Genomic DNA, 115,343 nt, shown 5'->3' with positions numbered 1-115,343 from the left:
GGAAGTCTCGATGGTGACGACCGCACGGTGGCGGGCGGCGCTCAACCCCGCACGCAGATACTCCGCGCCCGACCGGGCCGGCAGTGGGCGCGGGGTGAAATGGCTTGCGGCAGGCACGATCGCGTCGATCCGATCGAGGCGGAAAGTACGCCAGTCGGCCGCCCGTACGTCCCAGGCCAGCAGATACCAGCGCAGGTGGAGGTAGACCGTGCGGTACGGCTCGGCCCGGCGGTGGGAGGTCTGTCCGTCCCGGTCGAGGTAGGTGAAGGTGACGTATTCGTGCCGGGCCGCCGCGGTGCCGAGGATGGTCAGTGCCTCCGGTCGCACCGCCGGTGCGTTCTGTGGTGCGGCCTCCACGGTTTCGCGCAGCGCGACCACGGCCGGTCGCAGGCGATGCGGCAAGAATTGGTCTAGTTTGCCGAAGGCGCGGTCGGCCGCGGGGGCGAATCCGTTGCCACGGGAGGGTTCTCGTGGGGCCGTTGCACCCAGTAGGGTCAGGCCGACCAGCGTGGCGACCGCCTCATCGTCGTCGAGTACCAGCGGCGGCAGGGTCCGGCCGGCGGCGAGTTGATAGAAGCCGCTGGGCCCGGGCTGTGTCGACACCGGGTAGCCGTACTCGCGAAGCCGTTCCACATCGCGGCGCAGCGTGCGCGGGCTGGTTTCGAGCCGAGCGGCCAGTTCCTTACCGCTGAACCGCCGCCCCGTCTGGAGCTGAGCCAGCAGTTCGAGCATACGACGGGTGACATCGGCCATGGCTCCATCATGCCGCTGATTGCGGCCAGGATCCGGCCACATCTGTCGATAGCGTCGAATGATGACCACATTCGCGCAACACCGCTCGGTCCGCATTCGTGGCGCCCGCACGAACAATCTGCGCCGGATAGACCTCGATGTGCCGCGCAACAGCCTCGTCGTCTTCGTTGGCGTTTCCGGATCGGGGAAGTCGTCGCTGGTCTTCGACACCATCGCTGCCGAAGCCGGATATCAGGTGAACGAGAACTACCCCCCGTTCGTGCGCAATCGGCTACCACGCTGGACTCGGCCGGAGGTGGAACACATCGAGGGTTTGTCGCCGGTGGTGGTCATCGACCAGCGACGGCTCGGCGCCAATGCCCGCTCCACCGTCGGCACCATCACCGATGTGTACAGCTATCTGCGCCTGCTGTTCTCACGGATCAGCACCCCGCATGTGGGGGAGTCGAACCACTTCTCGTTCAATGATCCGGCCGGAATGTGCCCGACCTGTTCGGGATTGGGACAGACGATGTCCACCGCTGTCGAGCGTGTACTGGACCTGGACAGATCCCTGGAGCAGGGTGCGATCCTGCTGCCGGGCTTCGGCGACGGGCAGTACTGGTACCGGCAGTACGCCGACATCGGCTCGTTCGACGTGACCACTCCGCTGCGCGAGTGGACCGAGTCCGAACGACAAGCGCTGCTGTACGGAGGAGCCGCGGCGACACGGCTGGGCACCCGTCCCCCGAAGGACTACGAGGGGGTCATCGAGCGGTTCGAACGGGTCTACCTGCACACCGCGGACGATCTCTCCGAACGTAAGCAGGCCGTGCTCCGGAAGTTCACCCACACTCGGCCGTGCCCGGACTGCGGTGGCGATCGGTTGAACGCCGCCGCCCGCTCGGCCGAGGTGCTGGGCCGCACCATCGTCGAGATGAGCGGCATGGAGATTACCGAACTCGCTGAAGTGGTTGCGGGCGTGTCGGATCCGAGTGTCGCATCGGTGGTGGCCGCCCTGCGCGAGCGACTCATCGCGCTCACCGATATCGGACTCGGCTACCTGTCGCTGGCCCGGCCCACCGGCACCCTCTCCGGCGGTGAATCACAGCGCGTCAAGACGGTGCGGCATCTCGGCAGCAGCCTCGTCGAAATGCTGTACATCTTCGACGAGCCCACCATGGGTCTGCATCCGCATGATGTCCGTTCACTGACCGGGATGTTGAAACAGTTGCGGGACAAAGGGAATACCGTGCTGGTCGTCGAGCACGATCCCGAGATCATGCGTATCGCCGACCGGATCGTGGAAATCGGGCCGGGAGCGGGGACCGCCGGCGGTGAGGTGATATTCGAGGGACCCTTCGACGCGCTGCGCACCGCCGACACCCCGACCGGACGGGGATTGCGGGAGCGCCGTATCCGACGCGAACACCGCACTCCTACCGGCAAACTGCGGATCGACAACGCCACGCGGAACAATCTGCGCGGGCTCACCGTCGATATTCCCACCGGGGTGTTGACGGTGCTGACCGGGGTTGCCGGATCCGGGAAGTCCAGTCTGGTAACGGAATTGACCGATCGGCAGCCCGCCACCGTCGTCGATCAACGTCCGCTCACCACCAATCGGCGCTCGACGCCGATCACCTATGCCGGTATCGCGCCCGCTGTCCGGCGGCTGTTCGCCACCCGCAACGACGTGAGTCCCGCTCTGTTCAGCGCGAATTCGGCGGGTGCGTGCCCCGCGTGCAAAGGGCTCGGCGTCAGCTATACCGATCTGGCCTTCATGGACGGCCAGGAAACGGTGTGCGAAACATGCGGCGGACGGCGCTTCACCCCTGAGGTGCTCCGGTACACGGTGGACGGTCTGACGATCGCGGATATCGACGACCTCACCATCACCGAAGCCGCGGCGCGCCTGCGGGAACCGGGGGTCGCCGGCCCGCTGCGACGTATCGAGGAAGTCGGCCTGGGCTACCTGCGCCTCGGACAGTCGCTGACCACTCTCTCCGGCGGCGAATGCCAGCGCCTGAAGATCGGCAAGGAACTGACCCGCCGCGGCGACAACACCCTCTACATCCTCGACGAACCAACCACCGGCCTGCACCTCTCCGATATCGACACCCTGCTGGAGCTGCTCGGCACCCTCGTCGACAAGGGCAACACCATGGTGGTGATCGAGCACAACCTCGATGTCATCCGCCAGGCCGACCACGTCATCGATCTCGGCCCCGGCCCCGGACGCCACGGTGGACAACTGGTGTTCGAGGGCACACCCGAGCGTCTCGCCACCTGTCCGGACTCGAAAACCGGTCGCGCTCTACGGCGTTGACGACACCGGGAGGGTGTTCGGCAGGTGCTCTGTCACGCGGCGCGGGGCGGGTACACATTCCCCGAGGTCGGCTGTCGCTGCCACGACGGCGCGAGCGGCGGGGTCGCTCCCAAACATCCGCTACTGCCGCATTCCGCGCGACTCCCTACTTATCGTGCACTATCGGCCCTTCAGTGGCGGTTTCCGCCAGATCTCCGGCGATAGTGCACGATAATTCGCCGCTGCGAGGGGCGCCGCCCATCTGATGCCAAAGAGAACCTTCCGCACCCACATGCGCTAGAATGTCCGCAACCGCCGCGAGTCGCGCTGATGGACTGGGCCTGCGCGGGGAGGGGCGAGCAAGCAGTTCTGCTCGATTGGCTCTGGTTCAGGGCCTTCGTCGCAGGTACTCTCCCTGAGCCTGTTATTCGCTTCCGTGCGATTTGCCTTGCGGGGCACAATGATCGGCGTGCACACCGTCGGGCGCAATTCCTATCAGACAGCCAAGCTGCTGGCCCGTGCGGGACGCATCGACGAGTTGCGTGTGCGCGCGGACACCGGCGATGTGCACGCGGCGCGGCAGCTGGCGATCTTGTTGTCCCGGGCAGACCGGCTCGCCGAATTGCGGGATCGCATGGCCGCCGGGGACAACTTCGCGCGGCGAGCGTACTCGGACTGGCTCGTTCGGCATCGACGCATACCGGAGGGCGTCGATGTGTTGCGGCCGTTGGCGGCGGCCGGGGACCCGGGCGCCCTGCAACGCCTCGCGCGGCTGCTGGCAGGACTGGGGCACCTCGAGCAGGCTCTGTCGGCACTGGCCCAGGCACCACCGGATCGGCTCGATGGAACGCCGGTGGAGGGCTGGTTTGATTCGCGCGGTTTGATCGACCGGGGCAGAGGTCGGGTCGGTGTGCGGCGCGAGTACGTCGACGCACTCCGTCGCAGGGTGGCCGCAGGAGACGCCGGCGCGAGACGGCAGCTGTCCTGGATCGTGGTGCTGTGGTGGCAGTCGTTCGAGCCCAGGCTCGGCGATGCGGCCGCGCTGCTCGTCGACATCGGACCCGACGACTGGCTGCACGAACGTCTCGTGCATCGGTCACGGGGATGGCGGCGAGGAGAGTTCCGCGTAGCTGCCATCGATGTCCTCGCGTCTGCCGAGTTGAAGGCGTATCACCGCACCCGGGCGGCATTGCTGATGCAGCAAAACCAGCGCGAGGCCGCGATCAGCCTGTTGCGCTCACTGTCCGCCGATGGCGACCAGTACGCGCAACGAGACCTGACCGCGGTCCTCGCCGCCGAACTGCCCCGGCTGGAGATCAAGGTCGGCGACCACCCGAACCCAATCTTCATGTACGGAATCGGGTTCAGCCCGGACGGTACGGCGCTCGCGGCATGGGGCAGAAGCACGTCGGGTTCGGCACACGTCGTGGTATGGGCCACCGCCTCGGGCACGCAGCGGTGGGTACAGAACCTGTCCTGGAGATGGCCGGGGAGCATGGTCTTCCGGCCCGACGGAACGCTCCACGAGTCGCGCGATGAGTCCTCGGGGCGCTCGCTACTCGCACCGGACGGCACCGTCCGGGCTGTCCTCGCAGGTCGGCGGTTACGGCTGCACTCAACCGTCACGGACGGAGTGATCGTTGAGATACCCGCTCCCTCAGTCGGAACGATGGCGTTCCACCCTGACAGCACCGTGATCGCCACCTGCTCCGGCACCACAGACGTCCAGCTGGGGCACACCGCCACCGGCACCCTCACTCGCACCATCGCCACGTCGGCACACAGGCTGGCGTTCAGCCCCGACGGCACCACACTCGCCACCGTCGACTCGTTCGACGACGCAATTCGGTTGTGGAGCCTCACCCGCTCTGCCGCTGATCACTCGGTTCGGGACGGCCGCGCCGACGACCGACCGCACTGACCCGGCGATCCCAACGTGACCTCACTCGCGGGTTCCGGCAGCTACGGTCGACCACATCGAAGTCTCGTGGGCACGCCCATTACGCGGAGCCGGCGCTCGATGATCTCCATCTTGACGCGCGTGCCTTCGCGGCCGGTCGCGCGTAACTCCTCGGCCATGGCGTTGGCTTGCGCCAGCGACAGGGGCCCGGTGAGGCGTAGTGCTCGCATCAGCGTGGCTGCCGCCACACCGACCGATCCGAATTCGAGGACGTCGAAGCTAGTCGCGTGATAGCTCGACGCGAGTTCGACGATCTGTCGGCCGGATCTGGATGCCGCTATGCGAGTGGAGAGCTCAGATCACGGCCTGCGAAACGCACTAATCTGCCGCTGACAAGGCTGCTCTCACCGGTCAGGCCGCAGCTGGCCGAACGCACTCTATTGCCGAGTTGAGAATGCTCCGTTGCGGCAGTCCTCTGGTGAATCCGTCAGCCGAAAATGACTAGGCCGGTGTTGGCCGCGAGGCCGAACGCGGTCATCCAATCATCGTAGTACCGCTGATGGTCTCCACTGAGACGCGTAGCCACCTGATCACGTTGTGTGGTGAAATCTGTGGCCAGTTCGGCTGCTGCGACCGGCCCGATGTGACCTTCGTTGTCAGGGAAGTAGAGGAACTCGAAGAAGGGTCTGTCAGACCAGGATTCGGGATCTTCCCAAATGGCTCCGCGGCCAACCACGTGGGCAGCGCAGCACAACGCCTCCCTGAAATCGCTGAAGGTCCCATAGCCCTGGGGAAGGACGCGGTGGGTACGGCCACTCAACTCATAGCAGGCATCGAGGAACAAGCCCCGCCGCGAGTGTTCGTGCCCTGGTAGCCAAACATGCTCATGCCCGTTGCCGTCGACGTAGCAATCGTCGGTGCGCTCGTGCCAGGGTGTCAGCGTGGCTACCTCGTACGCAGCGGCGTACAGGCTCATGATCATCGTCCTCAATAGTGGAGTGCTCCAGCCGGATATACCGACCCGTCCCGAAGTATCACCCCTGGCTCTGACAATTCTCGTGCCTGCTTCTGCGCACGCTCGAACATCCGACACTGCCACTGATGGCTCGGTTCAGGACGGCTTCCGCACCCGCCGGGGAACGCACTCTTCTGCGGATGAGCGCCTTGCCCGAGTAACAATGACTGCGACAAGCCGATCCTTCTTCAGCGCTGCTAGCCAGCGTGCCTGTATGGCCCGAGGTGCCACGACAACATGCCTGCCACCTGGATCGAAATCGATTCCTACACCGACCCATCCGAACAATGGAGGGTGCTCGACGACTTCGCCTGCAGCAACCCGATCGTTGTCATCGAGTACAGACGAAGCGAGAGGGAAAGCCCGCTCTGCGGTCGGCATGCTATCGCTCACTGGAATCAATACTCGGACATTGTATTCGGCACAGTCCGCTTCGAACACGTGCGTCACGCCGCCGCACGTGAGCAGGTCGCGGACGCAAACACGATCGTCGTGTACGCATACGGCACGCAGGTCGGACAGTCGTACAAGGACCGACCGCCGCCAGAGGATCTGATCGAACAGGCCCGAGCGTTGCTCGGGGAATAGCATCCGCTCATGCCCCGTTGTGAGCGGGCACCATCAGAATGGTCGGTGCGGCATGCTCGTCGGCACCGTTGCGGAGGTGTCGGATGATGATCGGAACGGCAGCCGATGAGGAGACTCCGACGATGGAACAAACCCTGTGGCAGCGCATGCCAACCGAACTACGATCACGCTTCGACGAATTGATCCAGAGCGGTCAGAAGGTCCATGCGATCGCGACCGTGCGCGAGGACCTGTCCAACCCATGTCCCGGGATCCACGAATGTATGGATCTGCTGGAGGAGCGGTGGATCGAGCTCGGCAGACCGTAAACCGCAGACGTCTGCTACTGCCGCATGGCGCGCGATCGTGGCGACCATCGCGACGAACGAAACATCCACGGCCACGAGGTATCTCGAGGCCCTCACGGTGTCCCCACCCGCAATTTATCGACTGGTGCGCTTCGAACGAGCGTTGATACCGTGCGCTGGTTCGTCGACGACGAAGGAGCCGTACATGCCGGTGATGCGGCGATTCTGGATCGAGTTCGATCCGGGGTACTCGCGCGCCCTGTGGTGGATCGGGTCGTATGCCGGTGTCACCGGATACGACGAGCAGCACTGTCTGGCGATGGTGGCGGACCTACTCACCGACGGCGCCGAGTTGCCCCCGGTTCTCCACATCACCCCGGACGTCGTGGTTGACGACGAACTCCCGGTGAGTATTCGCGAACTGGGAGTTACGGTGTGGCCGGGTGTCTGGTATCCGTCGATGAACCTCAGGTACGGACCGAACTTCACCCGGCTACCACCATGGAATTCCACTCGGCACCCCGAGTAGCGCACATCCACCAACGCGGCAACGAATCCGACCCGGCCCCAGCGGGAGGCGGTCGAACGGGAAGGCCGGCGGTGGCCTAGGCGCGGTGGGTCGGGTAGGCGCGGGCGGGCATGCCGGGGCCGCCGGGGCGGAAGGCCGCGGGGGCGTGGATCACCGTGGGCTGGACGTATTCGCGCAGGCCCTCGTGGGCGTACTCGCGGCCGAAGCCGCTGCGCTTCGTGCCGCCGAAGGGGGCGCGCAGGGACATGCCGGTGCGGTTGTGGGTGTTGACGAAGGTGAAGCCTGCCTGGAGGTCGGCAGCCACCGCGAACGCGCGGTCCTCGTCGGCGGACCAGACCGAGGCGGCCAGGCCGAGGTCGGAATCGTTGGCGCGCAAGACCGCCTCGTCCTCGGAGTCGTAGGTCAGCAGGGGGACCAGGGGGCCGAACTGTTCGCCGGTGACCAGGGCGGCGTCGTCCGGCAGGTCCAGTGCGAGGGCGGGGGTCAGGAAGTAGCCGGGGCCGATGTCGGGGGCGGCGGCCAGCGGAATCATCCGGCCGCCGCGGCGGCGGCTGTCGGCGATCAGGTCCGTGAGGCGTTCGACCGCCGCGCGATTCACCAGCGGGCCCATGGTGACCCGTTCGTCGAGGGGGTCGCCGACGACCAGGATGCGCTGGGCGGCAGCCAGATACGAGTCGAGAAACTCGTCCCGGCGTGTGCGGGGCACGTAGAGGCGCTTGGCGGCCATGCACACCTGGCCCGCGGTGGCGAACGACGCCAGCACGAGGCGTTCGTAATCGTCGGGGGTGAGCGCGAAGTCGTGCAGGAACAGCGCGGGGTCGTTGCCGCCGAGCTCGAGGGTGACCGGGGTGAGCGCGGCCCCAGCGGCGGCGGCGATGCTGCGCCCGGCCGCCTCGCCGCCGGTGAACGCGACCTTGGCCACGAGTGGGTGGGCCACGAGCGCGGTGACGGTGTCGGGGCCGCCGTGAATCACCTGGATGCCGGGGAGCAGCGCGGCGACCGCCGTGATCGCGAGCGGCGCGAACGGGGAAGGCTTGAGCACCACGGTGTTTCCGGCGGCCAGGGCCGGGCCGAGTTTGAGCACGGCCAGGATGATGGGCGCGTTCCACGGGGTGATGGCGGCGACGACGCCGAAGGGTGCGGGAGTGGTGGTGAGACGACCCAGCCCATCCCGCACTTCCGAACCCGTCAGCACCGCGGGCGCGTTGTCGCGAACCCAGCGCAGATACAGTGCCGCGAAGCCGATTTCGCCCCGGCAGTCCACGATCGGTTTACCGCTCTCGCGCGCCAGCAGCGCGGCCAGTTCACCCGCGCGGGCCTCGAGCGCGTCGGCGGCCGCACCGAGCGCGGCCAGCCGGTCGGGCAGTGGAACCCGGGACCATTCGAGGAAGTCCCGATGTGCCTGGGCCACCACGAGATCCACGGCCGCGGGCGGGCAGACCGGCACCGAGCCGACGATTTCGGCGGGCCGGGCCGGGTTCTCCCGGATGACGCGCGGGCTCACCGTTCGGCCTCGAGCGAATCGAGCAGGCAGGCGCGGCGCAGATACGCGCGGGTGGCCACGGGGTCCGCGGCCAGTTCCCGCACGTGCGTGCGGAAGTCGTCGCCCGCACCGCGCAGCCGTTGCCAATTGGCGTGACTGGCCCGCTGCACGTGCTCGACAGCGACCCGCCGCCGATGCTCGGCCGCGGCGTCGAGACCGGATTCGGGCGCGCCGTGGAGCACATCGGCCAGCGCGTCGCCCAGCCGCACCGCGTCGTGGATGCCGCTGTTCATACCCAGCCCGCCGAGCGGATTGTTGACATGCGCCGCGTCGCCCATCAGCAGCACCCGGCCCACCCGGAAGTGATCGGTCACCCGCTGGTGCACGCGGTACAGGGAGGCGTGCAGCAGGCGCCAGGGCCGTCCCAGATCGGCGACCTCGGTCAAACGACTTGGCAGTCGCGATAATTCGGCCTCGTCCGCGCTGTCCACCGCGGTCGGTAGCAGCACTCGCCAGTGCTGCGGCGTGCGCAGCAGGACCAGCCATTCGACCGGATCGAACACGTAGTTGATCGGGGCGATGCCGGGCAGCGCGGCGGCGAGATCCTCCTCGACCGAGGCGACCAGGAACCGTTCGGGGTAGGTGCTGCCCTCGAATCGTGCGCCCAGGCCGTGCCGGACCGCCGAATGCGCACCGTCCGCGCCGACAACCCAGTCCGCGTGCACGGGTCCGCGCGCGGTGTGCAGGATGACTCTTTCGTCACCGCGGAACAGTCCCTCCACGGCGTGGTCGAATCGCACCCGCCCGCCCAGCCTTTCGAGCGCATCGAGCAGGATCGGCGTGAGTCTGCTCTGCTCGCATTGCACGCGGAACGGATACGGGGTGTCCGCGGCCAGTAGACCGAGGTCGAGGGTGGCGAGTTCGTCGCCGTTCCGTTCGCGGTACTGGAACGTGGACGCCACGATTCCCTTGTCCAGCAACGGTTTCAATACGCCGAGTGCGTCGAGCATCTCCAGCGTGGGTGGATGGAAGGTCGACGCCCGCGATTCGGCGGCCAGCTCCGCGCCGGCCTCCAGAACCGTCACCTCGATCCCGCGCCGGGCCAGGGTCAGGGCCGCGGTGAGCCCGACCGGCCCCGCGCCCACGACCACGACGCTCATGAGGTGTGCAGGGCGAAGCGGCCCTCGACGCCGACGACCCGTGCGCCGGTGAACAGGCGCAGCGTCTCGGCCGTGCCCTCTTCGCCGAGACCGGAGATGCCCCATGCCGGGCGCGGCGTCATGAGATGCAGACTCATGATCGACGAGCCGTTGACCTTCACCTCCCCGGACCGAATCCGCTGCGCCACAGTCACTGCCGCGTCCTCGTCCGCACCGCAGACATAGCCCTCGAGTCCGTAGGGGAGCGCGTTGGCGTGCGCGACGGCCTCGTCCACAGAGTCGTAGGTGCGGACGCCCGCGACCGGCCCGAACACCTCGTCCAGCAGATCGTCCGCGAGCAGGGTGGGCGCGAAGTAGTTGCCGTCCGCGGGCACCGAACCGAACGACCGGGCCTCCCGGCCGGAGACCGCCGCGCGCACGGCGGCCAGATGGCGCGAGTGCACGAGCGGCCCGAACTCGGTCGCGGGATCCAGCGGAGCGCCGATGCGCAAGTCGGACAGGCGTTTCCCGATCGCGTCGAGCAGTTCCGGGGCTCGACCGGCGGGCAGGATGAGCCTGCCCAGGGCGCGGCACCACTGGCCGTTGAGCGTGGTGAGCAGCTCCGCCGCCATGCGAGCCGCGATATCCGTGTCGGCGTCGGGCAGGACCAGCAGTGGATTGTTGCCACCGAGTTCGAGCTGACACGGGCGCAGCAGCGGCGCCGAGGCGATCGCCACGGCCCGGCCGCCGGCCAATCCGCCGGTGAACGACACCGCCTTGATGCGCGCGTCCCCGGCCAGCTGCGCGCCGGTCTCCGCGCCGCCATGCACGAGCTGGAACATGCCGGGCGCCACGTGCTCGGCGATCACCTCGGCCAGCACCACCGAACTGTACGGCGCGAGTTCACTGACCTTCAGGATGACGGGACAGCCCGCCGCCAGGGCGTTGGCCACCTTGTGCGCGGCCATCGGCGCGGGCGCGTTCCACGGTGTCAGGCACAGCGCGGGCCCCAGCGGCAGCCGATGCACCCGAACACCGTCGACATCCGCGCGCAGCGCCCCCGACCGCAGCTGCGCCGCAGCCAGCCGGAAGGATCCGGAAACGATCACGCCCAGCGGAGCGACCTGCGTGATGGGCACACCCGTTGCGTACGAATCCAATTCGCTGATCCGGCCCAGTCGGGCGTCGAGGTCGTCCGCGATGGCTTCGAGGGTATCGGGACCAATCGAACCCGTTGCCCGGGCCGCGACGGACAGCGCCCGCTCGATCCGGTCCGGCGCGGTCGCGACCGCCCGGGACACGTGAGCGCCGGTGGCGGGATCCTCCAGCGCCACACCGAGATCCACCGCAGGCGTGTCCCATTCCCCGTCGACGAGTTCGCGGACGGCGGGTAGCTCCACCCCCGTCATCGCGCCACCTGCGGTGCGGGCTGCGGAACGGATTGCGGTGCGGTGGTGAACAACTCGTTGGCCGTGGCGTCGGTGACGATACGCGCCACCTCGAGCATGCCGCGCTCGGCGGGGAAGGTCATCACCAATCCCATCGCGAGATCGCGCAGCGCCCGCCCGGCGGACCCGTCCATCGAGGCCGCGGAGGTGCCGCCGGCCTTGAGCGCGCCGACCGCGACCTGGAAACAGGCTTCGGTGACCGCACCCTTGCCCAGCCGCCACTGGGTGAAGACCTCCTGCTTGGGTTTGATCGGCGTCTCGGCGGTCTCGATGGCGAGCTGATAGCGCAGCCACAGGTAGGCGGTGCGCAGATTCTTGGTCATCTCGCCGATCAGCACCTGGTGCACGGGGGAGGACGCGATCGGTTCGCCGGTGTCGGCGAACGTCTTGCGGGTCGTCACGGCCAGGGTCTCGTCGTACACCTGCTGGGCGCAGCCCGCGTACACCGCCGCGATCGCGAGCTGATTGCCGACGAAACTGCCCCTGCTCATGGTGAGCATCTTGGTGAACGCGCCCGGCACCGCCAGCGCCTCGTCGTCGGCGATGTGCACGTCGTCGAGCCGGATGCCGTTGTTGGCGGTCGCGCGCATGCCGAGTCCGTCCCAGGGTCCGCGAACGCTCACCCCGGCGGCGTCGCGGGGGACGAAGAAGGTCGCCAGGCCCTCGGCGGTGTCGTAGCCCTCCAGCTTGGCCGAGGTCAGGTAGTAGTCCGCGACGCCGGTCGCGCAGCCGAACGACTTCTCCCCGTTGAGAATCCAGCCGCCGGGCACCTTCCGCGCGGTGGTGGCGATGGTGATGTTGGCCTTGGCCGTCTTGACCGATTCCGAGGCGAAGTTGGCCAGCCAGACCCCGTCGGCCATCCGGCGCAGGACCTTCTCGGCGAACGCGCGTACCACCGGGACCTCGTCATCAGCGAAGAGCCCGGCATCGATGGCCTCCAGGGGGAGCAGACCGCGCGAGGCGCTGGTGTTGTGAAAGAAGTAGGCCAGCGCCGTCGACGGGCACGCGGTACCCATGGCGAAGGTGGCCGCGGCGAGATCGCGCAGAGTGCCGCCCAGACCGCCGAACTTCTCCGGCACCACCAGTCCGAGCAGGCCCGCGTCGCGCAGTAACCCGACGTGTGACGGCGGGAAGGTCGCGGTGCGGTCGGCCTCGGCCGCGGCGGCGCGCAGGGCGGGCAGAATCGAATCGACACGGTGCGCGCGCTCGAGTTCCGCGGCGGTCATGTCTTCGACGAGTCGTTCGCCGATCATCGGGCAATCCCCTCGTAGTAGGTGCGGTCGTGATAGATGAGCGGGGGCGCGGGGCGGGGGACGGCGGCATCGCGTACCAGGCCCAGCACGATGGTGTGGTCGCCGGCGGGATGGCGGGCGGCGACCTCGCAGTCGACCCAGGCCACGGCATCGGCGAGCACCGGCGCGCCCGTGCACGCCGAACGCCAGCGACCCACCGCGAAACGGTCCCCTCCGGTGGCCTGTCCCGCGAAGCGACGGCCGATGGCCCCGTGGTCGTGGCCGAGCACGTTGATCGCGAAAACGCCGCTGTCCCCGATCAATCGGCAGGTGGTGCCGTCCGAGGCCAGACATACCGAGACGAGCGGCGGATCCAGGGCCACACTGGTGAAGGAACTGGCGGTCATGCCGTGCCGGGCGCCGTCGCCGTGCAGGGTGGTGACGACGGCGACTCCGGTCGCCCACTGGGCGAGCACCGGGCGGAGGTCTGTCGAGTCCACGTCTCCTCCGTTTCGATAGTGGAAACGCTGTTACGCACAACGTAACGCCCACGGTGACGTGGTGCAAGCGAACGAACCGGAAATCCCGTGCGCGACCGGACCGAGCGGGTCGTTTCCCATTGGGAAATCCCGTGCCCTAAGCTGGAGCCGTGTCGGACAACGAGGCCGAGAACCAGAGTCGCTCCATCGCCGCGGTCGAGCGAGCCATGGACGTGTTGTTGCTGTTCGGGCGGAGCGGGCGGGCCGATCTCGGCGTCACCGAGATAGCCAACGAACTGGGGCTGACCAAGGCCGCGGTGCATCGCATCCTCACCGCGCTGCGCAACCGCGAACTCATCGCGCTCGAGCCGACCACCCGGCGTTACGCCCTCGGGCACGCCGCCATCGCGCTGGGGCGCGCGTACCTCGCCCGCACGGACCTGCGCGTCATGGCCGCGCCGGAACTGCGCAGGCTGGCCGCGGCGACCGGGGAGACCGCGACCCTCTCGATTCGCCGCGGCGACACCCGCATGTACGTGGATCAGGTTGTGCCGGAACAGGAATTGCGCATGGAGGTGGTGCTGGGCGTGCCGTATCCGCTGCACGCCGGCAGCTCCTCGAAGGCCATCCTGGCGGCACTGCGCAAGGAAGAGATCGACGAGTACCTCGAACGCCACGAGCTGACCCCGTTCACCGAATCGACCATCACCACCCCGCGCAAACTGCGCGCCGAACTCGCGTCGGTGCGCAAGCAGGGCTACTCGATCTCGCTGGGGGAGCGGCAGATCGGCGCGTCCTCGGTGGCGGCGCCGATTCTGGACCATGACGGTGGCGTCATCGGTGCGATCAGCGTGTGCGGACCGCTGGCTCGATTCGAGCCGCGTATCCCGGAGTTGGTGCCGCAGTTGCAGAAAGCCGCGGCCGCGCTCTCGGCGCAACTCGGCTACACCGGCTAGTTCTCGTCACAGCTGCGCGCCGGGCTTGAACACCCCGAGCGCGGCGGCCGCCAGGACACTGCCCCAGATCGTCCACACGTAGGGCAGGCAGCCGTCCACGCTGCGGCGCAGGGTGTGCTCGATCCGGTCGCTCGACCCTGTGGTCAGTAGTTCGCCGAACGCCGCGCCGAAGGGGCGCAGCGTGATTCGGATACCGAGGCCGGCCGCGATCGCCGCGGTGTAGAGCAGGATTTTGGCGCCGAGCCACTTCGGGTTGGTGGTGACCCCGAACGGTTCGGCTGCGATCAGGGCGTATCCACCCGCACCCGCCATGCCCGCGATGACGAGCCCGCGGATGGCGAGATCGGCGCGGTATACCGTGGCGATGCGGCCGTGAGTGCGGTGTGCGATCACGGTGAGCGCCAGCCAGATCGCGCTGAACACCCAGATCGCGGCGACCGACCAGCCGGGAAACAGCCCGACCCCGAACAGCTCCGCACCGTGCGGTGCGGTGGCCATCAGTGTCACCCCGCTCGGCAGGAACAGCACCAGGCAGATCTTGGGGGCCAGATCCAGCCCGCTCATGATGTTCAGCGCCGTGACGCGTGCCGCCGGATCGAGTTTCGGATCTATCACGAACCGGCTGGAGTAGAAGACGCCCAGGTCTCCACCCAGCCAGAACACGAACAACACCAGGTGCAGCAGGATCAACCAGCCGTAGGGGTGCGGTCCCATTCGAGCTCCCTGTTCTCTTCTGCGAAACGCTGTTTCGGAGTACGCTCCCGACAGTCTCACATCGAAACACTGTTTCCACAAACGAAACGGGATCCCATGCGCACCCTGCTGGCGTCCGCCCTGTCCCTGCTCTTTCTCATCGCCGCTCCGGCCCACGCCGACCCGGGTGTCACCCGCGAGGAAACCCACGTCGGCCTCGACGCGGCCACGGTCTGGTATCCGGCGAACGCCGGCCGTCGCCTGCCGGTGGCGCTGATGCTGCCCGGCGCGAACATGCGCCGCGAGTACTACTCCCGATTCGCTTCCGCCGTAGCCGATTACGGCTTCGTGGTGGTCATCCCCGAGCGCTACCCGATGCCCGGATACAGCCTGCCCAGCGAACAGTCGATCACCGACGTGGTGGGCTGGGCGCGCGAGCGCGCCGCCGATCCGGGCTCCCGGATCGGGAGCGTCGTCGACCCGGAGACCCTGGTCGTCGCCGGGCATTCCTACGGCGGGGCGGCGGCGCTGTACGCGGCCGCGGACCGCTGCCAGGTGCCCTTCTGCTTCGGGGTGTCGTATCGGCATCCGCCGCAGCTGAAGGCGATCGTCGGGCACGGCACCAACACCACCATCGGACCGGTGGTCGATGTGGTTGCGGTGCAAGGGATTCCGGTGCTGTACATCAACGGCACCGAGGACTCGGTGAGTGAACCGGCCGAAGCGCACGAGAGTTTCACGAAACTCACCGGCGCTCCGACAGCCGCTTTCGTGAACCTGCTGGGCGCCAACCACTTCGGCCTGGCCGATGAGGACAATCCGCCGGGGGCGGCGCCAGACGCCCATCCCGGCACCGCCCCGCGTGAGCAGACCATCGCGGCGGCCGCGCGGTGGACGGCTCAGTGGTTCCTGGCGCAGCTCGGCGACTCGGAGGCTCGTGCGTTCGTCTACGGCGGCGGGACGCGCACAGACGCCGTCGTGAGCGTCGAAATGCCCTCGTAGAGTGCGCGATCGCCCGCGGCGAGAGTTCGTAGCGGGATTCTATGAGCGAACCGGCACCGCCTGACGGAGGTGCCGGTTCGTATCGCTCACAACAGCAGTTCCCGCGCTTGCTTCACGTCGATGACATCCGCGTATTTTGCGCCGAGATCGAACAGGTTCGCCTCGTGCAGGCGGGGGTCGCGATCGCCGCAGGCATCGGCCACCACCTGCGGCCGGAAACCGTGCTGCAGGGCGTCCACCGCGGTGGCGCGCACGCACCCGCTGGTGGTGAGCCCGGTGATGATCAGGGTGTCGATACCCGCGGCGGTGAGGTTCGCGGCCAGCGGGGTGCCGAAGAAGGCGCTCGGATACTGCTTGACGATCACCGAATCACCCTCGCGCGGTGCGGGTTCGGGGAGGAATTCGCCCAGCGGGTTGCCCTCCTCGAAGACGGCCAGGGTCGGCACCTTCTGCCGGAACAAGCCACCTTCGGTCGTTCCGGGGCGGTAGCTGACCCGGGTGAACACCACCGGATACCCACCGGCTCGTGCGTACTCGACCACCGTCGCCGCCGCGCGCACCGCGTCCTGCACCGGAGCCCGCAGTGGTGATTCGTCGTCGAGATAGGCCGCGCAGACGTCGATGACCAGCACCGCCGGGCGCACTCCAGCGCCCAGCGGGGTGCCGTAGCCGGCTTGTCGGGCGTCCTCGTGTAGATCGGACATGCGAAATCCCCTCAGATGACGCCGGTTTCGGCGAGCTTGGCCAGTTGATCGGCGTCCAGGCCCAGCAGTTCGCCGTAGACCGCGGCGTTGTGCTCACCGAGTGCGGGACCGGCGTGCCGGACTCGGCCCGGGGTCACGCTGAGCTTGGGAAAGACGTTCTGCATGGGCAGTTCGCCCAGTTCGGGATGGGCGACCCGCACGATCGCCTCGCGCGCCGCGAAGTGTGGATCGGCGAACATGTCGCGCGCGGTATAGATCCGGCCCGCGGGGACCCCGCCCTCGTGCAGCTTCGCCAGCAGCGGCTCGGCGTCGTGACCGGCGGTCCAGGCGCTGATCAGATCATCGAGTTCGGCCATGCGCGCACCGCGTGCGGTGTGACTGCGGTAGCGCTCGTCCACGGCCAGTTCGGGGCGATCCATGAGCTCGGTCAGCCGGGCGAACACGGTGTCCTGATTGGCGGCGATCAGCACCATCTCCCCGTCGGCCGTGGGATACACGTTGCTGGGCGCGACATTCGGCAGCACCGAACCGGTGCGCTCGCGCTGATATCCGGTGAGCGCGTATTCGGGCAGTAGCGATTCCATCATGGCGAGCACAGCCTCGTAGATGGCGGAGTCGACCACCTGTCCCTGCCCGGTCTTCTCGCGGTGGTGGACGGCGGCGAGGGTGCCGATGGTGGCGAAGACGGCGGCGAGCGAATCGCCGATCGAGATGCCGGTGCGCGCGGGGCGATGGCCGGAATCGCCGGTGGTGTAACGGATTCCGCCCATGGCCTCGCCGATGGAACCGTATCCGGCGCGCGGGGCGTAGGGGCCGGTCTGGCCGTAGCCGGTGACCCGGACCATGATCAGTTCGGGATTGCCCTCGCGCAGCCGGTCGTAGCCCAGGCCCCAGCGTTCCATGGTGCCCGGGCGGAAGTTCTCGATCACGATGTCGGCCTGCGCGATGAGCTCGCGGGCCAGCCGCTGACCTTCGGGGTCGCGCAGGTTGCAGGTGACCGACTTCTTGTTGCGCGCCACCACAGGCCACCACAGCGAAGCGCCGTTCGACTGCTCACGTCCCCACTGCCGCATGGGATCTCCGGTGCCGGGGGATTCGAGTTTGATCACCTCCGCGCCGAAGTCGCCGAGCAGTTGTGCGCAGAAGGGACCGGCCAGCAGCTGGCCCATCTCGACCACGCGCAGATCGGCCAGCGCGCCGGCCCCGGGGGTTGCTTCGGCTGTCATGCGGCCACTCCGTTTCGTTGTGCGCCCGATGCTCGCGCGCCGGGCGCGCGAGAACGGTAGGGTGAAAGTGGATACACTGTATCCCTGAGAGAAACGGCGCGGCAAGGTGAGAGAAGGTGTGCCCGTGGACATCACGGTGCTCGAGGTGGCCCCACGCGACGGCCTGCAGAACGAACCGGAGATCGTCCCGACGCAGCGCAAGATCGAGTTGATCGAGCGTTCGATCGCGGCGGGCCTGCGCCGGATCGAGGCGGTGAGCTTCGTGAATCCGAAGGCTGTCCCGCAGATGGCCGACGCCGAGGCGGTCATGGCCGGGGTGTCGCGACCGGCCGATGTTTCCTACATCGGGCTGGTCTTCAACGAGCGCGGCCTCGACCGCGCCCTCGCGGCGGGCGTACACGAGATCAATGTCGTCGTGGTGGCGACCGATACGTTCAGTCGCCGCAATCAGGGCTGCTCGACGGCCGAGGGCGTGCGGCGCTGGCACGGTCTGGCGCAGCGGGCCGCCGAGTCGGGTTTGCTCCGAACCGTCACCATCGCCGCGGCTTTCGGCTGCCCGTTCGAGGGCGAGGTCGCCGAGGCGACCGTGCTGGACCTGGTGCGCCGGGTGGCCGAGGCCGGGCCGCAGGAGATCGCGCTGGCCGACACGATCGGCGTCGGCACGCCCGACCGGGTGCGGACGCTGGTGGCGGCCACCGCCGCGCTGGCCCCCGATGCGGTGGTGCGGTGTCATTTCCACAACACGCGCAATACCGGGTACGCCAATGCTTTCGCGGCTGTCGGGGCGGGTGCGCGGGTGCTGGACGCGAGTACGGGCGGTATCGGCGGGTGCCCTTTCGCGCCGGCCGCGACCGGCAATGTCGCCACCGAGGATCTGCTCTACGGGCTGCATCGGATGGGGTATCGCACCGGTGTGGGGATGGACGAGGTCGCCGAGACCGGGCGGTGGCTCGGGACAGTGTTGGGTGCTCCGGTGCCCGCGCTGCTGGGCCGGTCGGGGGGCTTCCCGAACCTGGCCTGACCGGTGGCTGAAGGGTCTCGCGGTCGCAGTGCTGGGCCCCACGCCCGCTCGCCCCACGCGGGTGCCACCGCGTCGCCGAGTGGCGTCTACACGCCCGAGAATCGCGTCTTCAGGCCTGCCGTTCGTTGCACCTGCCGTCGCCGGATATGACGCTCAGGGGCGGTCCGCGAGACACCTGCACCCGGTTGACGCTGCGGACGATGGCGGCGGTCAGTCGGCCGACCTGCGCGCGGCTGATGAACTCGGACTTCCGCGCTGTTCTCGCACCGGTGCGTTCTCGGTGTCTCAATCGGTGAGCTCGGCGTCCAGCAGCCCGTCCTCGCTCAGGCGCAGGGTACTCACCCCGGCTCGGTACCGGATGCTATGCCGCCGACTGGTTCGATGGCGCCGCGCAACGGATCGAGCAGTTCTCGCAGGTCGTTGATTTCCGCCGTGTCGTAGACGATTCGAGCAATAACCTCAGCGTCGTCAGCGGACAGTGAGCGGGCGGCGTTGAGCCGGAACTTGGTGGCGAGTTCCGTGGCCGACAGCGGATTGCCGGGGCCGCCACGGTTGACGTCCACCCGTTCGGTGAGTACCCGTCCGTCCTGGAGCTCGGCGGTGAGGACGGCGGGGAACTGGTGCGGGAAGATGCTGTCGCAGTGGGGATCCGGCACGCAATCGACCTTCGCGGCCAGGGCGAGCCGGTGCGGATCGCGGGCCGCCGCGTCGGTGAAGTCCTCGTGGAAGAGCCCGAGCCCGCCGCCGCCGATGAGTGCGGCGGCGACCGTGTACGGGCCGGAGAACGCGGCGTGATAGCCGGATTCCGGTGCGCGTTTGTCCGCCGCGGGCTCGCCGATCGTGCGCAGGACCGGGGTGGGTGCGCCGAGGGTGAGGCGTTCCACCTGCTCGGCGGTTACGCCCCGGGCGCGCAGGCGCAGGGCCGCGTCGATGCTGGCGTGGGTGAAGTGGTTGCAGGGGTACGGCTTGAAGAACACGCCTGGCAGTTCCCACTCCGTTCCCAGGCCCTCGGTGACGCTCTCTGCGCGCGCCTGGTCGCCGCAGAATGCCTGGAGCAGCCCGAACCGGCCTTCGATGACCGTGGGCGGGCCGGTCAGTCCGTGCCGCGCCAGCTCCGCGGCGGTCACCGCGGCGTGCGCGGCCCAGCCGCAGTGAATCCGTTTCACGGTGCCGCCGGTCCGATTGGCCTCGAGCAGGCCCGAACCCATGCTGGCCGCGATCCCGAGCGCGTGTGCGACGCGGGGCGCGTCGAGTCCGGCCAGCAGCGCGGCAGCGGCGGCTCCGCCGAGCGCCCCGCAGATCGCGGTGGCGTGGAGGCCGCGTTCGAAGAAGACCGAGTTACCCAGCCGCTCGTCGTATCCGGCCATGCCGACGCGGACGGTGATCTCCACCCCGACCGCGATGGCGTCCAGCAGCGCGCCGCCGCTCGCGCCGACCGCTTCGGCGACCGCGAGGGCGGCCGGCACCACCGTCGCCGACGGATGCAGGACCGACGGCAGGTGGGTGTCGTCGAAATCCATTGCGTGGGCGAGTGTTCCGCCGAGCAGTGCCGCGCTCGCGGTGGGCACCCGATCGGCGAGGCCGAGTGCGGTGGACATCGGCCGCCCACCCCATTCGGTGACGACGGCTCGCATCGCCGCGGCGGCTGGAGTGGACTGCGCCGCAAGACTGTTGCCGAGGACGTCCAGCAGTCGGCGGGCGGCATCCGCGCGCAGGGCGGTCCCCACGCCGCCGGGGCGGCGAGCGGCCACGGTGAATTCCGCGAGCTGCTGCACGATCGTGGGGGCGGTCATGGGGTCACCGCCGCGAGGGGGCGTACCGGGGAGCCTGTGCCGCCGACGATGCGCAGCGGTGCGAGCACGAACACGATCATGGGGGCGCCCATGAGGTCACCGCCACGAGCGGAGGGTACCGGGAAGCCTGTGCCGCCGAGGGTGCGCAGCGGCGCGGCCGCGCGAACGATCGTGGAGGCGGTCATCGGGTCACCGCCGTTGAGGGGGCGCACCGGGGAGTCTGTGCCGCCGACGGTGCGCAGTGGCGCGAGCGCGCGAACGATCGTGGGTGCGGTCATGGGATCACCGCCGCGAGCGGGGCGTACCGGGGAGGCTGTGCGGCCGAGGGCGCGAGGGCGCGCGGGCGCGAAGACGATCGTGGGTGCGGTCATCGGGTCACCGCCGCGAGCGGGCGCACCGGGGAGCCTGTGCCGCCGACTATGCGTAGCGGTGCGAGCACGAAAGCGAACTCATGAATACCGGTCTCTGCCAGCTGTTCCAGGTCCAAGTGCTCCATGATGTAGATGCCGGACTCGACCAACAGCACCCGATGTACCGGCAGCACGCTGTGTCCCGCGCCCGGGGCGAGGCGCTCGTAGGCCGTGGTGTCGGCGCCGGTGGCGACGACGCCGTGGGCGGCGAGCCAGCGTGCGGCTTCCACGCCCACCCCGGGCACGCCGGAGTCCGCGCCCAGATACGTTGCCGGGTCGGCATAGTGGCGTGCCCATCCCGTGCGGATCAGGACCACGTCACCGGGGTCGAGCGGGAGGTCGCGCGTCGCGTGCTCGAGATCGGCGACGGTGATTTCGTAGCCGCCGGGCAGGATGTTCACGTCGTGTGCGGCGGCTATGTCGAGAAGCACTCCCCGGCAGAGCAATCCGGGAAGGTTCTCGGCCCCGTGCGCGGTGAAACTCCCTCCGCGCTGCGCCTCGGCGGCGTCGATGCCGCCGTGCAGCGTTCCGTCCTGGCTGACGTGGCTGAGGGCGTCGATGTGTGTGCCGACGTGGCCGCCGGTCACGATGATCTCGCTGGCAGCCGAACCGCCGTCCGGGCGGACGGTGTCGCCGTGCCTGCGCGCCAGCGTCATTCGGAAGCCGGGATGGTTGGGGGAGCAGGGCATGCCGGTGAAGTACGGTCGCCCGAGTTCGATCAGCCGTACGCCGGCGCGCACCAGCTCCACCAGTGGGTCGCGGGTGGTCATCGGATCACCCCCGCCGTGCGCAGGCGGTCGAGTTCCGCGGCGTCGACGCCGTATGTGCTCAGGACCTCGGCGGTGTGCGCGCCCAGCGGCGGACCCGTCCATCGGATGCGGCCCGGGGTCTCCGAGAGCCGGAACAGGATGTTCTGCATGCGTATCGGTCCCAATTCGTCGTCGTGGAGTTCGGCGATGGTGCCCAGCGCCCGGAACTGCGGGTCGGCCAGGACGTCGGCGGCGGTGTAGACGGGCGCGACGGCGGCTTCGGCGGCCTCGAATTCGCGCAGGACCGTCTCGGTATCGCGCTGGGCGATCCACGCGCCGACGGCCGCGTCGAGTTCGTCTGCGTGCCGGGCTCTTTCGGCGCCGCTGGCGAACCAGGGCTGCTCGGTCAGGTCGGGGCGTCCGACCAGGCGCAGCACCCGTTCGGCCACGGTTTGCGCGCTGGTGGACACCGCGACCCAGCCGTCGTCGGCGGTGCGATAGATGTTGCGCGGGGCGTTGTTGCTCGAGCGGTTGCCCATGCGCGGTTGCAGTTCGCCGAGCTGGTCATAGGCGATCAGCTGGGGGCCGAGCAGGGTCAGGATCGGTTCGATGATGGCCATGTCGATCTGCTGGCCCCGGCCGGTGGCATCGCGTGCGCGCAGGGCGGTCATGATCGCGAATGCCGTTGTGAGGGCGGTGATTCCGTCGGCGAGGCCGAACGGCGGCAGGGTGGGCGGGCCGTCTGGTTCACCGGTGACCGCCGCGAACCCGCTCATGGCCTCGGCGAGCGTGCCGAAGCCGGGACGCTGCGCGTAGGGGCCGATCTGTCCGAAACCGGTGACGCGGGCCAGCACCACGCGCGGATTGATCTCGCACAGCCGGTCGTAGCCCAGGCCCCAGCGTTCGAGGGTGCCGGGCCGGAAGTTCTCGATCACCACGTCGGCCTCGGCGACCATACGCCGGAAGATCTCCTGGCCGTCGGGCGCGCCCAGGTACAGGGTTACCGATTTCTTGCCGCGTCCCAGCATCTTCCACCAGAGTCCGACCCCCTCGCGTTGTGCGCCGTGGCTGCGCACCGGATCCCCGCCGGGATGCTCGATCTTGACCACCTCCGCGCCGAAATCGGCCAGCAGCGTCGCCGCGAGCGGCCCGGCGAACAATGTCGCCGCATCCAGCACCCGGATCCCGGACAGCGGTCCGTCCATCGCGCACTCCCTCTCGATCTCCCCGCGTTTCGCTTTGCGAAACACACATGTGTTGGGAGGCATTGACTATCAGCGAATACTACTGTCATGATCGCCGCATTGGTAAGAGTGTTTCCCAGAGAGAAACTGGAGTCGATGCCATGCCGGCAACAGACCTGCTGATTCGCGGCGCCCGCGTGGTGCGGCCGGGCGACACATCCGCCGAGCTCCCCGAACCCATGGACATAGCTGTCGCCGACGGCCGGATCGCCGCCGTCGGCCCGAACCTGCCGGCCGCGGGTGCGCGCCGAGTTGTCGATGCCGACGGCCGCCTGGCGTTCCCGGGCGTCGTCGACGCCCACCAGCACTGGGGGATCTATCAGGAGCTGTCCGCCGACACCGAGAGCGAAAGCCGGGCCTGCGCGCAGGGCGGGGTGACCACCGCCCTGACCTACCTGCGCACCGGCCGCTACTACCTGAACCGCGGTGGGCCGTACCGCGACTTCGTGCCCGAGGCCCTGAACCGCATGGACGGCCGGGCGTTCGTGGACCACGCCCTGCACCTGGCCCCGATGACCGCCGAGCACATCGCCGAAATACCTTCTCTGATACGCGATTTCGGTGTGACGTCGTTCAAGGTCTTCATGTTCTACGGCGGGCACGGCCTGCACGGGCGCTCGGACGATCAGGCCGACTTCCTGATGATCGGCCCCGACGAGCGTTACGACGTGGCGCATTTCGAGTTCGTGATGCGCGCGATCGCCGAGGCGCGAAAGGTGCTGGGCAACGGTCTGTCCCTCTCGCTGCACTGCGAGACCGCCGAGATCATGGCCGCCTACACGGCTCTGGTCGAACGCGAAGGAGTTCTCACCGGCCTACGTGCCTACAGCGCCTCCCGCCCAGCGCATTCCGAGGGTTTGGCGATCACCACGGCCGCCTACCTGGCCCACGAAACGGGCCTGGCCAACATCAACCTGCTCCACCTGTCCTCCGCGAAGGCGGTCGAGGCGGCGCTGACCATGGCGGCGGCGTTCCCGCACATCGATTTTCGGCGCGAGGTGACCATCGGACACCTGCTGGCCGATGTCGATACCGCGCACGGTCTCGGCGGAAAGGTGAACCCGCCGTTGCGCGAGCGGGCGGACGTAGACGCGCTGTGGCGGCACCTGCTGGCCGGCGAGATCGACTGGGTGGTCAGCGATCACGCCTGCTGCCGTGCGGAACAGAAGTTCGGCCCCGATCCGGACGACGTGTTCACCGCGAAGTCCGGCTTCGGGGGTGCGGAGTACCTGCTCCCCGGATTGGTGGGGGAGGCCCGTAAACGCGGGCTGGCGATGTCCCGCGTAGCGGAACTGACTTCTCGGAATCCGGCGCGCCGCTACGGGTTACACGGAAAAGGTGACCTCGCCCCCGGATACGACGCGGACATCGTGCTGGTGGATCCGGACGCACACTGGACGGTCCGCGCCGCCGACTCCGAGTCCGCCCAGGAATACACGCCGTTTGAAGGGTTCGAGATGACGGCTCGGGTCACCGACGTGTTCCTGCGCGGTGAGCAGGTGTGCGCGGACGGGCGGGTGCAGGGCGATCCGCGCGGGCGGTACCTGCGCCGATCACCCGACGGTGCGTCCCATCTCGGTGGATCCCACGGCTCCAACGAATAGTGGTCGGGCCTGGACAGGGTCGAAGGCGCAACGACCAGGCGTGAATTGTGCAGGGAACCAGCTTGATCGGTGCCTGTCTCGCGAGGTTTGCAACGGCCTCGTTGGGCTCCCAATGAGGCAGCGGTCAGGGGCTCTCGCAGGCCCACGTTCGGGAGACCGGAAGTCTCGCAACGACCTTGAGGCCGCAGAGGTTCGGATCACGGGTTTGGGTGGTCGATCATGCACATCTCGCCGGGGCGACCTTAAATGTCTCGGATGGACGGCGTCGAAAGCTCAGCCGCCGAGCGTCAACGCGAGTCCCTCGACCGGACCCGACAGTGAGGCTTTGACCTGTCGGGTGAAATCGTCGATGAGCACTTCGGCCACGCCCTGCTCCAGTCCGTCCGCGACCTGCGCGGCCACGAACGCTGGTGCGACTTTCTGTGCCGGAATCGCCCGGACCATATCGGTGTCGGCGAACCCGAGATGCACCCCGACCACCTGCGTGCCCTGTCCCGCCAGTTCGATGCGCAGCGAGTTCGTGATGGACCACAGCGCGGCCTTGGAAGCGCCGTAGGCAGCCGCCCCCGAACTCCACGAGAGCACCGAGTGGATGTTCACCAACGCGCCACCCCCGTTCTTCGCCAGGATCGGGGCGAACGCCTGGGCGATTCGAAGCGGTCCGAAGACGTTGGTGGCAAAGGTTTCCTCTACGCCCGCCATCTCGGCCCGCAACAGCGGCGCGGGGCGCAGCACTCCCGCGTTGTTCACCACGATGGTGACGTCCGTGGCCCGCTCCGCCACCGCGGCAATGGAATCCGGCTCGGTGACCTCCAACTCCAGCGGGACGATGCGCTCATCCGTACTCGCCTCCGGCTTCCGTGCGGTGACGTAGACCTTGCTCGCGCCCCGGTCCAGAAATTCCCGGGCGAATGCTTTCCCCAGCCCACGCTGGCCGCCGGTCACCAGGACGGTCGCGCCCTCGAGTGTGGTCATGTCTGCCTTCTTCTCGCTCGGGTCGGGATTTATCTAACTATAGTAAACTATAGCTAACAAGGAATGCTCGCAACCGGCGATCGCGGCTGATCCCAAGGAACGCGGAGCCGCGAGTAGGCATGCTCGGGGTCATGCGTCCTGCTTCAGATGAGCGGCCAGGCTCCGGACGATGTCCGCGAGTTCGGGCGGTTCGACAACTTCCACCGGTCCCGTGAGTGCGATTCGGGTGACCGCCATGGCGAGGCGGCCGAGATCCGCGTCACGGATCCGGACTCGGCAGAGGGCCGGTGTTGTCTCGATCAGTGTGTGGTCGAACCAGCGCAGCGCGCCCTCCAGTTCGGCGAACGTTGTGTGGACGGTGAGCGTAGCTGCCTTCGAGTTCGGTTCCGGGCCAAGTGAACTCGCGACGAGAGCCGCCGCGCCACCGCCCGGGATCACACGGGAATCGAAGTGTCCGCCGGTCGGCCGGACCGACCGGATCCGGTCCAGCCGGAACGTGCGCCAGTCCCCGCGATCTCGGTCCCACGCGGCGAGATACCACCGGCGGCCCGCCGTGACGAGTCCGTGTGGCTCGACGCTGCGCCGGCCGTCGCCGCCGTCACCGCGCCGGTAGTCGAATCGCACGTGCTCACGATCCCGGCAGGCCGCGGCGAGCAGGGCGAGAGCTTCGGGGTCGATGACGGCGTCGTCGGCGGTCCGACGTAGGGGCGTGACGTTCGAGCTCAGCGCCGACACCCGGCGGCGTAGTCGATGGGGCAGCAGCGACTCGATCTTCGTCAGTGCGCGCAGGGAGGTCTCTTCCATACCGTCGATGGCCGCTTCGGCGGCACAGCGCAACCCGACGGCGATGGCGACGGCCTCGTCGTCGTCGACGATCAGCGGCGGTACGTGAGCGCCCGTCTCGAGCCGGTAGCCGCCGTACTTCCCCGATTCGGAGTCGATCGGGTAGCCCAGCGCGCGCAGGCGATCGACGTCTCGGCGCACGGTTCGCTCGGTCACCTCGAGCCGTGCGGCCAGCTCACCACACTGCCAGAAGCGATGGGTTTGCAGCAGCGAGAGCAATCGAAGCGCTCGCCCCGTCGGATTGTTCGGCATGCGGTCAGTCTGCCGAATCTCCCGGACAGATCCTGTCCGCAATGACCCCTACGGTCGCGGCACCGCATCGATCCGCCTATCGGATCGGTCCTCACGTTCAAGGAGTACCCATGCCCGCCGACTTTCCCCAGCCGACCCTGGTATCGGTCAACGGAGTCGAACTCGAAGTCTTCGAATCAGGCCGGCACAACGCCGGGAAGCCGATCGTGCTGTGCCACGGATGGCCCGAGCACGCCTACTCGTGGCGTCATCAGGTGCCCGCGCTCGTGGCTGCCGGCTACCACGTCATCGTCCCGAATCAGCGCGGCTACGGCCGTTCGTCCCGGCCGGACGCTGTAACGGATTACGACATCGAGCATCTGGCGGGTGACCTCGTCGCGCTGCTCGATCACTACGGGTACGACGATGCGGTCTTCGCCGGGCACGACTGGGGGTCGTTCGTCGTCTGGGGCCTGACCCTGCTGCACCCGGAGCGTGTGAGCAAGATGATCAACCTGAGCCTGCCGTACCCCGAGCGAGGTGAGACGCCGTGGATCGAATCGATGGAAGCCGCGCTGGGTGGTGACTTCTATTTCGTGCACTTCAACCGGCAGCCGGGCGTTGCCGACGCTGTTCTCGACGCGAACGCTTCTCGGTTCCTGCGCAACATCTTTCGCAAGAACCTACCGCCCGCCGAGCCGCGGCCGGGCATGGTGATGATCGAGTTGGCTCGTGCGGAATCACCGCTCGGCGAGCCGGTCATGAGCGAACAGGAGCTGGAGGTCTTCGTCACCGCGTTCGAGGACACGGGGTTCACGGGCAGCATCAACTGGTATCGCAACCTCGATCGGAACTGGCGGTTGCTGGCGGGTGTGGACCCGGTCATCCGGCAGCCGGCGCTGATGATCTACGGCGAATGCGACACGGTTGCCCGGGCGGAGAACATGACGAAGTTCGTGCCCAATGCGGAAGAGGTGACGGTGGAGAGCGGGCATTGGGTTCAGCAGGAGCAGCCGGAGGTGGTTAATCGGCTGATGCTGGATTGGTTGCGGCGGCAGGATGCGGTCGAGTAGGCGGGGCTCAGCGGACTCGCTGTCGGAATCTGCTGTGCCACTGGATGTTCGGCCCCGAACTTCGGTGAAGTTGGGCATCGCCGCCGGTCGAGGTGTCTGCGCGCTCTGATGTGGCCGCCGATCTGCCGGTGCCGACCCGTCGTTCTGGGCCACCCGCCCCTCGGGCGTCGGCGACTGTGCCGGCAATTGTTAGCGGGGCTCGTACAGGCTGCGAAGCTGGGCTTTGTAGATCTTCCCGGAGTCGTCGCGCGGTAGGGTCTCGACCACCTTGATGACGGCAGGGACCTTGTAATCGGCCAGAAGCCCGGTGAGTTCGGAACGTACGGCCTGCTCGGTAAGGGTGGTGCCGGGGCGAGTCACGATGTGGGCCGCGACCTGTTCGCCCAGGTCGCCGGGGTGCGGGATGCCGAAGACGGCGACGTCCTCGACCTGGGGGAGCGTGCTGATCGCGGCCTCGATCTCGGCGGGGTAGGTGTTGACGCCGCCGATGTTGATCAGCTCGCTGCCGCGGCCGGTCAGGTAGAGGTACCCGTCGTCGTCGAGATACCCGAGGTCGCCGACGTGGATCATGCCGGGGAACGGGCTGGGTTCCGAGCGAATTCGGTTGAGGTAGGCGAAGTTCGGCCAGTAGTCGGCGCCTTTGACGAATACGCGGCCGGTCTCACCGGTCGGAAGTGCTTTGTCGTTATCGTCGGCGATGGTGACCGCCGCTCCGTCCCGTGGCCGTCCCACGCTCCCCGGGCGCTCGAGCCATTCGGTGGCGTTGATCCAGGTGACAGCTCCGGTTTCGCTACAGCCGTAGAACTCCCACAGCGCGTCGCCGAACCAGTCGATGGCGGCGCGCTTGACCGCCGGTGGGCAGGGCGCGGCGGAATGGATGAGGTGGGTCAGGCTGCCGATGTCGTAACGGGCGCGAACTTCCGCAGGCAGCGACAGCAGCCGGGAGAGCATGGTGGGAACGATCTTGGCGTGCTGGATGCGGTTGCGCTGCACCAGTTCGAGGAACCGCTCGGCGTTCCAGCGCGGCATGAGGGTGATGCTGGTCCCCATCCGCAGCGCGAGCATGGCGACGGCGTTCGGGCTGGTGTGATAGAGCGGTCCCGCGACCAGCATCTGCCCACCCGCCGTCAATCCCATGCGGTTGGCGGTCGCGCCGGCGATGGCCAGCAGCTGCTCGGGCGTCATGCGCTGACGCAGTACGCCTTTCGGGCTCCCGGTGGTTCCGGAGGTGTAGATCAGCCCCATGGAGTCGGCGATGGCACCGTCGATCCACCCCAGCGGTTCGCCGTCCCCGATCCACTCCTCGAGTTCCGGGTGCCTGCCGGTGGTGTGGCGCAGATTGGGATCGAGTTCGGCCGCGGCGAGAAGCTCAGCCGCCATGGGGATTTCGACGATGCCGGTCTGTGTTCCGGCTGTACCGGCCGCCCCCTCGATGGTGGAAACAAATTCGGTATGGGCAAATACCAGCTCGATCCCGGCGTCGGAGAGCACATGCGCGACCTCCGCCGCCCGCCACCGGGTGTTGATCGGCACGGGGTTCGCCCCACACGAAGCCACGGCAAGCGAAACTTCAAGAAACTCGATGTCGTTCCGCGCCATGACCCCAACCCGCTGCCCCCTCCCCACACCCCGCTGCCTCAGCTGCGCCGCGAGCCGCCCGGCACGCAGGTGTACCTCGGGCTGGGATCGGACGCGTGCGCCACACGAGATGGTCGGTTCGGCCGCGGTCGAGTCGCCCATGGCGGAAAGTCTGCCATCGCCGATGCTGGACGGTGGATACGTTCAGTGATCTTCGGGTTGTTCCAGAAGGACAGCGAAATAGCGGTTGCCTCTACTTCTCGTACGGATTGCCAATGGCCCTTGGAGTTCTTGCGATATCGAGCGCCGATGCCGGGAACGCCGTGCCGGGTGTGTAGAGGCGGGCACGGGTCTTGCCTCCCGGTTCGAGCACTTTCAGTGCGACCAGGTCGCGAAGATCGCGTTGCGCCTGTTGGTGGCTCAACCCCTCGGCCTGCTCGTATCGGCCTCTGCGGACCCGGCCCGACATCGCCACATCATGCAGTGCGCTGATTACGCGATTGTCCATCCCGATGCCCACGATGTACTCCTCTAGTTTCCCCCACACCGCCCCCGACCGAACCCAGCGTGCATAGACGGTTTGTGTCTGCTGGTGGTACGCGGTCAGGTTGAACCTAATCCACTCCGACACATCCTGATCGGGGCGATAGGTATTGCCGCGACGGCCCAGAACCCGGTAGTACTCCCACGTGTTTCCGGGCCGGCCGAGCCATCCCTCGATCGACGAGAATTCCGGTGCGAGGATGCCTTCGCGCGCGATCATCAGTGTCTGCAATGAGCGCGACATGCGCCCGTTTCCGTCGGCCCAAGGATGGATCGACACCAGGTGCAGATGAGCCATAGCCGCGCGCACCAGCGGATGCGTTCCATCATCGGTGTTGAGCCAGTCGACTAGTTCTCTCGTCAACGTCGGCACCAGTTCGGCATCGGGGGCCGTGTACGCCGCGGTACCCTGATCGCGTGAGTCGGTGACGTAGACCGGGCCGAGTCGCCACCGGCCTGCCGGGCGACGCTCACCTTGGCGGTGCCCCTGCAACATCCAATGCAACGCGTTGAGAAAACCCTTGCTGTACGCGAAGTCGTCGACATCATGCAGCGTTTGCAGATACGTCATCATCTGTACGTAAGCAAGCGTCTCGGCTTTGTTCTCATCGGAGACCTCGACGTCCGGCTCGCCCGCGATCAGATCTTCCACATCGACGGTCGAGACCCTGAAACCCTCGATGGAATTCGATGCCGAAACGGCGTCCGCGGTGAGGAACCTCCTGAACCTACCGGCCCACTTCATGGGTTTTCCCTGCAGATTACGACGCAGTTCGTCGCGCATGCGGTCCACTTCGGCAAGGATGCGGGCATCTGCGCCGCTCAGTGCGGGCGTGGGGTGAAGCATGGTGCGAGAGTCCTATTCGCCTGCGTAGCCGACGGGTGGGATCGCCCACCTGGCGTAGGTGTCATGCGGATCTACGGTGATGAGGTCCACCTGCTCGACGAGTTCGGTTGGAGGCATACCGGATTCGAAGTGCCTCAGGCTCGGAGTCAGCACGGCTTCCGCATTGTCTAGGGCAGCCTGAGTCTTCAGCAGGCCGATCGGATTGCCGGTTCGTTTGGAAAACGCGACAATCTTCGCGAGGTCGTAGCCGAGTCGAGCTGCGAGACTGCGTATCTGGGCCTCGTCCCACGCCTGTTGAATGCCGGATACATCGCTTAGTAAGTATCCGATCGCGGTCGGTCTCGAGTTCATTTCCCACTCCCTCCTGACAGTTGGTCCGCCCGGCGACGAGTGGGCACGGATTCAACTCGTCGCCGGACGTGATTCGAGTCTGGTTCACGGTCTGGTTCGATCCCAGCTACGAAGGTCGTACAAAGGTCGTACGCTTTTCCCACGAGGCGTTGCGGGACATCTCAGGGGGCAACGATGATCGTCAGCAGGTGGACGGGGCCGCTGATCAAGGCACTGCGAAAGGCCGGCCTGCGCATGAGCCAGCGGGAGCTGGCCGACGAGCTGGGCTTTCAGATCGAAACAATTCAGAAGTGGGAGCAGCGAGCCACCATCGACCGGCCTGTGCTCGGCCGGTCGGCCGAGGCGCTCGACACGTTGCTGGCGCGCGTGGATCCGACTGTGCTCGAGCGGTTTCGCATCGAGATCGAATGCATGACGACTCGTGATAGCGGGCATGCTGGACTCAGCAGTACACGGCCACTTGAGACAGCGACGAGCGAACCGGCAGCGGCTCCGCTCGCGGACTTCGGGCAGGACAACTACGACGTGAGGCGCCGGGACTTCGGAATGGTCGCCGCGGTAGGCGCGGTCACCCCGGGAACGCTCATGGATCTGATCGCGGCGATACGTCCGACGCCAACTCCCGCGGCAGTCGGCCTCGACCAGATCGAGGAGATTCGCGATGCCGCAAAGGCATTCAGCTCCTGGGACAACGCGGCAGGTCGCGGGCTCGTTCGAGAAGCCGTTGCCGCTCAAGTCCGGTACGCGGCAAGCCTGCTGGACGCCAGCTGCTCTCCACAGCACAAGAGCGCACTGCATTCGGCGGTCGGGTTCCTCAGCCATAGTGCCGGTTTCATGGCTTTCGATCGGTACGAACACCAGGACGCGGAAACGATGTTCGAACTAGCACTCTGGTGCGCCGAAGCGGGACAGGACTGGCACCTGCGGGCGAAGGTCCACTCGTCCGCTGCTCGACAGTCGATCTGGCGGAACAGGATCGATGACGGGTTGACTTCGGTGGAACAGGCGTTCGTCCGGGCCGATCGCCTCACCCCCACCGAACGCGCGATGTTGCACACCACGCACGCCCGCGCGTTGGCAAAACAGGGCAGAGTGCAGGAGACACTCACCGCGATCGGGAGAGCCGACGAGGAGTTCGCGCACTCGGAGCCCAGCAATGATCCTCCGTGGATGGCTTACTACGACCTCGCCCAGCACTCAGGGGACACCGGGCACGCGCTCTTCGACCTCGCGATCAATGGCGAATTCATCGTTGAGGCAGGACACCGCCTCACCGCTGCCGTCCAAGGCCACAGCGACGCCTACCTACGCTCCCGCGCGATCTCGGCGACCAAACTTGCCTCCCTCGTCATGGCGACAGGCGACCCGGCCGAGGCCTCGTCCATCGGCCGACACGCTCTCGTGGATGCCGGGCACCTGCGCTCTCGCCGCGCAGCCGACGACTTGCGAGAGCTGCGCCGCTTTGCGAGAGTTCATGCCGAGCAGCCCCAGGTTGCGGAATTGAACGAGCGCATCGACGAATTGCTGCCGACGTCATGAGCATGGACCCTGCTGACTCTGTTCTTCGCAGAGCATGCGCCGTTGCCGGCGTGGACTGTGCGAACGCCACTGTTCTCAACCGCAGCGAGAACATTCTCTACCGTCTCGATGGTGCGATCGTGGCTCGGATCGCGCGATCTGGGCAAGAATCTGCTGCTCGTCGCGAAGTCGCGGTTGCTGAATGGTTGGAGGCCGAGGGAATCTCAGCGGTGCGAACAGTGCCCGGCCTCGACCAGCCCGTAGTGGTCGAACAGCATGCTGTGACATTCTGGAAGGAACTACCTCCGCACCGTCCAGGCACTCCGGCGCAGATCGCCGGTGCGTTACGGCAACTCCATGCGCTTTCCCTGCCCGTCGGTATCGAGCTGGGCGAACTGGACCCCTTTGTCCGGCTGGACCAGCGAATAGACGGAGCGATCACCGTATCGAGCACAGACCGAGATTGGATGCGCGATCACTTGGCCGAACTCCGAAAGCGGTGGGACGAGCGCCCCTCCGGCTTACCCCGATGTGTCGTCCACGGGGATGCCTGGTCCGGGAATGTTGTGGCGACCGACGACGGAACCATCGTCATGCTCGACCTCGAGCGCACGTCTGTCGGCCCACCCGAATGGGACACCGTGCACACCGCGATCAAGTTCAAGACGCTCGGCCAGATCAGCGCCCAGGCGTACCAATCGTTCTGCGAGGTCTATGGATCCGACGTGACCGAATGGGAGGGCTACGAGCTCCTTCGCGACCTGCGCGAGTTCCGCATGACGACCATGGCCGCACAGTCCGCCGCGAACATTCCCGCGGACCGCGAACAGGCCGATCACCGAATCGCCTGCCTGCAAGGAAAATTCGGCCCACGGCCATGGTCAGGCTGGCACCCTGTTCCTTCGAGGTAGAGGCGGCAGAACAACCGAACCGCGTGACCCAGAGGCGTAGCATTCCGTGCCGGGCTTGCCGCTATGAGCCGTCGTAACCTCCGGAACCTAAGGAAGGCTCCGTGGTCACTGGCGCACAGGCCGAGGAACTGCCAGCCTTCCAGAACGATTCTGTCGATGTTTGCGAGATCTGGGGCGCTTCAGTCGCCCCGGACTTACGTGTGAAGAATTCGAAGGCGGCGAAGCGGGACGCCGACGATCTACCCTGGTAGCCAGCGGTGGGTGACGTGTTCCTGTGCCGCGCACCGCTTGTGCGCTACCTGCCACCAGTTGCGCACAAACTACCACCCTATTCACGACTTACGCCTCATCACCCGGACGCGGCCGATAGCTGTGCGGCGGTCAACTGTTCGCTTTCCGGGCACGATGCGGCGAAGTTGCCGCCGCTGCCGGAGAATGGGCAGTGGACGAAAGGGGCTTCGCTGCTCCGACTTCCCATTCTATATCGTAGACGTCCGAACCGAGCACAGATCGAAACGCGGCGAGCAGCGCATCTCGGTTATGTGGTTGAATCAATCGTTCTGCCAACATTGCGTGCTGATGACCAAGGACGATGGTCTCGCCATCGATTCTAATCAGTCGTGCTCCAGACATCATCGCATGGACTGATGCTCCGTATTCCCTTACCTTTGCCCGAATATCCGACCAGGCCATCTCGATTTCGTGAGCCGGATAGGGTGTACGCGGCACGGATTCAAGTGCACGTAACGCTGCCGCAGCGAGTTGGGAGCATGAGTTGAACCGATTTCTAGGGTCCTTGGCCAGGGCTCGATCGATGACCCCGTCGAATGCGGTTGGAACAGAGGGATTTTGTGAACTCGGCCTCGGAATCGGCGAACCTGTATGTGCCGCAACGAGCTGCATCATGTCGCCAGTGTACGGAAGCACACCTGTCAAAAGCTGATAGAGGGTACAACCGAGCGAATATCCGTCAGCTCGACGGTCGACAGTCATCTTGTCGGAGAACCTCTCCGGCGCAGCATACCGGAATGAGGCAATCATGTTGGAAGTGCTCGTGAGTTGACTAGTTTCGTTTGTGCTCTTTGCGATGCCGAAGTCGGTGAGAATCGCATGCTCTCGCCGCCCTTTGGTAAGAAGTATGTTGGCTGGCTTAACATCTCGATGTAGAATTCCGTGATCATGCGCGTAGTCCAACGCTTCTGCGACATCGGTTATGATCGATACGGATCGGTCAAGTGCGAGTGGTCCGCTCCTCAGCTCGATGTCTGCGTCACTTCCATCGATGTATGCCATTGATATCCAAGGACGGCCCCGCTCTTCTCCGCCAGCATGAATGGCGACGATATTCGGATGGACTAGCGCAGCCACCGCATGCGTCTCTCGCTCGAATCGTTTGCGCAGATCAGGGTCGATACTCGCCAACGGAGGCAACACCTTCAACGCAATCATGCGAGGGAGATCACGATCCTGCGCCAGGTACACCTCACCCATTCCGCCCGCGCCCAGCAGGTACTCGATCTTGTATCCTGCGAAAACGTGACCCCGCTCGAGTGAGTTCCCCACCCACGTATCCTTCCGCTACACCGTCGGGTACTGACGATACGCTGTGCTGGGATTGTGCTGCCGCTCAACCGGAGTCGGCTGTGGTCAACGTCAACTCGGCCGCATCGCTGCTGCGCTGCAACGCGCGGATCGCTCGATCGACGAAGGTCAACGCGCCAGACGAAGCCCGCGACATTGAGGCATACCTGTGCTACTCCGACGATGTGGATAAGTGAATAGCACGAGCGAGTTATCGTGCAGGCAGAGCATGCCAGCCCTCGGTTTACCCGGCGCTATCTGCAGCCCGATATCAGGCGCTGCGGGATGGCGGCGATCTGTTGGCTCGGTACTTGACGATGCCCGCCAGTGGTCCCGAATTGCCGGAATCACGTGCCCGTGGAGGACAGGGCATCCCCGTCGGACCCAGGTTGGCCCCAAATCTTCGGACAGTCAACTAAGAAAACCCCTCCCGACCGAGGTCGGGAGGGGTTTTCTACTGTCGGGCTGACAGGATTTGAACCTGCGACCACTTGACCCCCAGTCAAGTGCGCTACCAAGCTGCGCCACAGCCCGTTGCACTCCGCTGCGCTTTGTGCTTGATGAGAGTACATCAGGACCCCCCACTTCCTCCAAATCGGCTGGTTGCGGGCGTGTTCGTCCCCTTGTGGGGGTGAGTGGGGTTGGTACAAAACGGGCGGGGCCGTGGGGGAGTTCGGAGGGGGCTCGTACGGCTTCGCCGTCGAGGACCTATCGGACGGAAGCTGGGCGGGGTGGCGTCGGGTAGTGGGGCGAGTTGGGCGGGAGGAGGGGGCGGGTTTCGAGTGGTGCGAACTTCCAGCTTTCCGGGGTGGCGGTGGAGAGGTGGGTGAGTTTTTGGGGGCCGTTTGGGAGGGGTTTGGAGCGGGGATTGCGTTGTGTAGGGGATCGAAATGGTTGTTGTACAGCGGGTTTGGGGCGCGGGTGAGTCTGTGGGGCGTGGGCTCGATGATGTGGATCCTTTGCGGGCATGGGTTCCGAGTGCGTGCCAGACCCCACTTTTGGGGACAACCTGCTGATCAGAGCCCGTTTTTCCACTTACCGCCGAGCAACCTCGGGTGTCATTCTCGAAACATGCACCTCTCGCTACTATGCGGTAGCATCCCTGGCTAACCTGTACCGGGCCAGGATGATTCGGGATGTGGAGGGTGGTCATGGCGGCAAATCGCCTGGGGGGCACTGAGTTGTATCCTTCGCGGTGGGTGCCTGCTCCTATGCGGTGGCATTCCACGCGGATTTCTTGGGGGCAGTCCTGGCGGATGGCGTTCGGGATGGGGGCCCGGTGGCGGGACCGGACCCTTGTGCATTACCTGGCGGCGGAGTTGCCGGGGGCGGACGACGTCATGGTGGCTCGGTTGCCATTTTTGAAGTATGTGATCGTGCGGAGTCCGGAGCTTGCGCGGCGGGTTTTGGTGAGTAACCAGGACAACTACGCCAAGAGCGCGGAGTACGACATGATGGCGGTGACCTTCGGGCAGGGGCTGGTCACCGACATGGACGAGCAGCGGTATCTGCGGAACCAGCGGCTCGTGCGGCCTATCTTTTCGCGCAGTGCCATCGACGGGTTCGCCGAGCCCATGACCGCGGCGGTGCTGGATACCGCGGGGCGGATCGGGGAGGCGGCGCGGGCGGGGAGCGCCGTCGACATCGGGGGCGAGATGAACCGGCTCATGCTGGATATCGTGGCGCGCACCATGTTCGGGACCGACCTGTCGGGGCCCATCCACAAGATCAATCTCAGTAACCTGCTCAAGTTCTACGGGGTCGGGTTCGCGTCGGGGTTGAGCCGGCCGTTGCGCAAGTTGTCGACGTGGGTGGTCAAGCACACCGAGAAGGACCCGGACAAGCGGATCGGGTCGCGGCTGCCGATCCGGGCCATGCGGGCGTTGACCTGGGTGTCCGCGCCGCATCTCATGTTCGAATTGCGGGGGATCGAGGGGGCGGTGGACGAGCTCATCGCCGACCATCGCAGCGGGCGGATCGCCGGGAAGGACAACCTGCTCGGGCTGCTCATGGCCGCCACCGACGCCGAGACCGGGCACCGGTACAGCGACACCGAGATCCGCGACGAGCTCATGACCTTCATCGGCGCGGGCATGGAGACCAGCGCTACCGCCCTGACGTGGGTGTGGGACCTGCTCGCGGAGAACCCCTGGGCGCGGGAGCGGTTGCACGACGAATTGGACGAAGTCCTGGCGGGGCGACTGCCCACCGCTGCCGACATCGACAAGCTCGTGTGGTGCAGGGCGATCTTCATGGAGGCCATGCGAATCTACCCGCCGATCATCGGGCTCACCCGGGTCGCCAAGCAGGACGACGTGCTCGCGGGGTATCGGGTCACCGCGGGCACCACCGTCGTGGTGAGCCTGCACGGGGTGCACTACAACGGCCGGGTGTGGGAGGACGCCGAGAAGTTCGACCCGACCCGGTATCTGCCCGAGAACATGACCCCGGACCACCGGCACGCCTCACTCGCCTTCAGCGCGGGTAAAAGAGTCTGCATCGCACAGGGATTCGCCACCATGGAGGCGGTGCTGACCCTCGCGATTATCGCGCAGCGCTTCCGGCTCGAGCTCGCGGTGTCGGGGCCCGTGCGCCGGCAGATGTCCTTCGTCGGCGCGCCGGAGCATCCGCTCATGATGCGGCCCGTCGCCCGGGACGCCGCGCCCGGGGACTGAGGAGACCGGCGAACAGCACAGCGCGACAGCCGATCACCGCGGCTCGGCCGCCGCGCCCCCTCGGGCCACACACTTCCGCAGCATCGAAAGTCGATCCATGCCGAAAACACTGCAGGACATAGAGATCCGCCCGGCCGTCAAGAGCGACATCGCCGCCATGACCGCCGCCCTGGACCGCGCCTTCAGCGAGGACGATCCCTTCGGGGAATACATGTTCCCCGATCCCGCCAAACGCGCACGAGCCCAGCCCCGGCTGACCCGCGCCATGATCCGGCACCAGTACCTGCCGCTGGGCGGTGCGCACGTGGCCACCGTGGACGGCGTGGTGGCCGGGGGCATGCTGTGGAAGCCGCCGGGCTACCGATTCGGGCCGCTGCGCTATCTCGCCTCGATTCCGGAATTCACCTGGGCCATGGGGGCCGGCGGGCCGCGGGTGCTCGCCGTGGACTCCGCCATCGGCAAGATCGCGACCGGGCTGCCGCACTGTTTCGGCGTCACCCTGGGCGTGGACCCGCACCGGCAGCAGTCGGGGGTCGGCTCGGCGCTGTTGCAGTTCGCCATCACCGAGATCGAGAAAGCGGCCGTGCCCGCGCTGTGCCTGTGCAAGGACGGCAACGTCGGCTACTACGAGCTGTTCGGCGGGCAGCGGCTGGGCCGGATCCGGCTCGGGCGTTCGGGGCCGCAGATCAACGTCATGATGTGGCTGCCATCGAGTCTGAAGTCCGACCGAGTTTGAAACACCCTGTGCGGGTGTCACTTTCACCAACGGCTCGGAGCGGATCCGAGCGAGAGGCTACACACTGTGAGGAGCGGGCTGCCTTGTCGGATATCGCGATCGTCGGCATCGGGTGCAGATACGCGGGCGGCATCGACTCGCCGGAATCGTTCTGGGACTTCGTCATCGGACAACGGGACGCCGTCACCGAGATCCCGGCCGACCGCTGGGACCACCGGCGCTTCTACGACCCGGACCAGCGGGCCCCGGGCCGCATGTACACCAACCGCGCGGCCTTCCTGACCGGCGACCCCTGGGCCTTCGACCCCGACTTCTTCGGCATCTCCCCGCGCGAGGCCACCGCCATGGACCCGCAGCAGCGGCTGATCCTCGAGGTCGCCTGGGAAGCCCTGGACGACGCCGGGGCCGCGGGCCGCAGCGCGGGCGCGCCGGTCGGGGTGTACATGGGGGCGTTCACCCTCGATCAGCTCGCCGTCGGATTCACCGGCGAGGCCGTGGCGCACATCGACATGCATTCCTCGGCGGGCACCTCGTACACCATGCTCTCCAACCGAATCTCCTACGCGCTCAATCTCGGCGGACCGAGCATCACCGTCGATACCGCCTGTTCCTCCTCGCTGGTGGCCCTGCACCTGGCCTGCACCGCGCTGGAGAACGGCGACTGCGAGACGGCCCTGGCGGGCGGGGTGAACCTCATGCTGCAACCGGGCACCTTCATCTCCATGTGCAAGGGCGGCTTCCTCGCCAAAGACGGGCGCAGCAAGTCCTTCGGCGCTTCGGCCGACGGCTACGGCCGCGGCGAGGGCGCGGGCGTGGTCGTGCTCAAGCGGCTCGCGGACGCCGAACGCGACGGCGACCGGGTGTACGCGGTGGTCAAGGCCACCGGATCGAACCAGGACGGGCGCACCACCGCGATCACCGTGCCCAACGCCGACGCCCAGGAGGACCTGGCGCGCACGGTCTGCCGCCGCGCGGGGATCGAACCGCACCGGGTCGATTACGTCGAAGCGCACGGCACCGGGACCCCGGTGGGAGATCCGCTGGAGCTCCGGGCGATCGGCCGGGCGTACGGCGCGGTCGAGGGCCGCGGCGAGGCGCTGGGGGTCGGGTCGCTCAAGTCCACCCTCGGCCATACCGAGGCGGCCGCGGGGATCGCCGGGGTGATCAAGTCCGCGCTGGCCGTGCACCATCGCGTCCTGCCGCCGCAGGGGTGGCTGGATACCGAGCCGAATCCCGATCTGGAGCTGGACGAGCTGCGGTTGCGGATCCAGTCCGAGGCGCGGGCGCTGGATCCCGGCGCCGGGCCGATGACGGTGGCGGTCAACGGGTTCGGCTACGGCGGGACCAACGCGCACGCGATTCTGCAGGGCTACGCCGGGACGGGCGGTGGCGCCGCGGTCCCGCATCATGGGGTGCTGCCGGTGTCGGCACGGAGCGAACGGGCGGTGCGCGAGCTGGCGGGCGCGTACGCCGGCCTGCTCGAATCCGGGGTGGCGGTGGACGATCTCGCCGCCGGTGCGTGGACCCGCCGCAACCACCACCCGTTCCGGATCGGCGTGCCTTTCGCCTCGGCCGCCGAATTGGCCACGCAGCTAAGGGATTTCGCCGACGGCGCGGGCCGGGACGCCGCCCGCACGGTCGGCGGCGGAGCGCCGGTGTTCGTGTTCACCGGTATGGGGCCGCAGTGGTTCGGCATGGGCCGGGAACTGCTCGCCACCGACACGCTCTTCGCGGCCGCCGCCCAGCGGGTGGACGCCGCGTTCATCGCCGTGTCCGGCTGGTCCATCCTGGCGGAACTGGCCCGGCCCGAGGCGGAGTCGCGGGTCACCGCCACCGAGGTGGCGCAGCCCGCGAACTTCCTCGTCCAGGTCGCGCTCGCCGAAACCCTGGCGGCCCTGGGCATCACGCCCGCCGCGGTGGTCGGGCACAGCGTCGGCGAGGTGTCCGCCGCCTACGTCACCGGCGTGCTCACGCTGCACGAAGCCGTCACGGTCGCCTACCATCGCGCCCGGTTGCAGGCCCGCACCGCCGGCACCGGCGGCATGCTCGCGGTCGGACTCTCGGCCGAGCAGGCCGCCCCGCTGCTGGACGGTGGCGCGGGCGTCGACATCGCCGCGATCAACAGCCCCACCGCCTGCACACTGTCCGGTGCGCACGACCGCCTGGACGCGATCGCTGAACGCCTCACCGAGCAGGGCATTTTCGCGAAGAAGCTGCACGTCGAAGTGCCGTACCACAGCGCCCTGATGGATCCGATCCTGGACGAGCTGCGCGCCGCCCTGACCGAGCTGAACCCCCGGCCGCCGTCGATTCCGCTGTACTCCACCGTGACCGGCGCGCGCGTCGCGGACGAACGCTGGGACGCCGACTACTGGTGCGCCAATGTTCGTGCGGCCGTGCGCTTCGCGGACGCCACCCGCGCCCTGACGACCGCAGGCCACCGGGTATTCGTGGAGGTGGGCCCGCACCCCGTGCTGGGGGCCAACATTCGCGAAATCCTCCTGATTGCGGGGGACAAGGGCGCGACCGTCGCCACCCTGCATCGCAAGCAGCCCGACGAGCTGAGCATGGGGCAGCTCGTCGCGGCTCTCTACACGACGGGCGCGCTGGACATCGGCGCGCTCGTCGGTACCCATCCGGCCGCGCATCTGCCGCTGCCGCGATACCCCTGGCAGCGCAGCCGCTTACGCGCTGACCTGCCCGCCGGGGCACAGCACCGCAACGGCACACCGGGCGTGCACACCATGCTCGGTGACCCGGACCTGGAGACGCCGCGGCGCTGGACCCTCGACATCGCCGCGGGGGTGCTGCCCTGGCTCGACGATCACGTGGTGGACGGCGCCCGCATCCTGCCGGGCGCGGCCTACCTCGACGCCGCGCTCAGCGCCGCCGCCCTCGAATTCGACCGGGGCGTACCGGCGGTCGAACAGGTGCGCTTCATCGCGCCGCTGGTCATCGAGGCCGGTGACGTGCCGGTCATGGAACTGACCGTGGCCGAGGGCACCCGGCGCTTCACCATTCGCTCGCGCACCGCCACCGGATCGGCCTGGACCGTGCACGCCACCGGGCGGCTCGTGGAGGGCGCGTTCGATCCCGGCAAGCCCGACGTCCCCGCGACCGAGTCCATGACGGTGATCGATCCGGCGACCCTCTACGCCGGGCTGTCCGCCACCGGGGTCGAGCACGGGCCGGCCTTCCGGCTGGTGCGCCGCGCCTGGGCGGACGGGGAGACCGTCGTCGCGCATATCGACGGTGGCCGCGCCGCGGGCTCGGGTCATCTCGCGCACCCCTGTGTGCTCGACGCCGCCTGGCAGGTCGTCTCGCTCGGTGACACCGGCACACCGGCCCGGGACGGCGCGGTCATCCCGATCGGTGCGGACACGGTGCGGTCCTACGCGCCCATCCCGGCCGAGGTGATCGTCGTGGCCCGGCTCACCGGCCCGCTGCACGCCGATGTCCTGCTCCTGGACCGGGACCACAATCCGGTGCTGGAGATCGCGGGTGCGCGCTTCCAGGCCGTTCCGTTCGGCGGCGGCGTGCTACGACGACTGGAAGGGCTGTACTACGAGGAGCGCTGGACCCTGCGCGATCCCCTCGACCGGGCCGCGCTCGCCCGGGCCGAGCATTCCCGCACGATCCTGATTCCGCTCGGCGCGGTCACCACCGGGCGCATCGAGCAGATCATCCGCTCGGTCACCGGAAGTTTCGTCATCGACACCGCGACAGCGGAATTCGAGCGGACCCTGCTCGAAGCCCTGCACGAGGCGCACGGCACCCCGGGCGTGGAGCGCGTCCACCTGTGCTTCGTGGCGGGCACGGGCGACGACGTGGACGCCCTGTGGCGACTGAGCCGCATGGCGCTGGTCATCGACGCCTTCTCCGACAGCGTCCATCCGGAACCCCTGCCGCTCACCGGCGACGGCTCGCTGCACGCCACGCTGATCACCGAGCGCGCCTTCGCGCATCCGGAGGATCCGGCCGAGCCCGATCCCGGGCACGCCGGTCTGGCGGGCGCGCGCCGCGTCCTGCTCAACGAGCAGCCCGCGCTGCAGTGGCGGCTCATCGACATCGACCCGGAGACCACCGAGGCCGAACTGGCGGCCGAACTCGGTGTGCCGGGCGCTTTTTCGGGCGATGGCAGCGAAGAGGTGTTCCTGCGCGCCGGTCTGCGCTGGTCCACCGTCGTCACGCGGGCGCTGCCCGATCGACTGGCGGCGCTGGACCAGCCCGAGCCGCTGACCGACCCCGAGGCCAATTTCGCCCTCGACATCCCCAAGTCCCGCTTGCTCTCCCAGCTCGGGTGGCGGCGCGCCGCACGGCGCGAACCGGGCGCGGGGGAGATCGAAGTGCGCATGGAGGCCATCGGGCTCGGCTTCAAGGATCCGCTCAAGATCCTCGGCGTGCTCGGTGAGAACGAATTGGCCGCAACGGCTTTCGGCACCACTCCGGGTATGGAGGGCGCGGGCACGGTCGTGCGGGTCGGACCGGGCGAGCAGCGGTTCCGGGTCGGCGACCGGGTCGGGCTCGCCTCGCCGGGCATGATGGAGCGCTACCACGTCACCGACGCCGAGCTGGTCGGCACCACCGCCGCCACCATTCGACCCGAACTGTGCACCTCGACCGTGTCCATGGTCACCGCCGAATACGCGCTACTGGACCTGGCCCGGGTGCGGCCGGGGGAGACCGTGCTGGTGCACGGCGCGGCCGGTGGCGTCGGGAGCCTGGCGGTGCAGGTGGCGAAACTGCACGGCGCCATCGTGATCGGCACCGCGAGCACCGATGAACGCCGCGCCTATGTCCTGGCACAGGGCGCGGACGAGGTGCTGGATTCGCGATCGCTCAATTTCGTGGACGACGTGCTGGCGCTGACCGGCGGGCGCGGCGCGGACATCGTGCTCAGCACCGCGCCGGGGGAGATCATTCACCAGAACTTCCGGGCAGTCGCGGAATTCGGCCGCATCGTGGAGATCGGCAAGGCCGACATCTACGCGGGCGGCGTGCTCGACATGCGGAACTTCGACAAGAACGTCGCCTACTACTCGTTCGACCTCGATCGCATGCTGAAGGTGCGCCGGGCCGAGGTCATGGGCCGGGTCAAGGCCGTCAACGAGAAGATGGGCACGGGCGAGTACCGGCCGCTGCCGTACGAGTCCTTCGCCACCGGCGAGGTGGCCGGCGCGTTCGAACAGGCGCTGCGGTCCACCCGAATCGGCCGCATCGCACTGCATCTGGGCACCGAGGCGCCGCCGGTGCGACCGGCGCACGCCGATGTGCCGATCGTCGCGGATGGCCGCTACCTGATCACCGGCGGCTTCGGCGCGTTCGGCCTGGCCACGGGTCGCTGGCTGATCGGGCGGGGCGCGCGGCACCTGGTCCTGGTCGGGCGCGGCGGTGCGCGGACCGAGATGGCCCGTGCACAACTGGCGGACTGGGCGGCGCAGGGCATCGAGGTCGTCGAGGAACGCGCGGACATCACCGACGCGGTGGCCGTGGCGGCGGTGGTGCGCCGTGCGCACACGGCCGACCTGCCGTTGCGCGGGGTCTTCCACGCCGCCGGGATCCTGGACGATCAGCGCATCACCACCATGGACCGGGCCAGTCTCACCGCGGTGTTCCGGCCCAAACTCGATGGCGCGCGCACGATCTACGCCGCCCTGGACGCCGCCGGGGTGCGGCTCGACCTGTTCGTGCTCTTCTCCTCCGGCAGCGCGATCATGGGCGGCATCGGCCAGTTCTCCTACACCGCGGCCAATCTCGCGCTCCAGGCGTTCACCGAACTGCTGTACCGGCGCGGGGAACGCGTGCTGTGCGTGGGGTGGGGCGCGATGTCCGGCGGCGGGATGGTGGACGCGGACGAGACGGTGCAGCGGTACCTGCGGATCACCGGGTTCGACACCATCGACATGGACGAGGGCACCCGATACCTCGGGGAGGCACTGCGATTGGGCGTGCGCCAGGCCGCCATCATTCCCGTCGAATGGGGCAAGGTCGTGCTCGCGGCCCCGCAGGCCGCCTACACCGCCCGGGTGGCCGATCTCATCGCGGCCGCCTCGCAGGACAACTCGGCCGCGGCGAAGCTGCGCGCGCAGATCGGCGCGCTCGACGAGGCCCAGCGCGCCTCGGTCGTCGGCTACGTGCTCGCCGAACAGCTCGCGGAGGTGATGGGCGTGGCGGCCGACTCCATCGACCTGGATGTGCCGCTGCCCGAACTCGGCCTCGATTCACTGATGGCGGTGGAATTCGGTGCGCTGGTGACCAAGACACTCGGGATCGAGTTGAACAGCATGCAGCTGGGGCGCTCGTTCAGCCTGGCCCGGGCGGGAGCGCGGATCGCCGGCGTCATCGTCGGCTCGGACGCGGCGGCACAGGTCGGCGTCGACGCGGCGGCACAGGAGGCGCGGGCATGAGCGCCGACGACCGCGACATCGCGCGGCGACTGCTCGCGGGCACTCGCGACGCGAGCCCGTCGGGCGCGGGAATCGCACGGCCGCAACAGAATCTCCCGCGAACCCGGCCGCCCCGCGGGCCGGGCAGGCAGTTCGCCGACCACCCCGACGTGGTGGCGGCCCTGCGCAAACAGGCCGCCATCCAGGAACTGGTCGACGTGACCGGGCTGCCGCACCCGCTGTTCCTGTCGCCGGACGGCCCCAACGGCGCGCTGATCCGCTCCGGCGGAAGGGAACTGGTCAACTTCAGCTCCTACAACTATCTGGAGCTGGCCCAGCATCCCCGGGTCGTCGCGGCCGCCAACGCCGCAGCCGAACGGTACGGCACCTCGGCCTCGGCGACCCGCATCGTGACCGGGGAGATTCCGCTCTACGCCGAACTCGAGGAGTACCTGGCCGACATCTACGGGGCCGGGGCGGCGCTGGTCACCTCGAGCGGTTTCCTCACCAATGCCGCCGTCATCGGGTTCCTGCTCGGCGAAGGCGATGTGGCGGTGTGTGATTCGCTGGCGCACGCCAGTCTGGTCGCGGGCACGCAGTGGGCGGGCTGCCGCCGGGTCACCTTCCGGCACAACGATCCGGCCGCACTGGAATCGCTGCTGCGGTCCGCGCGCCACCGCTTCGATCGGGCGCTGGTGATCATCGAGGGGCACTACAGCATGGACGGTGATCTCGGGCCGATCGCCGAGATGGCCGCGGTGGCACGGCGGTACGACTGCGCGGTGCTGGTGGACGAGGCGCACGCGCTGGGCGTGCTCGGCCCGCACGGGCTCGGCAGCCGCGAACACTTCGACCTCCCGGGCGATCTCGTCGACATCTGGGCGGGCAGCCTGTCCAAGGCGATGGGCAGCACCGGGGGATTCATCGCCGGTGATCGGGATCTGGTGCGCGCCATCAAGTACGCCGCGCCGGGGATGGCGCTGTACACGGCCGGGCCCTCACCCGCCAACGTGGCCGCGGTGCTGGCCGGATTCGACGTCATGGCACGGGAACCGGATCGCCTGGAACGGCTGTGGTCCAACGCGCGCCTGTTCAGCGGCGCGCTGCGGGAGCGCGGTATGGATCTCGCCGATTCCCAGGCAACGCCGATCGTGCCCGTGATCGTCCCCGGGGAGGTGCGGGCCGGCTACGCGGCCACCGCCATGCTCCAGCGCGGATACAACGCCGGGGCCATTCTCGCGCCGGTGGTGCCCGCGGGGACCGAGCGCCTGCGCTTCTTCCTGACCAGCGAGCACACCGAGCGCCAGCTCATCGACACCGCCGACAATCTGGCGGAGGTCCTCGGCATCGTGGCCCACATCCCGGATTGGTCCATCGACTCCGGACTTCCCGTACCACCGGGCACCCCGGGTGAACGCCGGTGAAGCAGCGGATGTGAATCGCCGCCGCCACCGTCGAATCGGCTGCCGGGCGCGGGCATCGGGAGCAGACTCGGACCCGGACCACACCGGAACCACGAAGGAGTTCCCATGCTCACCACCCGTTTCGTCACCGGCTCCCCGAACTGGATCGACGTGTCCACCCCGGACATCGAGGCCGCCGCCGCGTTCTACACCGGCCTGCTGGGCTGGACGTTCGCGCCCGGCGGCGCGGAGTTCGGCGGCTACAGCCAGTTCCTGGTGGACGGCAAGTCGATCGGCGGCGCGATGCAGGTCACCGCGGATCAGGGCGAACCCGGCTGGACCGTCTACTTCCAGTCGCCCGACACCGACACCACCGCCAAGGCCGTCGCCGCGAACGGCGGCAGCGTGCTCGCCCAGCCCATGGACGTGGGCAGCCTGGGCCGCATGGCGGTGTACGCCGATCCCGCCGGCGTCGCCTTCGCATCCTGGCAGCCGGGGGACATGGGCGGGCTCGAAGCGGTCACCACACCCGGCTCGCTGAGCTGGCTCGAGCTGTACACCGGCGACACCGCGGGCGCGCAGCCGTTCTACAACGCGGTCTTCGGCCACGACTTCACCGCCGTCGAGATGCCCGAGGGCGCGGGCGAATACACCACCGTCAACCCGGCCGACCAGGGTCCCGACGGGATGTTCGCGGGCATCGTGCCCCTGGACAGCGATCCGGTGGAAGCCGCGACCGGGCCGTACTGGCTGGCGTACTTCGAGGTCGAGGACGTGGACGCGGTGGTGGCCAAGGCCCTCGAACTCGGTGGCGCGGTGCGCTCACCGGCGGTGACCATGGCCGGGGCCGGACGCTTCGCGAAACTGTCCGACCCCTTCGGCGCCCGCTTCGGTGTGATCCGCAGCGAGAGTCAGCCGGGCTGACCCCGAACCATGGGTCGCGTCAGCTCAGCTGAGCCACCGGCTCGACGGCGTGCGCGCCCGCTCGGCGTCCGGAGAACACGCAGTCGGCGATCGAGAGCCCGCTGACGTACGAGTTCGAGCAGACGCCAACGGCCGCGCGCCCGGCCGCGAAGAGACCGGGAATGGTGCCGCCGTCCTCGGTGCGCACCGCCCCGGTGTCCTCGTCGACAAGCAGCCCGCCCAGGGTGAGCATGGGCATCGGGTAGCTCAGCCGCGCCTTGAACGAGATGTCCAGCAGCGCAAAGGGTCCCGCGAGCAGCGAACGACGGATGTCGGCGGGCTTGCCCATCGGGTCGGGCAGGTTCCCGGCGATCGCCCGGTTGTGCGCGTCCACGGTCTTGCGCAACGCGGCCGGTTCGATGCCCGCGCGCGCGGCGACCTCTTCGATCGTGTTGCCGGTGACCCGGCCCACGCGCAGCAGCCGTTCGGCCTGCATGCGCTGGAACCACACCGACTGCGGGCCGATCTGGCGGCGCGCCTCGGCCTCGAGTTCGGCGTCCAGCAGCAGCCACGCGCGATTGCCCGGGCTGGTGGCGATGGCCGCGCCCAGCGCCGCGCCGTACCGCGATTCGTCGATCATGCGCTGGCCGTTGGCATCCACCGCGATGGAACCGAAGAAGGCGCTCGGGGGTGCGATGAACCGCCACGTCGACATGGCGTCCATCTTGCCGACGGCCGCGCCGATCTCCTGGGCCATGGTGATGCCGCTGCCGTCGTCACCGGCGGTGCCCAGCGGCAGGCCCTCGGCCCACGGGTAGGCGGGGGCGTGCTTGTTCACCATGGCGCCGTTGGCGATGAAGCCGCCGGTGGTCACGACGACCCCGGAGCGGGCCTGGATGCTGATCGGCCGGCCGTAGCGGCGTTCGAGGCGATCCAGCTGCGCCTGCACGGCCTTGCGCAGACCCGGGTGGTACACACCGGGTTTCGCGGAGATCTTGGACAGCAGCGTGAACCGGCGCAGCACCTTGGCGGGCGCGTCGGCCAGGGTGGTGGCGTGCACGCCGACCACGCGTCCGTTCTCGACGATGAGTCCCGTTGCGCGGGTGGCGGTTTGCGCCTTGACACCGCGCTTTGCCGCCGATGCCGCCAGCGGCTGGAAGATCTTCTTCCCGGAGACGCCGCGGCCGTGCGCGCGATGACCGCGCTGGCTCGGGCGCGCCAATTCCCGGAAGCCGCCGGAGTTTTCGCTACCGGAGTAGTACAGGTAGTGGTCGTCGGTGGGGTACGAGGTCTTGTACGGGCACAGCGACGGATCGAACGGGACGCCGTGCCCGGTCATCCAGTCGATCATGGCCGCCGAGCCTTCGCAGAATCGGCGCAGGGTCTGCTCGCTCACCGCGTCGCCGACCTCGGCGCGCAGGTAGGCCAGCATGTTGTCGACGTCGTCCTCGATGCCGGCCGCGCGCTGCACCCAGGTGCCGCCGCCCGCGTAGACGATGCCGCCGGACAGCGCGGTCGCGCCGCCGCCGATGTACCGGTCGATGGCCAGAACCTCCGCACCGGTTTCGCGCGCCGCCAGCGCGGCGACCACACCGGCCCCGCCGTATCCGACGACGACCACATCGGCCGAAGTGTCCCAGGTTCGCATCGTCGCGTCGCCCACCTTCCGAACGGAGTCACCGTCCACCCTTGGCAAATGGACAGAACTATAACGCGTTCTAGTGATGCTCGCCACGCGGGTCCGGTGTCCGGTAAGTAGCCGAATCAGGCCGCGATGTGCGCGGTGACCTCGTCTATGTACGAGCGGAATAGCCGGCCCATATCCACGCGTTCGGGCGCGAGTAGCCACTGTAGCTGTAACCCGTCCATCATGGCCATGATCTGCCGGGCGAGTGCGAGGGTGTCCACATCGGCGCGGATGTCACCGTCGGTGACGCCGTCGTCCAGGGCCCTCGCGAGGAACGTCTCGACCGTGCGGTAGCGATTCACCACCCAGTCGCGCGCGGGATGGTCGGCGGTCACGGCCTCCCCGGTCACCACGGTGAACAGCCGGACCAGGCCGGGGACGTGCGTGTTGTGTTCGACCAGCCGGGCCAGACGCTCGAGCGCCTCGATCCCGCGCAGGCCGTGTTCGAACCCCAGGCGTTCGTAATCCAGCCGATCGCGATGGTCCAGCACGGCCGAGAGTAGCGCGGCCTTGGTGGGGAAGTAGTGCAGCAGCCCGGGCTGGGACAGGCCGCAGCGGGTGGCGATCTCGGCGATCGAGGCATTGCGATATCCGTTGTCGGCGAAGGTTTTCAGGGCCTCGTCGATGATCTGCTCGCGGCGGTCCTCGCCCCGTCTGCGGCGCTGGGGATGCGGACTCATGAGCACGGACAGTAGTCCGGTGCGCGAGGTTGCCCGAATCGGCAATGGTAACGAAACGATAACTCTACCTAGTGTCCGCTCGGTAGGCTGGGGGCGCGCTGGCACACTCGAGCCGACGGGCCCGGGTCGTTCGCCCACCGGCGCCCGAACGCGGCGGAACCGCTCGAATTCTGAGAGGACACGGCATGAACGAGGTCATCGGCGACCTGCTCGCCAAGCTGGATCTGGAAGCCAAGGTGCGGCTGGTGTCCGGTTCGGGCGTCTTCCGGTTCGCGGGCGAGGAGAGCATCGGCCTGGCCGAGATGCCGGTGTCGGACGGCCCGTCCGGCGTGCGCGGCGAGCTGTGGGACGAGCGAGATCCGTCGGTGAGCCTGCCCTCGGGTACCGCGCTGGCCGCGACCTGGGACCGGGAACTGCTCGGCGAGATCGGCGGGCTCATCGCCGCGGAGGCACGGCGCAAGAACGTGTACGCGGTGCTCGGGCCGACGATCAATCTGCATCGGTCCCCGCTGGGCGGGCGCCACTTCGAATGCTTCTCCGAGGACCCGGTGCTCACCGGGGAGATGGCCGCGGCGTACGTGTCGGCCGTGCAGGCGCACGGGGTGAGCGCGTGCCCGAAACACTACGTGGCCAACGATTCCGAGACCGAGCGCTTCACCGCGGATGTCATCGCCGACGAGCGCACCCTGCGCGAGCTGTACCTGTACCCGTTCGAGCGCGCGGTCGGCGCGGGCGCGTGGATGATCATGGACGCCTACAACTCGGTCAACGGCGTCACCATGACCGAGAACCCTTTGCTGGCCGAGCCTTTGAAGGGCGAGTGGGGATTCGACGGCGTGGTGGTGTCGGACTGGACGGCGGTGCGCAGCACGGCCGGCGCGGCGGCGGGCACCGATATCGCCATGCCGGGGCCGTGGGAGCTGTGGGGCGCGCCGCTGCTGGCGGCCGTCCGCGCCGGGGAGGTGCCCGAGGCCGCGATCGACGAGAAGGTGCGGCGCATACTGCGTTTCGCCGTGCGGGTGGGTGCGCTGAACGGAACACCGACGGCTCCACCGGCGTTCACCGACGAGGCGGCGCAGCGGCTGGTGCGCGAGGCCGCAGCCAAGGCCATGGTGCTGGCCCGCAACGACGGCACGCTGCCGTTGGGCCCGTCCACCCGGGTCGCCCTGCTCGGCGCGGCAGCGGCCGAACCGCGTTTCATGGGCGGGGGCAGCGCCACGGTCATCCCGGGCCACACCACCGCACCGCTGGAAGGGCTTTCGGCGGTGCTGCCGGTGGAGTACACGCCCGGTGTGCACCTGAGCGATCACCTGATCCCGGTGCCCCTGACCCTGGTCACCGATCCCGAGACCGGCACGCCCGGGCTCTCGCTGCGCTACCTCGACGGTGATCGGGTGCTCGAGACCGAGCACCGCGCCGCGGGCAACCTCATGCTCTTCGGCAACCCGAACGCCGTGCGCGCCGACGCCTTCGAACTCACCGGTCGCCTGCGCGCCGATATGGCGGGGGAGTGGCGGATCGGCTTCGCGGGGGTGGGCGAGTTGCGCTTGGCGATCGACGGCGAGACGGTGCTCACCGAAACCGTGCTCCCCGAGGGCTCGGATCCGGTGGAACTGCTGTTGAATCCGCCGCAGCGCTTCGTGACCCGCGAACTGGCCGACGGGCAGGAGGTCGAGGTGCGCATCCGGCTCGCGCCCGCGACGGCGCAGGGACTGCCCGCCATGGGCATCACCTACGCGGTGGGCCGTCCGCGCCGGGCCGCCGACGAGGAGTTCGCGGCGGCGGTGGAACTGGCGCGCACCAGAGAGGTGGCCGTCGTGGTGGTCGGCACCACCGAACAGATCGAATCCGAGGGCTTCGACCGCAAGAATCTGGAACTGCCGGGACGGCAGAACGAACTGGTCGCCGCCGTCGCCGCGGTCAACCCGCGCACCATCGTCGTGGTGAATTCCGGTGCGCCGGTGGAAATGCCGTGGCGCGACGACGTCGCCGCGGTGCTGCTGACCTGGTTCCCGGGCCAGGAGTTCGGCGCGGCGCTGGCCGATGTGCTCACCGGTGCGGCCGAACCCGGCGGCCGGTTGCCCACCACCTGGCCCAAGGCGATGGCCGACGTGCCGGTGCTGGACACCAAGCCCGCCGCCGACAACACCCTGCCGTACACCGAGGGCATCCACATCGGCTACCGGGCCTGGCTGAAATCCGGTGTGGCCCCGGCCTATCCGTTCGGCCACGGCCTGGGCTACACCACGTGGGAACTGTCCGATCTCGCCGTGTCCGGCCGGACCGCGACCGTCACCGTGCGCAACACCGGCGATCGCCCGGGCCGCCAGGTGGTGCAGGCGTACCTGTCCCGCCCGGACAGCGCGGTGGATCGCCCGGTTCGCTGGCTCGCCGCCTTCACCGCGCTGATCGTCGCGCCCGGCGAATCCGCCACCGCCACCATCGAATTGCCGGCCCGGGCCTTCGAGAACTGGACCGAGACCGGCTGGTCCGTCGAACCGGGGACCTTCACCCTGCACATCGGGACCTCGGTCGAGGATCTGCCGCTGACGGCCGATATCGCCTGAGGTCGCCGGGGCGCGACGCCGGGTTCGCGGGGTTGGTCCGGGCCCGGTGCTCGCCCGCCGACGAGATCAGCCGAAGTTCTTCTCCAGCAGCAGGTCCACGATGTTGGGGAACAAATCCGGGAAGTCCATCGCGACGATGCCGTAATGCGCGGTGCGGGAGCGGTTCTCGGTGAGGTACCGCTCCACCTTCGGCAGGATCGCCTTGGCGTTGTCCTTGGGCCAGGCGTTGTCGGCGTAGCTCAGGAAGTTGATGTACTGCAGGGTGTTCTCCGGGTCGGCGGCGGCCTTGTCGAAACAGGCTCGCACGTGGTCGAACTTGTCACCGCCCGAGGACGCGGTGTCGCCGGAGCCGCTGGCCGAACCGCCGGCCGAGCCGCCCGCGGATCCGGAGTCCAGGCCCATGAGGCCCTTGCCCTTGTACCGGTCCTGCAGGTGGAAACGGCTGTCGGTGAAGGTGCCGTTGTCGCCGGCGGGCCAGCGCAGCGCGGGCAGGGCATTGGCGAACTGGGTGATCAGCACGATGCGGCCGCGCGCCTCGCCGAGGGTGGGCATCCGGTCGCCGATCCAGAACAGCGGGCGGTACCCCTTGGCATCGAGGTAGCCGTCGAAGATGCGGGCGAAATCCGCGCCGACGTCATTCTCGGTGCCGTCCTCCTTCTTGACCCGCATGACGAGCACCTCGTCGGAGCTCGCGGTCAGGAAGGTGCGGCAGCGGTTCAGGACGCCGTCGAAGGTGATGCCCTGATACGCGGGGCCGTGATAGAGGCCGAACGAATCGCCCATGTGGTCCTGCAGACCGTTCAGGCGGATATCGAGGAACCGGATGCCGTGCTCGAACTGGGCGGCCAGATCCCAGTTCTGGGTGTGCGCCCACTCGGTGCCGTTCGCGGGATCCACGCAGACCGAATCGTGGGTGCCCGGGATGGTCAGCCGCAGCATCGAGGTGCTGTCCGGCAGCGCCGACATCCAGGCCCGCGGTGTGCCGAGGGTGCGCTGCGACGGCGCGGCCTGCGCCCCCGAGACGGCGAGTCCGGTGGCGGCGGCGCCCGCGGCGGCGGCCACGGTGGCACGGACGAACTCTCGGCGAGTCAGCTTCATTCGGGTCCCTCGGTCTGCGAGCTTCGCACGCGAACGTGCGTATTCGAGCCGGGAGCCTAACTTGGACGTCGGACCAGCATGGTGGATTCGGTGGATTCTCGCCGCCGGGAATCCGGTCCGAGCACGCTGATCAGGATGGTTCGGTGGTGAGGGTGATGGTGGTCCAGCCGCCGACATGGATGCGATCACCCGGGCGCAGCGGGACGGCCGTGCGGGCCGGGATGGGCGTCGGGCTGTCGTTGACGCACGTGCCGTTGGTGGACCCCAGGTCGGTGACCGTCATCGCCGCCTCCGTCCGGCGCAGGATCGCGTGCGAGCGGGACACCGCGATATCGGCGGGGGCGATGGACAGGTCGATCTCCGGATTCACCCCCTGCGAGGTGCTGCGCTTGCCGATGAGAATGTCGCCCTCGGGCAACGGGATTCGGCGCGCGGGATAGTAGGCGGGGAAGTCCACGCGGTCCATGTCCGGCCCCTTCTGCGCGCGCATGCGCTGGAAATGCGCGGGATCGGCGGTGATGGTCGCCACCCACGCCGGTGCGGTATCCGGCGCGGGCCGGGGCGAGTCCACGGCGGGCGGTGGCGGAATCGGCGCGGCGGCAACCGGTTCCGGTGCGCCGAGCACCGAATCGAAGCCGCAATCCTCGCAGTAGCGGCCCTCCATCAGGGCCCCGCACCCCGGGCACTCGGTGACCTGCAGGGTGGTGGCCAGCGGTTCGGCGGCCATGGGCGAACCGCAGTAGTCGCAGTAGTCGGTGGCGACCGACTCGTGGCCCTCGGGACAGCTCGGCATTACTTGTCCGCCTCCCCGCGTACGCGAACGGTCTTGCGGGACCGCACGTTCAGTGCCATCTCATCGGCGGCGTCGACGCTCGAGCGCAGCCGCACGGTGCCGGTGCTCTCCTCCACCTCGACCACCGCCTTGAGCAGTTTGGCGGTGTTCTCGTTGCCGGATTCGCGGGCCAGCTCGACCGCGCGCTGCAGTTTGGCGGTGGCGACGGCGAGATCGCCGCGCTTGCGCGCCGCCAGACCCTCCTGCACGGCCTGGGCCAGCTCGGCCTGGCCGGTGTAGTGGGCCAGCCGGCGGCTGATCCGCGCGGACAGATCCGTGTCGGTCGTCCACACCGCCTTCACCAGGCCCTGGCCGATGACCTCGCCGTCGGCCACGACACTGACTCGGGCTGCGAGCTTTTCGCGCCCGGCCGGGGCGGGCTCCAGTTCCAGCTGGATGTGGTACCCGCGCTCCTCCGCGCCCCACGGCCCGAGCGGGTATTCCCCGATCTGCGCGGACGGTTCGGTGCGGCGTCCGGTGAAGTCCTCGAGGGTGGGATCGACCTGCTTGAGCAGTTTGACGCGCGCCCCCACGGGTGTCCACACCCGCAGGGTGAGCTCCGGAATCGCCTTGGCCAGTGAGGAATGCATCATGGCCGCGAAATCGGCGGCGAGCAGATCGGGCGTCTTGACGATGTCGACCGTGCCGTGCAGCGCGGCCGCGATGGCCTCCAGTTCGGCAGGCTCCCAATCGGTTCCGACGCCGCGGCAGTCACAGGTGAACAGGCCCTCCGAAGCGCGGATCTCCCCGGCCAGCCGCTCGGAGGTCTCGTGTTCGTTGCGGCCGTCGGTGAGCAGGATGGCGTGCACCATGGCGGTGGGATGGCGCTGGGCGATCATGCGGGACAGCCCGAGCCAGGTGCCCATGGCGGTGCCGCCGTGCGGATGCAGCTTGTCCAGCGCCAGCCGCGCCGCCTGACGGGTCGCGCGGTCGGCCACCGCGGTCGCGCCGTCACGCGGGTACACCACCTCGGCCTTGTCGGTGCCCTCGACGATGGCGAACCGGCAGCCGTCCGGCAGGACGTCCAGCGCCGCCAGGGTGGCGCGGCGCGCGCCGGGGAACTTGTCCGCCCCGGCCATGGAACCCGAGCAGTCGATGATCAGGATCTCCACGCGCTCCTGCGCGGGCGCGGCCACCATGAGATCGTCCGATGTCTCGACGCTGATGATCGCGTCGACGGTGCGCACCCCCTCGGCCAGATACTCGTTCTGGTCGATGAAGACCGAAAGGCCGGGTGTCTCTGCGGAACTCATGGTGCATCTCCTACTCGCTCGGAGAACGGAACGGGAACCAGTGCGACGGTGATGTTGTCCTTGCCGCCCGCCTGCAGCGCGTAGTCGACCAGTGCGCGGGACGCGGCCACCGGCGGCCCGCCGGTGGCTATGCGCGCCAGATCCGCGGGCTCGGGCAGGTAGTTCCACAGTCCGTCGCTGCACAGCAGCAGGACGCCGGGTTCGCCGATGTGGGTGGTGCGCACGCAGTCCGGGGACCAGCCGTGCCGCTCGTTGTCCGCGCCGAGCCAGCGGGTCAGCACGTGCGCGTGCGGCGCGCTCATCGCGGCGTTCTCGTCCATGGCCCCGGAGTTGACCAATTCCTGCGCGAGGGAGTCGTCCAGGGTGAGGCGCTGGGAGCCGGTGGGTTCGGACCGCAGCCAATAGGCCCGGCTGTCACCGACATTGGCGATGGTGACCCGCGCGCCGCCGAGGTCGTCGAACAGCACGAGCGCCGAGACATACGTGCAGGACGGGGCGCGGCCGTCGGGTGTGCCGATGTCGTGCACCGCTTTGCCGGCCGCGGTGAGCCCGGCCAGTACCGCCTCTTCGGCGGGGCGCGCGGCGGACAGCGCCGCCAGGGTCGCCTCGACCCCGGCGCGCACCGCGGCGCCCGAGGCCGCCTGCGGGTCCTCCGAACTCGACACCCCATCGCAGACGGCGATGACCACTCCGGCGGAGCCGCCGGCATCGGTCAGCCGCGCGGCCGCGACGGCGTCCTCGTTGTGCGCGTGGCTGTGCCCGCGATCGGTGACCACGCAGGTGATGCCGAGGTCGGCTTCGAAGCGATCGCGCACGCGCGGTCGCCGGCCGCAGCCCGCGCAGAAGCCGTCGGCGTCGAAAACGTCTCCGCCGCAGCCGTCGCAGGGTCCGGGGGCGGCGTCGTCGAAGGTGACGGTGGTGCCGGTCAGCGGCGCCGCGCCGCCCGCGAGCGCGGGTTCACCGGCGGGCAGGGTGACCGCGGCGGGCGCGAAGACACCGCCGTCGGGCGGCAGGGCGATGCGCTGCGGTACGAGTTCGCGGCCGCATTCCTCACAGAAGCGGTCGGTCTCGGCGGCGAAGGCGCCGCAGACCCCGCAGCGGGCGTTCACAGGGTGGTCCTGGGGCGGACGGTGTTGGCTTGTTCCACGAGGGCGATGCGCTCCCACATATCGTCGGTCTCCCGGGCCAGCTCCCGGTAGCAGCGTTCCAGTCCGGTCCGCACGCCCTGCTGATCGAGGGTCACCCCCAGCAGCGGCGCGGGATCCACGGGCGCCCGGCCCAGGCGCAGCCATTGCAGCGCCGCGTCGAGCACCCGCATACGTGCCTGTGCGGCACGACGTTTGGAGTCCAGGGTGAGGTGTTCGATCCGCGCCCCGGCATCGCGCAGCAGGGCCTCGGTGAGCTCGCCCGGGCGATCGACGGACAGCAGGGTATCGACCGCTGCCACCCCGGCCTCGGTGTGCACCGCCGAGGCGCGATCCACCTGATCGAGCACAGCGACCGCCCCGGCGCGATCGTGCACCGAGCGGCGCAGCCGCGCCGCGCCGAAGGCGGCGCTGGCGTAGGAGCGGTCGGTGCGCCACACCATCTCGTAGTACTGCGCCGAACGGCGCAGGGCCGGTTCGGGATCCGCGCCGTTGCCGTGCCGCGCCATCAACTCCGCGGTGACCGCGAGCGCGAGCTTGGGCGCGGGCTCACCGGGCAGCGCGGTGTACAGCGCGTCGAGTTCGCCCGCGGCGGCGGGCCAATCGCGCCGCAGCAGTAGCAGCTGACTGCGATACCAGGTCGGCCGCCAATCCCCGGCGAAGGAATCGTCGAGCTCGTTCAGCCGGCGTTCGGCGTCGGCGACGTCGCCGAACTCGAGCGCGGCGCGCAGCAATCGGAGCGGAATCTCCACCGACTCGTCTTTGCCGGTGATGACCGCCTTCAAACCCGCGGTGAGTTCGCGTTCGAGTTCGTCGGGCCGCACCGCGGTGGAACTTGCCAGCAGTGCCGCGCCGGTGTCGGCGGGATCGACCAGCGGGACCGGCAGCGCCGCGATGACGGCGGCGGGATCATCGGCCAGCGCGTCCCCGATACCGAAGACCGCGCGCGGTGGCCCGAAGCACGCCGACAGTCCCGGCCGAGCCTGGCCGTCCTCGGCGGCGAGCACCTCGCGCAACACCCCGGTGAGCTGGTCCGCCATCTCCTCCATGGAGCCGAAGCGGGCCTGCGGATCGTCGTGGGTCGCGCGCCGCAGGAAGCGGTACAGCGAATCGTGCCGGGCCAGCAGGGGTTCGGCGTCCGGGGTGGGCAGTGGGCCGAGCTTGCCGTCCACCTGCGGGATCTTCATCAGCAGGACCGCCAGGGTGCGCCCGACCGTGTAGCACTCCGAGGCGACGGTGGGTCCGGTGTGCGCGACCTCCGGGGCCTGGTAGCCCGGGGTGCCGTAGATGGCGCTGTGCTCGTCGTTCATGCTGATGACCGCGCCGAGGTCGATGAGGATCAGCTGTTCCTCGGCCTGCATCACGTTGTCCGGCTTGAAATCACAGTAGGCCAGCCCGCGCGAGTGCAGGTAGCCCAGCGCGGGCAGCATTTCCAGGACGTACGCGATGGCTTGGGCGGGCGGCAGATACGTGCCCTCGGATTCGCGCCGGCGCCGCAGCAGCTCCTTGAGCGAGGTGCCGCCGATGTAGTCCATGACGATGTACCCGACCGGTACACCGTCCGCGCCGATCTCCTCGGTGAAGTTGTGAATCGACACCACATTCGGATGCTTCACCCGGGACAGGAAGCGCCGTTCGGCCACCGCCGCGCGCATGGCGTCGGCGTCCCCGGTGTTGAGCAGGCCCTTGAGCACCACCGGCCGGAAGTCGAGCTTGTGATCGATGGCCAGGTAGATCCAGCCGAGGCCGCCGTGCGCCAGCGGGCCGAGCACCTCGTACTGGCCGCTGAGCAGTTCGCCGCGAACGAGCTTGGGCGTGAAGGAGAACCGGGTACCGCAGTTGCCGCAGAAGCCCTCGGGCCGCCCGGGCTTGTCGCCGCGACTGCGGCCCACCGGCTGATCGCACTGCCCGCAGTGGCGCTGGTTCTCCGGCACCACCGGATCGGCCATGACCGCGGAGGCCGGATCGATGGGCGCCACCGGCGGGATCTTGACCATGCCCGCGCCCAGTCTGCCCCGTCCGGCCTGTCCCGAACGCGAACTGCCCGTGCGCACCGAATGACTCGCGGACCAGGCGGTGCCGCCCGCGGTGACCGGGCCGGAGGCGGGGCCGAGGGTGCCGCTGTGCTGCACGGCGGTGGCGGGCCGGGGTGGCGCGGCGGGCTGCGGTGCGGGCGCGAATCCGCAGACGTCGCAATAGCCGTCCGGCCCGATGGTTCCGGTGCAATCCGGTTCGGTGCAAGTCACGGTCGTCTCCCGGATTTCTGCGCGATGAGTTGCCGATAGTCCGCGACGGCCCGCGTGCAGGCGGCGAGATCGCAGGGTCTGCGGGTGAGCAGGCCGGCGGCGATGCGGTCGGTGGCGAGCACGTCGCGGTCCTCGCCGACACCCAGGCGTGCGGCCTTGGCCCGGTACGCGGACAGTCGCCCGCGCAGCTCGGATCGCCGGTCCAGCAGGTTCAGCGCGAGTTCCTCGGACTCGGTGGCCGCGGCGATGGCCGCGGTGAGCCGTCGCCGCAGATCCAGCAGCAGCTCGGCGGGCGCGGCCGAATCGGCCGCCAGCGCGGTGATTTCGGCGGCGAGCGCGACGCTGTGATCGGCGGGGCGGGGGATCGGGCCGGCGAGAATCGTGCGCTCGACCGCGAGGCGTGCGAGGCCGGCGCGCTCGTGGGTCGCGCGCAAGGTGTCCACCCGCGCGCGCAGCCGGGCGATCGTGTCACCCCGGTCCCGGGTGATGGCCTCGATCTCGGCGCGCCGGGCGGTGAGATCATTTATCCGGGAGGCGATCTCGCCCAGCCGGTCGTCGAGCTCGGTCTTGGTCAGCGCCAGCGGGTCGGTGTCCGCGCGAGCGGCCAGCACGGCGATATCGGTTGCGCACGAGTGTGATTCGGGCAGCTCGGTGAGCGTGGCGATCTCGGCTCGCACCGGCGCGATCCGGCTCACGGCGCGCAGGTGCGCGCCCTCGATCGCGTCGAGCACCTCGACGATGCCCGGAAATCCGGCGCGCATCCGGGCCAGCAGGTCCCCGAACCCCGCGAACTCCACCAGTTCGGCGGGGCCGTCGAGTGCGCGCTGCGCCAGGGGAATCGGGACGCGCACGAGTTCCACCGGCTGTCCGCGCAACAGCCGGGTGAGTTCGGCGCGATCGCGGCTCTCGAGTCGCCGGCGCGCGCGGGCGGCGTGCACCCGGTCGAGCAGGTCCCGCAGGCGTCCGAAGTCCGCCCACAGCCCGTCCAGCGCCGTGTGCGCCGGAGCCCAGCGCTCGGCGGTGCGGCCGGTCGGCGGGCAGCGGCGCACCAGTTGCAGCCCGGTATGCCGGTCCAATTCCACCAGGGTGGTGGCGATGGCGTCGATTTCGCGTTCGCGCGCGCCGATGTCGTGGTCTATCTCGGCGGTGGTCAAGGTGCGGCCCGATGTCCCCGTCATGGCCGCTCAGTCGAGATATCGGGGCGCGGGCGGACCGGCGACGGGGTCGAGTTCGCCCGCCAGGTGTTTCTGGAAGAGCCGAGTCCAGGTGCCGTCGTTACGAATTCGCTCGAGTACGCCATTGACGAAACGCACGAGGTCGGTGTCCTTCTTCTGCACCCCGACCGCGTAATTGTCCGCGGCCAGCGACTCACCGACGATGTGCAGGTTCGGATCCTGCTTGCGCAGGCCCGCCAGAATGGGCATATCGGTGCTCGCCGCGTCGACCTGACCCTGTTGCAGCGCGGTCAGGCAATCGAGCCAATTGTTCATGCCGATCACCGTGGGCCGATTCGGCAGTTTGAAGATCGCTTCCAGGGTGGTGGTGCCACGCAGTGCGCACACCCGGCGGCCTTTCAGATCCGCGGCGGACTCGATGCCATTGCCCTTGACGGTGAGAATGCGCTGCTGGGTCGTGAAATAGATACTGGAGAACTCGATTTCGCGGCGGCGCTCACAGGTCGCGGAGAACGTCTGCACCACGAGGTCGACCTGGTTCTGGACCAGTGCGCTCACCCGATTCGCGGTATCGATGGGATGCAGCTCGACCCGGCCCGGATCCCCGAACAGGTCCTGGGAGATCTCCTTGGCGATATCGATGTCGAAACCCTCGAGCACGTTGGTCGCGGGATTGCGGACGCTGAACAGGAAGAGGTTCTGGTCGACCCCGACCCGCAGCTTGCCGCTCTCCACGATCGAGGCCATGGTCGAGCCCGCGGGCATCGCGCCCGAACGCGGCTGATTGACCGGGCGCAGACTCGCGGTGGGATCGCAGGTCGAGGGGGTGGTCGCCACCGGCGCAGCGGTGATCTCGGCGGCCCCCGGGGGGAGTCCGGGTCCAGGGTCCAGGATCAGGATCGGCGAGTCGGGCGCGTTGCCGCCGCAGGCCGCGGCGAGGGTGGCCGCGACGGCCAGCAGGGTCAGGCGAACTCGTGGGCGGCGTGTGCTCACAGGAACTCCTTCAACCGTGGCCAGACCCCGAGCACGACCGCGGCGGCCGCGGCGAACAGCAGGACCAGGGTGCCCTGCGGGGCCAGGATCAATGCGTCGCCCGCCGCGTCGACGCCGTCGCGCACCCGCTCGCGGGTCTGTTCGAGGTCGGTGCGCAATGCCTCGTCGAGGGCTGCGAAACGGGCTGCGGCGGAGTCTGTTCCGGCGCCGATGGAGCGCTGTACCGCCGCGTTGTACTCGTTGCCGCGATAGGAGGCGATCTGGGCGACGTGGCTGTCCTGCCAGCTGGAGAACGCCTGTGTCGCGGGCGAATCCGCGCTGAGTACCGAGAGCAGACTGTCGCGCAGGGCGGTGCTCATCTCGGCGTATCGGGTCTCGCTGGCGTCGACGTCGCCGCGGGTGACCAGCAGCAGCGTCTCCTCGGTGCGCGCCTGCTGCGCGAGAATCCGGGCCTTGGCGAGTGTTTCGAAGCGCGCGGTGGCGCCGTGGTTGCCGGTGTCGACGGCGGTGGTGGCCGCGATCGTGGCGCTCGCGATCCACAGCAGGGTCAGCGCCGCCGCCCCGCCGGCGGTGAGCACGCCGAGATTGACCCGGCGATTGGTGTGCCGCAGCAGCTCTCGGGAGCCGATCGCGCAGCCGATCAGCAGCAGCACCAGCAGGACGACGCCCAGCAGCGGCGGCCCGGAGATGACGCGCTGTTGTTCGTGCAGTGCGGCCAGCCGGGTTTGCTCGAGTTCCTGCGCCTTGCTGAGCAGGGTGTCCTGCATGAGTTCGGACGCCTGGCGCAGATACGCCGAGCCGACGGGCAAACCTTGGCGATTGTTCGCGCGGGCGGATTCGACCAGACCGGTGTAGGTGGGCAGATCGGCGGCGATGCGCGCCACGATCTCGCGGGTCCGCGAATCCGAGGCGCCCGCGGTGGCCTCGGCCAGTGCCGCGGCGGCGTCGGCGAGGGCCTGCCGGTATCGGGTGCGCACCTCGGTGGATTCGATTCCGCCGGACAGGAATGCGGCCGAGGCGGCCGCGTCCGCCGCCGAGAGCGCGACGTACAGGCGCTGGGCGGCATTCGCCAGCGGCTCGGTGTATTGCAACACCGTGTCGCGGCGAGTTCGTTTGTCACCGAACTCGTTCGCGCACACCAGCCCGGAAACCAGGCTCACTATCACCAGACCCACCACGACCAAGCCCATGCGGCCCGGCGCGGTACGCGCGAAACGCCGCAACCACCCCGCCCCGTCGCGGATTGTCGCCGGAAGACGACCCCTCACACCGTGCCCCCGTTCGACCGGCCCTTACTCCCCGTACGGCGATGGTACGGGAGGCTTTCGGTTGTGTCGATCGCATTCTGGGCGGTTGGATTTCGCTGGTAGCGTGCGATATTTCGCATCGGCGCCGGCCATTTATCGCAATGGGTATTCGCCATTTCGCGGCCGCGCACCGGCTCCGGAACCGGCCGAACCGGCGGCCGGACGCCGCCGCGTCCGCACAGGCCATATTCTGGGCGTGTGAGTGTGGATGCCATCGGGTCGGCCGGACCGCTGCCGCGTGGGCGGCACGGCCTGAGCCGGGAAGAAGTCGTCACCTCGCAGTATCAGCGGCTGTGCGGCGCGGTGCTGGAGGCGGTGGGTGAGCTGGGGTACGCGGCCACCACCGTCGCGGACATCGTGAGCCGCGCGCAGGTGGCCCGGCGCACCTTCTACGCGGTCTTCGGCGGCAAGGACGAGTGCTTCGCCGCGGCCTACGATCTCGCGGTGACCTCGGCCCTGGATCAGTTGCAGGCCACCGTCACGGGCATGGACGGCGTGCGCTGGGCCGATCGGGTGCGGTTCTCGTTCCAGATCTACCTGGGCATGCTCGCCATCCAGCCCGGCGCGGCCCGGGCGCTGTACGTCGAGACCCTGGCGGCCGGGCCGGGACTGGTCGCCCAGCGCGCCCAGGTGCACGAGAAGTTCGCCGACTACATCATGGCCGTGGCGCGGGTCGGGGTCCGCGACGGCGATCTCGCCGCGGAACCGGATCGGGAGATGGTGGACATGCTGCTGGGCGGCATCGACGATCGAGTGCGAGCCTGTCTGCATCAGCGCGGCGCGGCGGCGCTGCCGGAATTGACGGACCTGTTCACGCGCACCGCCATCGCCATCGCGGGCACCCCCGCGGCCTGACCGCTGTCCATCTCCACAACCGGCGGCCCGGCGCCGCCGGGCGGCGTTGTCATCTGACACAGCGCCCGTGACAGCGGTCACGCCATCGCCCTACGTTCGCAGACGAATTCGACGCGGAGTGTCGATTCACGCGATGTGGCGGGAGATTTGATGAGACCGATGAGCAGGACGCTGGGCGCCGCACTGTGCGCGGGTGTCACCGCGCTCGCTGTGCTGAGCGCGGGCGGTGTGGCCCGGGCCGATATCGGCACCGGCAGTGGATCCGGCAGCGACTCCGGTTCCGCGACGGCCAGCGTCGCGTCCGACGCGGTGGGCGAGGGACCGGAGGTGACGGCCTACCTGGCCGCCTTCGGATACGGGCTGACCCACCCGGACGCGGCCCCGCCCGGGGCGAACAGATGGAACTGCCGGCCCGGCGCGGAACACCCCCGCCCGGTGGTGCTGCTGCACGGCACCTGGATGAACGCCTACGACAGCTTCGCGTATCTGTCGCCGCGCATCGCACGGGCCGGATATTGCGTCTTCGCCTTCAACTACGGCCGCGAGAACCTGCTGACCGGCGGCGGCGTCGGGACGGTGCTGCCCGGCCGGCACGGGGTCGGGCCGATGGAGGACTCCGCGCGCCAGTTCGGGACGTTCGTGGACCGGGTGCTCGCGGCGACCGGGGCGAGCGCGGTCGACGTGGTGGCGCACTCGCAGGGCGGTCCGGTGGCGAGCCAGTACCTCAAATTCGAAGGGGGCGAAGGGAAGATAGGAAAGTTCATCTCCTTCGGCGCGACCAATCACGGCACCTCGCTCATGGGAATCGCGGCGCTCGGCCGGGCCATCAACAACCTCGGCCTGGACATCCTGGGCTTCTATCAGCCGATGCTCGGGCAGTCGAACATCCAACAGGTGGTGGGCTCGTCCTTCTACGCCCGGCTCAACGCGACCGGCGACACCGTCCCGGGGGTCGACTACACGGTGGTCGGGACCCGGCACGACGAGGTCTCCAACCCCTACCAGTGGACGTTCCTGCAGGCCGGGCCCGGCGCGACGGTCCGGAACATCACCCTGCAGGAGGGCTGCGAACAGGACCTCTCCGATCATCTGACTATGCTGTACTCCCCGCGGTCGGCGTCGATCGCGTTGCGGGCCTTGGGATCCGGGACTTCGCCGGAACTCGACTGCGCGTTCAATCCCTGGTTGATCGGTGGCGGCGGACAGCTCTGAGCTCGTCCGCCCCGGATCGCCGGGCCTTCCGTACTCCGCCGCCGGGCCGTCCGCCCGGCGGCGGGCGCCCCTGCCCGAGAGGAACCACCATGACCATCGGCGATTCGCTGGCCGAACCGCTGCTCCGGAACGACGCCGATCCGGACCCGGGCAGACCGCTGCTCCCGGACGCCGATCCGTTCTACCTGGCTCCGGAGGCGCTGGGAGCCTTCGCTCCCGGCGCCGTATTGCGCACGCGCGCGGTGCGATTGGCCCTGTTCGGGCTGATACCCCAGCGGGTGGCCGCGTGGCAGCTGCTCTACCGCACCACCGATCTGCGCGGCGCGCCCGAGGCGGCGGTGACCACGGTCCTGCTGCCCGCGGGCGCCGACCCGGGCGATCGCCCGCTGCTGTCGTTCCAGTGCGCCATCGACGCGGTGGCCCCGATGTGCTTCCCCTCCTACGCATTACGCCATCGCGCCCGGGCCGCGGGCTCGATTCCGCAGATCGAACTGCCGCTCATCATCAGTGCGCTGGAGCGGGGCTGGGTGGTCTCGGTGCCCGATCACGAAGGGGCCGGCGGTCATTTCGGGGCCGCGCGCGAACCCGGCCATCGCGCGCTCGACGCGGCCCGGGCCGCCCTGCGTTTCGCCCCGCTGGGTCTGCGGGCCGAGACCCGGGTCGGCCTGCTCGGCTATTCCGGGGGCGGGCTCGCCACCGCCTGGGCGGCCGAACTCGCCGCCGAGTACGCACCCGAACTCGACATCGCGGGCGCGGTCGCCGGTTCGCCGGTCGGGGATCCGGCAGCGGCGTTCGTGCGGCTGAACGGCTCACCCTTCGCGGGCTTCGCCATGGTCTTCACCGCCGCCCTGCGCCGTGCCTATCCGCAGCTGGAACCGGTTCTGCGCGAACATCTTTCGGCCGCGTATCTGCGCCTGCTCGAGCGCGCGGAGACCACCGCCACCTTCCCGCTGCTGGCCCGGTTCGCCGGGCGCGACGCCGAACGCCATGCCGGAGCGGGACTGGCGGCCATGCTCGCGCATCCGCACCTGCGCGCGGTGCTCGACGAGATCCGGCCCGGCGCGAAGGCTCCGGACATGCCGTTGCTGGTGGTTCAGGGGGTCAACGACGAGGTCATCGCCGTCGCCGACATCGACGCCCAGGTGCGGCGCTATCTCGATCTCGGCGCGGACGTGCGCTATATCCGCGATCGGCTGAGTATGCATCTGCCGCTGCAATTCCTGGCCGCGCCGCTCATGTTCGATTGGCTGGCGGACCGCTTCGCGCATCGTCCGCCGGACCCGGCCGGGATTCGGACGGTGTGGTCGGTGGCGCTGACCCGGCCGGCGCTGGCGGGGCATCTGGCCTTCGCCGCGACGCTGACGCGGATGGCGGCGGGTCGCCCGCCCCGGGCCGATCGTAGGACCGCGCCACCAGCGCCGAGCGCAGATACCACAGTCCCGAGGATTGGGCCGGATCGAAACCGGTGAGCAGCGCGATGCGCTTGAGCCGGTAGTCCACCGTATTGGCGTGCACCCCGAGCACCCGGGCGGTGCGCTTGCGATTGAGGTCGTTGGCGATGTGGCGGCGCAGGGTTTCCAGCAGTTCGGGGTGCTCGTCCAGCGGATCCAGTAGCGCGCCGAGGTATTCGCGCCCGGGACCCGGCCGGGTCAGCTGGTACTCCATGGCAAGGTCGTCGAAGTTGTAGAGTCCCGGTGCGCAACCGAGGCGGTGCACCAGATCCAGGAGCTCGTGCCCCTGGTCCGCGGCCGCGGGTATCGCCGCGGTCGCGGTGTGCAGGGCGATGGCGGTGATCGGCACCTGGGCCGCGACGGACAGTGCGAGCACGAGTGATTCGAGATCTGCTGCGACGATGGCGGATTGGGGCAGCAGCACGGTGCCGCCGTCGGTGCCTAGCAGCGCCAGCGCGCGCCCGGCGCAACGATCGGCGAGCTCGGACTGCAGTCGGCGCAGCTTGCGCCGGGCCACGACCTTGGGATCGGTGGCCGGATCGGATTCCCCGACGTGCGCCGGAATGCCGAGCGCCAGTACGTGATACGCCTCGTCGATCTCCACCCCGCCGGCCCGTGCCATGGTCGCGGCCGAATGCCCGGCCAGCAGCGCCGAGGTGACGGTGTGCACGGCGCTGTGATGTTCGGCCGCCACCGCCCGGTGCTCGCGCACGTACGCGACCGCGAACGCGGTGCCGACCATGGCCTGCACCTCCATGAGGCGGCGGGCCGTCTCCGCTATGCGGTCGTATTGTTCCGGGCCCGCGGAGTCCACGATGAGATCGAAGCCGAGGGCGAAACCGTCGTGTACCGCACGGTGAATGGTGCCGATCGGAATGCCCTCGCGCGCCCAGTCGGCGCCCGCGCGGCGCAGGCGTTCGAGTTTGGCGCCGCCGTCGCGGCCCTCGAGCACCGCGGCCGCGAGTTCGAGGCAGGTGCGGGTCACCGCGGTGACATCGCCGCGCAGGGCGTCGCCGGGCAGCGTGCCGCAGGGCGCCACGTGTTCGGCGAAATGCGTGACGAGCGTGCGGGACAGGGTGCGAGCATCGTGTAGAGGAGTCGAAATGGCGGTCGCGGCAACCCGTTCCGGCACGGCGGTGGTCGATCTCGTCATCTACGGCTCCACACTTCGATCAGGGAACGCTAGCGTTCCTACTGGTGCGTAACTGTAATGGCGGTCACCGTGCACGGCAAGGGAAAGCCCCCTCCCGGCGAGCGGAAGGGGGCGGGTGCGCGAGTGCCGGGTTAGACCACGACCTCGACGACGTCACCGGTATTGAGATGCTGGAAGAATTCCTTCGCCCCATCCGGTGTCATGCGAATACAGCCGTGCGACTGCTTGTCCACGGGACCGATGTGAAAAGCGATGTCGCCGTTGAAGAAGATGGCGTATTCCATCGGCGCGTGATGCATGGTGCTCCAATGGAACGCCCGCTTGAATGCCACATTGAACACGCCCGGCGGTGTTTCGAAACCGGGCATTCCATGTGAAATGGGCGTGGGACCGAAAACAACCTGGCCCTTGTCCATCAGCCAGGCCTCATTCGTGCTCAGCCGCAAGCACGCCCGCGCCTTCTCCGAGCACGGCGCGGTGACCGGCACGGTGGGAACGATCGCGGGCACGCCCGGAACCTCCGGCCCGCCGGGCCACAGCGGCTCGGCCTGCGCGGGAGCCGCCACCAGACCGGCGGACGCGACACCGGCCAGGACGGCCGTGCGGGCCGCCAGGCCGAGGGAACGCTTGCTCATCATCGAGTCGTCTGACCTCTCTAGCCTTGCCCGCCACCCTGTTCGATGGAACTGCCGATCAGGGCGGCGGGACAATTACATGGGCACGAGCATTGGGACCACCTGGCGGTACCACGGGACCATTCTGCGGGCTCGATTCGGAAATTCGCGGGATGAACCCGCGAGCCGACACGCGGAGATCGTCAGCGCACCGGCAGTGGCGTGCGTTCGTTCGGGTCGGCCCCGGTCGGCATTTGCGCGCCGTTGTTCGGGATATCGGGACGGGGCGCATTCCCCGAACCCCGAATCTGCTGTTCCGGCGGCGGATTCACGCAGTAGTTCCAGCTCGGGAACGTGCCGTCGGTCGCCTGCTGCAGGGGGGTCGTCCTGGCGGTGTAGTCGCACCACGGCCGCGGCCAGGCATCGAGGATGGTGTGGAACTCGTTGTCGTGCGCCGGAACTCCCATGGCGGAGGTGCCGACCACCAGCCCCGGGAACAGCGCCCGCAGCGCGGGGGTGCGCAGCAGCGCGCTGGTGACGATGGCGCTGAGCGTATGCGCCAGCTGCTCGATGGGTTCCTCGTTGCGGGTCAGGGTGGCCTCGGCGATGGCGAGCTGACCGGGCGCGTCCGCGAGCAGCTGTCGCAGTTCGGCGTTGGCGCCGTTGGCCTGATCGACCAGGACGCGCGAATTACGGGTCAGCGTGCCCAGATCCGGTTGCGCGTGGCTCGAGGTGTCCGCGATCACGCGCAGATTCTCGATGAGGCTGGTCGTCTGCGGCAGCAGGTTGTCCAGTCCGGTGGTGGCCAGGCTGATGCCCTCCACGAGGTGCCGGAGCTGTTCGGGTCCGCCGCTGAGCGCGACGTCGAGTTCGTTGAGGATCACCGTCAGTTTGTTCGGGTCGATCTGCGCCAGCAGGGCGCTGGTGTTGTCCAGCGCCGACCAGATGGGCACGGGGGTGGTGATGCGCTCGGGATCGAAGCGGATCACCGTGCCGTTCGACAGGTACGGCGCGGCATCGGTATTCGGCCGGAAGTCCAGGTACTGCTCGCCCGCCCCCGACAGCCCGCCCACGTAGACGGCGGTGTCGGCGGGAATGTCGTACCGCCGGTCGATCTCCGCGACCGCGGCCACTTCCGCGCCACCGTCCACGAGCTGGATCTGCCGGATCTTGCCGACCCGGTAGCCGCGCCAGGTCACGTCGTTGCCGGACTGCAGTCCGCCCGACTTATCCAAATGCACTGTGACGGCGAAGGTATCGCCCGGCGGTCGCACCCGCGCCACCCCGAAGGCCAGATACGCCCCGCCCAGGAGCATGATGCTCACCAGGGCGACGTTGGACAGCAAGGTCTTGTGATCACGCAAAATGCCCACGGGCCCGCCTTCATCGCCGATCACGGACAACAGGTTCGGTGCACAGCAAACTCTTGGCGAAACTGCGGGCAATCTTAAATCACCCCGGTGTGATCCGGCGCAGGAACGCGGTCACAACGGGGGTGGCGGGGCCGGTGCGGGTGCGCCCGGGCGGCGCGAGAGCGGCATGACACGCGTACGTACCCCTCGCACATACGCGGACATGACCGTCGGGACGCCGGGTCCGGGGATCTGCCCATCACCGATGGTGGCGTCCGGGACACAGCCTGTCAGGCGCCGATAAATAAGGAATAAACGTTCTCTATTATGCGATCGGCACGGCGGCGGCGGGGTTGAACAGCGTGCTCAGGGTGGGTGGCGGCAGGCCCGCCCGGCGGAAGACGGCGGCGGCCTCGCCGGCGTCCAGGTCGGCTTCGCGGGTCGCGCCGCGCGCGGTGAGCGCGGCGGCGCGCAGGACCAGGGCCCGGGCGCGGTCCAGCGGATCGGCCGCGATGGCGAGGCGATCCAGCGCGTGGTCCGCCTCGGTCTCGGCCGCGCAGGTGCGCCCCGCCCGGAGCAGGATCTGGGCCAGCCGGGTGCGCGCCCAGCCCTCCCAGAGGCGGACGCCGTTGCACTGGGCCATGCGCACCGCCTGCTCGCCGAGCTCGAGCGCCCGCTCGTGATCGTCGCGCAGCGAATAGGTAGCTGCCAATTCGTGTGTGGCCCAGCAGAGTGCGAGATCGTTCGCCGAGTCGCGGGCGAGCGCGATGGCCCGATCCGCGACCGCGATCGTCTCCTCGTACCGGCCCGACTCGCACAGGGTGCGCAACGACAGCGCCAGGATCCACGCCTCCATGGATCGGTCGCCGAGCAGCCGGGTCAGCGCCATGGCCTCGAGGAAACGCCGGTGCGAGTCCGCGGTGTTGCCCAGCCTGCGGTCGGCGATGCCGAGCAGCAGCTCGGTGAGCACCTGCAGCCGGCGTCCCGCGTCGTCGACGGGCGGCGGAATGTCGCACAGGTACTGCCTGCTCGCCTCGACCTCGCCCAGCCCCACCTGCAGCAGTGCGCCGAGCGACACCCGCAGGCGGCGTACCGAACCGTGGCACTCATCGCGAACGGCGGTGTGCAGCAGGGCTTTCAACGCCTCGGCGAGTTCACGGGCCCGGGTGCCCGCGTCGATGGTCTCGGCGGTGATCCACGCCAGATCGGCCGCCACCGCGACCACCGGACCGCCCAGGCGCGCGGCCTGGCGCAGCAGCGCGATGACCACCGGGCGTTCGATGTCGTTCCAGGACTGGCCATCCGAGCCGTTGGTGAACCGGTGCCCGGGCGCGACGGTCGGCACCAGCAGGCCGGAGATATTGCTGTAGTCGATCGCGCCGAGCAGGTTCTTGGCGCTGGCCAGATAGTGATCCAGCAGGCCCGCGAGCACCGCGTTCTCCTCGGCGCCGGGCTGGCGGCGCGCGAACAGGCGCAGCAGATCGTGATAGCGGTAGCGGCCGGGCGCGGTGGTCTCCAGCAGGCTCAGGTCCACGAGCGATTCGCAGATGTACTCGGCGCGGGTGACGCTCAGTCCCAGCACCGCCGCCGCGCCCGCCACCGGGAAGTCGGGCACGTCGGCCCGGGCGAGCGCGCGAAACGCCCCGGCCTGTTCGGGATTCAGACCCGCGTAGCCGAGCCGGAAGGCGGCCTCGACGGTGAGATCCCCGGTTCGCAGGACATCCAGGCGCTGGCTCTCGTCGGCCAGCCGGGCAGCCAGATCGGCGATGGTCCACCGCGGTCGCACCGCCAGCCGTGCCCCGACGATGCGCACCGCGAGCGGCAGGCACGCGCACTGCTCGATGACCGCGCGGGCCGCGTCCTGTTCCGCGCGTACGCGTTCCGCGCCCAGGATCCGCGTCAGCAGGGTCAGCGCCTCGCCGGGTTCGAGCACGTCCAGCCGGGTACGGCGGACCGCGGGCAGTTCGGTGAGCGTCGAGCGGCTGGTGATCAGAACCGCGGTGCCCGGGGTGCCCGGCAGCAGGTGCCGCACCTGCGCGCTGTCCCGGGCATTGTCGAGCACGAGCAGAACTCGCTTGTCGGACAGCATGGTTCGCAGCTGAGCGGCGCGATCCTCGACCCCGGAGGGTATCGCGCCCTCCGGGCCGCCGAGCGCGCGCAGGAACCCGCCCAGGGCGTCGCCGGGCGCGGTGGGCTCGTCGTCGACGCCGCGCAGATTGACATACAGCTGGCCGTCGGGGAATCGATCGCGCACCCGATGGGCCACATGCAGCGCGAGGGTGGTCTTGCCGACCCCGCCCATACCGCCGACCGCGGAGATGACCACGGCACTGCCGTCGCTGACCAACTGCTCGGCGATCTCGGCGGTGAGCCGGGACCGGCCGGTGAAATCGGCGATGTCGGGCGGCAGTTGGGCGGGGGAGCGCAGCGGCGCGGGCCGCGCCACCGGCGGCAGTTCCGCGCGCAGGATGTGCGCGTGCACCGCGCTCAGTTCCGGGCCCGGCTCCACGCCGATGCCCTCCACCAGCGCCTGCCGGGCCCGGGCGTACTCCTCGAGCGCGTCGGCCTGGCGTTCGCAGTGGTAGAGGGCGGTCATCAGCAGCGCGCGAAAGCGTTCGCGCAGGGGGAATTCCTCGATGAGCGGGCCGAGTTCGGCGACCGCGTCGGCGCTGCGGCCGGTCGCGATGTCCAGGGCCAGGCGATCTTCGATGATGCTGAGCCGCCACTGTTCGAGCCTGGCGCGCTGGCGTTCGGCGAAGGGGCCGGGCAGTCCGCTCAGGGCCGGGCCCCGCCAGTGCGCGAGCGCGGCGACCAGGGTGTCGCGGGCCGCGGCCGGATCGTCCTCGCGCAGGCGCGCGGCCCGGGCGAGCAGCGCCTCGACCTCGTCGATGTCGGTGCCGCCCGGTGGTATCCGCAGGGCGTAGCCGTCGCCGATCGAGACCAGCAGGGCGGCGGGGCTTCGTGCGGCTCGCTCGGGTTCGAGTTCGCGGCGCAGTTTGGCGACGTGGGTGCGCAGCGCGGGAACCGCGCGCGGTACGGGATCGGCGCCCCAGATGCCCTCGACCAGATCCGCGGCCGTGACGGCCTTGCCCGCGCGCAACAGCAACGCCGCGAGCACGGCACGCCGCTGCGGCGGGCCGAGATCCAGGGGCGTGTCCGCGCGCCACGCACGAACCTCACCCAGCACCGAGAACTTCAGCAAACCGACCTCCCCGTTCGAGAGTGTAGAGGTGCGGTAGCCCCATTGATCCGGCGACTATTCCCCATTGATCGGGGCCTCCCATCATGGAATATCGGTCCGGCCACGGGTCCGTCATTGTCTCGGGGGAGGGCGAGTGTCTCGGTGCCACAGCTTCGGTCGCGATCCGCGGTTCGGCGATTTCCGGCGCGACCCGGGCGTGATCGGGCCGGCGCCGCGGCGCGTCACCCGGCTCACCGCCGCCGCGGATGACGCCATCCTGCCCGCACCCGCGCCGCTGGCCGCGCCGCTGGCCACCTTCGGCGAGTTGACCCGTGACTGGGACGCGCGCCGCCGGGCCGTGGCGGCCGGGCTCATCTTCGACGCCGAGCCGCCCGGCACCGGCCGGCTCGCCCTGGACTTCGGCGTCACCCGCGAGCGGATCCACCGCCTGCATATCCATCTCGAACAGCGGATGCGGCACTGGCTGTACACCGACGAGCGCTCCGGTCGCCCCTTCCTGGGTCATCTGCTCGCCCTGGAACAGCGGTTCGGCGCCATCGCCACCACCGCGGAGTTGCGGCGCTGGCACCCCGAGCACGAGCTGTCCAGCCCGGATCTGGGGGTGCCGCTGTGGCAGGTGATCGCGACCCTGCTGCCGCATCGGCGCTGGGTGCGGGACTGGCTGGTGGCCGGGGACCTCGACGATCTCGGGGACCGCACCCGGGCGGCGTGGCGGGCGTGCCGCCGGGCCGGGCTGAGCTGGACCGAGACCCTGGAACTGCTGCGTGAGATGGGGATCCGCCCGGAGATCGCACCTCGCTGGCTGGAGTACGTGGGCCGGGCCGGGTAGGCCGTTCGCAACCGGTGCGCGCGGGCGTGATTGGTCGTTCGTTGGCCGGCGCCAAGTCCGGGGCCGGACCCTGGAGGAACAGCACCGCCGGGTGGCGATGCTCCTGACAATGGGAGGGTTCCATGCGGATTCGGACCGCCACCGTCGCCGGTATCGCGGCGCTGGCACTGAGCCTGACGGCCTGCGAGGACGGCACGACCACCGTGCCGGTGACCACGGGTCCCGGGACGACGGCCACGACCTCGGCGACGACGGCCACCACGACCGTGACCACGCGGCCGGGCAGCAGCAAGCTCACGGCCTCGAGCGTCCGGGTCAACGGATCCGAGGGCCGGGTGAGCTACGACGTGCGAGTGCCGCAGCTCGAGCCCGGAACCGGGGCCGCGGCAGCGGAATTCAACGCGAGCATGCGGGAGCTCCTGCGGGGGTTCGTCTCCGGTCACCAGGTCGGCGACGAGGATCCCGCGGTGAGCATCGCCGATCCGAACGGGCGCAGCGTCGTGGAGCACATCGGCGGGCGCGCGGTCAGCGGCCTGCTGTGGGTGAGCTTCGACGGCGGCGGAGCGCATCCGTGGTCCATGCTCGCCAGCCACGTCACCGACCTCCGGACCGGGGAGGCGATCGGGCTGGGCGATCTGTTCACCGACAGTCGGGCCGGACTCGACGTGCTCGCCGCACAGGCCGCAGAACTGGGCCCGAAGACCCGGGCCGGGGACGCCTTCGACCCCCGCGGCGCGAGCGCGAGTTCGGAGAACTTCCAGGTCTGGACCGCGACCCCGGACGGCATGCGCATCTACTTCGAGCAGGGCTCGGTGGGCCCTTCGGCCATGGGCGTCGTCGACATCACCGTCCCGTGGTCCGAGCTCAGCGCGGTGCTCGCGCCCGGCATGCAGGACGTGCTCGCCGGCTGATTCTCCCGACGACCGGTCGCGCGTCAGCGAAATTCGCTGGCGCGCGGCCCTGTTCGTGGGGCACCCTGCTATCCATGTTCGCGCTCACCATCGCATTCCAGCCCGCAGTCGCGGGCGCGATGGTCGCTGCCCAGGTGATCTCCGCATTCGACGGCGCACGACGCTGACCTTCTCCGGGATGTCCCGGACCTCAGACGGGGAAGGTCGGCCCGTCGCTGAGGTCCGTGCGCTCCCGAGCGCGAAACACGCACTCCCCGAGAGGGAATCATCATGGTCAAGCAGGCCTACGTCCGCACCAAGCCGCATCTGAACATCGGCACCATGGGTCACGTCGATCACGGCAAGACCACCCTGACCGCCGCCATCACCAAGGTCCTCGCCGAGCAGGGCGGTGGCTCCTACGTCCCGTTCGATCGCATCGACCGGGCCCCGGAGGAAATCGAGCGCGGCATCACCATCAACATCTCGCACGTCGAATACGAAACGGCCACTCGGCATTACGCGCACGTGGACATGCCCGGGCACGCCGACTTCGTGAAGAACATGATCACCGGGGCCGCCCAGCTGGATGGGGCGATCCTGGTGGTGTCGGCGCTGGACGGCATCATGCCGCAGACCGCCGAGCACGTGCTGCTGGCCCGGCAGGTCGGGGTCGAGCACATCGTGGTCGCGCTCAACAAGGCCGACGCCGGGGACGGCGAACTGCTGGAGCTGGTCGAGCTCGAGGTGCGGGAGCTGTTGTCCGCGCAGGGTTACGACGGTGACCGGACGCCGGTGGTGCCGGTATCGGGTCTGCGCGCGCTCGACGGCGACCCCGGGTGGTCGGCCGCGCTGCTGCGGTTGCTCGAGGCGGTGGACGAGTACATACCGCTGCCGGTGCGCTACACCGACGCGCCGTTCCTGATGCCGGTGGAGAACGTGCTCACCATCACCGGGCGCGGCACCGTCGTGACCGGCGCGGTCGAGCGCGGACGGGTCCGCATGGGCGACCGCGTCGCGGTGCTCGGCTACGGCGACGGCCTCGAATCCATCGTGACCGGGGTCGAAACCTTCGGTCGCACCATGGAATCGGCGGAGGCGGGCGACAACGTCGCGCTGCTGCTGCGCGGCGTGCAGCGCGGTCAGGTCCAGCGCGGTCAGGTGGTCGCGGCCGTGGGCAGCATCGCGGTGCACACCGTGTTCACCGCCCGCGTGCACCTGCTCACCGCGGCCCAGGGCGGGCGGCGCACGCCCATCGTGACCGGTTACCGGCCGCAGTTCTACCTGCGCACCGGTGACGTGGTCGGGGATGTGGTGCTGCCCGAGGGCCGGGCCGTGCCCGGCGACACCGTCGAGGTGACGGTGACCCTGGGCCGGCCCGTTCCGCTCGAGCCCGGCCTCGGTTTCGCCGTCCGCGAGGGCAGCCGGACCGTCGCGGCCGGGACGGTGCTGACCGTGGACGGCTGACGCCGGCGGGCCACGATCGGAATCACCCGCCGCCCCGCTCCGAGCCCGCGCTCGGGGCGGGGCGGTCGGTCGTGCACCCCGGGGTCGGGTTTCCACATGCCGCCCGGCCCTGCGTTTCTGCCGCGGCCCGGCGGCGTACGGCGGGTAGCATCGGGCCGCTGACCGGTTGGTTCACGACCTGATCGACAGAGGGGCAGGGGGGTTCAAACCATGGTGCGGGCTTTGGTGGTCGCCGCGGGCGGCGGGGGAGACGTGATATCCGCGGTGGTCGCGGGCCACCGCCTCGGCGTGGATGTCGCTGCGGTGCTGAGCTATTCGTGGGATCGCCTGATGCTCGACCCAGCGCCCGGACCCCGGACCCGGGCGGACTTCGTCGGCGGCGTCGAACCTGCGCCGGGGGTCTACGAGATTCTCGGGGGTTCGCGCCTGCGCAGCGGGGCGCGCCCGACGCTGCCCGCGGTGGCCGCGGTGGTCCGCGAGCGAGTGCTGCTGCTGGACCCGGTACGCGGCGCGGCCGGCCTCAGCACCCAGATCACCGCGGCGGCAAAGGAGTTGGCCGCCGATGAGGTGATCGTGGTCGACGTGGGCGGGGACATCCTGGCCACCGGCGGTGAGCGGGGACTGCGGACCCCGCTCGCGGATTCCCTGGCGCTGGCGGCGAGCGTGCGGTCCGGGCTGCCGGTGCGGCTGCTGGTGGCCGGGGTGGGGCTGGACGGAGAATTGAGCGGCAAGGAGCTGGCGGGGCGTCTCGCCGTGCTCGGCGCGGAATCGGTATTCACCTTCGCCGCGGGCGATTTCGACTGCGTGCGTGAGCTGTTCGTGTGGCACCCGTCCGAGGCGAACGGGCTGCTGGCCGCGGCGGCCGCGGGGATACGCGGGCGGGTCGAGACCCGCCAGGGCGACGGCATGGTGGTGCTGACCGACGCCGCGACCGTCGCCTACGAGTTCGACGCGAACCGCGTGCTGGCGGCGAGCCTGGCCGCGCACCTGGTCGGCACCGAGGATCTGGACGCGGTGGAGCGGGTCATCCGGATGCACCGCGGCAGCTCCGAGATCGACTACGAGCGCCAGCGCCTGGCCGAAGTATCCACCAGCGCCGCCTATTACGCGCACGATGACGCGCTGCGCACCATCGACCAGTACTCGGACCGCGCCGCTCGCGCCGGGGTGGACTACCTGACTCTGCGGCGGGTGGCCGAACTCGCCTACGCGATGGATCCGGTCAGCGGTGCGCGACTGCGCGCACTGCTGGCGGCGTCCCGGCCCGATCGCTACCTGCCCCCGCTGTACCGCACCCGGTAGGGGGTTCGGTTCAGGGCGAGTGCGTTTCGACGAGCTCGGCCAGGGCTTCGGGTGGTCCGGGGACCGAACGCATGCCGGGGAAGGCGTTGACGTCGATGATGAGCGGCTCGCCGTCCACCTCGAGCACGTCCACGCCGTAGATCTGCAGTCCGAAGACCTTGCCCACACTGCGCGCCAGCTCCGCCCAGGGATGCGGTTGCGGCTGCGGGATATCGGGTTGTCCCGCGCCGGAACCGAATTCGGAGGCCCGCAGCGCCGCGAAGACCCGGTCACCCACCACCCAGAGCTTGTGATCCCAGCCGGTGCCGGGCACGTAGTCCTGAATGATCACCGGTTCGCCCGCCCAGCGCGGTATCAGCTCGCTCAGTTCCCGCGGCGTGCTCACCCGGGTGACCAGGTCGTCGCGGCGGCTGTGCCTGCTCTTGATGACCAAGGGGGTGTCGAGGTGACCGTCGAAGCAGGACAGCGCGGTCAGCGCGACGGTGCCGGCGAAGGGCAGATGGGCCTGATCCGCCCGCAGCGCCATCTGCGTTCGGTCCTGGCAGAATTCGGTGGCCGCGGCGGAATTGAGCACCGGGATACCGCGCAGTTCCAGGGTGCGGGCCAGCGCGATGGCCGCGGGCGTGCGGGCCTTGAGCAGGTAGACATCGGCCGGGTCGGCCGGCGACAGCGCCGTGGGCGGCAGTTGTTCGATGTCGTGGCCGCGCTCGATGAGCAGGGCCGCGGTGCGGGACAGCAGCGGATGATCCGGCTTGGCGGTGATCAGGCCGACTCTCATGCGTGCGTGCCCACCGCCAGCGGCTCGGCGGGGTCCGGCGTGGTGATCAGGCGCAGGCGCGAACCGGCGCGCGAGAGGTCGATGATCGCGCGGGCCACCCCGGCGACCGCGTCGGGCACCTCGCGGAAACTGGGAAAGTCGTTGATGTCCACCACCATCGGACCGTCGGGACCGTACACGACGTCCACCCCGTACAGATCGAGGCCGAACACCTCCCCGACCCGAATCGCGATCGATGTGATCTCGGCGTCCAGGGCCACCGGCCGGTCCGGCAGGCCGGGGGCGCCGGTGAGCGGTGAGGTGCGCTCGGTGCCGTAAAGCCTGCCGTTCACGCAGTACACCTTCAGATCCACACCGGAATTGGGGACGTACGGCTGGGCGATGAGCATGCCCTCGGCCGGTCCGAGGGTGGTGAGCTGTTCGGGTCGCTCGATCAGGCGCACATCGCGACCCGAACTGCCGTCGGCCGGCTTGACCACCAACGGGTAACGGGCGGCGGGGATTCGGGCGAGATCCAGTGGCCGGGCCGCGGCCCAGGCGGACGGTACCGGCAGCCCGGTGCGGGCCGCGAGCGCGGCCGCGTGCACCTTGTCGCGCACGCCGCGAATGGAGCGGGCGTCGTTCACCGTGGTCAGCCCGGCGGCGGCCGCGGCCTCGAGCAGGCCCAGGCCCGGGCCGCCGGACACGGTCTTGAGCACCCAGGCGTCGTGGTCGCCGCGATCGAGCAGATCATCGAGTTCGAGCAGTTCCCCGCCGGGGCGAATGACGTCCACCCGGTGGCCCCACGCCTGCAACTGTCGAATCACGCTGCGCGGCATGCCGTCCCGGCGGTACTGCTCTTCCACCAGAAAACAAAAGCTCATTCGAGCCGCCATCTTGCTCCCACAGTTAAGCTCTGCCCGCCCCCGGGCGGTCCAGAATGATCGCCGATTGTTCACCAAGATCATCGGGTCTGCAACCGCGAGCGCAACACTTCTGCCGCAAGGGATCTCGGTGAAATCCCCGTCCGCCATCGTACTGTGGCCGCGATTGTCTGGCGGAGCAGCGACGACGCCCCCGACGATGGAGGGCATGGAACGCGGGCACTATGACGACGATCACCTGGCATTCGCCGAACTGGCGCGCGGCTTCGTGCGCAAACAGCTCGCGCCGCACTACCTCGAATGGGAGGACGCGGGCCTGGTCCCGCGCGAAATCTTCGCGCGCGCGGGCGAACTCGGCCTGCTCGGCTTCGCGGTTCCGCGCGAGTACGGCGGCCTCGGCACGGCCGACTTCCGGTTCAACCAGATCCTCATCGAGGAGTTCATGGCGGGCGATTGCGCGGGGGTCGGCCTCAATTTCGCGCTGCACAACGACATCTGCACCCCCTACCTGGCCGGGCTCACCACGCCCGAGCAACGCGAACGCTGGCTGCCCGGATTCGTGGCGGGCACGCTCATCGGCGCGATCGCCATGACCGAGCCCGGCGCCGGATCCGATGTCGCGGGCATCCGCACCGCCGCGGTCGATCGGGGCGATCACTTCGTCGTGAACGGGTCCAAGACCTTCATCACCAACGGCATCAACGGCGATCTGGTGATCACCGCCGTCCGTACGTCGCCCGAACGGCATCGCGGGCTGACCCTGCTGGTGCTCGAACGCGGCATGGCGGGTTTCGAGCGCGGCCGCAATCTCGACAAACTCGGCCTGCACTCGCAGGACACCGCCGAATTGCACTTCACCGACGTTGTCGTGCCCAAGACCAACGTGCTCGGCGAGCCCGGGCGCGGCTTCGAATACCTCATGCGCAATCTGCCTCAGGAGCGCATGCAGATCGCGGTGGCCTGTCTGGCCCGGGCTCGCACCTGCCTGCGGCTGGCCATCGACTACGTCGGCGCGCGCACGGCGTTCGGGCAGACCATCGGCGGTTTCCAGAACACCAGGTTCACCCTGGCCGACGTGGCGACCGAGGTCGCGGTGTCCGAGGCGTTCATCGACAAATGCGTGCTCGAACTCGATGCCGGGCGGCTCACCCCGGCCGACGCCGCCAAGGCCAAACTGTGGGCCTCGGAAATGGAGTTCCGCTGTATCGACCGCTGCCAGCAGCTGTTCGGCGGCAACGGCTACATGCGCGAGTACCCCATCGCCCGCGCCGCCGCCGACGCCCGGGTCACCCGGGTGTACGGCGGCACCTCGGAGATCATGCGCGAAATCATCGGGCGCGACCTCGAACTCACCTAGCGGGTGGTCAGCGCCGCAGGCCGTGCGCCGCGGCGATCAGGCGTTCCATGACCCCGCGCGGCAGCACCCGGCGCACCGCGAACATGAGCGGTGCGTTGCTGCCGACCGCGTAGAGCTGGTGCGGCCGATCCGCCTGCGCCGCCCGCACGATCGTGCGCGCCACCTGTTCGGGTGCGATGCCCGAGGCCTGCTTCTCGTCGAGCTTGGCCATGAACCGGGTGAAGTCGGCGGTGTGCGCGGACCCCTCGTTCAGGTATTTGGTGCGGCGCTCGCGCAGACCGGTGTCGATCTGGCCCGGTTCGACGGTGGTGATCCACACGCCGAAGGGTGACTCCTCGAAACGCGCGGAGGTCGCGAAGCCGCGCAGTGCGGCCTTGGTCGCCACGTAGGACGAGCGATAGGGCATGGGGAAGCTGCCGAGCATCGAGCCGACCATGATCACTCGGCCGTAACCTCGTTCGCGCATCCCGGGCAGCAGGGCCTGGGTGAGGGCGACCGCGCCGAAGACGTTGAGCTGGAAGAGTCGTTCGATGGCGTCGCCCGGCAGTTCGGCCAGCGGCCCGGCCTGGCTCTCGCCGGCATTGTTGACCAGGATGTCCACCGCGCCCAGTCCGGCGGTGAACTCGGCGATGGACGCGGCGTCGGTGAGGTCGAGCGCGCGGTAGTCCACCCCCGGCACCCGATCGGAGTCGGCGATCTTGTCCGGGGTGCGGCCGGTGCCGATCACCCTGTACCCCGCCGCCGCGAACGCCGCCGCGGTCGCCCTGCCGATTCCCGACGATGCGCCCGTGACGACGACGGTGCGGGTGTTGTTCGCGCTCATGCCGCCCACGCTAGCGGGCGCGGGTCTGATGCCACCAGGACCCGTGCGGCCGCGGCGGGGCCCGGTCCGGCCACGGTCGCGCGCTGGGTGACCGGTGGATCGATGCGATGTCCGGGCGCCGGGGCGCGGGCGGCGGCTCCGCGAGGGTCGAGCGGATTCCGAGCCACACTCCCACCCCGAAGGCCGGCACGACGAGAACGGGCACCAGCAGCAGCACAGGTGAACTCATCAGGCGGATCCCTCACGTAAATCACCGATCCAGCCGAACCGGATGCGAAATCCATCGCGCTCCGGCGGCCGCTGTTACGTGACGAATTGGCGTGTCGCGCAGTGTCGTTGCGGGTCGGAGATCAGGTGCGACCGGCCGATTCGGTCGCAATGGCATGAATGTCTACATTGCACGTGATGCCCGAATTGCAGTGAATGCGTATTTGCTTCGCATGCCTTCGGACCGATTGCCGCCGACCGGAATTCATCGTTCACCGCCGTAACGCCCACGCTCTCATGAGCTTACCGGGCAAACCTCGTGAACCCGATGAACTGGACAACTGTCTGAGTCAAAGAGGGGGTTCATGTGACAGCATGAAACACCTTTTGTGTAAGTTGGGCCACACCGGCCGCGGTGACTCGAGGGATTTCGCCGACGCTCCGGGCAGGTGTCGGTGTGAGTCGATGGGGACTACAGGTAGATGTTCGACTGGGATCTATTGCGCGGTACCACCGGTGTACTCGTCATGACGCAGCTCGCGCAGGAGCGCGGCGTGCCCGCGGCCGCGGTGCTGGCGGGAACGAGTCTGTCGCTCGAGGCGGTGCAGGACCCGGACCGGGAGATCACCGCTCGCGACGAGCTCACCGTGGTGCGGAATCTGCTCGGCCGCTGCGGCGGCGAGCCCGGGCTCGGGGTGGCGGCCGGGAGTCGCAACGCGATGTCGCTCTCGGGGTCGTGGGGGCTGGCGCTGCTGAGCAGCCGGACGCCGCGCGAAGCGGTCGGGGTGGCGGTGCGGTACGTCGGGCACACCTTCGCCTTCGGGCGGTTGCGCTTCTCCGAATCCGGTGGCGAGGCCCGGTTGGTACTCGATGATCAGGGAGTGCCCGAGGACGTCCGGCCCTTCCTGGCCGAACGGGCGATGACCGGCATGCAGATGATCGGCCGCGAATTGTTCGCCACCGACGTGCTCGCGCGCCGCATCGCTTTCCGGCGGACCGCACCCGCCGACATCAGCCGGTACCTCGCCGTGTTCGGCATCCAGCCGGTCTTCGGCGCGGCCGTGGACGAGATCGTCTTCGACAGCGCGTACCTGGACGCGCCGCTGCCGCAGGCCACCGAATGGGCGCGCAGCACATGCGAGAACCTGTGCCGCGCGCTGCTCGCGCGTCGCCAGGCCCGGGGCGGGGTGGCGGGGGCGGTTCGCGATCTGCTGGTTCGCGATCCGGGCGAGGTGCCCGATCAGGCCGCCGTCGCGACCGAACTGTTCATGAGCTCGCGCACCCTCTCGCGCCGGCTCAACGAGGAGGGCACCTCGTTCCGCGCACTGCTGGACGAGGTGCGCCAGCTGCTGTCCGAACAGCTGCTCGATCACACCGACATGACCACCGAACAGGTGGCCGCGCGCCTGGGATACGCGGAGGCGGCCTCGTTCATCCGCGCGTTCCGCCGCTGGCAGGGCGTGCCGCCGCAGGAGTACCGCGCCCGCGGGCCGCGGGCGAACGCCCGGGCCGAACTCGACGCGACGGCGCGGCGCACCCGGCCCGAACCCGAGTTCGCCGCCGCGCGCGAATGCCTCGACCCGGCAGCGTCCTAGTCGGCCTCCACGGGGTATCTGTCGGGTGCGTGGTGGGCATCGGGATAGTCGTGACCAGCGCGGGATCACGCACCGGCACACTCTGGCCTACACTGTCTGAGACAGTGTCGTGGGGTTGTGCGGCGCTGCGCGGCAGGAAGGATCGGCAACGTGGCCGGACTCAGAAGAAAAGGCTTCACCCGGATGGCCAAGGTGGCGAGCATTCCCGCCACCCTGATGGCGCAGCGCGTCGCGGCCACCGGGCGGGGGCTGTTCGCCGGGGCGGAACGCGGCGGCATCACCGACGACATGCTCGACAACGCGGCCACCCAGGTCTTCGCGGTGCTGGGCGAACTCAAGGGCGGGGCCATGAAACTGGGCCAGGCGCTCAGCGTGGCCGAGGCCGGGGTGCCACCGCGTTTCGCCGATCCGTTCCGCGAAGCGCTGACCCGGTTGCAGCAGGAAGCGCCGCCCATGCCGGTGGCGCACACCCATCGCATGCTGGATCTGCAGCTCGGGACGGGATGGCGTAAACGCTTCGCGCACTTCGAGGACGAGCCCATCGCCGCGGCCAGCATCGGCCAGGTGCATCGGGCCGTCTGGCACGACGGCCGCGAGGTCGCGGTGAAGGTGCAGTATCCCGAGGCCGAACAATCACTGCGCGCCGATCTGGAAATGCTGCACATGGTCTCGGGCGCGTTCACCACCCTGCTGGCCGGAACCAACGCCCGCCAGCTGATCGAGGAATTCCTGGAGCGCACCGAGGACGAGCTCGACTACCGGATCGAGGCCACCTACCAGCGCCGCTTCGCCCGCGAATTCGCCGGTGACCCACAGTTCTTCGTGCCGCGCGTGGTGGCCGCCGCGCCCAAGGTCCTCGTCTCGGAGTGGATGACCGGCACGCCGCTGTCCCGCATCATCGCCGCGGGCGAACGCGCGGACCGTGATCGGGCGGGCCTGCTGCTGGCCGAGTTCGCCTTGTGCTCGCCGTCGCGGGTCGGACTGCTGCACAGCGACCCGCATCCCGGCAACTTCCAACTGCGCCCGGACAATACGCTCGGGATCATCGATTTCGGCGCGTGCACCGAGATTCCGCACGGCATTCCGCGCGCGGTGGGTCGGGTGGCCCGGGCCGCTCTGGCTCGGGACTACGACGCGCTCGAGGCGGTGCTGCGCGAGGAGGGCTTCGTCAAACCGGGCGCGCCCATCGAGATGGGCCCGCTGCGCAATCGCATCGAACCGCTGCTGGACCGGATCGAGGGCGGCAGTATTCACCTGTCCCGCAGCATGTTGCAGGAGGAAACCGCCCGGGCCCTGGCCCCGGAGAACATCTCCCTGGTGAACGCGCGGGCCGTGCGCGCCCCCGATGATCGGCCCGAATACGCCATGCTGGGCCGGGTGCTCGGCGGCGTGGTGGGCATCTGCGCCCAGCTCGACGCACAGGGCCCGTTCATCACCCTCGCCGAGAAGTGGGTGCCGGGACTGGGCGACGCTCGGGAAGCCGCTTCCTGAGCGCCGCCGGGTGATCCGGTTCCCCGGGTCAGCGAACGGGTGCGGGAATCGTGGCTCCCGACCCGTTCGCGCCGGTCCGCACCGGCGACACGGTGCCGAACCGGTAGTCATCCAGCGGGAAATGACGATTCTCCCAATACATTTCGAGCTGAGTCGAGGGCCTGAACGCCGCTCCGTCGCCCTGATAGTTGATGTAGTACGTATTCGAACTCGCGCAGCCCTGGGAGAACAGGTGGGTGCGCTTGGCGCGCCGGTCCATGCGCTCGAAGTAGCGGTCGTGCGGCTCCTGGCGGACCTCCACGCAGGTGGCCCCGCGCCGGCGCGCCTCGCCGATGACCCGGGCCGCGTGCGCCGAGGTCGCCTCGATGAGCGGGATGTAGCTGCCCGGTGCGTAGGCGTAGGGCCCGACGATCAGGAAGGCGTTGGGGAACCTCGGTACCGAAACCCCCTGGTACGCCTGGAAACGATGGGCGTCCCAGAAGTCGCCCAGTTCGATCCCGCCGCGACCGTAGATCGGATAGGGCGGCGTGTAGCCCTTCTCCATGACCTTGAAGCCGGTGGCCAGCACCACCATGTCGGCGTCCCGGGCCGTCCCGTCGGCGGTGACGATGCCGGTGGGGGTGAACCGCTCGATACCCGTGGTCACCAGGTCCACGTGCGGGCGGGTGAAGGCGCGGAAGTAGCTGTTGGAGACCGATGGCCGTTTGCAGCCCAGCCGGTAGTCGGGGGTGAGCTTGCGGCGCAGCTCGGGATCGCGCACCTGCGCGAAAAGGTAGGCCCTGAGCGCGGTTTCGCCGATGGTCAGCCCGGCCCCGGTCACCCGCGGATAGTTCGAGACGGCCAGCCCCGCGCCCAGTCCGGCGTTCACGCCCACGTTGCCCACCGCGCGCACCGTCTTCTGCACCGGCGGGAAGTTCAGCACCGCGTTCAGGACCGGGCCCATGGCGAAATCGGGTTTGGGCGCGATCCAGATCGCCCGGCGCTGGTAGACAGTCAGCCGCGATACCGACTCGGCGAGTTCGGGAATCAGTTGCAGCGCACTGGCTCCGGTGCCGATCACGGCCACCCGTTTGCCGCCCGGGTCGTAGTCGTGGTCCCAGCGCGAACTGTGCATGAGCTTGCCCGTGTACTCCTCGATGCCGGGGATGTCGGGCGTGCTCGGCTGTTCCAGCCCGCCCACGGCTCCGATGACGAAGCGGGCGGTGAGGACCGAGCCGTCCTCGAGGGTGACCCGCCACAGGTGGTCGATCTCGTCGAAGACGCTCTTCGTGGCGCCCGCGCCCAGGCGCAGCTTGTTCCGCAGCCCCTGCGCGTCCACGACTTCCTCGGCGTAGCGCTGCAATTCGCTGCCCGGGGCGAACAATCGCGACCACTGCGATCGCTGCTGGAACGAGAAGTTGTAGATCGGTGACGGAATGTCCACGGCCACACCGGGATAGGTGTTGGCCAGCCACGTGCCGCCGACCTTCGGCCACTTGTCGATGATCAGGAAGTTCTCGACCCCGGCCCGGCGCAGGGCGACGCCGGCGCCAATGCCGCCGAGACCGGCGCCGATGATGATCACCTCGTAGGTGGGGGTGAGCGGGGAACCGGTGGTGTTCATGAGCGTGACCTCGTGTTTCGAGATTCGGAAGCGACTTCCGAGAGTTGACGCCGGCGCAGTTTTCCGGCGGTGGTGCGGGGGAGTTCGGGCACGAACACGATCTCGCGTGGCACCTTGTAGCCGGCCAGCGTGGATTTGACGTGCTGTTTCAGTTGCGCCGCGGTGACCTGTGCGCCGTTCTTGCGAACCACCACGGCCAGCAGTCGCTGCCCGAATTCGTCGTCGGGCACCCCGACCGCGCCCGCGTCGGCGACGCCCGCGTGCGCCAGCAGCGCCTCCTCGACCTCCTGCGGGAAGACGTTCTCCCCGCCGGACAGGATCATGTCGTCCGAGCGGCCGTCGATGAACAGCCTGCCCCGAGCGTCGAGGTGCCCCAGATCGCCCGTGTCCAGATACTTTCCGACCATGGGCTTGGACCTGCCGTCGCTGTAGCCGCGGAAGACGGTGGGGTTCTTGTTCAGTACCCGGCCGGTGACCCCGGCGGGCACCTCGCGGTCGAGCTCGTCGACGATCCGGATGTCGACGATCCCGGTGGGCGGCTTGCCGACCGTGCCCGGCGCGGCGCGCAGATCCGCGGGGGTGGCCACCGTCCCGGCGCCGGCCTCGGTGGAGGCGTAGCCGTTGAAGAGCACGTCGCCGAACTCGTCCATGAATTGCCCGGCCAGCCACGGCGGCAGCGGCGCCGCACCGCAGGACACCATCTGGAGGCTCTCGGTGTTGTAGTCCGCGCGCACCTCCGGTGGCAGATCCATCACCCGCTTCAGCATGGTCGGGACGACGCAAACGATGCGCGCGCTGTGCCGTTCCACATCGGCCAGCAGCTGTTCGGCGTCGAAGCGGTCGTGCACCACCGCCGTGGAACCCAGCAGCAGGGCCGCCAGCAGCGCGCCGAACCCGTAGGTGTGGTGCAGCGGCGGCGCGATGAGGATGGGACCGCCCAGGCGTGGAATCGGTTGGAGTTCGGCCAGGTCCGCCAGCGCGAGCACCATGCGCGGATGCAGGGCCGTCACCGGGGCCAGGATCGAGCGTGGGCCCAGCCGCCGGGGCGCGCCCTTGGGCACGCCGGTGGTGCCGCCGGTGAGCAGCACCAGGGAGCCGCCGCGGGCCGGTTCACGCACGGGCGCACCGCCTTCGGCGACCAGCTCGGCCACCGTCGGCAGTCCGCCCGCCGTGCCGCGCACCACCACCCGGTGCCCCCCGAACCCGGATTTCGCTATCTCGGCGTCGAATTCGGCGTCGTACAGCAGCAGATCCACGTGTTCACGGGCCAGCACCTCACCAATCCGAGGTCCGGCGAATCCATGGTTCAACGGCACCAGATCGGCGGAGAGCCGGGTCGCGGCGAAGGCGGCGATCACGAATCCGCGGTGATTGCGGCACAGCACCGCAACGCGATGCCCGCGCCGGATGTTCCAGCGGGCGCGCAGGGCCGCGGCCAGCCGCCGGACCTGACGATCCAGTTCCGCGGCGGTCAGTGCGCCGTCGTCGTCGATCACCGCGGCGCGATCGGGGAACCGCGCGGCGAAGGCGGCCGGCAGCGTCGCCGGTCCGGCGCCCCCGCGCAGTGCCAGCGCCACGTGCCCGATGCGGCTGGGCGGCACCAGGTTCAGGACTCCCGAGGCCGGGACGAATCCCGCGACGGTGACCGCGTCGTCCAGCAGCGTCGCCACTCGTTCCACTCGCTCGAGCGCACCGGCCCAGTCGGTCGGGCGGTTGCGCCGGCTGCCCGTGCGGGCGTACAGCGTCAGCGTTCGCTGGGCCAGATGCGAGCTGTCCATGGCGTACAGCAGCGGCGTGCCCGCCCGCTCCCACCACGGCCGGATTGCCAGGGGCCTGTCCACGATCGCCCGGCACACCAGGCTCGCGGCCTCCTCGGTGGACATGCTCGGGGTGTAGCGGTAGACCCGGAACGGGCCGAGCATGTCCGAGCGCACCAGGGGCAGATGCACCGCCGTGCTGGTGATCCCGTTGGCGCGCAATTCCGGTGCGGCCCCGCGCATCCAGGAGTTGAACGCCGACTTGCTCGCGATGTAGGCCGTCCAGCCCACAGCCGGGGTGTGCACGCCCGCGGTGCTGATGTTGACGATGTGCCCGCGCCGGCGTGCGCGCATCGCGGGCATCAGACTCAGCACCAGGCGCACCGGGCCCAGGTAGTTGATCCGCGCGGTGTCGTCGAAATTGTCCCAGCGGTCCTCGGATTCGGCGAGCCAGCGGTGAATCGACTTGCCCGCGTTGTTCACGAAGACATCGATGTGCCCGTGCTCGGCCAGCAACCGGGCGATGAGCGCGGCGCAGGCGTCGGTGTCCGAGAGATCGGCGGGGTAGGGGTGAATCGTTCCGGGACAGTCGGATACCTCCGCGCGCAGCTCCTCGAGCAGCGCCGCGCGCCGGGCGACGGCCAGCACCGTGGCGCCCTGGGCGGCGAGGCGGCGCGCGGTGGCACGGCCGACGCCCGACGACGCTCCGGTCACCAGGATCACCGTGCCCGCCACGGCCGGAGCCAGGCGGCGGTCGCTGATTCCGTAGCCGGCGGCGCCGAGCGCGATGCGGAGCGATTTCGGCAGTTCGATCATGGGCGCGACTTCCTTGTCGAGCGGCCCGCCTCAGGCGGGGGATTCGGTCTTCGCGCGGCGCCGGGGCCGGTCCCCGTTGGCCCGGGACGGCTGCGGCCGGGGCCGCAGGATGTCGAAGTGGTAGTCGGCGAAGGGAAATCGCCGTGCACCGCGCCGGGCGCGGAAGAATCCGGTGGGCCGGATGTACGTGCTGTCGCCCTGGGAGTTGCGGTAGTAGGTCGGCACGTGCGCGTTGAGCTCGGCCAGATAGAAGCGCATGGCCTCGCTGTTGCGGTAGATCATGCGGTGATAGGCGTCGTGCGCGTGCTGCCGTACCGCCACGAACGTCGCGCCCCGGCGGCGGGTCTCGGAGATGGCCCGCACCGCGTGATCGGCGGTCATCTCCACGAAGGCGTGCCAGCCGCTGCCCGACCAGGAATACGGCCCGACCAGGGTCCACCGGTTCGGCAGCCCGGGCAGCGCGACGCTCTCGTACGCCTGTAACCCGTGCTCGGTGTAGAACTTGCCCAGATCCATACCGTCCCGGCCGATCACCATGCCGGGGGTGTAGGTCTCGGGATCGGAGAAGACGTGATAGCCGGTGGCGAGCACCACCATGTCGAACTCGCGCTCCACCCCGTCCGCGGTGCGCAGGCCGTGTGCGGTGAACGTCTCGATCCCGGTCGTCACCAGTTTCACGTTGTCGCGATTGAAGCTGAGCAGGTAGCCGGTATTGGCGGTGGGGCGCTTGGCGATCGGGCCGTAGTCCGGGGTCAGCGCGGCCCGGGTGGCCGGGTCGTGGACCATGAGCCGCAACAGGCCCCGGTACCCGGCGATGGCGGTTGCGTCCACGGCCCGCAGGGTCGGGCGCACCACGGCCATGGGCGCGTTGGACATGGTGCGCAGGGCCAGATCCACGCCGACCAGCACCGCCCCGTGGGCGGCGGCCTGCAATCCCGGGGTGCGCAGCGCGAGTTTGACCGCGGCCGGGATCCGCGGATTCGGCTTGGGCACACACCAGACCGGGGTGCGCTGGAAGACCGTGAGCGAATCCACCTGTCCCGCGATGGCCGGGGTGATCTGCACCGAGCTCGCGCCGGTGCCGATCACCGCTACCCGTTTGCCCGCGTGGTCGTAGTCCTCGTCCCAGTCCGAGGGCCGCTGGATCTTGCCCCGGTAGTCCGCGAGTCCCGGGATCCCGGGATCTGTTCTGGGACTGAGGAAAGCACCGACCGCGCTCACCACGAAGCGTGCGGTGATCACCCCTCCGCCCTCGAGATGCAGATTCCAGCGGTGTCGGTCCTCGTCCCATTCCTCGCTGGTCACCGCCGTGCCGAAGCGCAGATGCGGGTAGAGCCCGAAGCGCCGGGCGACCTCCATGTGGTAGCGCTTCACCTCGGGGCCGGGCGCGAAAAGCCTGCTCCAGTCGGCGTTGCGGGCGAACGAGTACTGGTACGCGAGCGAGGGGATATCGACTTCCAGTCCGGGGTAATGGTTTTCGTGCCAGCTTCCACCGACCTCATCGGACCGCTCGATGATCACGAAGTCGGCGATGCCTGCGCGCTTCAGCTTGACGCCCGCGGCGATGCCGCCCGGTCCGGCGCCGATGACCGCCACTTCGTGATCGGGCGGCGAATCGGCTAGCGGCGTGTGTGCGTTCGATGCTGTGACCACGGTGTCGAGCCTTCCGAGCGAGGGCGTGTGCCACTCCAGACTAGGACTGTCTGGGACAGTGATCAAGGGGTGCGCGGCAGCAAGCCTCGGGCCCGGGCGGGCGTGGCTCGGAAAGGGGGTTCGGCGACCGGCTAGGCGCGTCGGCGCGAATCACCGATCGTGTTGCGCCGCAATCGAACAGCGGCCAGATCTGTCGGCCCGCCGGTGCGGGCGCGGTGCCGCGCCATCACCTCGGTGAGCTCGGGCGACCAGCGCAGCACCTCGTCGCGGATGGGGCCCGACGCGCCGAGCTGGCTCACCAGACCGAACAGCGTCGTCACCGCGCGGCCGAAGGGAACGTAGTAGGCGGGCAGGTCGAGATGGCGGTTCACATTGTCCAGCCGCGGATTCAGCGCCACCAGCACGCGCGCTCGCAGCCACTCCCGGTCCACCCGGGTGCGCTCGCGCAGCAGCAGTTCGGCGTAGGCGCGCAATTGGTCGCCGAGCGCCACCGCGTCGAAAACGCTGTCCCGGCGGGCGAACCCGTGCCGGCGAATCGCCGCGTCCAATTCCGCGGGCCCGCCGTTGATCAGGGCGTCGCCGACCTCGAACACCATGGGCGCGAACTGCGGTGGCGGCCAGGGCGTGCACGCCCCGAAATCGACCACGCCCAGTCTGCCGTCGGGCTGCACCCGGAAATTGCCCGGATGTGGATCGCCGTACAGCAATCCGGTGCGTTCGGGGGAGGACAGCACGAATCGAATCGCCAGCAGGCCCACGCGATCTCGTTCGGCCTGCGCGCCCATGTCGATCAGCCGCGTCAGCGGAACACCGTCCAGCCATTCGCTGACGATGACGTCTCCGCGCCGGGCCACCACGCGCGCCACCCGGAAGTCCGGGTCGCCGTCGAAGGCGAGGGCGAAGGCGCGCTGATTCTCGGCCTCGTGCGCGAAATCCAGTTCCGCGCGGATGCATTCGGCCAGTCGCTCGGTCATGGCGCGAATATCGGCGTTGGGGACGAACACCGCGAGCAGTGCGGACATGCGCCGCAGGTGCTCCAGGTCGCTGTGCACCGCCTCGCGCGCGCCCGGGTACATGAGCTTGACCGCCACCGGCCTGCCGTCGTGCCAGATCGCCCGATGCACCTGGCCGATGGTCGCGGACGCCGCTCTGCGGTCGTCGAATTCGCGGAAGTTCACGCGCCAGTCCGGCCCGAACGATTCCGTGAGCACGGCGTGCACCGTGCTCGGCAGCATCGCCGGTGTCGAATCGTGCAGGCGGCTCAGGGCGATGCGATACGGTTCGGCCAGCTCCGGCGGCAGCGCCAGCTCGTAGACGGCCAGCACCTGCCCGATCTTGGCGGCGAATCCCTTCAGTTCGCCGAGCACCTCGAACAGGTGCTGGGCGGTGCGCAGCCGGATTTCGCGATCCACCTCGGTCCGGGACCGGCCCAGCGCCTTCTTGCCGGCGCCCGCGGCCCGGCGACCGGCGAACGCGAGGGGGAGCGCGGCCAGCTTGGCGGAGCGAACGGCCGTGCGGGTGGGCGGATTACCGGCGAGGTCCCCGTTCCCTCGCCGTCCACCCGTGCGCCGAACACTCATGCGACCAACCCCTCGCGCGTAGTCTGATGCGCTGCGAGCAGTCTGCCAGAAAGTGAGACTGGCCGGTCCGTATCACCCGGCGGCGCGGCCGGAATCCCGGATCATGAGATGAACGGCCGCGCGCCGCGGCGGGGTCAGCGCTGGCGTGTCGCGAGCAGGGCCAGATCGGTGAGCCGGTGCGCGCGGGCGATCTCGGCCGGGGTGAAGGGGTCCTCCGCCCGGACGAAGGTCATCGCCACACCATCGTCCTCGGGGGTGATCTCCAGAACCGTTCCGGCCGTGCCGCGTTGGGTCTCGCCGGCCGGTGACGTGGGCGGAAGATACTGCGCCCCGAGCAATTCCGCGATGGCCAGCGGCAGCTCGCCGGGATCGTGCGCGATGCGCGCGGCCAGGCCGAGCGCGCGGGTCTGCCCGTCCACCAGCGTCAGCGCCGAGGCCGGCCAGATGCCGACGGTCGCGCCCCCGGAGCGGGAGATGGCGCCGGCCAGGCGCGGTGGATCGACGTCGGCGGGGGTGGAGACCACCAGCTCGTCCAGCACGCCGTCCTCGAGGTGGTGCACGTGCACGGTGAGGATGTTGGCGTGCCGGGCGGCCAGGTGCTTGGTGAGCAGTTCGAGCCGGCCCGGGGTGTTGTCCAGGCGCACCCGGATCCGCCACAGCAGTTCGGCGCTGTCGAGGTGATGGCGGTGGCGCAGTTCCGGGCCGTGCAGCCAGCGCGCCAGATAGCGCATGGCCCCGGGCTCGACCACCCAGATGACCAGGATGGTCATGCTGACGGTCAGCACCGCCACCGTGGCGATGTAGGGCAGTTCGAAGTGGAAGACGACGGCGTGCAGGGCGAGTTCGAGCGGGAACACCACGCTCAGTTTGGCCAGGGTGAGCCGGGTGCGACGGGGGTGGGGCAGGCGACCGCACACTTCGCATGCCAGCGCATGTACTTCGGTTTGCCTCATGTTCACCAGGGTGCGGTGCGCAGGTTTCCGCGCTGTGCCGCGGTGTAAAGAAGGCGTGACCGTCTCGGCACAAAGCCTTGCGCCACCGGCACTTTCAGTGAACAGAGCCACAGTGGATCGCGTGCTGTGCCGCAGCGCACATCGATTGCCCGGGATTCCGCGCTGCGCGCGGGGCCACGCGTCCCGGCCCCGGTTCAGCCCCCTGAGCAGCGGAGAGACCGCTCCGGCAGGTGTTTGAAAGGGTGGTCATGAGGTACACATGAGAAGTGGAAGCCCCACCGACCATCGGCGTCGAGGAGGAGTTTCTCCTCGTGGACCCCCGCACCGGTGCGCCCATCGGCAGAAATGCCGAAGTCGCCCGTACCGCAGCGGATTTCGGCCTCGATCTGCAATTGGAAATCATGCGGTGCCAGGTCGAGACCAGCACCCGGGTGCATACCAATACCCATGACCTGCTGCGGGAATTGCGTGAACTGCGCCGCGGAGCCGCGGCCTCGGCGGAGAAGAACGACGCCATGCTGCTCGCGGTCGCGGTGCCGCCGGCCGTCCCGGACGAGCCTTTGGCCATCACCGGCAGCCCGCGCTACCACCGCATCGCCGCTCGCTTCGGCCGTCTGGCCCGGGAACAGGGCCTGTGCGGGGCCCACGTGCACGTGGCGGTCCCGGACCGGGAGGTTGCCCTGCGCGCCAGCAATTTCCTGCGCCCCTGGCTGCCGCTGCTGCTGGCCCTGACGGCGAACTCCGCCATCTACCGCGGTGACGAAACCGGTTATGCCAGTTGGCGGAATATCCTGTGGCGGCGCTGGCCCAGTGCCGGCCCGCCACCGCATTTCGGCACCGTGCACGAGTTCGACACCGCGGTGCGGACCATGCTCTCGCTCGGGATCATCCTGGACGAGAAGATGGTGTATTGGGATGTGCGGCCGTCGATTACGTTCCCGACCGTGGAGGTGCGGGTCAGTGACGTGCCCGCCACGGTGGAGGAGACCGCGCTGCTGGCGACCCTGGTTCGGGCAGCGGTCATGATGTCCTGCCGGCTGCCCGATCGGCCGATCATCGCGGAAGACACGCTGCGCGGGGCGTATTGGAAAGCCGCGCACGAGGGGATGGACGGCCCGGCCATCAATCCCGTTGACGGCCGGGCGATTCCGGTGCGCGATCTGCTGGCGGACCTCGTCGATCTGGTCGAACCCGCCCTGCGGGACCTGGGCGAGGTGAATTTCGTCGCCGACACCGTCACCGCGCTGCTGGAGCGGGGCAACGGCGCACACCGGCAGCTCGCGGCGTTCCGGGCGCGCGGCGAACTCTCCGACGTGATCGAGGAACTCGCCGGCGCGACCCTGGACGGGTGCCGCTGACCTACTTCACCAGCCGGCGCCATTCGTCCAGTTGCGGCGCTTCCGCGCCGATGGTGGTGGATCCGCCGTGCCCGGTGTGCACCAGCGTCTCAGGCGGCAGGGTCAGCAGGCGCTCGGCGATCGAGCCGACGATGACCCCGTAATCGGAGAACGAGCGGCCGGTCGCGCCGGGGCCGCCCTGGAACAGCGTGTCGCCGGTGAAGACCGCACCCAGATCCGGGGAGTGGAAGCAGACCGCGCCGGGGGCGTGACCGGGGGTGTGCAGCACCTGCAGCGCGGTCCCGCCGATCGAGATGATCTGCTTGTCCGCCAGTTCGCCGTCGGGGTCGATCTCGGGGTGGGTGAGCCGCCACACGACCAGATCATCCGGGTGCAGCCACACGGGAGCCCCGGTCGCCGCGGACAATTCGGGTGCGACGCGAATGTGATCGTCGTGCGCGTGAGTCGCCAGGATGGCCTTGACCTTGCGGGTGCCGATCACGTCGAGAATGGCGTCGACATCGTGCGGCGCGTCGATGACAACGCATTCCAGATCGTCGCCGACCACCCAGACGTTGTTCTCGACGTCGAAGGTCTCGCCGTCGAGGCTGAACGTGCCCGAGGTGGTGGTGTGGTCGATGTGCGCCACTACAGCACCACCACCGAGCGCAGGACCTCGCCATGATGCATCTTGGTGAACGAGGCTTCCACGTCGTCGAGCGAAATGGTCTCGGTGACAAAGGCGTCGAGGTCGAAACGGCCCTGCTTGTAGAGCTCGATCAGGTACGGGAAGTCCCGCGAGGGCAGGCAGTCGCCGTACCACGAGGACTTGAGCGAGCCGCCGCGCGAGAAGAAGTCGATGAGGGGCATCTCGAGCTTCATGTCCGGGGTCGGCACGCCCACCAGCACCACGGTGCCGGCCAGATCGCGGCCGTAGAAGGCCTGCTTCCAGGTTTCGGGGCGGCCGACCGCGTCGATCACCACGTCCGCGCCGAACCCGCCGGTGAGTTCCTGAATGCGCTCTACCGCATCGTCTTTGGACGCGTTCACGGTGTGCGTGGCACCGAAACCGGTGGCCCACTCCAGCTTGCGCTCGTCGATGTCGACCGCGATGACGGTGGTCGCGCCGGCCAGCTTGGCCCCCGCGACGGCGGCATTGCCCACGCCGCCGCAGCCGATGACCGCGACACTGTCACCGCGCGAGACGTTTCCGGTGTTGATGGCCGCGCCCAGGCCCGCCATCACGCCGCAGCCCAGCAGGCCCGCGGCCACCGGCGAGGCGGTCGGATCGACCTTGGTGCACTGACCCGCGTGCACGAGGGTCTTCTCGGCGAACGCGCCGATGCCCAGCGCCGGGGTCAGCGGGGTGCCGTCGGTGAGCGTCATGGGCTGGGTCGCGTTGAAGGTCGAGAAGCAGTACCACGGCTTGCCCTTGCGGCAGGCACGGCAGGTGCCGCAGACCGCGCGCCAGTTCAGGATGACGAAATCGCCCGGCTCGACGTCGGTGACGCCCTCGCCGACGGCCTCCACGATGCCCGCGGCCTCGTGCCCGAGCAGGAACGGGAACTCGTCGTTGATGCCGCCCTGGCGGTAGTGCAGGTCGGTGTGGCACACCCCGCAGGCCTGCACCTTGACCACGGCCTCGCCGGGGCCGGGATCCGGGATGACGATCTCGGTGACCTCGACCGGGGCGTTCTTCGAGCGTGCGATCACGCCGCGCACAACTTGGGACACGTAGGGCCTTCCTCGATTTGAGAACAATCCCAACGACTATCGCACCCGGACCGGGCGGCGGGCGACCGGAGACCGGGTAGTGCGCCGGGGTTGCGGGGACGGGTGTGCTGGATTTGCTGGTGGGGGACTCGGGGGGTGCCGGTGGGGACTCAGAGCAGGGCCGCGGCCGCGGCCTCGGCAACGGTGGTAGCGACCATACCCAGCGCGGGGGAGTCCAGTCGCCATTGCTGCCAGTACAGCGGAACGTCGATGTGGACCGCGGGGTCGAGCGGGATCAACTCGTCGGCGGCGCGGCGTTGCAGGTCGGGCATCATGCCCCAGCCCAGTCCGAGCCGGATCGCCTCGGCATAGGCGAAGGACGAGGGGATGTAGTGCCGGGGCGCCTCTCCCTGTTTGCGGGTGTAGCGGCGCATGAGCCGGAATTGCAGATCGTCCTTGCGGTCGAACAGCACCACGGGGGCGGCCAGGAACGCCTGGGCGGTCGCGCCGTCGGGGAACCAGGTGCGGGCGAACTCGGGGTTGGCCATCGGGCGATACCGCATCGCGCCCAGTCGTCGCACCGTGCAGCCCTGGACGGGTGCGGCGGTGGAGGTGATGGCGGCCATGACGGTGCCGTCGCGCAGCAGGCGGGTGGTGTGCTCCTCGTCCTCGCGATGAATCTCGAAGGTGACGCCGTGGCTCGCGCTGCCGAGGGCGGCCATGACCCACGTCTGCAGCGAGTCGGCGTTGACCGCGATGGGGATGTTCACCGCGCGCGCGGCGGGCTGCAGTTCGTCGCCGAGTTCGCGGGCGGTGTCGCTGGTGAGCAGCTGGACCTGTTTGGCCAGGCGCAGCACCGCGAGCCCGGACTCGGTGGGCTGCACCGGTTTCGTGCGCTGCACCAGGATGCGTCCGGCCGCGTCCTCGAGCGCCTTGATGCGCTGGCTGACGGCCGAGGGGGTGACGCTGAGCCGGCGCGCGGCGGCCTCGAAGGTGCCCTCGCTGATGACCGCGTCCAGGGCGCGCAGCTGATCGAGCTGGAGATCCATGTTAAGGAACTCTAATCATCGTTCAGAACAATTAGCTGGCCTGGTGCTGGACGTGCGCCTAGCTTCGAACGGGTGAACGCATCATCGGCGGCCCTGGCGGGCCTTTCAGGACTCGGCTTCGGGCTTTCCCTCATCGTGGCGATCGGCGCGCAAAATGCCTTCGTGCTGCGTCAGGGCATCCGCCGCGAGCACGTCCTGCCGGTGGTCGCCATCTGCGCGCTCTCGGACGTGGCGCTGATGAGCATCGGCGTCGCGGGCTTCGGGACGATCGTCAACAGCGTCCCCGCTCTGCTGACCATCGCCAAGTACGCCGGTGCGGCGTTCCTGCTCGGCTACGCCGCACTCGCGGCGCGGCGCGCCCTGACCGCGACGACCCTGAGCACCGCGGGTGGCGCGCCCATCGCGCTCGGTGCGGCGGTCGCGACCTGCCTGGCGGTGACCTGGCTCAACCCGCACGCCTACCTCGACACGATGGTCCTGCTCGGTTCCTTCGCCAGCACCTATGCCACCCCGGACCGCTGGTTCCTGGCCGCGGGCGCGATCACCGCCAGCATCATCTGGTTCCTGTCCCTGGGCTTCGGCGCCCGCCTGCTCGCGCCGGTCTTCGCCAAACCCCGTGCGTGGCAGGTGCTCGACTCGGTCATCGCGCTGGTGATGACCGCCCTGGCGATCGGCCTGCTGGTCGGCTGAGTTCGCCGGGGCCGCGCTCAGAGGGCGTTGAAGCGGATCTCGTGTGCTTCGGCGGCGAGATGGAGACCGTCGGCCCGCGGCTCGATGCCGGTGAGTTGTGCGCCGAAGGGCAGTTTCTCCAGCGGGACCGTGAAGGTCAGCGGCGCCGAGATCAGGGCGAGCGGGATGGCGGGACCGCCTGCCGCCGGCTGGACCGAGACCGGGGTGATCTCGATGCCGTCGGGCACGGGGGCCACGGTGACGAAGACCGTGGCGGGCACCGGAATGCCCTCCACCGAGAACACGCCCGTGACGCGCAGGCCCTCGGGGCTGTCGGAGATCGTCTCGACGCCTTCGGGTGCGTACTGCCGCACGGTGTCGTAGGGCACGATCGCGCGCGCCGTCGCCGTGCCGGCGACGAAGCTCGAACTCTGGTTGGAGATCAGGTCCAGCAGCGGCGCGGACACATTCGTCAAGCGCACCGCGAGATCGTGCACGGTGACGTTCTGCTCGGTCCAGTCGCCCACCCGGATGTCGACCTCCCCGTACCGTCCGTCCGCGGCCTGGGTGAGGAACGGGAACCCGGTGATCTGAACACCGGGCTGCTTCGGCAGGTCGTACTCGGTGTGGATCTTGCGCCCGATCTCGTTCTGCGCCATCGCGACCGACACCCGATCGGCTATCCCGAACCCGATCGTCAGCAGCACGATCATGATCAACAACTTGCGCATGCGCTCACCTGCTCGGCCATGCCCCCATCATGCTGTGCGCCCCGCGCGGGCGCCGCACGCGACGCGTCACGATTGAAACACCAGTGGTTCAGCCTGGTTCGGGGTCAGCGGCGGACCTCGGCGAGCGGGACCGGGCGGGCGGTGTGGCGGGAGAGTTCGCACGCCTCGGCGATGTAGAAGGCCTCGAGCGCGTCGGCGGGCGGGCAGGGGTTGGGCATCCGGCCGGTGGCGACGCCCACGAACGTGGCCAGTTCCGCGGTGTAGGCGGGGTGGAAGCGGTCGAGGAAACCGGGGTACGCGGGCAGGGTGGAGGGCGGGTAACCGGGTTCGACGGAGTGCAGGGGCGAGCGGTCGTCGAGTCCGACGACGGCATTGCCCAGGGAGCCGAGGACTTCCAGGCGGACGTCGTAGCCCGCGCCGTTGTAGCGGGTCAGCGACACGGTGGCCAGGGCGCCGTCGTCCAGGCGCAGGATGACCGCGGCGGTGTCGACATCGCCTGCGGCGCTGAAGAACCGGTCGCCGCGATTGGCCCCGGTGGCGTACACCTCGACGACCTCGCGGCCGGTCACCCACCGGATGATGTCGAAATCGTGGACGCCGCAATCACGGAACACCCCGCCCGAGCGTGGAATGTACTCCGCGGGCGGCGGCGCCGGATCCAGGGTGGTGGCGCGCAGGGTGTGGACCCAGCCCAGATCACCGGAGGTGACCGCGGTCCGGGCGGCACGGTAGCCGGCGTCGAAGCGGCGCTGGAAGCCGATCTGCACCGGCACCGGCGACCCGGTGAGCCGGTCGATGACGGCCAGGGTGCCGAGAATGTCGGCGGCGATGGGCTTTTCACAGAAGACGGGGATGCCCCGATCCACGGCGGCGGTGATGAGCGCCGGATGTGAATCGGTGGCGGTGGTGATGACCAGCCCGGTGAGGTTCGCCGCCAGCAGCGCCTCGATGTCGGGGGCGAATTCCACGCCGAGTTTGTCTGCGGTGCTGCGGGCGCGCGCGGCGTCGGCGTCGGCGACCACGACCGCCTCGACGCCCGGCAGCGTCGTCAGCGTCTCGGCGTGTACCGCACCGATACGACCGGTGCCCGCGAGACCAATTCGGATGGGGGGCATGGCAGCTCCTTCGACATCGATCGGTTAATCCCGGGGTGCGGCCGTCGTCGAGCGGACGACCAGGGTGGGTTCCAGGCACCGGCGGACCGGTTCGACGCGGCCCTCGCGCAGGCGTTCGGTGAGCGCTCGCACCGCGAGTTGCCCGATCCGCACGCGCGGTTGATCGATGGTGGTCAGCGCGATGCTGCGCAGCGCGGCGAACGAGGTGTTGTCGTAGCCGATGACCGAGACGTCCTCGGGCACCCGCAAACCCGCCGCGGCGAGCGCGGACATGGCCCCGACGGCGTTGAAGTCGTTGCCGCAGACCAGCGCGGTGGGAAAACTGGCGGGGGAGAAGATGGTCAGCAGCGCCCGCACCGCCGCGGCCCCGGCCTCGTCGGTGTGCTCGCTGCCGATCACCACCGGCTCGAGCCCGTGCCGTGCCATGGCGGCGTTGTAGCCCCGGCGTCGCGGTCCGGCCGCGAACGCCGCGCCGCCGTCCAGGTGCACGATCCGCCGATGTCCGAGCGCAGCGAGGTGATCCACCGCCAGCGCGGCGCCGGTTTCACCGTCGTCGTTGACCGTGTCCACCTCGGGGATGCTCGATCCTCGGGACACCAGAACCAGCGGGCAGCGTTGCGCCGCATCGCGAATCGAGGCCGCGGGCAGCACCGGCGACAGCAGGATGATGCCGCCGGGCTGGAACTGCAGCAGGCCGGTCAGCGCCGTGCGCTCCCGGCTCGCGCTGCGCCGCCCGGTGTTGAGGATCAACTCGAGCCCGGCGTCCTGCGCCGCCTCGTCCATGCCCTCGACCACATCGGCGAAGAACGCGTTGCGCAGATCCGAGACCACCACCCCGACCAGATTCGAAGTGCGGCTGGCCAATTGGCGAGCCAGGAAGTGCGGTTCGTAGCCCAGCTCCGCCGCCGCCTCGCGCACCGCGCGGCGGCGATGCGCGCTGACCTTGGGTGAATCGCGCATGACCAGCGAGACCAGCGCCCGGGAGACACCGGCCCGGGCGGCCACATCCTCCATGGTCGGTCGCGTCATGCTGCCACACGCTACCGCCCGGTCCCGGGCCCGGCAATAGAGCGCTCTAATTCGTGCGCGACACGCGGACACGCGCCCGCGATGAACTCCCATTTCCGTCGACTGTTCAGCTGGCAGAGCACTTTTCGGCGCGATCCACCCTCTTGACACCCCTGTGAGCGGGGTTACATTGTTGGAGCGCTCCAATACCCGGCGCGCCTCGATGGCTACGACAGGTCTGGGATACGCCGATGACCGAAACGCTCCATCCACTGCGCATTGCCGCCGCCCCCATCTCCTGGGGCGTGTGCGAAGTTCCCGGCTGGGGACATGTCCTGGACCCCGCCACCGTGCTGGCGGCCATGGCCGGGCTCGGGGTCACCGCCACCGAATTCGGCCCGCCGGACTATCTGCCCGGCGATCCGCACGCGCTGCGCGGCGTGCTGGCTGCGCACGGCATGACCCCGGTCGGCGGATTCCTGGCCCTGCCCCTGCACCGCGACACCGGGGCCGCCCTGGCCACGGCCCGCGCCACCGCCGCGCGCTTCGCCGCCGCGGGCGCGGAGGTGCTCGTCCTGGCCGCGGCCACCGGCGAATCCGGCTACGACGCCCGCACCCCGCTCGACGGCCACCAATGGCGGACGCTGATCGACACCGCCGAAACCATCGCGGGCATCGCCGCCGACCACGGCCTGCGCACCACGGTGCACCCGCACGTCGGCACCCATATCGAGACCGCCGCCGAGGTCGCCCGTTTCCTCGCCGACACCGACCTGGACCTGTGCCTGGACACCGGCCACCTGAGCATCGGCGGCACCGACCCGGTGGAACTCGGCCGTCGACACCCCGGCCGCGTCGGGCACGTTCACCTCAAGGACGTACGCGCGGACCTGGCCGACCGGGTCCGTGCGGGGGAGCTGGACTACAGCGCGGCCGTGCGCGCGGGCCTGTACGTCCCCCTCGGTGATGGCGACCTCGACATCGCCGCCCTGATCCACGCGGTGCACGGGGCCGGCTATCGCGGCTGGTACGTCATCGAGCAGGACACCATGCTGGCTCCGGACGCCACCGCCGCGGTCCCGACCGACAATGCCGGACGAAGTCTGCGACACCTGGCCGAAATCGGCTCGGATCTCGCCGCCTCCCGGATTTAGTGGACAGGTGACGACAATGAGGTCTCGATCGACCCGGCGGCGGCTCCGCCGGCTGGCGCCCTGGCTCGCGGTCGCGTCCGTGCTGGCCGCCTGCGCCGGACCCAGCGCGGAGCAGGCCGGTCCGGCCCGCGCGCCCGAAGCCGTCGGGCAGCTGAACTCGGTCGCCGTGATCACCCACGGCAGTCCCGGCGACGCCTTCTGGAACGTGGTCAAGAACGGCGCGGAGGCCGCGGGCGCCGATCTCGGCGTCCGGGTGGAGTACAACTCCGCGGGCGATCCCGGGCAGCAGGCCAAGCTCATCGACAACGCGGTCGCCCGGGGAGTGGACGGGCTGGTGGTCTCGCTGGCCAATCCCGATGCCCTGCGCACCTCGGTCGGCCGGGCGGTGGCGGCGGGGATTCCCGTGGTGACCATCAATTCCGGGGAGTCGGTGAGCGCCGAGTACGGCGCCATCGGCCATGTGGGCCAGAGCGAGAAGCTCGCCGGTGAGGCGGCCGGCAAGCGGTTGGCCGCGGCCGGAAAGCGCAAGCTGCTGTGCGTGATTCACGAGGCGGGCAATATCGGCGCCAACGATCGCTGCGCGGGCGCGACCCAGGGTTTCGGCGCCGCGGTCACCCTGCAGGTGGACATCAGCAACCCGACCGACGTGCAGTCCCGCATCAAGGGCGCGCTCGAATCCGACGCTGCCATCGACGCCGTACTGACCCTGAACTCGCAGATCGCGGCCCGCGCGGTGGACGCGGTCCGCGAGTCGCGCTCGGCGGCGGTGGTGGCCACCTTCGATCTCAATGACGATGTGGTGTCTGCGATTCAGGCGGGTTCGCTGCTGTTCGCGGTGGATCAGCAGCAGTACGAACAGGGCTACCTGCCGGTGGTGATGCTGAAGCTCTACCGCTCCAATCTCAATACCGTCGGCGGCGGCCGCCCGGTGCAGACCGGCCCGGCCTTCGTGGACAAGGGCAACGTCGACGTCGTCGCCGGGCTCGTCGCCCAGGCCACCCGGTGAGCGGGGGGAATGAGATGAGCACAGCGACAACGACTTCCGGAACCCCGACGGCGCAGGGTGTGCGCGCCTCGGTCATGTCCCGGCTGGTCGCGCGCCCCGAACTCGGCGCGCTGCTGGGCGCGCTCGCGGTCTTCGTCTTCTTCTCGATCATCACCGACAAATTCCTCAGCGCCGCGGGCGTTCCCACCTGGCTCGACGACGCCTCCACCCTCGGCATCATGGCCGTCGCGGTGGCCCTGCTCATGATCGGCGGCGAATTCGACCTCTCCGCCGGCGTCATGACAGCCTCCACCGCCCTGATCACCGCGATGCTGGCGGTGCACGCGGGCTGGAACGTCTGGCTCGCGCTGCTGGCCTCACTGCTCTTCGCGCTGGCGGTCGGGGCGCTCAACGGCTGGGTGGTCATGCGCACGGGCCTGCCGAGCTTCATCGTCACCCTGGGCACGTTCCTGGCGTTGCAGGGCCTGAATCTCGGTGTGACCCGGGCGGTCACCGGCGCGGTGCAGGTCTCGGGCATTCGGAGTTCGAGCGGCTACGAGTCCGCGGGCTGGGTCTTCGCCGCCACCACCACGATCGGGGACGCCAGCATCCAGGCGTCGGTGGTGTGGTGGCTCGCGCTCACCGCGCTGGCCGCGCTCGTGCTGTTGCGCACCAGGTTCGGCAACTGGATCTTCGCGGTGGGCGGGTCCCTGGCCAGTGCCCGCGCGGTCGGCGTGCCCGCCGCCCGCACGAAGATCATCCTGTTCATGACCACGGCGTTCGCGGGCTGGGTGGTGGGCGCGTGCAATCTGCTGCGCTACTCGAGCGTGCAGGCGAATCAGGGTGTGGGCCTGGAATTCCAGTACATCATCGCCGCCGTGATCGGCGGCTGCCTGCTGACCGGCGGCTTCGGTTCGGTGGTCGGGGCGGCGCTGGGCGCGCTCACCTTCGGCATGGCCCGGCAGGGCATCGTCTACGCGGGCTGGAACAGCGACTGGTTCATGCTCTTCCTCGGCGTGCTGCTGCTGGCCGCCGTGCTGGTCAACAACGAGTTCCGCAAGCGCGCCGAAAGGGTACGCCGATGACCGCGCACCTCATCGAAACCGTCGACATCGGAAAGGGTTACGGCGGCGTGGTGGCGCTGCACGACGTGTCCATGGTGGTGGATCCGGGCGAGGTCACCTGCGTGCTCGGGGACAACGGCGCGGGCAAATCCACGCTCATCAAGATCCTGTCCGGGGTCCATCAGCACGACCGCGGCGAACTGCGCATCGATGGCGTCCCCACCCGCCTCGCCTCGCCGCGCGCCGCCCTGGATCTCGGCATCGCCACCGTCTACCAGGACCTGGCGGTGGTGCCCCTGATGAGCGTGTGGCGCAATTTCGTGCTCGGGTCCGAACCGGTGAAACGCTTCGGCCCGCTCGAGTTGCTGGATCGCGGCACCGCCCGCGACATCGCCCGAAAAGCCTTGGACGACATGGGGATCGAGATCAGGGACCTGGAGCAGCCGGTCGGCACCCTGTCCGGCGGGCAGCGCCAGTGCGTGGCCATCGCCCGCGCGGTGCACTACGGGGCCAAGGTCCTGATCCTCGACGAACCCACCGCAGCCCTGGGCGTCAAACAGGCCGGGGTGGTGCTGCGCTACGTGGTGCAGGCCCGGGACCGCGGACTCGGCGTCGTGCTCATCACCCACAACCCGCATCACGCCTACCCGGTCGGCGATCGATTCCTGCTGCTGCAGCGCGGCGGGCAGCTCGGCAGTTACGAGAAGTCCGAGATCGACCTGGCCGAGCTGACCCGGCAGATGGCCGGCGGCGCCGAACTCGAAGCGCTGGAACACGAATTGCGGCGGGCGGAGACACCGTGACCGACCTCGAGATGCTGACCATCGGCCGGGTCGGGGTCGACCTGTACCCCGAACAGAGCGGGGTGCCGCTGGCGCGGGTCCGCAGCTTCGCCAAATTCCTCGGCGGCACCGCGACCAACGTGGCGGTGGCCGCGGCCCGGCTGGGCCGGCGCAGCGCCGTGCTCACCAAGGTCGGGCCGGACGGCTTCGGAGATTTCGTGCGCATCGCGCTGCGCGAGTTCGGCGTCGACGCGAGCCACGTGGGCACCGCGCCGGACCTGGCCACCCCGGTGGTGTTCTGCGAACTGCACCCGCCCGCCGATCCGCCGCTGCTGTTCTACCGCGCTCCCATCGCGCCGGACCTCACCCTGACCCCGGACGACGTCCCCTGGGACATAGTCGATTCCGTCCCGCTGCTGTGGGTGACCGGCACCGGCGTCAGCGCCGAGCCCGCCCGCGGCACCCAGCGCGCGGTGCTGGAACGCCGCGCCCGGCGCGGTTACACCGTCCTGGACCTGGACTACCGGCCGATGTTCTGGCCCGGGGAAGAGGTCGCGCGCACCGAGATCGGAAGCCTGCTCGACCACGTGAATGTCGTGGTGGGCAATCGAACCGAGGTGCGCGTCGCCGTCGGCACCGACGATCCGCACGCCGCGGCCGATCGGCTGCTGGCCCGCGGCGTGCGCCTGGCGGTCGTCAAATGCGGGGCCGACGGGGTGCTGATCGCCACCGCCGCCGACCGCTGGACCGTCCCGCCGTGCCCGATCGAGGTGGTGTGCGGGCTGGGCGCGGGCGACGGGTTCGGCGGGGCGCTCGCGCACGGCCTGCTCGCGGGCTGGGATCCGCATCGCATCGCCACCTATGCCAACGCCGCCGGGGCCCTGGTGGCCTCGCGCCTGGCCTGCGCCGACGCCATGCCCACGGCCGCCGAGATCGAGGAGCTGCTGTGCACCTGACCGACGAGCGCTGGCAGCACCTGCTGCGGGTGCGCGCCACCGAGCCCGAGGCCATCCGGCACGCCTACGCCGACCGCCGGCGCCGCCCGAATCTGTTGTCCGGCACCGGCACCCTGTTCCTGGTCGCCGCGGATCATCCGGCCCGCGGCGCCCTCGGGGTCGGTGCGGACAGCACCGCCATGGCCGATCGCCGCACCCTGCTCGAGCGCCTGCTCGTCGCGCTGGACAATCCGGCGGTGGACGGGGTGCTCGGCTCACCGGACATCGTCGAGGAACTGCTGCTGCTCGACGCCGTGCACGACAAGATCGTGATCGGTTCCATGAATCGCGGCGGCCTGGCCGGCGCGGACTGGGAGATCGACGACCGGTTCACCGGCTACGACGCCGAATCCCTCGTCAAGTTCCGGCTCGACGGCGGAAAGATGCTGCTGCGCATGGTCGATTCGGATCCGAGTACCGCGCCCACCCTGCACGCCTGCGCCCGCGCGGTCTCCGAACTGGCCGACCACGGCCTCATGGCCATGGTCGAGCCGCTGCCGTACCGCCGCGACGCCTCCGGTGCGCTGGTCATGCACCGGGACGCCGCCGCCCTGCAGCGCGCCATCACCGTGGCCTCGGGGCTGGGCGTCACCTCCGCCTACACCTGGCTGAAGATTCCTGCGCCACAGGATATTTCGGCACTGGACGCCACCACGCTGCCGGTGCTGGTGCTCGGCGGCGCGCCGTCGGGCGATCCCACCGGCGATCTCGCCGCCTGGGGCGCCGCGCTGCGGCACGAGGTGGTGCGCGGGCTGGTGGTCGGGCGCGGGCTGCTGTACCCGCCCGACGGAGATGTCGCGGGCGCGGTGGCCGCCGCGGCCGCGGTCCTGGCCGGCGACGGTGCGGTCTCGTGAGCAGCCTGCACCGCCCCCACGGAAGTCTGCGCGACAGCGTGGATCCCATCGTGCTCAGCCCGGACGACGCGGGCTGGACCTACACCGGCCTGCGGGTGCTGCACCTAGGCGCGGGGGAGACCCGCGTCGTGCACACCGACGAATTCGAAGCCTTCGTGCTGCCGCTGGCGGGGTCCTGCACGGTCCGGGTCGACGGACTCGAGTTCGAAATCACCGGCCGGGAAACGGTTTTCAGCCGGATCACCGACTTCGCGTACGTCCCCCGCGACGCCGCGGTCGAGATCTCGACCGCGCACGGCATCGAGGTGGCCCTGCCCATGGCCCGGTGCACCCGCCGCCTCACCCCGAAATACGGTCCCGCCGAGCGGGTCCCGGTCGAGGTGCGCGGTGCGGGCCCCGCGACCCGCCAGGTCGCCAACTTCGGCGTTCCCGGCGTCTGGGACCACGCCGACAAGCTCAGCGCCTGCGAACTGCTCACCCCCGACGGCAATTGGTCCTCCTATCCGCCGCACAAACACGACAGCGCGAGCGAACACGAAGTCGTGAACGAGGAGATCTACTACTTCCGCATCGCCGGGCCGGATGGAATCCGGCCGTCCCGCAACGGTTTCGGCCTGCACCGAACCTATACCGCCGACGGCGGGATCGACGCCGACGTCACGGTCCGCGACGGCGACGTCTTCCTCGTCCCGCGCGGCTATCACGGCCCGTGCGTGGCCGCCCCCGGCTACCCCATGTACTACCTCAACGTCCTGGCCGGTCCGGGTCCCGAACGCTCCCTGGCCTTCTGCGACGATCCCGCCCACGCCTGGGTTCGTGCGCGGTGGGACGAGCAGACCCCGGATCCCCGTTGCCCGATGACCTCGCACGAAGGACGCGTCGAATGAGACTCACGACCGCCCGCGCGCTGGTGGCCTGGCTGGTCGCCCAGCGCTCGGAAACCCTCGACGGCATCGAGGTGCCGTTGTTCCCCGCGGTGTTCGCCATCTTCGGGCACGGCAACGTCCTGGGCCTGGGCACCGCGCTGCACGAGCACCGCGACACCCTGCCGGTCTGGCGCGGCCATACCGAGCAGGGCATGGCCCTGGCCGCCGTCGGTCTGGCCAAGGCGGCCCAGCGCCGCCAGGTCGGCGTCGCCACCTCCTCCATCGGCCCCGGCGCGCTCAACATGGTGACCGCCGCCGGGGTGGCACACGCGAATCGGCTGCCGCTGCTGCTGTTGCCGGGGGACGCCTTCGTCAGTCGCGCTCCCGATCCGGTCCTGCAGCAGGTCGAGCACTTCGGCGATCCCATCGGCACCGTGAACGACGCCTTCCGCCCGGTGAGTCGCTACTTCGACCGCATCACCCGCCCCGAGCAACTCATCGCGACCCTCCCGCAGGTGGCCCGGGTGCTCACCGATCCGGCCGCGACCGGACCGGTGACCTTGGCGCTGCCGCAGGATGTTCAGGTCCAGGAGTACGACTTCCCCGACGCGCTCTTCGCGCCCGTGGTGCATCGGGTACCCCGCGCGCGCCCGGACCTCGGCGAACTCGCCGCCGCGGCCGCGGCCCTGCGCGCCGGCGAACGGCCGCTGCTGATCCTGGGCGGCGGCGTCCGCTACTCCGGGGCCGGTGCGCAGGCGCTGGAATTCGCACGGCAGCACGGCATTCCGGTCACCGAGACCACCGCGGGCCGCACCCTGACACCGCACGATCACCCGCTCTACGCCGGTCCGCTCGGCATCACGGGTTCGGCGTCGGCCAACGCCCTGGCCGCCGCGGCCGACGTGGTGCTGGCCGTGGGCACCCGGCTGCAGGACTTCACCACCGCCTCCTGGACGCTGTTCGATCCGGGCGTGCGACTTGTGCACATCAACAACGCCCGATTCGACGCGGTCAAACACGGCGCGCTCGCGGTGGTGGGTGACGCCGGCGCCACCCTGGCCGAACTCGGACCGGAGTTGGGCGGCTGGCGGGCCGCGCCGGACTGGACCGCCCGCGCGGCCGTCGCGCGCGGAGAGTGGGACGCCCACATCGACAAACTCCGCGCCCGCACCCCCGGCGCGCCGAGCTACGCCCAGATCGTCGGCATGGTGAACGACCTCAGCGGCCCCCGCGACTACGTCATGACCGCCTCGGGCGGCCTGCCCGGCGAACTCGTCGGCGGTTGGCGCGCCACCGGCGGCGAACCCGCCATGGACGTCGAGTACGGGTTCTCCTGCATGGGTTACGAACTCGCCGGCGCGTGGGGCGCGGCCATGGTGGTCGGGGACGAATCCGGGGGTCCCACCCGCGGCCTGGTGACCACCCTGCTCGGCGACGGCTCGTACCTGATGCTCAATTCCGAACTCTTCTCCGCCGCCTTCGCCGGGCATCCCTTCGTGGCGGTGGTGTGCGACAACGACGGCTACGCGGTCATCGCCCGGTTGCAGGAGGGGCAGGGTGCGCCGGCGTTCAACAACTTCTACGCCGACTGCCGCACCGAGCACTCCCATCCGCCGCGCGTCGATTTCGCCGCGCACGCGCGCGCCCTGGGGTGCGCGGTGTTCACCGCGGAAGAATCCGGCGGGTTCCGGACCGCCTACGCGCAGGCTCGCGCCGCCGCGGTCACCGAGCGCCGCCCGGCCGTGGTGGTGGTCCGCACGCAGCCCTCTACCTGGACCGAAGCCGGGGCGTGGTGGGAAGTGGGTGTGCCCCGGGAGCTTTCGGGCCACGCGGCGTACGCCGCGGCCAAACCGGGTCAGTTGCGCTATGCCCGGCCCGCGCCGTGATCGCCGCGCCGTAGCCTGGGTTCCGCATTTCGGGCATACCTCCGGAGAGGTGACCCCGTGCGTGAATGTGTGGCAGACTCGGCGCAAACGTGGGCCGGTCGAGCAGGTGATCGGACGAGCAAGGTGGTTGTGGGAGTTTGAAGGTCGCAATGGATCTCAGCGCCATCGAGCAACGGGTGGCTGCCGACAGAGGGGCGGCCCGGGACCGTTCGGCGGCAGCGGAATTGGTGCTCGCCACGTCGCTGTGCGAACTCGCCCGCGCCCTCATCGCCACCAAACGCGACCCGGATCAGCGTGATCGCTCGGCGACCGCGCTCGAGCCCGCGCAGGAAGCCGTGCTGCTTCGGCTGCGCTGGCTCACCGCCGGCCACGTGAACGCCATTTTCGCGAACGAGGTGCAGGAGGCGCTGCGCCTGTTCGAGGAGGCCGCGCGCACCATCGGGCATCGTGAACTGGCCACCCCGACCATTCGCAACGCGTGCAACGCCTATCGTCAGGTGGCGCACCAGTATCCGAACGCGGCGGCCGTGTGCGCGGACGCGCTGGCCAAATGCGGGGTCTGGCTGTGCAGGCTCGACCCGCACGCCGCCGTCGCCGCCGGTGAGGACGCCGTGCGCATCCGCGCCGCGCTCTTCGCCGCCGACACCGATCAGGCGGGCCGGTATCTCGCCAGCCTGAACACCCTGCTGCGCACCCTCATGGTCGGCCGGCAGCGCAAACAGGCCGTGGCCATGTACCGCGAGCGCTACGCGTCGGTCACCTCCCCGGCCATGACCCAGCGGCTGCGCGAGATCAAGATCGAGGAGATCGGTCTCACCGGCAAGACCGTGACCGCGCTGCGCAAGCTGGAGTGCCAGACGCTCGAACGCGCCGGGTACCTGACCCAGCAGCAGATCCTGTATCAGAGCGACGGTGACCTCGCGACCATCGAGGAGATCAACTGGCAGCTCGCGCTGGTCGGCCTCAAGCCGCTGGCGGCGGGCGCCATGCCGGAACAGCCCTCCAAGCCGGTGGAGATCAGCACCAGCTTCGGCGCGCTCACCGTGCGCTGTTCCTCGCGCAACGGCGTCACCCTGGTGCGCGCGGCGGTGCTGGCAGCCTACGCGGCCGAGGGCGCGCAGGCCGTGCCCAGCACCGCCTACCTCGGGGTCGACGAGAAGCACTGGGCCACCCGGCAGCCCGAGACCAACGCGGTCGAGCGGCTCGGTGAGGACGTGGTGCTCATCGAGAAGGTCTCCGAGCACTGGGTGTCGGTGAAGAGTCTGAACTGGGAGGTCGCCCCGGTGGGCAGGCACCCACTGGCCCTGCGCCTTTCGAAGGAGTGGCCGGTGGTCAGCGTGACCACCACCGAGCACATGTCCTACGAACTCTGCTGGTACGAGGGCGGTTCGGCGGTACAGTACGCGGCGCTCGGACTGCCGGTCGGGCAGATTCCGCTGGAGAAGCCGCTCGCGCCCCTGGACTTCAAGTTGCTGGCCGAGTACGGCGCGGACTACGCCTCCGAGACGCAGGTGCGTTCGGCGTTCGGCAATACCTCGATGTTCGCCAAGCTGACCCAGCTGCCCGCGAGCGGTATCCGCCAGGCCGCCGAGGCCGGGCCGCTGACCGCGCACGGTTCGAACATTCTGTACTTCCGCGACGCGGAGAAATAGGGTCCGAGCCCGGCAATAGCCGCCATGTCCGATTTCGGGCATGGCGGTTTTCGCATCCGCGCCCGGGCACGTGAACTTTTCGCTCGACTGACCGGTTTTTGTTTACGCGATCTGTGATGCGGATCACCCCGGAACGGTAACCTGTTCTAACCCGGCTGCTCGTGCTGCAGAAAAAGTGGCTTACGGTCACGCGAAATGCCGTGGACAGAAAGGCATCTCGACATGAGTTCCACCTCGACCGCCGCCCCGGAGTTGCAGCCGCCGACGCTGCTCACCGGTCTCTGGCAGCGCAAACTCCCGCACTACCCAGAGACGCCCGCGCGCTCCTGGTACCTGTTCCTCGTGGTGATGGTCTCCATCGCCCTGTACTACCAGTTGTTCGTGGTGGGTGCGATCGGCAACGAGCTCATCGCCTACTACAACCTGACGTTCCGCTACTTCGTCGGCATCTTCATCGCGGGCGCCGCCGTCGGTGCGGCCGCCTCGGTCGCGGCCGGCGTGCTCGACCGCTGGGGCCGGGCCAACATGGTCGCCTACGGCACCGTGATCTGTTCTGCCCTCACGCTTTTCGCGGTGCCGCTGTGCACCACGAAAGAAGCGTATCTGGCGGTGTACTGCCTGATCAGCGTGGTCGAGGGCGCGGTGCTGGTGGCCACGCCCGCGCTGGTGCGCGACTTCTCCCCGCAGCTCGGGCGCGCCTCGGCCATGGGCTTCTGGACCCTGGGCCCGGTGCTCGGCGCGCTGGTGACCACGGAGCTGTCCACCCTCACCCTGGACGAGCACCCGGACTGGCAGTTCCACTACCGGCTCTGCGGCGTCATCTGCCTGACCATCTCGATCCTGGGCCTGATCGGCCTGCGCGAACTCAGCCCGGCGCTGCGCGATCAGATCATGGTGTCCATGCGGGACAAGGCGCTGATCGAAGCGCGGGCGCGCGGGCTGAATGTCAGCGCGCTCGAACGCGATCAGTGGAAACAGATGATGCGTTTCGACATTGTCGGATCGGCCTTCGGCATCGCCATTTTCCTCGCGTTCTTCTACACCATCGTGTCGTTCCTGCCGGTGTATTTGGCGACGAACTTCGGTTTCACCACGAAAGAGGCCAACGCGCTCGGTAACTGGTACTGGATCTCGAATGCGATAGGTCTGGTCATCACCGGCATCGTGTCCGACTACCTCAAAGTGCGCAAGCCATTCATGCTCTTCGGCGCGGTCATGAGCATTATCGGCGTGTATGTATTCCTCGGATACACCGACCGGCCCGGCACCGATTACTACACCTTCGCCATCGTGCTCAGTCTGATCGCGGTGGGCAGCGGCATCGCCTACTCGACCTGGATGGCGAGTTTCACCGAGACCGTGGAGAACCGTAATCCCGCGGCCACCGCCGTCGGGCTCGCGGTCTGGGGCGGCATTCTGCGCACGGTGGTCACCTTCGTGCTCTTCGGCCTGCTCATCGTGGTGACCGCGGCGGGCACGCTGGTGAACTACGGTCCCGAACTCCAGGTCATCGCCGCCAAGTACCACACCGAGATCGCCACGATTCAGAAGGCGGGCGCGGAGAACATGGAGGCGCTGGGTAAGAATCCGAACGACGTTGCCGCCCAGGCCGCGGCGCTGACCAGGCTGACCGGTGCGCCGGAGGCCGATATCAAGACCGCGCTCAGCGTCAACGCCAAGTATTCGCAGGAGTTGGCGGCGCTGCAGGCCGTGGACCCGGCTGTGCTCACCAAGCTCATCATGAATCCCGCCGATCAGGGCCTGGCGGCGACGGCGGTCGGGCAGATCAGTCAGAAGCTGAACCTGCCCGCGGATCAGGCGGCGGCGAGATTGGCCGCGGCGCAGCAGATTCCGGTGGCGGATCTGGCGGTGGTGTCCGCGGTCGGTCCGCAATTGACCGCGGCCAGCAAGCAATTGGCGGCGGTGTCCGCGATTCCGGCCGAGGATCGTGATTTCCTGGCCGAGCACGCCTCCGAAGTGCAGCAGGCGCAGCAGGATTCGGCGGATCAGTGGAAGACCTGGTGGTGGATCTGCCTGCTCGCGCAGGTCGGGTTCATTCCGTTCATCTTCTTCATGTCCGGGCACTGGAGTCCGTCGAAGGCGGAGCAGGAGGCGGCCGAACACAACGAGGCCGTCGATCGCGAACTCGCGGCACTGACGAAGTAGCTCGTCGCCGGCCCGGCCGGGGTCGGTCACCGTTCCGGTGGCCGACCTCGACTTCGGTGATTAAAGTACAGTTATTGAAGTGCAACCTACGCGGGACGTGAGTCCGGGAACCGATACCGCCGCACCGCGCCCTACGGTGAGCGGCGTGACGAACTCCGTGGCCGCGACCTTCGATCTGCTCGGCGACCGCCTGACGCTGACCATCCTGCGGCTGGCCTTCGTCGAGCACGCCCGGCGGTTCTCGCAGTGGAGCGAGCGCACCGGCGCGCCGCCCGCGGTGCTGACCGCGCGGTTGACCGCGCTGGTCGACGCCGGGGTGCTCGCGCGCGAGGGTGCGGAGTACCGGCTCACCGGTCTGGGCCTGGCCGTCTGGGAGATCCTGGTCTGCGTCTGGTCCTGGCAGCGCGAGTGGACCGCGGAATGGGCCGTGCTGCCGGAGTTCGTGCACGCGGACTGCGGGCATCGAGGACCGCCGGTGCCGATGTGCCGGACCTGCGGGCGCACCGTGACCGCGCATGACACGGACGTGGCGTTGGACCGGGATGCGCTGTGGCACATCACGTCCGGGCGGCGACGGTCCGCGCGCGCGGTGGCGCCGGCCGGCGGCGACGCGGGCTTCGCGGAGATCATGGAGGCCATCGGGGATCGCTGGAGTGCCGCGGTGACCGGGCTCGCGCTGGCCGGGGTCCGGCGATTCTCGGAGTTCCGCGCGGCGCTGGACATGTCCCCGACCACGCTCACCGAACGGCTCACCCGCCTGGTCGAGGCCGGGATACTGCACCGGCCCGAGACCGCCGGACGGGAATACCGGTTGACGCCCCGGGGGCGGGCGCTGTTCGGCGTCTTCGCGTTCCTGCTGGCCTGGTCCGATCGAGCGCATCCGGGCGCGCCAGAACCCGGATTGCGCATCCACCACCGCGAATGCGGCGCTCCGCTGCTGCCCGCGCTGCGCTGCCGGGGGTGCGACGCGGTGCTGGGCCGCACCGAGGTGCGGTTCGAGCAGGCGTCGCGCGGCGCCGCGCGACCTTGACAGTCCGGCATGAGACGCGTATCACTTCATTAACTGTAGTGAACTTCGCCGGATCCTCGGGAACCGGCCACCGGAGGCGCAACCCATGCCGCTCAATGAAGAACTCATCGCTCCCGCCGCGGAGGCCCTGACCAATCCCTATCTGGAAGGGCCGTACGCGCCGCAGGCGGACGAGATCACCGCCGTCGGGCTCCCGGTGCTGGCCGGCGAACTGCCCGTGGATCTGGACGGGGTCTACGTGCGCAACGGGCCCAATCCGCAATTCGCGCCGATGGGCCGCTACCACTGGTTCGACGGTGACGGCATGTTGCACGCGGTGCATTTCGAGAACGGCCGGGCGACCTATCGCAATCGCTACATCCGCACGGCCGAATTCGAGGCCGAACGCGCGGCCGGAACGGCGTTGTGGCGCGGGGTGATCGAGCCGTGGGACGGCAATCCCGCCGGTGATCGCCGCGAACGCAATTCCGCCAACACCGATGTGCTGTACCACCACGGCAATCTGCTGGCGCTGTGGTACCGCGCCGGGCAGCCGTACGCGCTGGACCCGGTGAGCCTGGAGACCCGGGGCGTGGACACCTTCAACGGCACCCTGCGCGGCGAGGTTTCGGCGCACGCGAAGGTCGATGAGCGCACCGGCGAATTGCTGTTCTTCGACTACGGCATCAACGCGCCGTACCTGCGCTACGGCGTGGCCGACGCGGGCGGCACGGTCACCCATTTCACCGGGCTCGAGCTGCCCGGGTCGCGGCTGCCGCACGACATGGCCATCACCGAGAACTACTCGATCCTCATGGATCTGCCGCTCTACAACGACCCGCGGGCCGCCGCGGCCGGGCGCTTCAAGATCTTCTTCGACCGGAACCTGCCCAGCCGCTTCGCGGTGCTACCGCGATACGGAGATGGGGCGCAAGCGAAGTGGTTCGAGGCCGCGCCCGGCTACATCTATCACACGGTGAACTCGTGGGAAGAGGGCGAGGAGATCGTGCTGGTGGTCTGCCGGGTCACCGAGCCGAGCCCGGTCTCCGATCGCGCGCACCCGCTGGCGCAGCTGCTGGCCTACCTGCGGCCCGAGGCGAAGCTGTACCGGTACCGATTCAATCTGCGCACCGGAGCCACCACCGAGACCGCGCTGGACGACGTGAACACCGAGTTTCCGGCCATCGATCAGGGGCGCACCGGTCGGGCCGGTCGGTACTCGTATCAGATGCGGCTGTCGGTGGATCGCACCATGATCTTCGACGCGATCATCAAGTACGACATCGTCACCGGCGCAAAGGAAACCGCGCCCTTCGGCGACGGCTTCCTGGGCAGCGAACTGACCGTGGTCCCGCGTCCCGGCGGTGCCGCAGAGGACGACGCCTGGCTGACCATGTTCGCGCACAACAACCACACGGGCCTGTCCGAGGTCTGGATCTACGACGCCGCCGACCTCACCTCCGGCCCCGTGTGCCGCCTCGGCCTGCCCACTCGCGTACCACTGGGATTCCACGCCACCTGGGTCGCCGGTGATCGCATGCGCGCTGCCGCCCAACCGCTTTCGTGAACGAGGCCGCCCCCGTGACCCCCCGTCTGAGTGTGAGCCTGCCCCTGTGGCAGGACCGCGACCCCCTCGATGCCCTCGCCGTCGCCGCGGCCGCCGCGGACCTCGGCTACGACCGCCTCTGGATCGGCGAGATGGCGACCTTCGACGCCTTCGCCCTGGCCACCGCCGTCGGCCGCACTCCCGGCGATCTCCCCCTCTGCGTCGGCCCCCTGGCCGTGGCGATCCGCACCCCCGCGACGATCGCCATGGGCGCGGCCTCGGTGGCGGCCCTGACCGGCCGCCCCGTCGCCGTCGCCCTCGGCACCTCCAGCCCCGTGGTGGTCACCGACTGGCACGGCCGCGAAAGAACAAGTACGGCAGCTCATCTCGAAGACACGGCGCTGATCGTCCGAGACCTCCTGGCCGGCGCGAAGGTCGACTACAAGGGCCACTGCGAACGAATACGCGGCTTCCACCTCCGCCTCCCCGCACCGCGGCCGGTGGCCACGCCTGCCGAGGACGACTTCGCGGTGGGCGGCGCTCCGGGTGAGCACGCCGCCGGTGCGCTCATGGAACCCGTGGCGAGTGTGCGCGGCCCCGCCCGGCCGGGCAGTGTCGATGACCCGGCCCGGGCGGGTGGATCGGATCGGCTTCCGGCGGTGTCCATCTCGACGCGGTCGTCCGCCGGACCGACCGGCACGAGTTCCGCGGCCCCTCCGGATCCGAGCGATGCCGATGGCGGTCGAACGCTGCGGGGTGAGATCGCGGTGGCGGCCTTCGGGGCGCGGGCGTTGTCGGTGGGAGCGCGGGTCGCGGACCGGGTGGTGTTGAACCTGGTGACGCCGGCACAGGTTGCTCGATGTGTCTCGGCGGTGCGGGA

The 115,343-nt window shown here is 69.3% G+C and carries 92 protein-coding genes, 1 tRNA gene and 1 pseudogene (2 of these 94 cut by a window edge); 44 read left to right on the top strand and 50 right to left on the bottom strand.

Annotated elements, in window-relative coordinates:
- On the bottom strand, nt 1-753 hold the 5' portion of the coding sequence (locus ACFVBH_RS22740; RefSeq protein ID WP_379004145.1) for a helix-turn-helix transcriptional regulator. It extends 225 nt beyond the left edge of the window; 753 of the gene's 978 nt are visible here — the first part of the coding sequence; the start codon lies at nt 751-753; its stop codon lies beyond the left edge, outside the window.
- A 61-nt stretch (nt 754-814) separates the two neighbouring features.
- On the opposite strand from ACFVBH_RS22740, the gene ACFVBH_RS22735 reads away from it, so the two are divergent.
- Together ACFVBH_RS22735 and ACFVBH_RS22730 are read left to right on the top strand one after the other, a co-directional pair.
- Entirely contained in the window at nt 815-3,061 is a 2,247-nt protein-coding gene (locus tag ACFVBH_RS22735) for an ATP-binding cassette domain-containing protein (protein WP_379004143.1), read from the top strand.
- A 448-nt stretch (nt 3,062-3,509) separates the two neighbouring features.
- Complete coding sequence (locus tag ACFVBH_RS22730) at nt 3,510-4,961, top strand: hypothetical protein (protein WP_379004140.1); 1,452 nt, start codon at nt 3,510-3,512, stop codon at nt 4,959-4,961.
- A 466-nt stretch (nt 4,962-5,427) separates the two neighbouring features.
- On the opposite strand, the gene ACFVBH_RS22725 is transcribed toward ACFVBH_RS22730, so the two are convergent.
- A complete protein-coding gene (locus ACFVBH_RS22725) occupies nt 5,428-5,922 on the bottom strand; it encodes a hypothetical protein (protein WP_379004138.1) in 495 nt (164 codons plus the stop codon).
- Nucleotides 5,923-6,192: 270 nt separating this feature from the next.
- On the opposite strand from ACFVBH_RS22725, the gene ACFVBH_RS22720 reads away from it, so the two are divergent.
- The 3 genes from ACFVBH_RS22720 (at nt 6,193) to ACFVBH_RS22710 (ending at nt 7,359) form a co-directional block, all read left to right on the top strand.
- The gene (locus tag ACFVBH_RS22720) at nt 6,193-6,543 is read left to right on the top strand and encodes a hypothetical protein (protein ID WP_379004136.1); all 351 of its coding nucleotides are present in this window, start codon (nt 6,193-6,195) and stop codon (nt 6,541-6,543) included.
- Nucleotides 6,544-6,665: 122 nt separating this feature from the next.
- Nucleotides 6,666-6,851 carry a hypothetical protein gene (locus tag ACFVBH_RS22715; protein ID WP_379004134.1) on the top strand — a complete coding sequence of 62 codons (186 nt, stop codon included), beginning with the start codon at nt 6,666-6,668 and terminating at the stop codon, nt 6,849-6,851.
- Nucleotides 6,852-7,035: 184 nt separating this feature from the next.
- Nucleotides 7,036-7,359, top strand: coding sequence for a hypothetical protein (locus tag ACFVBH_RS22710; RefSeq protein WP_379004132.1), 324 nt, complete (start codon nt 7,036-7,038; stop codon nt 7,357-7,359).
- A gap of 76 nt (nt 7,360-7,435) precedes the next feature.
- On the opposite strand, the gene ACFVBH_RS22705 is transcribed toward ACFVBH_RS22710, so the two are convergent.
- The 5 genes from ACFVBH_RS22705 to ACFVBH_RS22685 are packed head-to-tail and all read right to left on the bottom strand — an operon-like array spanning nt 7,436 to nt 13,161.
- Nucleotides 7,436-8,863, bottom strand: a complete 1,428-nt coding sequence (locus ACFVBH_RS22705) for an aldehyde dehydrogenase family protein (RefSeq protein ID WP_379004130.1) — start codon at nt 8,861-8,863, stop codon at nt 7,436-7,438.
- Nucleotides 8,860-10,002 (bottom strand): FAD-dependent oxidoreductase, encoded by a 1,143-nt coding sequence (locus ACFVBH_RS22700; protein ID WP_379004128.1) that lies wholly within the window; start codon nt 10,000-10,002, stop codon nt 8,860-8,862. Before ACFVBH_RS22700 ends, ACFVBH_RS22705 begins: the two co-directional genes overlap by 4 nt.
- Nucleotides 9,999-11,390: an aldehyde dehydrogenase family protein gene (locus tag ACFVBH_RS22695; RefSeq protein WP_379004126.1), complete on the bottom strand. Its 1,392-nt coding sequence runs from the start codon at nt 11,388-11,390 to the stop codon at nt 9,999-10,001. Before ACFVBH_RS22695 ends, ACFVBH_RS22700 begins: the two co-directional genes overlap by 4 nt.
- On the bottom strand, nt 11,387-12,682 hold the full coding sequence (locus ACFVBH_RS22690) for an acyl-CoA dehydrogenase family protein (RefSeq protein WP_379004124.1): 1,296 nt from the start codon (nt 12,680-12,682) through the stop codon (nt 11,387-11,389). Before ACFVBH_RS22690 ends, ACFVBH_RS22695 begins: the two co-directional genes overlap by 4 nt.
- Entirely contained in the window at nt 12,679-13,161 is a 483-nt protein-coding gene (locus ACFVBH_RS22685; protein WP_379004122.1) for a flavin reductase family protein, read from the bottom strand. Before ACFVBH_RS22685 ends, ACFVBH_RS22690 begins: the two co-directional genes overlap by 4 nt.
- Before the next feature lie 149 nt (nt 13,162-13,310).
- On the opposite strand from ACFVBH_RS22685, the gene ACFVBH_RS22680 reads away from it, so the two are divergent.
- Nucleotides 13,311-14,096, top strand: a complete 786-nt coding sequence (locus tag ACFVBH_RS22680; RefSeq protein ID WP_354984724.1) for an IclR family transcriptional regulator — start codon at nt 13,311-13,313, stop codon at nt 14,094-14,096.
- 6 nt (nt 14,097-14,102) lie between these two features.
- Here ACFVBH_RS22680 and ACFVBH_RS22675 read toward each other — a convergent pair whose 3' ends face one another.
- Entirely contained in the window at nt 14,103-14,810 is a 708-nt protein-coding gene (locus tag ACFVBH_RS22675) for a hypothetical protein (protein WP_379004120.1), read from the bottom strand.
- A 96-nt stretch (nt 14,811-14,906) separates the two neighbouring features.
- Between ACFVBH_RS22675 and ACFVBH_RS22670 the strand changes: the two genes are divergently transcribed.
- Nucleotides 14,907-15,791, top strand: a complete 885-nt coding sequence (locus tag ACFVBH_RS22670; protein WP_379004118.1) for a hypothetical protein — start codon at nt 14,907-14,909, stop codon at nt 15,789-15,791.
- Nucleotides 15,792-15,877: 86 nt separating this feature from the next.
- On the opposite strand, the gene ACFVBH_RS22665 is transcribed toward ACFVBH_RS22670, so the two are convergent.
- The gene (locus ACFVBH_RS22665; RefSeq protein ID WP_379004116.1) at nt 15,878-16,495 is read right to left on the bottom strand and encodes an isochorismatase family protein; all 618 of its coding nucleotides are present in this window, start codon (nt 16,493-16,495) and stop codon (nt 15,878-15,880) included.
- A gap of 11 nt (nt 16,496-16,506) precedes the next feature.
- Nucleotides 16,507-17,721, bottom strand: a complete 1,215-nt coding sequence (locus tag ACFVBH_RS22660) for a CaiB/BaiF CoA transferase family protein (RefSeq protein WP_379004114.1) — start codon at nt 17,719-17,721, stop codon at nt 16,507-16,509.
- Between the two features lie 124 nt (nt 17,722-17,845).
- Here ACFVBH_RS22660 and ACFVBH_RS22655 point away from each other — a divergent pair, with 124 nt between their 5' ends.
- Complete coding sequence (locus ACFVBH_RS22655; RefSeq protein WP_379004112.1) at nt 17,846-18,742, top strand: hydroxymethylglutaryl-CoA lyase; 897 nt, start codon at nt 17,846-17,848, stop codon at nt 18,740-18,742.
- Between the two features lie 338 nt (nt 18,743-19,080).
- On the opposite strand, the gene ACFVBH_RS22650 is transcribed toward ACFVBH_RS22655, so the two are convergent.
- The 4 genes from ACFVBH_RS22650 to ACFVBH_RS22635 all read right to left on the bottom strand — a co-directional run bounded on the left by ACFVBH_RS22650 (nt 19,081) and on the right by ACFVBH_RS22635 (nt 22,899).
- Nucleotides 19,081-20,535, bottom strand: a complete 1,455-nt coding sequence (locus ACFVBH_RS22650; protein WP_379004110.1) for an MmgE/PrpD family protein — start codon at nt 20,533-20,535, stop codon at nt 19,081-19,083.
- Nucleotides 20,532-20,813: a hypothetical protein gene (locus ACFVBH_RS22645; protein ID WP_379004108.1), complete on the bottom strand. Its 282-nt coding sequence runs from the start codon at nt 20,811-20,813 to the stop codon at nt 20,532-20,534. The genes ACFVBH_RS22650 and ACFVBH_RS22645 overlap by 4 nt, the downstream gene beginning before the upstream one ends.
- An 89-nt stretch (nt 20,814-20,902) precedes the next feature.
- The gene (locus tag ACFVBH_RS22640; RefSeq protein WP_379004106.1) at nt 20,903-21,715 is read right to left on the bottom strand and encodes a cyclase family protein; all 813 of its coding nucleotides are present in this window, start codon (nt 21,713-21,715) and stop codon (nt 20,903-20,905) included.
- A complete protein-coding gene (locus tag ACFVBH_RS22635; protein WP_379004104.1) occupies nt 21,712-22,899 on the bottom strand; it encodes a CaiB/BaiF CoA transferase family protein in 1,188 nt (395 codons plus the stop codon). Before ACFVBH_RS22635 ends, ACFVBH_RS22640 begins: the two co-directional genes overlap by 4 nt.
- Before the next feature lie 140 nt (nt 22,900-23,039).
- Here ACFVBH_RS22635 and ACFVBH_RS22630 point away from each other — a divergent pair, with 140 nt between their 5' ends.
- Nucleotides 23,040-24,542 (top strand): dihydroorotase family protein, encoded by a 1,503-nt coding sequence (locus ACFVBH_RS22630; protein WP_379004102.1) that lies wholly within the window; start codon nt 23,040-23,042, stop codon nt 24,540-24,542.
- Nucleotides 24,543-24,815: 273 nt separating this feature from the next.
- Here the strand turns inward: ACFVBH_RS22630 and ACFVBH_RS22625 are convergent, their stop codons facing one another.
- Both ACFVBH_RS22625 and ACFVBH_RS22620 read right to left on the bottom strand, forming a co-directional pair.
- Entirely contained in the window at nt 24,816-25,517 is a 702-nt protein-coding gene (locus ACFVBH_RS22625; RefSeq protein ID WP_354984713.1) for an SDR family oxidoreductase, read from the bottom strand.
- Between the two features lie 129 nt (nt 25,518-25,646).
- Nucleotides 25,647-26,612: a helix-turn-helix transcriptional regulator gene (locus ACFVBH_RS22620; protein ID WP_379004100.1), complete on the bottom strand. Its 966-nt coding sequence runs from the start codon at nt 26,610-26,612 to the stop codon at nt 25,647-25,649.
- Between the two features lie 41 nt (nt 26,613-26,653).
- Here ACFVBH_RS22620 and ACFVBH_RS22615 point away from each other — a divergent pair, with 41 nt between their 5' ends.
- On the top strand, nt 26,654-27,664 hold the full coding sequence (locus ACFVBH_RS22615) for an alpha/beta fold hydrolase (RefSeq protein ID WP_379004098.1): 1,011 nt from the start codon (nt 26,654-26,656) through the stop codon (nt 27,662-27,664).
- Between the two features lie 189 nt (nt 27,665-27,853).
- On the opposite strand, the gene ACFVBH_RS22610 is transcribed toward ACFVBH_RS22615, so the two are convergent.
- From ACFVBH_RS22610 to ACFVBH_RS22600, 3 genes are all read right to left on the bottom strand, one after another.
- A complete protein-coding gene (locus tag ACFVBH_RS22610; protein WP_379004096.1) occupies nt 27,854-29,404 on the bottom strand; it encodes an AMP-binding protein in 1,551 nt (516 codons plus the stop codon).
- A 91-nt stretch (nt 29,405-29,495) separates the two neighbouring features.
- A complete protein-coding gene (locus ACFVBH_RS22605; RefSeq protein ID WP_379004094.1) occupies nt 29,496-30,632 on the bottom strand; it encodes a Fic family protein in 1,137 nt (378 codons plus the stop codon).
- 12 nt (nt 30,633-30,644) lie between these two features.
- Complete coding sequence (locus ACFVBH_RS22600; protein WP_379004092.1) at nt 30,645-30,983, bottom strand: hypothetical protein; 339 nt, start codon at nt 30,981-30,983, stop codon at nt 30,645-30,647.
- A gap of 174 nt (nt 30,984-31,157) precedes the next feature.
- Between ACFVBH_RS22600 and ACFVBH_RS22595 the strand changes: the two genes are divergently transcribed.
- A complete protein-coding gene (locus ACFVBH_RS22595; RefSeq protein ID WP_379004090.1) occupies nt 31,158-32,522 on the top strand; it encodes a helix-turn-helix domain-containing protein in 1,365 nt (454 codons plus the stop codon).
- The gene (locus tag ACFVBH_RS22590) at nt 32,519-33,412 is read left to right on the top strand and encodes a phosphotransferase family protein (protein WP_379004088.1); all 894 of its coding nucleotides are present in this window, start codon (nt 32,519-32,521) and stop codon (nt 33,410-33,412) included. Before ACFVBH_RS22595 ends, ACFVBH_RS22590 begins: the two co-directional genes overlap by 4 nt.
- A 381-nt stretch (nt 33,413-33,793) precedes the next feature.
- Here the strand turns inward: ACFVBH_RS22590 and ACFVBH_RS22585 are convergent, their stop codons facing one another.
- Complete coding sequence (locus tag ACFVBH_RS22585; RefSeq protein WP_379004086.1) at nt 33,794-34,975, bottom strand: protein kinase; 1,182 nt, start codon at nt 34,973-34,975, stop codon at nt 33,794-33,796.
- A gap of 80 nt (nt 34,976-35,055) precedes the next feature.
- Here ACFVBH_RS22585 and ACFVBH_RS22580 point away from each other — a divergent pair, with 80 nt between their 5' ends.
- Nucleotides 35,056-35,190, top strand: a complete 135-nt coding sequence (locus ACFVBH_RS22580) for a hypothetical protein (protein ID WP_379004084.1) — start codon at nt 35,056-35,058, stop codon at nt 35,188-35,190.
- A gap of 263 nt (nt 35,191-35,453) precedes the next feature.
- Here the strand turns inward: ACFVBH_RS22580 and ACFVBH_RS22575 are convergent.
- Nucleotides 35,454-35,527, bottom strand: a tRNA-Pro gene (locus tag ACFVBH_RS22575).
- Nucleotides 35,528-36,402: 875 nt separating this feature from the next.
- Between ACFVBH_RS22575 and ACFVBH_RS22570 the strand changes: the two genes are divergently transcribed.
- The 5 genes from ACFVBH_RS22570 to ACFVBH_RS22550 all read left to right on the top strand — a co-directional run bounded on the left by ACFVBH_RS22570 (nt 36,403) and on the right by ACFVBH_RS22550 (nt 47,117).
- On the top strand, nt 36,403-37,668 hold the full coding sequence (locus ACFVBH_RS22570; RefSeq protein ID WP_379004082.1) for a cytochrome P450: 1,266 nt from the start codon (nt 36,403-36,405) through the stop codon (nt 37,666-37,668).
- Between the two features lie 97 nt (nt 37,669-37,765).
- Entirely contained in the window at nt 37,766-38,404 is a 639-nt protein-coding gene (locus tag ACFVBH_RS22565; RefSeq protein ID WP_379004080.1) for a GNAT family N-acetyltransferase, read from the top strand.
- Between the two features lie 83 nt (nt 38,405-38,487).
- Nucleotides 38,488-44,811 (top strand): SDR family NAD(P)-dependent oxidoreductase, encoded by a 6,324-nt coding sequence (locus ACFVBH_RS22560; protein ID WP_379004078.1) that lies wholly within the window; start codon nt 38,488-38,490, stop codon nt 44,809-44,811.
- Nucleotides 44,808-46,214 (top strand): aminotransferase class I/II-fold pyridoxal phosphate-dependent enzyme, encoded by a 1,407-nt coding sequence (locus tag ACFVBH_RS22555; RefSeq protein WP_379004076.1) that lies wholly within the window; start codon nt 44,808-44,810, stop codon nt 46,212-46,214. The genes ACFVBH_RS22560 and ACFVBH_RS22555 overlap by 4 nt, the downstream gene beginning before the upstream one ends.
- A 105-nt stretch (nt 46,215-46,319) precedes the next feature.
- Nucleotides 46,320-47,117 carry a VOC family protein gene (locus ACFVBH_RS22550; RefSeq protein ID WP_379004074.1) on the top strand — a complete coding sequence of 266 codons (798 nt, stop codon included), beginning with the start codon at nt 46,320-46,322 and terminating at the stop codon, nt 47,115-47,117.
- A gap of 19 nt (nt 47,118-47,136) precedes the next feature.
- On the opposite strand, the gene ACFVBH_RS22545 is transcribed toward ACFVBH_RS22550, so the two are convergent.
- Both ACFVBH_RS22545 and ACFVBH_RS22540 read right to left on the bottom strand, forming a co-directional pair.
- Nucleotides 47,137-48,759 carry an FAD-binding protein gene (locus ACFVBH_RS22545; protein ID WP_379004072.1) on the bottom strand — a complete coding sequence of 541 codons (1,623 nt, stop codon included), beginning with the start codon at nt 48,757-48,759 and terminating at the stop codon, nt 47,137-47,139.
- 101 nt (nt 48,760-48,860) lie between these two features.
- Entirely contained in the window at nt 48,861-49,463 is a 603-nt protein-coding gene (locus ACFVBH_RS22540) for a TetR/AcrR family transcriptional regulator (RefSeq protein ID WP_379004070.1), read from the bottom strand.
- A 185-nt stretch (nt 49,464-49,648) separates the two neighbouring features.
- On the opposite strand from ACFVBH_RS22540, the gene ACFVBH_RS22535 reads away from it, so the two are divergent.
- Entirely contained in the window at nt 49,649-52,030 is a 2,382-nt protein-coding gene (locus ACFVBH_RS22535) for a beta-glucosidase (RefSeq protein ID WP_379004068.1), read from the top strand.
- Between the two features lie 66 nt (nt 52,031-52,096).
- Here the strand turns inward: ACFVBH_RS22535 and ACFVBH_RS22530 are convergent, their stop codons facing one another.
- The 8 genes from ACFVBH_RS22530 to ACFVBH_RS22495 form a co-directional block, all read right to left on the bottom strand.
- Nucleotides 52,097-53,128, bottom strand: coding sequence for a phosphatidylinositol-specific phospholipase C (locus ACFVBH_RS22530; protein ID WP_379004065.1), 1,032 nt, complete (start codon nt 53,126-53,128; stop codon nt 52,097-52,099).
- A gap of 130 nt (nt 53,129-53,258) precedes the next feature.
- The gene (locus ACFVBH_RS22525) at nt 53,259-53,921 is read right to left on the bottom strand and encodes an FHA domain-containing protein (protein ID WP_379004063.1); all 663 of its coding nucleotides are present in this window, start codon (nt 53,919-53,921) and stop codon (nt 53,259-53,261) included.
- Entirely contained in the window at nt 53,921-55,213 is a 1,293-nt protein-coding gene (locus tag ACFVBH_RS22520) for a VWA domain-containing protein (protein ID WP_354984697.1), read from the bottom strand. The genes ACFVBH_RS22525 and ACFVBH_RS22520 overlap by 1 nt, the downstream gene beginning before the upstream one ends.
- Entirely contained in the window at nt 55,210-56,322 is a 1,113-nt protein-coding gene (locus ACFVBH_RS22515; protein ID WP_379004061.1) for a PP2C family protein-serine/threonine phosphatase, read from the bottom strand. The genes ACFVBH_RS22520 and ACFVBH_RS22515 overlap by 4 nt, the downstream gene beginning before the upstream one ends.
- Complete coding sequence (locus ACFVBH_RS22510) at nt 56,319-58,604, bottom strand: tetratricopeptide repeat protein (RefSeq protein ID WP_354984695.1); 2,286 nt, start codon at nt 58,602-58,604, stop codon at nt 56,319-56,321. The genes ACFVBH_RS22515 and ACFVBH_RS22510 overlap by 4 nt, the downstream gene beginning before the upstream one ends.
- Nucleotides 58,601-59,782 carry a hypothetical protein gene (locus ACFVBH_RS22505; RefSeq protein WP_379004058.1) on the bottom strand — a complete coding sequence of 394 codons (1,182 nt, stop codon included), beginning with the start codon at nt 59,780-59,782 and terminating at the stop codon, nt 58,601-58,603. Before ACFVBH_RS22505 ends, ACFVBH_RS22510 begins: the two co-directional genes overlap by 4 nt.
- 6 nt (nt 59,783-59,788) lie before the next feature.
- Nucleotides 59,789-60,772, bottom strand: a complete 984-nt coding sequence (locus ACFVBH_RS22500; RefSeq protein ID WP_354984693.1) for a glutamate ABC transporter substrate-binding protein — start codon at nt 60,770-60,772, stop codon at nt 59,789-59,791.
- The gene (locus ACFVBH_RS22495) at nt 60,769-62,040 is read right to left on the bottom strand and encodes a hypothetical protein (protein ID WP_379004055.1); all 1,272 of its coding nucleotides are present in this window, start codon (nt 62,038-62,040) and stop codon (nt 60,769-60,771) included. Before ACFVBH_RS22495 ends, ACFVBH_RS22500 begins: the two co-directional genes overlap by 4 nt.
- A 237-nt stretch (nt 62,041-62,277) precedes the next feature.
- Between ACFVBH_RS22495 and ACFVBH_RS22490 the strand changes: the two genes are divergently transcribed.
- The 3 genes and pseudogenes from ACFVBH_RS22490 to ACFVBH_RS22480 all read left to right on the top strand — a co-directional run.
- Nucleotides 62,278-62,934 carry a TetR/AcrR family transcriptional regulator gene (locus tag ACFVBH_RS22490; RefSeq protein WP_354984691.1) on the top strand — a complete coding sequence of 219 codons (657 nt, stop codon included), beginning with the start codon at nt 62,278-62,280 and terminating at the stop codon, nt 62,932-62,934.
- Between the two features lie 159 nt (nt 62,935-63,093).
- Nucleotides 63,094-64,146 carry an esterase/lipase family protein gene (locus ACFVBH_RS22485; RefSeq protein ID WP_379004053.1) on the top strand — a complete coding sequence of 351 codons (1,053 nt, stop codon included), beginning with the start codon at nt 63,094-63,096 and terminating at the stop codon, nt 64,144-64,146.
- Nucleotides 64,147-64,235: 89 nt separating this feature from the next.
- A pseudogene (locus tag ACFVBH_RS22480) lies at nt 64,236-65,360 on the top strand (lipase family protein); the annotation flags it as partial.
- A gap of 19 nt (nt 65,361-65,379) precedes the next feature.
- On the opposite strand, the gene ACFVBH_RS22475 reads toward ACFVBH_RS22480, so the two are convergent.
- The 4 genes from ACFVBH_RS22475 to ACFVBH_RS22460 all read right to left on the bottom strand — a co-directional run bounded on the left by ACFVBH_RS22475 (nt 65,380) and on the right by ACFVBH_RS22460 (nt 71,918).
- The gene (locus tag ACFVBH_RS22475; RefSeq protein WP_354991813.1) at nt 65,380-66,750 is read right to left on the bottom strand and encodes a helix-turn-helix domain-containing protein; all 1,371 of its coding nucleotides are present in this window, start codon (nt 66,748-66,750) and stop codon (nt 65,380-65,382) included.
- 131 nt (nt 66,751-66,881) lie between these two features.
- A complete protein-coding gene (locus ACFVBH_RS22470) occupies nt 66,882-67,385 on the bottom strand; it encodes a L,D-transpeptidase (RefSeq protein WP_379004051.1) in 504 nt (167 codons plus the stop codon).
- 182 nt (nt 67,386-67,567) lie between these two features.
- Nucleotides 67,568-68,737: an MlaD family protein gene (locus ACFVBH_RS22465; RefSeq protein WP_354991815.1), complete on the bottom strand. Its 1,170-nt coding sequence runs from the start codon at nt 68,735-68,737 to the stop codon at nt 67,568-67,570.
- A 304-nt stretch (nt 68,738-69,041) separates the two neighbouring features.
- Nucleotides 69,042-71,918, bottom strand: a complete 2,877-nt coding sequence (locus ACFVBH_RS22460) for a BTAD domain-containing putative transcriptional regulator (protein WP_379004048.1) — start codon at nt 71,916-71,918, stop codon at nt 69,042-69,044.
- A gap of 133 nt (nt 71,919-72,051) precedes the next feature.
- Between ACFVBH_RS22460 and ACFVBH_RS22455 the strand changes: the two genes are divergently transcribed.
- The 4 genes from ACFVBH_RS22455 (at nt 72,052) to ACFVBH_RS22440 (ending at nt 76,406) form a co-directional block, all read left to right on the top strand.
- Nucleotides 72,052-72,747 (top strand): hypothetical protein, encoded by a 696-nt coding sequence (locus tag ACFVBH_RS22455; RefSeq protein ID WP_379004046.1) that lies wholly within the window; start codon nt 72,052-72,054, stop codon nt 72,745-72,747.
- Between the two features lie 122 nt (nt 72,748-72,869).
- Nucleotides 72,870-73,658, top strand: coding sequence for an RsiV family protein (locus tag ACFVBH_RS22450; protein ID WP_379004044.1), 789 nt, complete (start codon nt 72,870-72,872; stop codon nt 73,656-73,658).
- A gap of 270 nt (nt 73,659-73,928) precedes the next feature.
- Nucleotides 73,929-75,104 (top strand): elongation factor Tu, encoded by a 1,176-nt coding sequence (gene tuf / locus ACFVBH_RS22445; RefSeq protein WP_379004041.1) that lies wholly within the window; start codon nt 73,929-73,931, stop codon nt 75,102-75,104.
- Nucleotides 75,105-75,314: 210 nt separating this feature from the next.
- Entirely contained in the window at nt 75,315-76,406 is a 1,092-nt protein-coding gene (locus ACFVBH_RS22440) for a DUF1152 domain-containing protein (protein WP_379004037.1), read from the top strand.
- 10 nt (nt 76,407-76,416) lie between these two features.
- On the opposite strand, the gene ACFVBH_RS22435 is transcribed toward ACFVBH_RS22440, so the two are convergent.
- Together ACFVBH_RS22435 and ACFVBH_RS22430 are read right to left on the bottom strand one after the other, a co-directional pair.
- Nucleotides 76,417-77,184 carry a hypothetical protein gene (locus ACFVBH_RS22435; protein WP_354989707.1) on the bottom strand — a complete coding sequence of 256 codons (768 nt, stop codon included), beginning with the start codon at nt 77,182-77,184 and terminating at the stop codon, nt 76,417-76,419.
- The gene (locus ACFVBH_RS22430) at nt 77,181-78,047 is read right to left on the bottom strand and encodes a RimK family alpha-L-glutamate ligase (protein ID WP_379004035.1); all 867 of its coding nucleotides are present in this window, start codon (nt 78,045-78,047) and stop codon (nt 77,181-77,183) included. Before ACFVBH_RS22430 ends, ACFVBH_RS22435 begins: the two co-directional genes overlap by 4 nt.
- A 208-nt stretch (nt 78,048-78,255) precedes the next feature.
- On the opposite strand from ACFVBH_RS22430, the gene ACFVBH_RS22425 reads away from it, so the two are divergent.
- Nucleotides 78,256-79,404, top strand: a complete 1,149-nt coding sequence (locus ACFVBH_RS22425; RefSeq protein WP_354989714.1) for an acyl-CoA dehydrogenase family protein — start codon at nt 78,256-78,258, stop codon at nt 79,402-79,404.
- A 7-nt stretch (nt 79,405-79,411) separates the two neighbouring features.
- Here ACFVBH_RS22425 and ACFVBH_RS22420 read toward each other — a convergent pair whose 3' ends face one another.
- Together ACFVBH_RS22420 and ACFVBH_RS22415 are read right to left on the bottom strand one after the other, a co-directional pair.
- Complete coding sequence (locus ACFVBH_RS22420) at nt 79,412-80,227, bottom strand: SDR family oxidoreductase (RefSeq protein ID WP_379004033.1); 816 nt, start codon at nt 80,225-80,227, stop codon at nt 79,412-79,414.
- A gap of 10 nt (nt 80,228-80,237) precedes the next feature.
- A complete protein-coding gene (locus tag ACFVBH_RS22415; protein ID WP_379004031.1) occupies nt 80,238-80,456 on the bottom strand; it encodes a hypothetical protein in 219 nt (72 codons plus the stop codon).
- Between the two features lie 460 nt (nt 80,457-80,916).
- On the opposite strand from ACFVBH_RS22415, the gene ACFVBH_RS22410 reads away from it, so the two are divergent.
- Nucleotides 80,917-82,029, top strand: coding sequence for an AraC family transcriptional regulator (locus ACFVBH_RS22410; RefSeq protein WP_379004029.1), 1,113 nt, complete (start codon nt 80,917-80,919; stop codon nt 82,027-82,029).
- Between the two features lie 150 nt (nt 82,030-82,179).
- Complete coding sequence (locus ACFVBH_RS22405) at nt 82,180-83,520, top strand: ABC1 kinase family protein (RefSeq protein WP_379004027.1); 1,341 nt, start codon at nt 82,180-82,182, stop codon at nt 83,518-83,520.
- A gap of 28 nt (nt 83,521-83,548) precedes the next feature.
- Here ACFVBH_RS22405 and ACFVBH_RS22400 read toward each other — a convergent pair whose 3' ends face one another.
- The 5 genes from ACFVBH_RS22400 to ACFVBH_RS22380 all read right to left on the bottom strand — a co-directional run bounded on the left by ACFVBH_RS22400 (nt 83,549) and on the right by ACFVBH_RS22380 (nt 91,882).
- The gene (locus tag ACFVBH_RS22400; protein ID WP_379004025.1) at nt 83,549-85,123 is read right to left on the bottom strand and encodes a flavin-containing monooxygenase; all 1,575 of its coding nucleotides are present in this window, start codon (nt 85,121-85,123) and stop codon (nt 83,549-83,551) included.
- Nucleotides 85,120-87,696 carry an SDR family NAD(P)-dependent oxidoreductase gene (locus ACFVBH_RS22395; RefSeq protein ID WP_379004023.1) on the bottom strand — a complete coding sequence of 859 codons (2,577 nt, stop codon included), beginning with the start codon at nt 87,694-87,696 and terminating at the stop codon, nt 85,120-85,122. Before ACFVBH_RS22395 ends, ACFVBH_RS22400 begins: the two co-directional genes overlap by 4 nt.
- Nucleotides 87,697-87,726: 30 nt before the next feature.
- The gene (locus ACFVBH_RS22390) at nt 87,727-89,349 is read right to left on the bottom strand and encodes a flavin-containing monooxygenase (RefSeq protein ID WP_379004021.1); all 1,623 of its coding nucleotides are present in this window, start codon (nt 89,347-89,349) and stop codon (nt 87,727-87,729) included.
- Between the two features lie 131 nt (nt 89,350-89,480).
- A complete protein-coding gene (locus tag ACFVBH_RS22385; protein WP_379004019.1) occupies nt 89,481-90,929 on the bottom strand; it encodes an ABC1 kinase family protein in 1,449 nt (482 codons plus the stop codon).
- Nucleotides 90,930-91,063: 134 nt separating this feature from the next.
- Nucleotides 91,064-91,882 (bottom strand): amino acid-binding protein, encoded by an 819-nt coding sequence (locus ACFVBH_RS22380; protein WP_354989697.1) that lies wholly within the window; start codon nt 91,880-91,882, stop codon nt 91,064-91,066.
- A gap of 266 nt (nt 91,883-92,148) precedes the next feature.
- Here ACFVBH_RS22380 and ACFVBH_RS22375 point away from each other — a divergent pair, with 266 nt between their 5' ends.
- Nucleotides 92,149-93,240 (top strand): glutamate--cysteine ligase, encoded by a 1,092-nt coding sequence (locus ACFVBH_RS22375; RefSeq protein WP_379004016.1) that lies wholly within the window; start codon nt 92,149-92,151, stop codon nt 93,238-93,240.
- A 1-nt stretch (nt 93,241) separates the two neighbouring features.
- Here the strand turns inward: ACFVBH_RS22375 and ACFVBH_RS22370 are convergent, their stop codons facing one another.
- The 3 genes from ACFVBH_RS22370 to ACFVBH_RS22360 all read right to left on the bottom strand — a co-directional run bounded on the left by ACFVBH_RS22370 (nt 93,242) and on the right by ACFVBH_RS22360 (nt 95,981).
- On the bottom strand, nt 93,242-93,868 hold the full coding sequence (locus ACFVBH_RS22370) for an MBL fold metallo-hydrolase (protein ID WP_354989695.1): 627 nt from the start codon (nt 93,866-93,868) through the stop codon (nt 93,242-93,244).
- Nucleotides 93,868-94,953: an S-(hydroxymethyl)mycothiol dehydrogenase gene (locus ACFVBH_RS22365; RefSeq protein ID WP_354989694.1), complete on the bottom strand. Its 1,086-nt coding sequence runs from the start codon at nt 94,951-94,953 to the stop codon at nt 93,868-93,870. Before ACFVBH_RS22365 ends, ACFVBH_RS22370 begins: the two co-directional genes overlap by 1 nt.
- 149 nt (nt 94,954-95,102) lie before the next feature.
- Nucleotides 95,103-95,981, bottom strand: a complete 879-nt coding sequence (locus ACFVBH_RS22360; RefSeq protein WP_354989693.1) for a LysR family transcriptional regulator ArgP — start codon at nt 95,979-95,981, stop codon at nt 95,103-95,105.
- Between the two features lie 72 nt (nt 95,982-96,053).
- Between ACFVBH_RS22360 and ACFVBH_RS22355 the strand changes: the two genes are divergently transcribed.
- Complete coding sequence (locus ACFVBH_RS22355; protein WP_354989692.1) at nt 96,054-96,671, top strand: LysE/ArgO family amino acid transporter; 618 nt, start codon at nt 96,054-96,056, stop codon at nt 96,669-96,671.
- A 17-nt stretch (nt 96,672-96,688) separates the two neighbouring features.
- On the opposite strand, the gene ACFVBH_RS22350 is transcribed toward ACFVBH_RS22355, so the two are convergent.
- From ACFVBH_RS22350 to ACFVBH_RS22340, 3 genes are all read right to left on the bottom strand, one after another.
- Complete coding sequence (locus ACFVBH_RS22350) at nt 96,689-97,381, bottom strand: DUF2993 domain-containing protein (RefSeq protein WP_379004014.1); 693 nt, start codon at nt 97,379-97,381, stop codon at nt 96,689-96,691.
- 104 nt (nt 97,382-97,485) lie between these two features.
- A complete protein-coding gene (locus ACFVBH_RS22345; RefSeq protein WP_379004011.1) occupies nt 97,486-98,496 on the bottom strand; it encodes a Gfo/Idh/MocA family oxidoreductase in 1,011 nt (336 codons plus the stop codon).
- Nucleotides 98,497-98,520: 24 nt separating this feature from the next.
- Nucleotides 98,521-99,525, bottom strand: a complete 1,005-nt coding sequence (locus ACFVBH_RS22340) for a LacI family DNA-binding transcriptional regulator (RefSeq protein ID WP_379004008.1) — start codon at nt 99,523-99,525, stop codon at nt 98,521-98,523.
- Nucleotides 99,526-99,755: 230 nt separating this feature from the next.
- Between ACFVBH_RS22340 and ACFVBH_RS22335 the strand changes: the two genes are divergently transcribed.
- The 13 genes from ACFVBH_RS22335 to ACFVBH_RS22275 all read left to right on the top strand — a co-directional run.
- Nucleotides 99,756-100,658, top strand: coding sequence for a TIM barrel protein (locus tag ACFVBH_RS22335; protein WP_379004006.1), 903 nt, complete (start codon nt 99,756-99,758; stop codon nt 100,656-100,658).
- Between the two features lie 16 nt (nt 100,659-100,674).
- Nucleotides 100,675-101,664 carry a sugar ABC transporter substrate-binding protein gene (locus tag ACFVBH_RS22330; protein ID WP_379004003.1) on the top strand — a complete coding sequence of 330 codons (990 nt, stop codon included), beginning with the start codon at nt 100,675-100,677 and terminating at the stop codon, nt 101,662-101,664.
- Between the two features lie 14 nt (nt 101,665-101,678).
- The gene (locus ACFVBH_RS22325; protein ID WP_354989686.1) at nt 101,679-102,728 is read left to right on the top strand and encodes an ABC transporter permease; all 1,050 of its coding nucleotides are present in this window, start codon (nt 101,679-101,681) and stop codon (nt 102,726-102,728) included.
- Entirely contained in the window at nt 102,725-103,510 is a 786-nt protein-coding gene (locus ACFVBH_RS22320) for an ATP-binding cassette domain-containing protein (RefSeq protein WP_379004000.1), read from the top strand. Before ACFVBH_RS22325 ends, ACFVBH_RS22320 begins: the two co-directional genes overlap by 4 nt.
- Nucleotides 103,511-103,521: 11 nt before the next feature.
- On the top strand, nt 103,522-104,445 hold the full coding sequence (gene iolC, locus ACFVBH_RS22315) for a 5-dehydro-2-deoxygluconokinase (protein WP_379004582.1): 924 nt from the start codon (nt 103,522-103,524) through the stop codon (nt 104,443-104,445).
- A complete protein-coding gene (locus ACFVBH_RS22310; protein ID WP_354989684.1) occupies nt 104,436-105,338 on the top strand; it encodes an aldolase in 903 nt (300 codons plus the stop codon). The genes iolC and ACFVBH_RS22310 overlap by 10 nt, the downstream gene beginning before the upstream one ends.
- Nucleotides 105,335-106,225 carry a 5-deoxy-glucuronate isomerase gene (gene iolB / locus ACFVBH_RS22305; RefSeq protein ID WP_379003998.1) on the top strand — a complete coding sequence of 297 codons (891 nt, stop codon included), beginning with the start codon at nt 105,335-105,337 and terminating at the stop codon, nt 106,223-106,225. Before ACFVBH_RS22310 ends, iolB begins: the two co-directional genes overlap by 4 nt.
- Nucleotides 106,222-108,090: a 3D-(3,5/4)-trihydroxycyclohexane-1,2-dione acylhydrolase (decyclizing) gene (iolD, locus tag ACFVBH_RS22300; protein ID WP_379003995.1), complete on the top strand. Its 1,869-nt coding sequence runs from the start codon at nt 106,222-106,224 to the stop codon at nt 108,088-108,090. The genes iolB and iolD overlap by 4 nt, the downstream gene beginning before the upstream one ends.
- Before the next feature lie 137 nt (nt 108,091-108,227).
- Entirely contained in the window at nt 108,228-109,742 is a 1,515-nt protein-coding gene (locus tag ACFVBH_RS22295; protein WP_379003993.1) for a hypothetical protein, read from the top strand.
- A gap of 222 nt (nt 109,743-109,964) precedes the next feature.
- Entirely contained in the window at nt 109,965-111,908 is a 1,944-nt protein-coding gene (locus tag ACFVBH_RS22290; protein ID WP_379003991.1) for an MFS transporter, read from the top strand.
- Nucleotides 111,909-112,053: 145 nt separating this feature from the next.
- Nucleotides 112,054-112,938 (top strand): winged helix-turn-helix transcriptional regulator, encoded by an 885-nt coding sequence (locus ACFVBH_RS22285; RefSeq protein WP_379003989.1) that lies wholly within the window; start codon nt 112,054-112,056, stop codon nt 112,936-112,938.
- Nucleotides 112,939-113,023: 85 nt separating this feature from the next.
- On the top strand, nt 113,024-114,484 hold the full coding sequence (locus tag ACFVBH_RS22280; RefSeq protein WP_379003987.1) for a carotenoid oxygenase family protein: 1,461 nt from the start codon (nt 113,024-113,026) through the stop codon (nt 114,482-114,484).
- Between the two features lie 14 nt (nt 114,485-114,498).
- Nucleotides 114,499-115,343: the 5' portion of an LLM class flavin-dependent oxidoreductase gene (locus ACFVBH_RS22275; RefSeq protein ID WP_379003985.1), read on the top strand. The gene runs 394 nt beyond the window's last position; 845 of the gene's 1,239 nt are visible here — the first part of the coding sequence; the start codon lies at nt 114,499-114,501; its stop codon lies off the right edge, out of view.

This window comes from Nocardia sp. NPDC057668, from assembly GCF_042799795.1.
In the GTDB taxonomy this organism is placed as follows: Bacteria; Actinomycetota; Actinomycetes; order Mycobacteriales; family Mycobacteriaceae; genus Nocardia.
This window is presented reverse-complemented; position numbering and strand designations above follow the sequence as displayed.

Bases quoted from the DNA above. Each gene is read 5' to 3' on its own strand.
- ACFVBH_RS22735 (WP_379004143.1), top strand. From the start codon at position 815: ATGACCACATTCGCGCAACACCGCTCGGTCCGCATTCGTGGCGCCCGC.
- ACFVBH_RS22725 (WP_379004138.1), bottom strand. From the start codon at position 5,922: ATGATCATGAGCCTGTACGCCGCTGCGTACGAGGTAGCCACGCTGACA.
- ACFVBH_RS22720 (WP_379004136.1), top strand. From the start codon at position 6,193: ATGCCTGCCACCTGGATCGAAATCGATTCCTACACCGACCCATCCGAA.
- ACFVBH_RS22715 (WP_379004134.1), top strand. From the start codon at position 6,666: ATGGAACAAACCCTGTGGCAGCGCATGCCAACCGAACTACGATCACGC.
- ACFVBH_RS22710 (WP_379004132.1), top strand. From the start codon at position 7,036: ATGCCGGTGATGCGGCGATTCTGGATCGAGTTCGATCCGGGGTACTCG.
- ACFVBH_RS22700 (WP_379004128.1), bottom strand. From the start codon at position 10,002: ATGAGCGTCGTGGTCGTGGGCGCGGGGCCGGTCGGGCTCACCGCGGCC.
- ACFVBH_RS22695 (WP_379004126.1), bottom strand. From the start codon at position 11,390: ATGACGGGGGTGGAGCTACCCGCCGTCCGCGAACTCGTCGACGGGGAA.
- ACFVBH_RS22690 (WP_379004124.1), bottom strand. From the start codon at position 12,682: ATGATCGGCGAACGACTCGTCGAAGACATGACCGCCGCGGAACTCGAG.
- ACFVBH_RS22675 (WP_379004120.1), bottom strand. From the start codon at position 14,810: ATGGGACCGCACCCCTACGGCTGGTTGATCCTGCTGCACCTGGTGTTG.
- ACFVBH_RS22670 (WP_379004118.1), top strand. From the start codon at position 14,907: ATGCGCACCCTGCTGGCGTCCGCCCTGTCCCTGCTCTTTCTCATCGCC.
- ACFVBH_RS22665 (WP_379004116.1), bottom strand. From the start codon at position 16,495: ATGTCCGATCTACACGAGGACGCCCGACAAGCCGGCTACGGCACCCCG.
- ACFVBH_RS22660 (WP_379004114.1), bottom strand. From the start codon at position 17,721: ATGACAGCCGAAGCAACCCCCGGGGCCGGCGCGCTGGCCGATCTGCGC.
- ACFVBH_RS22650 (WP_379004110.1), bottom strand. From the start codon at position 20,535: ATGACCGCCCCCACGATCGTGCAGCAGCTCGCGGAATTCACCGTGGCC.
- ACFVBH_RS22645 (WP_379004108.1), bottom strand. From the start codon at position 20,813: ATGACCGCACCCACGATCGTTCGCGCGCTCGCGCCACTGCGCACCGTC.
- ACFVBH_RS22640 (WP_379004106.1), bottom strand. From the start codon at position 21,715: ATGACCACCCGCGACCCACTGGTGGAGCTGGTGCGCGCCGGCGTACGG.
- ACFVBH_RS22635 (WP_379004104.1), bottom strand. From the start codon at position 22,899: ATGGACGGACCGCTGTCCGGGATCCGGGTGCTGGATGCGGCGACATTG.
- ACFVBH_RS22630 (WP_379004102.1), top strand. From the start codon at position 23,040: ATGCCGGCAACAGACCTGCTGATTCGCGGCGCCCGCGTGGTGCGGCCG.
- ACFVBH_RS22625 (WP_354984713.1), bottom strand. From the start codon at position 25,517: ATGACCACACTCGAGGGCGCGACCGTCCTGGTGACCGGCGGCCAGCGT.
- ACFVBH_RS22620 (WP_379004100.1), bottom strand. From the start codon at position 26,612: ATGCCGAACAATCCGACGGGGCGAGCGCTTCGATTGCTCTCGCTGCTG.
- ACFVBH_RS22615 (WP_379004098.1), top strand. From the start codon at position 26,654: ATGACCCCTACGGTCGCGGCACCGCATCGATCCGCCTATCGGATCGGT.
- ACFVBH_RS22610 (WP_379004096.1), bottom strand. From the start codon at position 29,404: ATGGGCGACTCGACCGCGGCCGAACCGACCATCTCGTGTGGCGCACGC.
- ACFVBH_RS22605 (WP_379004094.1), bottom strand. From the start codon at position 30,632: ATGCTTCACCCCACGCCCGCACTGAGCGGCGCAGATGCCCGCATCCTT.
- ACFVBH_RS22600 (WP_379004092.1), bottom strand. From the start codon at position 30,983: ATGAACTCGAGACCGACCGCGATCGGATACTTACTAAGCGATGTATCC.
- ACFVBH_RS22595 (WP_379004090.1), top strand. From the start codon at position 31,158: ATGATCGTCAGCAGGTGGACGGGGCCGCTGATCAAGGCACTGCGAAAG.
- ACFVBH_RS22590 (WP_379004088.1), top strand. From the start codon at position 32,519: ATGAGCATGGACCCTGCTGACTCTGTTCTTCGCAGAGCATGCGCCGTT.
- ACFVBH_RS22565 (WP_379004080.1), top strand. From the start codon at position 37,766: ATGCCGAAAACACTGCAGGACATAGAGATCCGCCCGGCCGTCAAGAGC.
- ACFVBH_RS22555 (WP_379004076.1), top strand. From the start codon at position 44,808: ATGAGCGCCGACGACCGCGACATCGCGCGGCGACTGCTCGCGGGCACT.
- ACFVBH_RS22550 (WP_379004074.1), top strand. From the start codon at position 46,320: ATGCTCACCACCCGTTTCGTCACCGGCTCCCCGAACTGGATCGACGTG.
- ACFVBH_RS22540 (WP_379004070.1), bottom strand. From the start codon at position 49,463: ATGAGTCCGCATCCCCAGCGCCGCAGACGGGGCGAGGACCGCCGCGAG.
- ACFVBH_RS22535 (WP_379004068.1), top strand. From the start codon at position 49,649: ATGAACGAGGTCATCGGCGACCTGCTCGCCAAGCTGGATCTGGAAGCC.
- ACFVBH_RS22530 (WP_379004065.1), bottom strand. From the start codon at position 53,128: ATGAAGCTGACTCGCCGAGAGTTCGTCCGTGCCACCGTGGCCGCCGCC.
- ACFVBH_RS22525 (WP_379004063.1), bottom strand. From the start codon at position 53,921: ATGCCGAGCTGTCCCGAGGGCCACGAGTCGGTCGCCACCGACTACTGC.
- ACFVBH_RS22520 (WP_354984697.1), bottom strand. From the start codon at position 55,213: ATGAGTTCCGCAGAGACACCCGGCCTTTCGGTCTTCATCGACCAGAAC.
- ACFVBH_RS22505 (WP_379004058.1), bottom strand. From the start codon at position 59,782: ATGACGGGGACATCGGGCCGCACCTTGACCACCGCCGAGATAGACCAC.
- ACFVBH_RS22485 (WP_379004053.1), top strand. From the start codon at position 63,094: ATGAGCAGGACGCTGGGCGCCGCACTGTGCGCGGGTGTCACCGCGCTC.
- ACFVBH_RS22475 (WP_354991813.1), bottom strand. From the start codon at position 66,750: ATGACGAGATCGACCACCGCCGTGCCGGAACGGGTTGCCGCGACCGCC.
- ACFVBH_RS22470 (WP_379004051.1), bottom strand. From the start codon at position 67,385: ATGAGCAAGCGTTCCCTCGGCCTGGCGGCCCGCACGGCCGTCCTGGCC.
- ACFVBH_RS22450 (WP_379004044.1), top strand. From the start codon at position 72,870: ATGCGGATTCGGACCGCCACCGTCGCCGGTATCGCGGCGCTGGCACTG.
- tuf (WP_379004041.1), top strand. From the start codon at position 73,929: ATGGTCAAGCAGGCCTACGTCCGCACCAAGCCGCATCTGAACATCGGC.
- ACFVBH_RS22440 (WP_379004037.1), top strand. From the start codon at position 75,315: ATGGTGCGGGCTTTGGTGGTCGCCGCGGGCGGCGGGGGAGACGTGATA.
- ACFVBH_RS22435 (WP_354989707.1), bottom strand. From the start codon at position 77,184: ATGAGAGTCGGCCTGATCACCGCCAAGCCGGATCATCCGCTGCTGTCC.
- ACFVBH_RS22430 (WP_379004035.1), bottom strand. From the start codon at position 78,047: ATGAGCTTTTGTTTTCTGGTGGAAGAGCAGTACCGCCGGGACGGCATG.
- ACFVBH_RS22425 (WP_354989714.1), top strand. From the start codon at position 78,256: ATGGAACGCGGGCACTATGACGACGATCACCTGGCATTCGCCGAACTG.
- ACFVBH_RS22420 (WP_379004033.1), bottom strand. From the start codon at position 80,227: ATGAGCGCGAACAACACCCGCACCGTCGTCGTCACGGGCGCATCGTCG.
- ACFVBH_RS22415 (WP_379004031.1), bottom strand. From the start codon at position 80,456: ATGAGTTCACCTGTGCTGCTGCTGGTGCCCGTTCTCGTCGTGCCGGCC.
- ACFVBH_RS22410 (WP_379004029.1), top strand. From the start codon at position 80,917: ATGTTCGACTGGGATCTATTGCGCGGTACCACCGGTGTACTCGTCATG.
- ACFVBH_RS22400 (WP_379004025.1), bottom strand. From the start codon at position 85,123: ATGAACACCACCGGTTCCCCGCTCACCCCCACCTACGAGGTGATCATC.
- ACFVBH_RS22395 (WP_379004023.1), bottom strand. From the start codon at position 87,696: ATGATCGAACTGCCGAAATCGCTCCGCATCGCGCTCGGCGCCGCCGGC.
- ACFVBH_RS22385 (WP_379004019.1), bottom strand. From the start codon at position 90,929: ATGAGTGTTCGGCGCACGGGTGGACGGCGAGGGAACGGGGACCTCGCC.
- ACFVBH_RS22380 (WP_354989697.1), bottom strand. From the start codon at position 91,882: ATGAGGCAAACCGAAGTACATGCGCTGGCATGCGAAGTGTGCGGTCGC.
- ACFVBH_RS22360 (WP_354989693.1), bottom strand. From the start codon at position 95,981: ATGGATCTCCAGCTCGATCAGCTGCGCGCCCTGGACGCGGTCATCAGC.
- ACFVBH_RS22350 (WP_379004014.1), bottom strand. From the start codon at position 97,381: ATGCGCAAGTTGTTGATCATGATCGTGCTGCTGACGATCGGGTTCGGG.
- ACFVBH_RS22345 (WP_379004011.1), bottom strand. From the start codon at position 98,496: ATGCCCCCCATCCGAATTGGTCTCGCGGGCACCGGTCGTATCGGTGCG.
- ACFVBH_RS22340 (WP_379004008.1), bottom strand. From the start codon at position 99,525: ATGACGCGACCGACCATGGAGGATGTGGCCGCCCGGGCCGGTGTCTCC.
- ACFVBH_RS22335 (WP_379004006.1), top strand. From the start codon at position 99,756: ATGACCGAAACGCTCCATCCACTGCGCATTGCCGCCGCCCCCATCTCC.
- ACFVBH_RS22330 (WP_379004003.1), top strand. From the start codon at position 100,675: ATGAGGTCTCGATCGACCCGGCGGCGGCTCCGCCGGCTGGCGCCCTGG.
- ACFVBH_RS22325 (WP_354989686.1), top strand. From the start codon at position 101,679: ATGAGCACAGCGACAACGACTTCCGGAACCCCGACGGCGCAGGGTGTG.
- ACFVBH_RS22320 (WP_379004000.1), top strand. From the start codon at position 102,725: ATGACCGCGCACCTCATCGAAACCGTCGACATCGGAAAGGGTTACGGC.
- iolC (WP_379004582.1), top strand. From the start codon at position 103,522: ATGCTGACCATCGGCCGGGTCGGGGTCGACCTGTACCCCGAACAGAGC.
- iolD (WP_379003995.1), top strand. From the start codon at position 106,222: ATGAGACTCACGACCGCCCGCGCGCTGGTGGCCTGGCTGGTCGCCCAG.
- ACFVBH_RS22290 (WP_379003991.1), top strand. From the start codon at position 109,965: ATGAGTTCCACCTCGACCGCCGCCCCGGAGTTGCAGCCGCCGACGCTG.
- ACFVBH_RS22280 (WP_379003987.1), top strand. From the start codon at position 113,024: ATGCCGCTCAATGAAGAACTCATCGCTCCCGCCGCGGAGGCCCTGACC.